The sequence below is a fragment of the Sphingobacterium sp. UME9 genome, from assembly GCF_014170215.1.
Lineage (GTDB): Bacteria > Bacteroidota > Bacteroidia > Sphingobacteriales > Sphingobacteriaceae > Sphingobacterium > Sphingobacterium paramultivorum.
Genome location: NZ_LZZP01000003.1, coordinates 922,744 through 1,038,086, shown reverse-complemented (window position 1 = coordinate 1,038,086; position 115,343 = coordinate 922,744). Strand labels below are relative to the sequence as shown.

Annotated in this window: 99 protein-coding genes and 2 tRNA genes (2 of these 101 only partly in view); 56 read left to right on the top strand and 45 right to left on the bottom strand. The window is 39.1% G+C overall.

All coding sequences use genetic code 11. The features are described 5' to 3' along the window. The 4 genes in view from hutH to hutG are tightly spaced (at most 7 nt apart) and all read left to right on the top strand, a layout consistent with a single transcriptional unit that may run on beyond the window. On the top strand, nucleotides 1–1,446 hold the 3' portion of the coding sequence (gene hutH, locus A9970_RS05915) for a histidine ammonia-lyase (RefSeq protein WP_259655335.1). The gene continues 114 nt to the left of window position 1, outside the view; the window shows 1,446 of its 1,560 coding nt (coding positions 115–1,560); its start codon lies beyond the left edge, outside the window; its stop codon occupies nucleotides 1,444–1,446. Nucleotides 1,447–1,453: 7 nt separating this feature from the next. After that, nucleotides 1,454–2,704, top strand: a complete 1,251-nt coding sequence (hutI, locus tag A9970_RS05910; RefSeq protein ID WP_182981644.1) for an imidazolonepropionase — start codon at nucleotides 1,454–1,456, stop codon at nucleotides 2,702–2,704. Between the two features lie 4 nt (nucleotides 2,705–2,708). Next, nucleotides 2,709–4,727 (top strand): urocanate hydratase, encoded by a 2,019-nt coding sequence (locus tag A9970_RS05905; RefSeq protein ID WP_182981643.1) that lies wholly within the window; start codon nucleotides 2,709–2,711, stop codon nucleotides 4,725–4,727. Then, nucleotides 4,724–5,725 carry a formimidoylglutamase gene (gene hutG / locus A9970_RS05900; protein ID WP_182981642.1) on the top strand — a complete coding sequence of 334 codons (1,002 nt, stop codon included), beginning with the start codon at nucleotides 4,724–4,726 and terminating at the stop codon, nucleotides 5,723–5,725. The genes A9970_RS05905 and hutG overlap by 4 nt, the downstream gene beginning before the upstream one ends. 75 nt (nucleotides 5,726–5,800) lie before the next feature. On the opposite strand, the gene A9970_RS05895 is transcribed toward hutG, so the two are convergent. Beyond that, nucleotides 5,801–6,082, bottom strand: coding sequence for a GNAT family N-acetyltransferase (locus A9970_RS05895; RefSeq protein WP_153847362.1), 282 nt, complete (start codon nucleotides 6,080–6,082; stop codon nucleotides 5,801–5,803). A gap of 179 nt (nucleotides 6,083–6,261) precedes the next feature. Here A9970_RS05895 and A9970_RS05890 point away from each other — a divergent pair, with 179 nt between their 5' ends. Then, entirely contained in the window at nucleotides 6,262–7,722 is a 1,461-nt protein-coding gene (locus tag A9970_RS05890) for an exonuclease domain-containing protein (RefSeq protein WP_182981641.1), read from the top strand. A 558-nt stretch (nucleotides 7,723–8,280) separates the two neighbouring features. Here A9970_RS05890 and A9970_RS05885 read toward each other — a convergent pair. From A9970_RS05885 to A9970_RS05860, 6 genes are all read right to left on the bottom strand, one after another. Further along, on the bottom strand, nucleotides 8,281–9,402 hold the full coding sequence (locus A9970_RS05885) for an acyltransferase family protein (protein ID WP_182981640.1): 1,122 nt from the start codon (nucleotides 9,400–9,402) through the stop codon (nucleotides 8,281–8,283). A 68-nt stretch (nucleotides 9,403–9,470) separates the two neighbouring features. Beyond that, nucleotides 9,471–11,021 (bottom strand): RagB/SusD family nutrient uptake outer membrane protein, encoded by a 1,551-nt coding sequence (locus tag A9970_RS05880; protein WP_182981639.1) that lies wholly within the window; start codon nucleotides 11,019–11,021, stop codon nucleotides 9,471–9,473. 18 nt (nucleotides 11,022–11,039) lie between these two features. Beyond that, nucleotides 11,040–14,312, bottom strand: a complete 3,273-nt coding sequence (locus A9970_RS05875; protein ID WP_182981638.1) for a TonB-dependent receptor — start codon at nucleotides 14,310–14,312, stop codon at nucleotides 11,040–11,042. Between the two features lie 35 nt (nucleotides 14,313–14,347). After that, a complete protein-coding gene (locus A9970_RS05870) occupies nucleotides 14,348–15,487 on the bottom strand; it encodes a FecR family protein (RefSeq protein WP_182981637.1) in 1,140 nt (379 codons plus the stop codon). Between the two features lie 67 nt (nucleotides 15,488–15,554). Further along, nucleotides 15,555–16,112, bottom strand: coding sequence for an RNA polymerase sigma-70 factor (locus A9970_RS05865; RefSeq protein ID WP_159726644.1), 558 nt, complete (start codon nucleotides 16,110–16,112; stop codon nucleotides 15,555–15,557). Nucleotides 16,113–16,324: 212 nt separating this feature from the next. Next, nucleotides 16,325–17,029, bottom strand: a complete 705-nt coding sequence (locus A9970_RS05860) for a TIGR00730 family Rossman fold protein (protein WP_167512255.1) — start codon at nucleotides 17,027–17,029, stop codon at nucleotides 16,325–16,327. Nucleotides 17,030–17,144: 115 nt separating this feature from the next. Here A9970_RS05860 and recR point away from each other — a divergent pair, with 115 nt between their 5' ends. Continuing rightward, nucleotides 17,145–17,759 carry a recombination mediator RecR gene (gene recR / locus A9970_RS05855; protein ID WP_088161620.1) on the top strand — a complete coding sequence of 205 codons (615 nt, stop codon included), beginning with the start codon at nucleotides 17,145–17,147 and terminating at the stop codon, nucleotides 17,757–17,759. On the opposite strand, the gene A9970_RS05850 is transcribed toward recR, so the two are convergent. Genes A9970_RS05850 through A9970_RS05840 form a run of 3 tightly spaced genes read right to left on the bottom strand, consistent with a single transcriptional unit; the run spans nucleotide 17,756 to nucleotide 19,919 of the window. After that, nucleotides 17,756–18,931: an oxygenase MpaB family protein gene (locus tag A9970_RS05850; protein ID WP_182981636.1), complete on the bottom strand. Its 1,176-nt coding sequence runs from the start codon at nucleotides 18,929–18,931 to the stop codon at nucleotides 17,756–17,758. The genes recR and A9970_RS05850 overlap by 4 nt on opposite strands. Nucleotides 18,932–18,936: 5 nt before the next feature. After that, nucleotides 18,937–19,290, bottom strand: coding sequence for a hypothetical protein (locus A9970_RS05845; RefSeq protein WP_182981635.1), 354 nt, complete (start codon nucleotides 19,288–19,290; stop codon nucleotides 18,937–18,939). A 14-nt stretch (nucleotides 19,291–19,304) separates the two neighbouring features. Then, nucleotides 19,305–19,919: a hypothetical protein gene (locus tag A9970_RS05840; RefSeq protein WP_182981634.1), complete on the bottom strand. Its 615-nt coding sequence runs from the start codon at nucleotides 19,917–19,919 to the stop codon at nucleotides 19,305–19,307. A gap of 390 nt (nucleotides 19,920–20,309) precedes the next feature. Here A9970_RS05840 and A9970_RS05835 point away from each other — a divergent pair, with 390 nt between their 5' ends. Together A9970_RS05835 and A9970_RS05830 are read left to right on the top strand one after the other, a co-directional pair. Beyond that, nucleotides 20,310–21,161 carry a helix-turn-helix transcriptional regulator gene (locus A9970_RS05835; RefSeq protein WP_182981633.1) on the top strand — a complete coding sequence of 284 codons (852 nt, stop codon included), beginning with the start codon at nucleotides 20,310–20,312 and terminating at the stop codon, nucleotides 21,159–21,161. A 76-nt stretch (nucleotides 21,162–21,237) separates the two neighbouring features. After that, nucleotides 21,238–22,491: an amidohydrolase gene (locus A9970_RS05830; RefSeq protein WP_182981632.1), complete on the top strand. Its 1,254-nt coding sequence runs from the start codon at nucleotides 21,238–21,240 to the stop codon at nucleotides 22,489–22,491. An 82-nt stretch (nucleotides 22,492–22,573) separates the two neighbouring features. Here the strand turns inward: A9970_RS05830 and A9970_RS05825 are convergent, their stop codons facing one another. Continuing rightward, nucleotides 22,574–23,161, bottom strand: a complete 588-nt coding sequence (locus A9970_RS05825) for a hypothetical protein (protein ID WP_182981631.1) — start codon at nucleotides 23,159–23,161, stop codon at nucleotides 22,574–22,576. A 547-nt stretch (nucleotides 23,162–23,708) separates the two neighbouring features. On the opposite strand from A9970_RS05825, the gene A9970_RS05820 reads away from it, so the two are divergent. The 3 genes from A9970_RS05820 (at nucleotide 23,709) to A9970_RS05810 (ending at nucleotide 26,792) form a co-directional block, all read left to right on the top strand. Continuing rightward, nucleotides 23,709–23,770, top strand: a tRNA-OTHER gene (locus A9970_RS05820). A 402-nt stretch (nucleotides 23,771–24,172) separates the two neighbouring features. Beyond that, nucleotides 24,173–25,267: a slipin family protein gene (locus A9970_RS05815; protein ID WP_182981630.1), complete on the top strand. Its 1,095-nt coding sequence runs from the start codon at nucleotides 24,173–24,175 to the stop codon at nucleotides 25,265–25,267. 103 nt (nucleotides 25,268–25,370) lie between these two features. Next, nucleotides 25,371–26,792 carry an RtcB family protein gene (locus A9970_RS05810; RefSeq protein ID WP_159726655.1) on the top strand — a complete coding sequence of 474 codons (1,422 nt, stop codon included), beginning with the start codon at nucleotides 25,371–25,373 and terminating at the stop codon, nucleotides 26,790–26,792. 81 nt (nucleotides 26,793–26,873) lie between these two features. On the opposite strand, the gene A9970_RS05805 is transcribed toward A9970_RS05810, so the two are convergent. The 4 genes from A9970_RS05805 to A9970_RS05790 form a co-directional block, all read right to left on the bottom strand. Then, entirely contained in the window at nucleotides 26,874–28,169 is a 1,296-nt protein-coding gene (locus A9970_RS05805) for a chloride channel protein (RefSeq protein WP_153847348.1), read from the bottom strand. 94 nt (nucleotides 28,170–28,263) lie between these two features. Beyond that, the gene (locus tag A9970_RS05800; RefSeq protein WP_153847347.1) at nucleotides 28,264–28,722 is read right to left on the bottom strand and encodes a GyrI-like domain-containing protein; all 459 of its coding nucleotides are present in this window, start codon (nucleotides 28,720–28,722) and stop codon (nucleotides 28,264–28,266) included. A 61-nt stretch (nucleotides 28,723–28,783) separates the two neighbouring features. Then, nucleotides 28,784–29,641: a DUF6265 family protein gene (locus A9970_RS05795; RefSeq protein WP_182981629.1), complete on the bottom strand. Its 858-nt coding sequence runs from the start codon at nucleotides 29,639–29,641 to the stop codon at nucleotides 28,784–28,786. A gap of 35 nt (nucleotides 29,642–29,676) precedes the next feature. Then, on the bottom strand, nucleotides 29,677–30,234 hold the full coding sequence (locus tag A9970_RS05790) for a DUF4256 domain-containing protein (RefSeq protein WP_182981628.1): 558 nt from the start codon (nucleotides 30,232–30,234) through the stop codon (nucleotides 29,677–29,679). A 133-nt stretch (nucleotides 30,235–30,367) separates the two neighbouring features. Between A9970_RS05790 and A9970_RS05785 the strand changes: the two genes are divergently transcribed. Continuing rightward, complete coding sequence (locus A9970_RS05785; protein WP_153847344.1) at nucleotides 30,368–31,237, top strand: DUF808 domain-containing protein; 870 nt, start codon at nucleotides 30,368–30,370, stop codon at nucleotides 31,235–31,237. A gap of 83 nt (nucleotides 31,238–31,320) precedes the next feature. Here A9970_RS05785 and A9970_RS05780 read toward each other — a convergent pair whose 3' ends face one another. From A9970_RS05780 to acnA, 3 genes are all read right to left on the bottom strand, one after another. Continuing rightward, on the bottom strand, nucleotides 31,321–32,706 hold the full coding sequence (locus A9970_RS05780; RefSeq protein WP_182981627.1) for a WG repeat-containing protein: 1,386 nt from the start codon (nucleotides 32,704–32,706) through the stop codon (nucleotides 31,321–31,323). Between the two features lie 138 nt (nucleotides 32,707–32,844). After that, nucleotides 32,845–33,429, bottom strand: coding sequence for a pentapeptide repeat-containing protein (locus A9970_RS05775; RefSeq protein ID WP_182981626.1), 585 nt, complete (start codon nucleotides 33,427–33,429; stop codon nucleotides 32,845–32,847). 278 nt (nucleotides 33,430–33,707) lie between these two features. Next, nucleotides 33,708–36,476: an aconitate hydratase AcnA gene (acnA, locus tag A9970_RS05770; protein WP_259655334.1), complete on the bottom strand. Its 2,769-nt coding sequence runs from the start codon at nucleotides 36,474–36,476 to the stop codon at nucleotides 33,708–33,710. A gap of 225 nt (nucleotides 36,477–36,701) precedes the next feature. On the opposite strand from acnA, the gene A9970_RS05765 reads away from it, so the two are divergent. The 4 genes from A9970_RS05765 (at nucleotide 36,702) to A9970_RS05750 (ending at nucleotide 40,667) form a co-directional block, all read left to right on the top strand. Next, a complete protein-coding gene (locus A9970_RS05765; protein WP_182981624.1) occupies nucleotides 36,702–37,232 on the top strand; it encodes a TlpA disulfide reductase family protein in 531 nt (176 codons plus the stop codon). A gap of 113 nt (nucleotides 37,233–37,345) precedes the next feature. Continuing rightward, a complete protein-coding gene (gene metA, locus A9970_RS05760; RefSeq protein WP_153847339.1) occupies nucleotides 37,346–38,287 on the top strand; it encodes a homoserine O-succinyltransferase in 942 nt (313 codons plus the stop codon). Between the two features lie 61 nt (nucleotides 38,288–38,348). Further along, entirely contained in the window at nucleotides 38,349–38,552 is a 204-nt protein-coding gene (locus tag A9970_RS05755) for a hypothetical protein (protein WP_088161603.1), read from the top strand. Nucleotides 38,553–38,663: 111 nt separating this feature from the next. Further along, nucleotides 38,664–40,667, top strand: coding sequence for a M13 family metallopeptidase (locus A9970_RS05750; RefSeq protein WP_182981623.1), 2,004 nt, complete (start codon nucleotides 38,664–38,666; stop codon nucleotides 40,665–40,667). Between the two features lie 73 nt (nucleotides 40,668–40,740). Here A9970_RS05750 and A9970_RS05745 read toward each other — a convergent pair whose 3' ends face one another. The 6 genes from A9970_RS05745 to A9970_RS05720 all read right to left on the bottom strand — a co-directional run bounded on the left by A9970_RS05745 (nucleotide 40,741) and on the right by A9970_RS05720 (nucleotide 46,169). Next, on the bottom strand, nucleotides 40,741–41,955 hold the full coding sequence (locus A9970_RS05745) for an MFS transporter (protein ID WP_182981622.1): 1,215 nt from the start codon (nucleotides 41,953–41,955) through the stop codon (nucleotides 40,741–40,743). 122 nt (nucleotides 41,956–42,077) lie between these two features. Then, nucleotides 42,078–43,037: a bifunctional UDP-sugar hydrolase/5'-nucleotidase gene (locus A9970_RS05740; RefSeq protein ID WP_182981621.1), complete on the bottom strand. Its 960-nt coding sequence runs from the start codon at nucleotides 43,035–43,037 to the stop codon at nucleotides 42,078–42,080. Beyond that, nucleotides 43,015–43,776 (bottom strand): 5'-nucleotidase C-terminal domain-containing protein, encoded by a 762-nt coding sequence (locus A9970_RS05735; RefSeq protein ID WP_232475530.1) that lies wholly within the window; start codon nucleotides 43,774–43,776, stop codon nucleotides 43,015–43,017. The genes A9970_RS05740 and A9970_RS05735 overlap by 23 nt, the downstream gene beginning before the upstream one ends. A gap of 145 nt (nucleotides 43,777–43,921) precedes the next feature. After that, nucleotides 43,922–44,989 (bottom strand): EamA family transporter, encoded by a 1,068-nt coding sequence (locus A9970_RS05730; RefSeq protein ID WP_182981620.1) that lies wholly within the window; start codon nucleotides 44,987–44,989, stop codon nucleotides 43,922–43,924. 18 nt (nucleotides 44,990–45,007) lie between these two features. Beyond that, a complete protein-coding gene (locus A9970_RS05725; RefSeq protein WP_046673335.1) occupies nucleotides 45,008–45,481 on the bottom strand; it encodes an Lrp/AsnC family transcriptional regulator in 474 nt (157 codons plus the stop codon). A 184-nt stretch (nucleotides 45,482–45,665) separates the two neighbouring features. Then, nucleotides 45,666–46,169 carry an FUSC family protein gene (locus A9970_RS05720; protein WP_075992664.1) on the bottom strand — a complete coding sequence of 168 codons (504 nt, stop codon included), beginning with the start codon at nucleotides 46,167–46,169 and terminating at the stop codon, nucleotides 45,666–45,668. Nucleotides 46,170–46,383: 214 nt separating this feature from the next. Here A9970_RS05720 and A9970_RS05715 point away from each other — a divergent pair, with 214 nt between their 5' ends. From A9970_RS05715 to A9970_RS05680, 8 genes are all read left to right on the top strand, one after another. Further along, entirely contained in the window at nucleotides 46,384–49,305 is a 2,922-nt protein-coding gene (locus tag A9970_RS05715) for an FAD-linked oxidase C-terminal domain-containing protein (RefSeq protein WP_310889266.1), read from the top strand. A 93-nt stretch (nucleotides 49,306–49,398) separates the two neighbouring features. Next, nucleotides 49,399–50,049 (top strand): hypothetical protein, encoded by a 651-nt coding sequence (locus tag A9970_RS05710; protein ID WP_153847333.1) that lies wholly within the window; start codon nucleotides 49,399–49,401, stop codon nucleotides 50,047–50,049. Nucleotides 50,050–50,188: 139 nt separating this feature from the next. Beyond that, complete coding sequence (locus A9970_RS05705; RefSeq protein ID WP_182981619.1) at nucleotides 50,189–51,403, top strand: DUF763 domain-containing protein; 1,215 nt, start codon at nucleotides 50,189–50,191, stop codon at nucleotides 51,401–51,403. Nucleotides 51,404–51,487: 84 nt separating this feature from the next. Next, the gene (locus tag A9970_RS05700) at nucleotides 51,488–51,889 is read left to right on the top strand and encodes a hypothetical protein (protein WP_182981618.1); all 402 of its coding nucleotides are present in this window, start codon (nucleotides 51,488–51,490) and stop codon (nucleotides 51,887–51,889) included. A gap of 178 nt (nucleotides 51,890–52,067) precedes the next feature. Then, complete coding sequence (locus tag A9970_RS05695; RefSeq protein ID WP_145326753.1) at nucleotides 52,068–53,150, top strand: efflux RND transporter periplasmic adaptor subunit; 1,083 nt, start codon at nucleotides 52,068–52,070, stop codon at nucleotides 53,148–53,150. Nucleotides 53,151–53,170: 20 nt separating this feature from the next. After that, nucleotides 53,171–56,335, top strand: coding sequence for an efflux RND transporter permease subunit (locus tag A9970_RS05690; RefSeq protein WP_153847330.1), 3,165 nt, complete (start codon nucleotides 53,171–53,173; stop codon nucleotides 56,333–56,335). After that, on the top strand, nucleotides 56,328–57,767 hold the full coding sequence (locus A9970_RS05685) for a TolC family protein (protein ID WP_182981617.1): 1,440 nt from the start codon (nucleotides 56,328–56,330) through the stop codon (nucleotides 57,765–57,767). The genes A9970_RS05690 and A9970_RS05685 overlap by 8 nt, the downstream gene beginning before the upstream one ends. A 125-nt stretch (nucleotides 57,768–57,892) precedes the next feature. Beyond that, nucleotides 57,893–58,579 (top strand): Bax inhibitor-1 family protein, encoded by a 687-nt coding sequence (locus tag A9970_RS05680; RefSeq protein ID WP_182332028.1) that lies wholly within the window; start codon nucleotides 57,893–57,895, stop codon nucleotides 58,577–58,579. A 79-nt stretch (nucleotides 58,580–58,658) separates the two neighbouring features. Here A9970_RS05680 and A9970_RS05675 read toward each other — a convergent pair whose 3' ends face one another. From A9970_RS05675 to A9970_RS05655, 5 genes are all read right to left on the bottom strand, one after another. After that, the gene (locus tag A9970_RS05675) at nucleotides 58,659–59,171 is read right to left on the bottom strand and encodes an SRPBCC family protein (protein WP_153847327.1); all 513 of its coding nucleotides are present in this window, start codon (nucleotides 59,169–59,171) and stop codon (nucleotides 58,659–58,661) included. A gap of 138 nt (nucleotides 59,172–59,309) precedes the next feature. After that, complete coding sequence (locus A9970_RS05670) at nucleotides 59,310–59,750, bottom strand: carboxymuconolactone decarboxylase family protein (RefSeq protein ID WP_153847326.1); 441 nt, start codon at nucleotides 59,748–59,750, stop codon at nucleotides 59,310–59,312. Nucleotides 59,751–59,873: 123 nt separating this feature from the next. Continuing rightward, a complete protein-coding gene (locus tag A9970_RS05665) occupies nucleotides 59,874–60,239 on the bottom strand; it encodes a VOC family protein (RefSeq protein WP_153847325.1) in 366 nt (121 codons plus the stop codon). A 27-nt stretch (nucleotides 60,240–60,266) separates the two neighbouring features. Next, nucleotides 60,267–61,298 (bottom strand): glutaminase A, encoded by a 1,032-nt coding sequence (gene glsA, locus A9970_RS05660; RefSeq protein WP_182981616.1) that lies wholly within the window; start codon nucleotides 61,296–61,298, stop codon nucleotides 60,267–60,269. 103 nt (nucleotides 61,299–61,401) lie between these two features. Further along, nucleotides 61,402–62,793 (bottom strand): hypothetical protein, encoded by a 1,392-nt coding sequence (locus A9970_RS05655; RefSeq protein WP_220801523.1) that lies wholly within the window; start codon nucleotides 62,791–62,793, stop codon nucleotides 61,402–61,404. Nucleotides 62,794–63,116: 323 nt separating this feature from the next. Between A9970_RS05655 and A9970_RS05650 the strand changes: the two genes are divergently transcribed. The 6 genes from A9970_RS05650 to A9970_RS05625 all read left to right on the top strand — a co-directional run bounded on the left by A9970_RS05650 (nucleotide 63,117) and on the right by A9970_RS05625 (nucleotide 70,242). Continuing rightward, nucleotides 63,117–64,283, top strand: coding sequence for a porin (locus A9970_RS05650; protein ID WP_153847323.1), 1,167 nt, complete (start codon nucleotides 63,117–63,119; stop codon nucleotides 64,281–64,283). Nucleotides 64,284–64,303: 20 nt separating this feature from the next. Further along, a complete protein-coding gene (locus A9970_RS05645) occupies nucleotides 64,304–65,734 on the top strand; it encodes an anion permease (protein WP_075992653.1) in 1,431 nt (476 codons plus the stop codon). A 15-nt stretch (nucleotides 65,735–65,749) separates the two neighbouring features. Next, the gene (locus A9970_RS05640) at nucleotides 65,750–66,406 is read left to right on the top strand and encodes a succinate dehydrogenase cytochrome b subunit (RefSeq protein ID WP_075992652.1); all 657 of its coding nucleotides are present in this window, start codon (nucleotides 65,750–65,752) and stop codon (nucleotides 66,404–66,406) included. 12 nt (nucleotides 66,407–66,418) lie between these two features. Beyond that, a complete protein-coding gene (locus A9970_RS05635) occupies nucleotides 66,419–68,335 on the top strand; it encodes a fumarate reductase/succinate dehydrogenase flavoprotein subunit (RefSeq protein ID WP_075992651.1) in 1,917 nt (638 codons plus the stop codon). A gap of 11 nt (nucleotides 68,336–68,346) precedes the next feature. Further along, complete coding sequence (locus A9970_RS05630) at nucleotides 68,347–69,096, top strand: succinate dehydrogenase/fumarate reductase iron-sulfur subunit (RefSeq protein ID WP_075992650.1); 750 nt, start codon at nucleotides 68,347–68,349, stop codon at nucleotides 69,094–69,096. A gap of 249 nt (nucleotides 69,097–69,345) precedes the next feature. Continuing rightward, a complete protein-coding gene (locus A9970_RS05625; protein ID WP_182981615.1) occupies nucleotides 69,346–70,242 on the top strand; it encodes a polysaccharide deacetylase family protein in 897 nt (298 codons plus the stop codon). A 43-nt stretch (nucleotides 70,243–70,285) separates the two neighbouring features. Here the strand turns inward: A9970_RS05625 and A9970_RS05620 are convergent, their stop codons facing one another. After that, on the bottom strand, nucleotides 70,286–70,828 hold the full coding sequence (locus A9970_RS05620) for a GNAT family N-acetyltransferase (RefSeq protein ID WP_182981614.1): 543 nt from the start codon (nucleotides 70,826–70,828) through the stop codon (nucleotides 70,286–70,288). 492 nt (nucleotides 70,829–71,320) lie between these two features. Here A9970_RS05620 and A9970_RS05615 point away from each other — a divergent pair, with 492 nt between their 5' ends. After that, nucleotides 71,321–74,536, top strand: a complete 3,216-nt coding sequence (locus A9970_RS05615) for a TonB-dependent receptor (RefSeq protein ID WP_182981613.1) — start codon at nucleotides 71,321–71,323, stop codon at nucleotides 74,534–74,536. A 34-nt stretch (nucleotides 74,537–74,570) separates the two neighbouring features. Continuing rightward, entirely contained in the window at nucleotides 74,571–76,442 is a 1,872-nt protein-coding gene (locus A9970_RS05610) for a RagB/SusD family nutrient uptake outer membrane protein (RefSeq protein WP_182981612.1), read from the top strand. 45 nt (nucleotides 76,443–76,487) lie between these two features. Here A9970_RS05610 and A9970_RS05605 read toward each other — a convergent pair whose 3' ends face one another. Further along, on the bottom strand, nucleotides 76,488–77,699 hold the full coding sequence (locus A9970_RS05605) for an MFS transporter (RefSeq protein ID WP_182981611.1): 1,212 nt from the start codon (nucleotides 77,697–77,699) through the stop codon (nucleotides 76,488–76,490). Between the two features lie 88 nt (nucleotides 77,700–77,787). Next, nucleotides 77,788–78,447 (bottom strand): FadR/GntR family transcriptional regulator, encoded by a 660-nt coding sequence (locus tag A9970_RS05600; protein ID WP_153847316.1) that lies wholly within the window; start codon nucleotides 78,445–78,447, stop codon nucleotides 77,788–77,790. Between the two features lie 202 nt (nucleotides 78,448–78,649). Between A9970_RS05600 and A9970_RS05595 the strand changes: the two genes are divergently transcribed. From A9970_RS05595 to A9970_RS05585, 3 genes are all read left to right on the top strand, one after another. Continuing rightward, nucleotides 78,650–79,009 carry a hypothetical protein gene (locus A9970_RS05595; RefSeq protein ID WP_182981610.1) on the top strand — a complete coding sequence of 120 codons (360 nt, stop codon included), beginning with the start codon at nucleotides 78,650–78,652 and terminating at the stop codon, nucleotides 79,007–79,009. A 375-nt stretch (nucleotides 79,010–79,384) separates the two neighbouring features. Beyond that, nucleotides 79,385–81,181 carry a serine hydrolase gene (locus A9970_RS05590; protein ID WP_182981609.1) on the top strand — a complete coding sequence of 599 codons (1,797 nt, stop codon included), beginning with the start codon at nucleotides 79,385–79,387 and terminating at the stop codon, nucleotides 81,179–81,181. 39 nt (nucleotides 81,182–81,220) lie between these two features. Beyond that, nucleotides 81,221–81,487 (top strand): hypothetical protein, encoded by a 267-nt coding sequence (locus A9970_RS05585; protein ID WP_088161582.1) that lies wholly within the window; start codon nucleotides 81,221–81,223, stop codon nucleotides 81,485–81,487. Nucleotides 81,488–81,568: 81 nt separating this feature from the next. On the opposite strand, the gene A9970_RS05580 is transcribed toward A9970_RS05585, so the two are convergent. Beyond that, nucleotides 81,569–83,089: a Na+/H+ antiporter gene (locus A9970_RS05580; RefSeq protein WP_409079944.1), complete on the bottom strand. Its 1,521-nt coding sequence runs from the start codon at nucleotides 83,087–83,089 to the stop codon at nucleotides 81,569–81,571. A 425-nt stretch (nucleotides 83,090–83,514) separates the two neighbouring features. Here A9970_RS05580 and A9970_RS05575 point away from each other — a divergent pair, with 425 nt between their 5' ends. Further along, nucleotides 83,515–83,850, top strand: a complete 336-nt coding sequence (locus A9970_RS05575; protein ID WP_220801522.1) for a pentapeptide repeat-containing protein — start codon at nucleotides 83,515–83,517, stop codon at nucleotides 83,848–83,850. Nucleotides 83,851–84,018: 168 nt separating this feature from the next. Here A9970_RS05575 and A9970_RS05570 read toward each other — a convergent pair whose 3' ends face one another. Beyond that, nucleotides 84,019–84,483: an Lrp/AsnC family transcriptional regulator gene (locus A9970_RS05570; RefSeq protein ID WP_075992641.1), complete on the bottom strand. Its 465-nt coding sequence runs from the start codon at nucleotides 84,481–84,483 to the stop codon at nucleotides 84,019–84,021. A 192-nt stretch (nucleotides 84,484–84,675) separates the two neighbouring features. Between A9970_RS05570 and eat the strand changes: the two genes are divergently transcribed. The 13 genes from eat to A9970_RS05505 all read left to right on the top strand — a co-directional run bounded on the left by eat (nucleotide 84,676) and on the right by A9970_RS05505 (nucleotide 99,163). Further along, nucleotides 84,676–85,998: an ethanolamine permease gene (gene eat / locus A9970_RS05565; protein ID WP_182981607.1), complete on the top strand. Its 1,323-nt coding sequence runs from the start codon at nucleotides 84,676–84,678 to the stop codon at nucleotides 85,996–85,998. After that, the gene (locus tag A9970_RS05560; protein ID WP_182981606.1) at nucleotides 85,995–87,356 is read left to right on the top strand and encodes a glutamine synthetase family protein; all 1,362 of its coding nucleotides are present in this window, start codon (nucleotides 85,995–85,997) and stop codon (nucleotides 87,354–87,356) included. The genes eat and A9970_RS05560 overlap by 4 nt, the downstream gene beginning before the upstream one ends. A gap of 7 nt (nucleotides 87,357–87,363) precedes the next feature. After that, nucleotides 87,364–88,521, top strand: coding sequence for an iron-containing alcohol dehydrogenase (locus tag A9970_RS05555; RefSeq protein ID WP_182981605.1), 1,158 nt, complete (start codon nucleotides 87,364–87,366; stop codon nucleotides 88,519–88,521). Further along, nucleotides 88,496–89,272 (top strand): gamma-glutamyl-gamma-aminobutyrate hydrolase family protein, encoded by a 777-nt coding sequence (locus A9970_RS05550; protein WP_220801521.1) that lies wholly within the window; start codon nucleotides 88,496–88,498, stop codon nucleotides 89,270–89,272. The genes A9970_RS05555 and A9970_RS05550 overlap by 26 nt, the downstream gene beginning before the upstream one ends. Beyond that, nucleotides 89,250–90,629 (top strand): aldehyde dehydrogenase family protein, encoded by a 1,380-nt coding sequence (locus A9970_RS05545; RefSeq protein WP_182981604.1) that lies wholly within the window; start codon nucleotides 89,250–89,252, stop codon nucleotides 90,627–90,629. The genes A9970_RS05550 and A9970_RS05545 overlap by 23 nt, the downstream gene beginning before the upstream one ends. A gap of 315 nt (nucleotides 90,630–90,944) precedes the next feature. After that, the gene (locus A9970_RS05540) at nucleotides 90,945–91,433 is read left to right on the top strand and encodes an NUDIX domain-containing protein (protein ID WP_182981603.1); all 489 of its coding nucleotides are present in this window, start codon (nucleotides 90,945–90,947) and stop codon (nucleotides 91,431–91,433) included. Between the two features lie 26 nt (nucleotides 91,434–91,459). After that, on the top strand, nucleotides 91,460–92,161 hold the full coding sequence (locus tag A9970_RS05535) for an HAD family hydrolase (protein WP_182981602.1): 702 nt from the start codon (nucleotides 91,460–91,462) through the stop codon (nucleotides 92,159–92,161). A gap of 237 nt (nucleotides 92,162–92,398) precedes the next feature. Then, nucleotides 92,399–94,126: an amidohydrolase gene (locus tag A9970_RS05530; RefSeq protein WP_182981601.1), complete on the top strand. Its 1,728-nt coding sequence runs from the start codon at nucleotides 92,399–92,401 to the stop codon at nucleotides 94,124–94,126. Nucleotides 94,127–94,537: 411 nt separating this feature from the next. Further along, nucleotides 94,538–95,254, top strand: a complete 717-nt coding sequence (locus tag A9970_RS05525) for a hypothetical protein (RefSeq protein WP_153847303.1) — start codon at nucleotides 94,538–94,540, stop codon at nucleotides 95,252–95,254. Between the two features lie 89 nt (nucleotides 95,255–95,343). Then, nucleotides 95,344–96,072: a hypothetical protein gene (locus tag A9970_RS05520; RefSeq protein WP_220801520.1), complete on the top strand. Its 729-nt coding sequence runs from the start codon at nucleotides 95,344–95,346 to the stop codon at nucleotides 96,070–96,072. Between the two features lie 167 nt (nucleotides 96,073–96,239). Continuing rightward, on the top strand, nucleotides 96,240–97,442 hold the full coding sequence (locus tag A9970_RS05515; protein WP_182981600.1) for a S41 family peptidase: 1,203 nt from the start codon (nucleotides 96,240–96,242) through the stop codon (nucleotides 97,440–97,442). A gap of 80 nt (nucleotides 97,443–97,522) precedes the next feature. Next, complete coding sequence (locus A9970_RS05510) at nucleotides 97,523–98,518, top strand: hypothetical protein (protein ID WP_182981599.1); 996 nt, start codon at nucleotides 97,523–97,525, stop codon at nucleotides 98,516–98,518. A 180-nt stretch (nucleotides 98,519–98,698) separates the two neighbouring features. Then, the gene (locus A9970_RS05505) at nucleotides 98,699–99,163 is read left to right on the top strand and encodes a GNAT family N-acetyltransferase (protein WP_182981598.1); all 465 of its coding nucleotides are present in this window, start codon (nucleotides 98,699–98,701) and stop codon (nucleotides 99,161–99,163) included. Nucleotides 99,164–99,274: 111 nt separating this feature from the next. Here A9970_RS05505 and A9970_RS05500 read toward each other — a convergent pair whose 3' ends face one another. Further along, a complete protein-coding gene (locus tag A9970_RS05500; RefSeq protein ID WP_182981597.1) occupies nucleotides 99,275–100,000 on the bottom strand; it encodes a DUF6090 family protein in 726 nt (241 codons plus the stop codon). Nucleotides 100,001–100,240: 240 nt separating this feature from the next. On the opposite strand from A9970_RS05500, the gene A9970_RS05495 reads away from it, so the two are divergent. Further along, a complete protein-coding gene (locus A9970_RS05495; RefSeq protein ID WP_182981596.1) occupies nucleotides 100,241–101,401 on the top strand; it encodes a TlpA disulfide reductase family protein in 1,161 nt (386 codons plus the stop codon). A 114-nt stretch (nucleotides 101,402–101,515) separates the two neighbouring features. Here A9970_RS05495 and A9970_RS05490 read toward each other — a convergent pair whose 3' ends face one another. Further along, nucleotides 101,516–102,001, bottom strand: a complete 486-nt coding sequence (locus tag A9970_RS05490; protein ID WP_182981595.1) for a GNAT family N-acetyltransferase — start codon at nucleotides 101,999–102,001, stop codon at nucleotides 101,516–101,518. 169 nt (nucleotides 102,002–102,170) lie between these two features. On the opposite strand from A9970_RS05490, the gene A9970_RS05485 reads away from it, so the two are divergent. Beyond that, nucleotides 102,171–103,379: a TlpA disulfide reductase family protein gene (locus tag A9970_RS05485; protein ID WP_182981594.1), complete on the top strand. Its 1,209-nt coding sequence runs from the start codon at nucleotides 102,171–102,173 to the stop codon at nucleotides 103,377–103,379. Nucleotides 103,380–103,615: 236 nt separating this feature from the next. Here the strand turns inward: A9970_RS05485 and A9970_RS05480 are convergent, their stop codons facing one another. From A9970_RS05480 to A9970_RS05470, 3 genes are all read right to left on the bottom strand, one after another. Further along, on the bottom strand, nucleotides 103,616–104,161 hold the full coding sequence (locus tag A9970_RS05480) for a hypothetical protein (RefSeq protein WP_182981593.1): 546 nt from the start codon (nucleotides 104,159–104,161) through the stop codon (nucleotides 103,616–103,618). Nucleotides 104,162–104,163: 2 nt separating this feature from the next. After that, nucleotides 104,164–104,367 (bottom strand): hypothetical protein, encoded by a 204-nt coding sequence (locus A9970_RS05475; RefSeq protein WP_182981592.1) that lies wholly within the window; start codon nucleotides 104,365–104,367, stop codon nucleotides 104,164–104,166. Nucleotides 104,368–105,069: 702 nt separating this feature from the next. Next, a tRNA-Ser gene (locus tag A9970_RS05470) sits at nucleotides 105,070–105,157 on the bottom strand. Between the two features lie 144 nt (nucleotides 105,158–105,301). Here A9970_RS05470 and A9970_RS05465 point away from each other — a divergent pair. Further along, nucleotides 105,302–105,772, top strand: coding sequence for a GreA/GreB family elongation factor (locus A9970_RS05465; RefSeq protein ID WP_182981591.1), 471 nt, complete (start codon nucleotides 105,302–105,304; stop codon nucleotides 105,770–105,772). Between the two features lie 74 nt (nucleotides 105,773–105,846). Continuing rightward, complete coding sequence (locus tag A9970_RS05460) at nucleotides 105,847–106,359, top strand: BON domain-containing protein (protein ID WP_182981590.1); 513 nt, start codon at nucleotides 105,847–105,849, stop codon at nucleotides 106,357–106,359. A 74-nt stretch (nucleotides 106,360–106,433) separates the two neighbouring features. On the opposite strand, the gene A9970_RS05455 is transcribed toward A9970_RS05460, so the two are convergent. The 6 genes from A9970_RS05455 to A9970_RS05430 form a co-directional block, all read right to left on the bottom strand. Then, entirely contained in the window at nucleotides 106,434–107,159 is a 726-nt protein-coding gene (locus tag A9970_RS05455; RefSeq protein ID WP_153848832.1) for a ThiF family adenylyltransferase, read from the bottom strand. Nucleotides 107,160–107,236: 77 nt separating this feature from the next. Continuing rightward, nucleotides 107,237–107,902 carry a TatD family hydrolase gene (locus A9970_RS05450; RefSeq protein WP_182981589.1) on the bottom strand — a complete coding sequence of 222 codons (666 nt, stop codon included), beginning with the start codon at nucleotides 107,900–107,902 and terminating at the stop codon, nucleotides 107,237–107,239. A 61-nt stretch (nucleotides 107,903–107,963) separates the two neighbouring features. Further along, nucleotides 107,964–109,250 carry an anthranilate synthase component I family protein gene (locus A9970_RS05445; protein WP_182981588.1) on the bottom strand — a complete coding sequence of 429 codons (1,287 nt, stop codon included), beginning with the start codon at nucleotides 109,248–109,250 and terminating at the stop codon, nucleotides 107,964–107,966. 3 nt (nucleotides 109,251–109,253) lie between these two features. Next, entirely contained in the window at nucleotides 109,254–110,531 is a 1,278-nt protein-coding gene (locus tag A9970_RS05440) for an adenylosuccinate synthase (RefSeq protein ID WP_070564133.1), read from the bottom strand. Nucleotides 110,532–110,659: 128 nt separating this feature from the next. Next, entirely contained in the window at nucleotides 110,660–111,151 is a 492-nt protein-coding gene (locus A9970_RS05435; protein ID WP_046673375.1) for a Fur family transcriptional regulator, read from the bottom strand. A 110-nt stretch (nucleotides 111,152–111,261) separates the two neighbouring features. Continuing rightward, nucleotides 111,262–113,481: a bifunctional (p)ppGpp synthetase/guanosine-3',5'-bis(diphosphate) 3'-pyrophosphohydrolase gene (locus tag A9970_RS05430; protein ID WP_070564136.1), complete on the bottom strand. Its 2,220-nt coding sequence runs from the start codon at nucleotides 113,479–113,481 to the stop codon at nucleotides 111,262–111,264. Between the two features lie 151 nt (nucleotides 113,482–113,632). On the opposite strand from A9970_RS05430, the gene A9970_RS05425 reads away from it, so the two are divergent. The 3 genes from A9970_RS05425 to bshB1 all read left to right on the top strand — a co-directional run. Further along, nucleotides 113,633–114,265 carry a DUF4294 domain-containing protein gene (locus A9970_RS05425; protein WP_182981587.1) on the top strand — a complete coding sequence of 211 codons (633 nt, stop codon included), beginning with the start codon at nucleotides 113,633–113,635 and terminating at the stop codon, nucleotides 114,263–114,265. Nucleotides 114,266–114,284: 19 nt separating this feature from the next. Beyond that, complete coding sequence (locus A9970_RS05420; protein ID WP_153848813.1) at nucleotides 114,285–114,776, top strand: glutathione peroxidase; 492 nt, start codon at nucleotides 114,285–114,287, stop codon at nucleotides 114,774–114,776. A gap of 173 nt (nucleotides 114,777–114,949) precedes the next feature. Continuing rightward, nucleotides 114,950–115,343, top strand: partial view of a bacillithiol biosynthesis deacetylase BshB1 gene (gene bshB1 / locus A9970_RS05415; protein WP_153848814.1) — the 5' portion only. Its footprint extends 338 nt past the window's final position; 394 of the gene's 732 nt are visible here — the first part of the coding sequence; its start codon is at nucleotides 114,950–114,952; its stop codon lies off the right edge, out of view.

Here is a 115,343-nt window from a genome sequence, read left to right as displayed (position 1 = left end):
AGCGCAAGTTATGTCAGGAAAATAGTTGAGCGCGGTGAGGTTGTCTATGGGATCAATACAGGTTTTGGTCCATTGTGCACCACACTAATTGATGCAAGTCAAACGCAGCTATTACAGGAAAATATTCTAAAAAGCCATGCTGTCGGTATGGGAGAACCTATAGCCAATGATTTGGCCAAATTGATGCTTATTCTTAAAGTTCACGCGCTTTCTAAAGGATTTTCAGGAGTTCAGTATGCGACGATTGAGCGGATTATTTGGCATATTGAAAATCATGTCATTCCTGTAGTCCCTAAACAAGGTTCTGTCGGCGCATCGGGTGATTTGGCTCCATTGTCACATTTATTTTTACCATTGATTGGCTTAGGAAAAGTCAACGTAGAAGGGGAGATTGTGGAGACAGCTGCCGTCTTGGAAAAACACGGTATGGCACCGGTTCAGTTGGGCGCAAAAGAAGGTCTGGCTTTAATCAATGGAACTCAATTTATGGCTGCACATGGTGTGATGGCTGTTGTCGAGTTAAATCGTGTACTTCAGAACGCTGATATTATTGCTACTTTAATGATTGAAGGCTTAAATGGTTCAATAAAACCATTTTTTACAGAATTACATCAATTACGCCCGCACCCAGGAAACCGCTATGTCGCTGCAAGCATTTTTAACATGCTTCATGGCTCGGCTATTTTGGAAAGCCACAAAGACTGTTCTCGTGTACAAGATCCCTATTCGCTGCGCTGTATCCCCCAGGTCCATGGAGCATCACGCAATGCTTGGTTTCATTTGAAGGATACCATAGAAATCGAAATAAACGCAGTGACCGACAATCCTGTGATCATTAACGATGAACTAACCATTAGTGGCGGTAGCTTTCACGGACAGTCAATCGCTTTGCCTTTGGATTATGCCACACTGGCCGCATCGGAAATTGGCAATATTTCGGATCGAAGGGTCTATTTGTCTTTAGAAGGTCAAACCAACGGCGTCCCAAAATTGTTAATGAAGTCAACCGGTCTCAATTCAGGATTTATGATCTTACAATATAGCACTGCCGCGATTGCAAGTGAGAATAAAGGACTTTGTTTTCCTGCAAGTGCAGATAGTATTCCTACCTCTTTAGGCCAGGAAGATCATGTCAGTATGGGATCTATTGCCGGCCGAAAATTACTGCAGGTCATTGACAATGTCGATAAAATACTAAGTATTGAACTGTTATGTGCGGCACAGGCCAAAGATTACCATCAGCCATTAAAATCGACTGCAGCATTGGAAGCTATCCATGCAAGAATTCGCCAGTCCATTCCGCATATTGAATCCGATCAACCTATGGAAGAGCTGCTGACGGAGGCACTAAGCCTCGTAAAATCAGGCGAACTGATCACATTGCATCGTCAATATGCTACAGGTGAGATTGAAGCGGATTTGAAACAAAGGTTTGAAATGTTTTAAACGAAGAATGATGGAAAAAGAGCTGAAATTAGTTGGACCTTTTAGGCAGGTATTAACGATGTCAAATATGCCCGTAAATGGGGCACTCGAGGATAAACAATTGGCTATTATTAAAGAAGGAGGTATTTTAATAGCAGGTAACAATATATTGGAAGTGGGGGATTTTGAGCAATTACAACTGCAATGGGGAAAGGAGGCGGCACTTGTACCTGTAGAAGGAGATCAGGTCGTTCTGCCAGGCTTTATTGATTGCCATACACATATTGCTTTTGCCGGTAATCGAGCGAATGATTTCGCCCTTCGAAATGCAGGCTCAAGCTATCTGGAGATTGCAGCGGCAGGAGGTGGGATCTGGAGCACCGTTTCCCATACGCGAGATTGTAACGCAGAAGAATTGATTGATCTCACTATCCAGCGTGCAAATTTTCTGTTAAGGCAAGGAATCACAACAATTGAAGTTAAAAGTGGTTACGGCCTTAATGTTAAAGAAGAACTTAAGATCTTACGGGTCATTCAGGAATCGGATCGTCGTACGGCATCAGACCTTATTCCAACTTGTTTGGCGGCACATATGCTCCCACGGGACTTCGACGGATCCGCAAAAGATTATCTTCATCTGATCACAACAGATCTTTTTCCCCTATTGAAATCAGAAGGGCTGTCGAATCGGATTGACGCATTTATCGAAAAAACGGCTTTTCAGGGGGAAGACATTGTGGCCTATTTACGAAAAGCAAAAGAAATGGGTTTTGATCTGACTATTCATGCCGATCAGTTTACCACTTCGGGAAGTCAGATTGCTGTAGAACTCGGTGCTCAATCTGCGGATCATCTTGAAGCATCAACTGCGGCTGAAATAGAACTTATTGCACACTCAGCTACTGTTGCTGTAGCGCTGCCTGCCGCCTCTATCGGCCTTGGATGTGGTTTTACACCTGCTAGAAAGTTGTTGGATGCAGGTGCATGTTTGGCAATAGGAAGTGACTGGAATCCGGGTTCCGCGCCCATGGGACAGTTACTGACGAGTGCGAGTATTTTGGCAACAGCAGAAAAGTTGACGAATGCTGAGCTGCTTGCGGCACTAACCTACCGTGCTGCAAAAGCCTTAAACCTGTCGGATCGCGGCGTGTTGACCAAGGGCATGAAAGCAGATTTTAGTTTATTTAAAACAGATAATTATCAAGATATTACTTACTACCAAGGAAGCTTGCAGCCTACAGCAGTATGGAAAAATGGTCAGGAAGTATTCTCAATATAACAACATGGAAGATACATTTAAGAGCGAGGTTGCGGAAGGTATTCCAACCATATTACCTCCAAAAGTAGAACGAGATCATACAATAAGTCATGCCCCCAGACGAAAGGATATTCTCACCAAGTCGGAAGAGAAGCTGGCTCTACGGAATGCATTACGTTATTTTCCCAAACAATGGCATACGGTTTTAGCACCTGAATTTTTAGAGGAACTTCGTCGTTATGGCCGAATCTACATGTACCGCTTTAGACCCCAATATGCAATGCACGCTCGACCGATAGATGATTATCCAGCAGTCAGTAAGCAGGCGGCAGCTATTATGTTGATGATTCAGAACAACCTTGATCCAGCCGTAGCACAACATCCCCATGAACTGATTACCTATGGTGGTAATGGAGCTGTTTTCCAAAATTGGGCTCAATATCGCCTCACCATGCAGTATCTTTCGCAGATGACAGATGAACAAACATTACATCTTTACAGTGGTCATCCAATGGGGCTTTTCCCTTCCTCACAACATGCACCTCGTGTTGTTGTAACCAATGGCATGATGATTCCAAACTATTCGAAACCGGATGACTGGGAACGTTTTAACGCTTTAGGTGTTACGCAATATGGACAGATGACAGCAGGTTCCTATATGTATATTGGTCCGCAGGGTATTGTGCATGGCACCACAATTACTGTCATGAACGCTTTCCGAAAACATTTAACGGTAGATGATACCATTCAAGGCAAGGTATTTTTGACTTCTGGTTTGGGCGGTATGAGTGGCGCACAGCCCAAAGCAGGTAATATTGCCGGCTGTATCACCGTATGCGCTGAAATAAATCCCGTTGCGGCAAGAAAACGGCATGAACAGGGTTGGGTAGACCGATTGGTAGAAAACATCGATGAACTCGTTGAACAGGTCCAGTTGGCGATGGATCAAAAGGAAACAATTTCCTTCGCCTATATCGGTAATATTGTCGAAGTGTGGGAAGCCTTTGATCGCGAAAATATCCACATCACGGTAGGATCTGATCAGACATCATTACACAATCCTTGGTCTGGAGGCTATTATCCGATGGGGCTGACCTTTGCAGCATCCAATGCGTTGTTAGCGACCGATCCTGACCGGTTTAAGCGATGTGTACAAGAAAGCTTGGTACGACATGTCGATGCCATCAATAAGCATGTAGCCAAAGGAACCTATTTCTTTGATTACGGTAACGCGTTTCTGTTGGAGAGCAGCCGTGCAGGTGCAGCGGTATGGAATGATAAAAAGGATCAGTTCCGCTACCCATCTTATGTACAGGATATTCTTGGCCCAATGTGTTTTGACTATGGTTTTGGACCCTTTCGCTGGGTTTGTACGTCTGGAAAGGCTTCGGATCTTCAAAAATCAGACGAAATAGCCATGACAGTTTTAGAAGAGCTCCGAAAAGAAGCTCCCGTGGAGATTCAGCAGCAGATGCAAGATAATATTCAATGGATTAAAGAAGCTGGTAAAAATAGACTTGTAGTAGGCTCCCAGGCGCGTATTCTTTATGCAGATTCAAATGGACGTATTGCCATAGCAAAGGCTTTTAATGAAGCCGTAAAAAGTGGCTTATTTGAAGCACCTATTGTTTTGGGAAGAGACCATCATGATGTGAGTGGTACCGATTCACCTTATCGGGAGACGAGTAATATCTACGACGGCAGTCAATTTACAGCAGATATGGCTATTCATAACGTCATTGGCGACAGTTTCCGGGGGGCTACTTGGGTATCTATTCACAATGGCGGTGGAGTCGGTTGGGGTGAAGTCATCAACGGTGGCTTCGGTCTACTGCTAGATGGCTCTGCAGAAGCAGCTTTTAAATTGGAAAAGATGCTGTATTTTGATGTAAATAATGGGATTGCTAGGCGCGCTTGGGCTAGAAATAAGGAAGCTAATCAGGCGTTAGATCGTGCAATGGAGAGAAATACCACATTGCAAGTTACCCGCGCTCAACTTGTAGATGACGATATTATCGAACAATTATTTGATCTGAGCGAATGAACTTATTGTTGAATAATCCGGAAATATATAACAAAGGAGACCAAGCGGTCTGGAAGGGGCGTATCGATGGCCAGGATCGTGAATGGATGCGTTGGCATCAATTAATGGATTGTGTTGATCTTCTCGAGCAGCCCGATTTAAGGCAGTCCATTGCTTTTCTCGGATTCTGTAGCGATGAGGGTGTTGCACGCAATCAAGGTCGTGTAGGGGCCAAAGATGGACCGACAGCACTCCGGAATGTATTGACAAACCTTCCTGTACATTTTTCTGATAAACTAAAACTTAAAGACTGCGGCGATATACTTATAAAAGACAGTGATTTAGAATTATCTCAGCAGGGGCTAGGGGCTGCCTTAAATTGTATTCTCGAGCAAGAAGGATTTCCAGTCGTCTTAGGTGGTGGCCATGAAGTAACTTATGGCCATTATTTGGGTGTTAAAAAATTTCTAAAGAGTCGTAATCAAAGTCTTGGCATTATTAATTTGGATGCCCATTTAGACATCCGTCCATTGCAGGATGGCAAAGGGAATTCTGGAACGGGGTTCTATCAAATCGAGCAAGATCAGTCTAAAGCAGATTTGCCATTTCATTACTTAGCAATTGGTATTCAAGAAATTAGTAATACCAAAGGATTGCTCGCCTATGCCAAAGAGAAGGATGTGCAGATTATTGAAAGAGAGAGTTTGGTCATTGAAAAACTTGATCTGATCCGGGAGCAAATTGTTAGTTTTTCCAAATTAGTGGATTATGTGTATTTGACGGTTGATCTTGATGCTTTCGCTGCAGCCTATGCACCGGGAGTAAGTGCATTGGCATTTAACGGTATAGTCCCTGATCATTTGTTTTTTACGATCTACGATATGCTACTGGATCTGCCTAATCTAAAATCTGTCGATTTTGCCGAATTCAATCCACATTTCGATATTGATTCCAGAACGGCCAAACTAACGGCTGATCTCATTTTTAAGTTGATAAACAAATTAGCAATTGCCCATTAGCTAAACAGGGGCAAAAAAAGATGGTTAGATTGCTACTACAGCAATCTAACCATCTTTTTTCACATTGGCGAGGTCTTAAAAAAGCACATCGGCTAATGCTGGGTCTTTATCAAAAACTGATTTTGCAAAAGGACATAAAGGCATAATTTTTAAATTTTCTTTACGTGCATAGGTCACTGCTGCCATCAATAATTGTTTGCCTAGCCCTTTTCCTGCGTATTCGGAACTTACTTCCGTATGGTCTATAATGAATTTTGTAGGGCCAGCCCAGGTATAAGTCATTTGTGCAACTGACTTTTCCTGATCGATAACCTCAAAGCTGCCGTGTTTATCGTTATTTTTTTGTGTTACTTCCATGAGCATGAATTTAATTAAGAAAAGCCAAAATAAACAAAATCCAGCAATATATAATATGAACAGCCATTTAGAAAAACAGCTATTTTTATCAGTTAGATTGCATAATTGGCTTCCGTGTTTTGTAAAATTGCGGTGATTCTTTTGAATAGCTAATATTTTTAGTATGTTTGCTTTGCGTTATGAGTGTAAATCAAAGCAAAAGACAAGAATTTGCCATTGTGGACATAGAGACTACGGGTGGCAATGCAAAATCGAGCAGGATCACAGAGGTTGCCATTGTTATTCATGATGGTAATCAGGTTTTGGAACGTTGGGAGACCTTGGTTAATCCAGGGAAAGAAATTCCGAATTCGATTTTTGCGCTTACGGGCATAGACAATGACATGGTGAAGGATGCTCCGTTATTTGATCAAGTAGCCGAGCAGATTTATGAAATGCTCAAAGACCGTATTTTTGTCGCACATAATGTAAATTTTGACTATTCATTCATTCGATTTCAGCTTCAGGAATCGGGCTTCGAGTGGTCGGCGATTAAATTGTGTACAGTACGCTATGCGCGAAAAATAAAGCCGGGATTATTGTCCTATAGTTTGGGGCGCCTATGTGATTATTTAGATATCCCGATTGAAAATAGGCACCGTGCGGGTGGCGACGCCGATGCAACAGCCATTCTCTTTGCTTATTTGAAAGTGCTAGATACCGAACAGGTATTTCAGGATATGATTAAACATAAAGCGCTAGATCAACGTTTTCCACCGCATTTAAATCCCTTGGAGTATGAACAATTGCCCGACGAGGCTGGAGTCTATTATTTTCATGACAAAGCTGGAAAAGTAATTTATGTTGGCAAAGCCGTCAATATAAAAAAAAGAGTATTGTCTCATTTTACAGGGAATAATATTCAAGCGCAAAGGCAACATTTCTTAAAAGAAATTCATCATATAAGTTATGAGTGCTGCGGGACAGAGCTGATGTCATTGTTGTTGGAATGTGCGGAAATCAAAAAGTTCTGGCCAAAATATAATAGAGCACTTAAACGGTATGAGCCTAAATTCGGTTTGTTCTCTTATGAGGATCAAAATGGCTATCTCCATCTGGCTATTGGGAAGACAACAAGGGGACAGGAATGTATTCAGCTGTTTCAGCGTGAATATGACGCTATTCAGTTGTTGCAAAGCTTTATTCAGCATGACGCTATTAATCCGCAATTTTGTCAGTTTGGGCACGCCAGTTTGTCTACGAAAGCTTTAAAGAAGACCGAATTACCCGATCGAGACCTACACAATACACGGGTGGAACGTTGTATCGAGGATTGGCTCAAACAGCAGCCATCCTTTGTATTGATCGATAAAGGACGTAATTCCGAGGAAAAAAGCTGTATTGTCATCGAAAATGGTGTTTTTTATGGAATGGGATATATTGATCAATACAGCCAGTATAACGGGTTTGAAGATATAAAAGGACAAGTAAAAAGATATCAGAGCAATCACTACATGATGGAATTGGTCAAAATGGCAGCAGAAAGACATCCCGCTAAAATACATTTCTTAACAAAATCAAAGATTTTACCTGATGTTGCGGCAGAACCTGATTTCTCTTATGAAAAATCGGCTCCGAATAGTCTCTTTAATTTCTTTTAACAGTATATTTTCAGTTCTTATTTTGGAAATGTCTTCCGTTTGGTCATTTCAATCTCAGTAATCTGTTAAAGAAATGTGAAATAGCAATTTTCGCGCGATTTTGGTCCAATAGTTGAAATATTCTTTGTGTAGAATATTAAAAAGACTTTTCATAATTTAGGTTAATAATTGGTTAGTTAAAACCTGGGGCTCCCAACCTCAGGTTTTCTTTTTTTAATATTTCCGGACAAGAATTTTACGCTAAGTATTACTTTTATTTCGATTATTCAAGATAAAATAACATTTTTTTCAATTTAAATATGTGTTTCAATTTACTGTTTTTCAATCGATTAGTTTTTGTCCCCCCTTTGTCCCCCTAAGTTTTTTCTCTGTATAGTTAGTTTGAGCTATTTTAGTGTCAGCATACTGTAATAGCGGAATTAGTAAAACAAAGATGGGGCGTTTTCTAAAAGTAGCTGCGGTATATCTTATCCATATCTTTATATATAAAAAGGGCCTTGGCCCTTTTTTTTATTCCTATTATTTAGATTGCTTATTTTAATCCAAAGGTACCTTGACCTAGATTTTGATATAGATCTTTTTCTTCCTTAGGTAATATGCGATCAACCAATTCAAAGCGACAAATAGCAGCGCAAATAGGGCGGAGGATAATCTTTGGTTTTGCCAGCTATCAAACAGGAAATGGTAGCTCAAGTTCCAAAGATTTTGATGTGTATCCCCGATGAGAATAAAAGAACAAATCGTGGGGATTAAGCCGCTAAGACAATAGATAAATAGTGTATTCTTACCGAAATCGTCAAGGACAGTGTAAATTATCCCTTTGATGTTTTGAAATTCGATAAGATAGATTAATATACCAAGAAAAGAGAGTGCAATTCCAGTGCTGAATACGGCGTAGCTGCTGGTCCAGATCTTCTTATTAATAGGAAAAACAAATGACCATAGATAGCCTATCAGGATAAAGGACAGACCTACGACAACTAGGTTCATCAGCTCCCTTTTTCCTGTTAGTTTTTGAATAATGTACTTTCCGGTAATATACCCGAATATCGTTTGACTGATGGCCGGTAATACGCTCCAGATATCCTCTGGATCAAACGCTGTTCCCTCGCCGTGATAGAGATGGGATGCACCAAAGATTCGGATATCGAGTGCCGTTCCGAACCAACCGTCCAAACTATAAGGATCCGATGGATTACTATAGTAGCAAATCAACCAATAGAACAAGAGAAATGCCGCACCGATGATAATTGCGCCTTTATCTTTAAAATAATATACTAACATGGCGCAACTGAAATAACAGATAGCGATACGTTGCAATACGCCGAAATACCTGTACTTGGCAAATGGAATCCATTCCAGCTGGTGAAGGCTATTCCATTCAACAAAAGGAAAAACATTTAAAAAGATGCCCAGCATAAAAAGGATGCCCGTTCTTTTCGCAACTTTTTGCCAATAGGCTGATGGAGCCTGTTGATCTATATTTTTTAAAGAAAATGCCATGGAGTTTCCGACAGCAAATAAGAAAAATGGAAATATAAGATCTGTAAACGTACATCCATGCCAGATGGAGTGTTCAAGTTGAGGAAATACATGATGATAGTTGCCGGGATTATTGACGAGAATCATAGCCGCGAGTGTAAACCCACGGAAAATATCCAGTGATTTAAAACGAGTCATAATAAAGTATATTAGTAAAAAAGGCTGTTCAAGGAATTAATCCTTTGAACAGCCTATGCTTGGTCTAATTAATAGCCTGGATTTTGAGTCAGGCTTGGGTTTGCCTGCAGTTCCAATAATGGTATTGGAAGGAGCAGGCTATTTTGGTTAAAATTATACTTAATCAACGTAGGGTTGCTCTGTTTGCCGTTATCGCATGTAAATTTTATTTCATTTAATTTATTCATTACATCTACCGTGACACCATAACGATTTAAATCATCCCAACGTTGACCTTCGAAAGCAAGTTCTAATCGCCGCTCGTTGAGAATGATGGCCTTTAGTGCACTGGAGCTGACACCGGATAAATCGGACAGCCCTGCGCGATGACGTATGACGTTAATGGTGTTTATCGCACCAGAAGTATTTCCCAAGGCGTTTTGAGCCTCTGCTTTAAGCAGAATGATGTCCGCAAGTCGCAAAAGGTAGAAATGATCGCCACTTTGGAAGCTGTTGGCATGTTTTTGCTTTACATTAAATGGGATTTCTGTATCGGCATCTCCACAAGGGTTCCAAAACTCATCTGCCCAAGGGACAGAGAAAAACCAGATGTTGGCATTCTTTCGTTCAGTGTCGCCAGCGCTGTCATAAGCTTCGACTAGATCTTTCGAAGGTGTGCCATAACGGCGCCATTCGTTTTCGTTGATTTGGCCATTTTCATCAAGATCCGGGAAAAAGAATGCGCCACCCCAACAGCTTAGATTGGGACTGCCGGCGATGTAGGGAATCTCTATGATGGATTCACTGTTATAGTTATGTTTACCGTCAAAAAGATCCGCATAGTTTTGGAGGAGCTGGTAGCCACCTTTTCCAGTGATCACTGCATTGGCGTATTGCAATACCTTATTGTAATCGCGATCAGGGCGTTGTGCCCATATCTTGGTCAGCAAGGCATTTGCAGCACCTTTTGTAGCTCTAACCTTGTCAATAGAAGCTTGCCCAAATCCATCGGGAAGATTGTTTGCTGCCACTTGTAGATCCGAATCTATAAAATCATAAACCTCCTCTACAGTTGATCGCTTGATGCGTAAAACTTCGGCATCTGTACTGTTGGAGTGTTTTTCCAAGGGCACACCACCGTAAAGTTTGACCAATTGATAATAATGGAAGGCTCTTAAAAATGAAGCTTCTCCAAGAATTTGTTTGCGTCTTTCATCCGAAAAAGTAGGATCTGTGACTTTATCAACATTGTCGATAACGATATTGCATTTTGAGATTGCTCCATACAGTTCTTCCCAATCCCTGCGTACCATTTCATTGGTATTTGTGATGGTATTATAGTCAATTTGTGCAAAATCTATTTCGCCACCACCAGCAGCGTGTGCATTGTCCGAACGGATATCGGTCTGTAAAATCATTTCCCATTGATAATAATTGGCATTGCTTCCTGGGCGGGTGCCATTTCCTATAAAAGAATTATAGGCCCCGTTTAATGCTTTCTCAATATTGTCTCCGGTGAGATAGGCATTTTCACTCGTTACCGTGGAGGTAGGCTGAAGATCTAAAAACTTTTTGCAGGAATTTAGAGCAAGAGAAGCCAATAAGGCGATGGCTAATGACGTATATCTATTTGATTTCATTGTTTGTAAGCTAAAAGGTTAAAAAGTTAGGTTTAAACCAACAATAAAGGTGCGTGCCTGAGGCGAAGTACCAAAATCGATACCCGGCGCCATATTGGAGCTCACGTTTTCCTGGTTAGTTCCCCCATACATGCTTACCTCAGGATCTAGACCTGAGTATTTTGTGAATGTTAACAGATTCTCGCCTGTTACATAAAAACGGACCTTATTGAGCTTCCATCTTTCAAGCACTTGTTTAGGTAGCGTATAGGCCAAAGTCATCGATTTTACCCTGAGGTAGGAACCTTTCTCTACAAAACGGGAAGAAATCTGTGAATTGTAGTTGTCATCTGTATTGTTTAGATCCGGACGCGGCATAGTACTATTTTTGTTATTGACTGTCCATCTGTTTAACACGGCAGCACTTTGGTTTCTCGGTTCCCACATACCCTCTGTATAAATACGTGTCGCATTAAGGATATCATTTCCCTGTACACCCTGTAAGAAAAAAGAAAAGCTGAAGTTCTTATAACTAAAATCATTTGTCATGCCATAAGAGAATTTTGGTGTAGCATTACCAATGATAGCCATATCACTCGTTTGAAGACCTGCTTCAGGGTCGGCCATCTGATAGATCATATCTCCGGTGTCTGGATTGACGCCTTTCGCAACGTAGCCCCAGAAAGATCCCAATGCAACCCCTTCTTTTGCAATCGTACTATTGCCGCGGCCATCAATATTTCCGTCATAGTAGGTTCCGCCATCAATATTCAGTACTTTATTGCGATTGAGCCCAAAGGTGACTGTTGTATTCCATTTGAAATCGTGAACGAAATTTCGGCTACTTAATTCGAATTCGAAACCTCTATTCTGTAGGTCGCCGAGGTTTTTCAGCGCAGTTCTGTAACCAGAACTATAGGGAACTCTTGAGTTGAGAAGTAGGCCTACAGTTTTTTTTGCATAATAATCTGCACCAAATATCAATCTCGAATTAAAGAAACTGGCATCCACACCAATGTCGGTCTGGTTTGTTGTTTCCCATTTTAGATTTGGATTGTCCAAGGTAGCAGGTGTATACCCCGGTACAACCTGATCGCCGATATTGTACGATCCCGTGACGTCAACTAAACCAAGATAGGAAAAGGCCGGGATTTGGCTATTTCCAACCTTACCCCAACTAGCGCGGATTTTCAAATCGTTTACCGTGTTTTTCAGGGAACTGAAGAAATCTTCATTGGATAAACGCCAGCCGGCAGAGAAAGAAGGGAAGTAACCCCAACGGTTATTAGGCCCAAATACAGATGACGCGTCAGCTCTCAGATTGGCTGTAAATAAGTACTTGTCGTTATAATCATAACCGATTTTTGCAATGCCGGAAACAGTGGATACAGCAGCATCTATCGCTGTTGGCATTGCCGTAATCATCGAACCTCCATTAACGGTGTGAATTGCTGGATTAGCAAAATTCTGGGTAGCGATATTTGAGATTGTTGTTTGTGTTTTAGTAGTAATATAACCTAGTAAACCTGTGAAGTGGTGCTTGTCACTAAAAGTTCTGTCATAGTTTAATGTATTTTCGGACATCCAATACTGATTATCCTGCTGCTGGAGCGTCGCCATTCCTTTATATTTTCTACCCTCTGTCGTGCGGAACGGATCCACAAAAGTGCGGTACTGGTTGTTAAATTTCTCATACCCAAACAGCGATTTGAATTTTAGTCCCGGTAGGATATTAGCCTCCACAAAAGCATTTCCTGTAAATCTGTTGTTGATATAGCTGTGCTCGTTACCTGTTGCCAATGCAACGGGGTTGTCGAGATCCGTATAGAATGGATCTACTGTGAAAGCCCCCTTATCACCGTATATGCCGATGACCGGAGAGCCCAGATAAGCATTCATGATGACTCCATTTCGGGAGTTCTCGTTAATGTCCACATCGTACCAACGGTTGTAAGATAAGCTTGTTCCAACTTTAAAGATTTTATTGATCTGATGATCCAAATTAACCTTGAAATTGACCTTGTTTACTGTATTTGTGATGACCGTACCATTATCTTTTTGATAAGATCCAGAGATGTAAAACCCTGTCTTTTCATCTCCACCGCGTACTGAAGCCTGGTATTTTTGACTGTGGCCGGTGCGGAATAGCTGATCTGGCCAGTTCGTATCAGCGGTATATTTCGACCAATCCAAGGCTTCTCCCATCTCAGTCATTAATGCTCTATACTGTACCGCATTTAGAACGCTAGGCTTTTTTCTGATGGCTGAAAATCCCTGATAGGTTTCGAAATTTACCTGTGTCTTACCGTTTGTTCCTCTTTTGGTCGTAATCAACACAACGCCATTGGCTCCTGAAGATCCATAGACAGCGGCAGAAGCAGCGTCTTTTAATACCGAAATGCTTTGAATATCTGATGGATTGAGTTCTGATATATTCTCGGTAGGAACTCCGTCTACAATGTATAATGGATTGCTACCTGCAGTAATTGTTGAAGTTCCGCGAACACGAATGGAGAAGCCAGATTGAGGTTGTCCGGAGGATTTTACAATTTCTACCCCCGCCATTTTACCTTCCATAGCACTTGCCAATTGGGTCACAGGGCGATCTTCAATATCCTTTGTACTCATGGTTGCAATGGCTCCCGTGATGTCCTTCTTTTTCTGTGTTCCAAAACCGACCACAACGATTTGTTCCAGTTGGTTGTTGGCAGTTTTCATCTGCACGTTGAGGAAGCTATTGGAGCCTACCGTACTACTGATAGTCTCATAACCTATCGAACTAAAGCTGAGTTGATGTGTAGAGGTCGCTTCAATCGAGAATTCACCTTTACTGTCTGTTTCTGTTTGTTTACCTGTTGTTGTATTGCGGATTGTGATCCCTGTTAATGCTTTACCATCGCTATCGGAAACGCGTCCTTTGACAAGCTGTTGTACATTAATCGTGTTTCTTGAGGGTATGTCATCTGTTTTCCTTTTTAGGACAATGGTGTTGTTGACAATTTTATAAGAATACGATAGCTCTTTCAGATTGTCATCCAGAATTTCAACAATAGAACCATCTTTATGGTTTATTCGGATTTTTTGGTTATCATTAATCTGTGAGTTATCGTACAGAAACACATAAGAACTCTGACGTTCGATCTCTTTAGCAAACTTCGCCAAAGTGTATTCCTTGTCTTGTAACTTTATTTTAGTTTGGTTTACATTCGCCATCGCCAAATTATTTGCATGGGAAACGCATTGGATCGCAAGTAAGGCAGCAAATAGTTTTGCCTTTTTACCAGCCCCTTGGATGGTTTTAAGTTTATACATAATTAGTTGGGTAAGTTTGTTTTATATTAAATAATTTAGAGTTCAACTTCAATTTTATTGTTTTGCAATCGACATTTTATATCCAGGAAGTTGAGGGTCTCAACCAGTTGCTGGGCCGTTGAATTACGTTTTATTTTTCCTGTCAGTTCACGCTTTTCATTTGTTCCTTTATAGACAATATCTACATTATACCAGCGTTTTATGGCAGCGAGTGCATCTTTTATTGGTGTCGATTCAAAATAGAAAAAGCCATTTTTCCAGGCCATTGCCTCTTCGATATTGGCTTCAGCTACGATAAGATTTCCACCTGTGGTAAATGCTGCTTGACCAGGTTTCAGCATTTTTGACTTGCCGAATTGCGAGACTTGTACAGAACCCGCTATAAGTGTGGTTTTATTGTTTTCATTTGGATATGAGCTTACGTTAAAATGGGTTCCAAATACACGAATGGTTTGTTCATTGGATCGCACATAGAATGGTCGCTTACTATCGTGGCTGACTTCAAAATAGGCTTCACCCGATAATTTTACTTCACGGCTATTCGACGCAAAAGATTCAGGAAATGTCAAAACGGAGCCAGCGTTTAGCCACACCTTACTGCCATCGGCCAAAATTATCGTATACTCTGTTCCAATCGGCGTTTCAATGGTATTGGTACGGCTAGCAGCAGTATTCTTACTGGCTGTAAATTGATATTGCACGGTTCCGGAAGCAGTTGTAACAACTTTCACCTGTTCATCCTGATGGAGAACGCTCTTTTGGTGGGCAGAAAGGTCAATTTTAGTTCCATCGGCTAAAGTTAATACGGCTGCTTTAATGCCCGGATGAACTTGCTGTAGTGTCTTCACGGCTACCTGCGGGCTATCTCCGCTTGTTCTTTTAACAAGGTAAAGGGGCAATATAAATAACAGTGCCAAAGCAGCAGCTATTCCACCCAATTTCATCCATTGTGGAATTCGCTTGATTTTTGACGCTTGGATTTCCTGCTTTATATTTAAGAATAACAGCTCTTTGAGTTGTTGTTCATCTGTTGCGAGCTCCTCGGGGATAGGGAGAGGTTCGCCATTACTTGTTTCATACCATTGTTGCAGTTCGGCTTCTTCTTCAGGGGTACATGTGCCTTGAAGCCATTTATAAGCCAATTGCTTTATCCGGAATTGATTATGATCAACCATATTTAGGGGTTATTTATATATAGAGTCCCTAAATTGGGCTGATACCCTGACAAGAAGAGAAAAAAAATTACAAAGTAATCAGAAAGCGCTGAATACCAGCGCGTATTTTTTTTAAAGCACGGCTTAATTGGGTTTCGACAGTTTTCACAGAGATGTTCATACTTTCAGCGATCTGTTTATAGGAGAGTCCTTCTTCGCGGGATAATTTGAAAACAAGCTGGCATTTTTCAGGCAGTTCCGAAACAAGCTGATCTAGCCGAACACGAAGCTCTTCAAACTGAAGCCAATTTTCCGTCGAGTTATCAAAATCTACCCATTCCGTATCATGCTTAAAAGCTTCCTGCTTGTATTGTTGTGCCAGATATTTAAATACTTTGTATTTAACGGCCACGGCGAGATAGGAGGCGAGATTGCTTTCAATTTGGAGTTGATGGCGTCTCAGCCAAAGCGAAGTAAAGATATTTTGTACGATTTCCTGCGCATCTTCCAGTGAATTTGTTTTGCGGGCCGCCTGGTAATAAAGCTTTTTCCAATAGCGATCATACAAAGCTTCGAAAGCTAAGCTATCGTCTTGTTGAATCAACACGATCAACTCTTCATCTGAATGGCCTCCAAAATCTTTCATGCAAGACAATAATTTGTTTTTCTATGGTTATACGACGTGAAATGCTAATTGCGCTATAAATGTAGGGACTAAATTATGAATAATGCAACTTTAATATATAAAAGCTGGCTTTAAGTAGCTAAACGCGTATTTTACAAAGGATAGCAGCTTCGAATAGACAAAAAAAAGGAGTATCTGAATCAACAGATACTCCTTTTTTGAAGTGGTGCTTCTTAGAAGTTTGGTTTCAACAAGTATTTATCGTAGAATCGGAAAATATGATCAGCTGCTTCCTCGGCTGTATCCACAATTCGAAACAGTTTTAAATCCTCTTCACTGATATATTTGTTTGAAATCATTGTATTTTGAACCCAGTCCATTAATCCTTTCCAATATTCAGAGCCGACCAATACGATTGGAAAACGTGCAATTTTACCGGTTTGAATCAGTGTGATTGCTTCAAAAAGTTCGTCCATGGTTCCGAAACCTCCAGGCATAACAATATACCCTTGAGAATACTTCATAAACATGACCTTTCTGACGAAGAAGTACTTAAATTCAAGCAATTTGTCGCGGTCAATATATTTGTTGTGAAATTGCTCGAATGGTAATTCAATGTTTAGACCAACAGACTTACCTCCAGATTCGTAGGCACCCTTATTGGCTGCCTCCATAATACCTGGTCCACCACCGGAGATGATACCATAACCGCGTTCCGTCAATAAGCTAGCAATATCTACCGCCATTTGATAATATTTGTGTTCGCGTGGGGTACGTGCTGATCCAAATATTGAAACACAGGGGCCAATTTTTGCCAATTTCTCAAATCCATCCACAAACTCTGACATCACTTTAAAAATCTGCCATGAGTCTTTTACCTTAATTTCCTGCCATGTTTTGTTTTCAAATGCGCGGATAATTTTATCTTCTTTTGTAATGTCCATATATAACGTTATACATTTAATTTCTAAAACCTAATTTTTCAAAAAGGAATACAATATAGCTATTTTTTTAATACTAGCTACTTTTTCTGATTATTCTTACATTTGCATTATGAATTTTTCTTCTAAACTTCTCGAGAACGCGGTTGCTGAATTTGGGAAATTACCTGGCGTGGGACAAAAGACGGCATTAAGACTGGTTTTGCATCTGTTGAAGCAATCCGACGCAGATGTAGCGCGTTTTACGGCCTCTATTGATCGCTTGAAAGAAGATATTCAATATTGCCAAGAATGTTTCAATATTTCTGACCACAGTATATGTGAGATATGCGCCTCATTCAAACGCGATAAAAGTTTGATCTGTGTTGTAGAAGACACGCGAGACGTGATGGCCATCGAAAATACAAATTCCTATCAAGGTGTATATCATGTATTGGGAGGATTAATTTCGCCTATGGATGGTATTGGCCCTGCTGATCTAAAAATCGAAGGATTAATTAATCGAATCCAAAGAGGTGAAGTAGAAGAAGTTATTTTGGCCCTTTCAGCAACAATGGAAGGGGATACCACCATTTTTTATTTATACCGTAAATTGCGTGAATTTGATGTGAAAATTACAACTATTGCCCGCGGTATAGCCTTTGGTGGCGAGTTGGAATATGTCGATGAGCTGACCCTGGGACGCTCCATTGCAACACGGGTGCCTTACGAGCGCAACGTTGGTTAATTGTATTTCAGATAGATTTGTTTCACGCCTTCGTGTACTTTTCTTCCTTTGTCAATTTGTTGTTGTCGCCATAAGCTGTCGGTAACCATACGATTTGCTTTTTTATTTTTTAAGATATTCACATAAGCAATTTTACCGAGTACCGTCTTCTTTAAACCCAATAGTGAACACGAATAGTCTCCCAATAGATAATGATTGTAGTAGAGATGAATTTCGCGCATGAGCTTTCGTCCCCATTTGTTTGTGGGGTAGGCTGCTTTAATGGGTTCTTCCATGAGCGCTTTTGCTAAAGCTAAACTATCCTGATCTCCTGATTGTTGTGTCATGGTCCAATAATACAAAGCTTCAATAGCTTGCTCCTCTGTGTCGGGGAGAAGTTGCATTGGAATACCCAGCAATGTTCCGATAAATTTCCAGACATGGAATAAACCTTCACCCTCGTTTTTCAATACATTGAATTTCATGCGTTTTAGTCCTGTTAGGTAAACAAGAGAAAATCCGAGATTGGTTGCAAGCATATCCCACGTATTTAATGGAATACCCCATTTTTCTGTTTGCCACTGACCGTGCTTTAGGATGTTTAATCGCGCATACGAATGGATACATCGGGTGAGTAGAATGGCCTCTATGCCGATATTACCCTTTTTCAGTGCATCATCGCCTGTGATATCAACCCAAAAGGTTACCGTTTCGGTGAGCCGTTTGACAGCGCCTTTTTTTAGTGCCCCCGTAAAGATTAAGGGTTTATTGATCGCGCTGGATTCATAGCCCCCCATGAGGACATAATCCCGTAACACAATAAGTCCTGATAAACCAGAACGTTGACTGAGGCCAATGCCTTGTTCTATTTTATTCCAATCTAACCAAGAAGGGCTGAGATCTAATGTATTTAAAAAATTCAGCAACACATGTTCGTATGCTGCATCAATAGGCTTGCCTGCAAGTGCATCTTTAAGCAGTTGTTGACCTTGATGGAAACCAATTTTTAGGTGTAGCTGCTCGACAAGTTGGTCGCAGCTATTGTCAAATTGATAGAGTAAAGGAGTAAATTGATCGGCAGCAGCCATGGAAAGTTTCGTTGGCAATTTGCGAAGCAATTCGACACCAAGACCCTTCGACCAATAAAAAGAAAATGAACTTGTATTAACTTGATAACGTTCGGGTACTCGCATATCTTTTATTGAATTGTCCAAACAGTATAACTTCCAGTTAGTGTGATACTATCATGTGATTTATTAAACTTAAAGTCTATATAATCCATTTGACACGATGAGAGATCACTGCAGCAAAATTGACGATCAATTTTAAAATGAAGTCTAAATGAACCTTCGGTACTATTTGTATAAAAAGTCAATCCACTTATGCTAAAGTCACTTAAATGCGGTGCGCCATCTTTATCTTCCAATTGCTCGATAACGTAATCATTGATTTCTTGCTGATGTTTGTCGATGAATGGTATAAGATCTTGATTGCTGAATGGTATGATTAAATCGTCTTTTTTTAGTTGGATTCTGATGTTAATTTCTGTCATCTTATTATGCTGTACTAATAAAGATCTCTCCAGTTTGGAATATATAAACTGAAAATTGCTTCTGTTTCTTTTCGCGTCTTATGAGCAAATTTACAGAAAGCCTTTAGAATAATTAGATTGATGTGTTCTTTTTCGAAATCAATGAGTCGATTTGAGAAATGAAATCCACCTTCAACGATTCTAAAATCGTTTTTGGATAATTTATGGATGGTTACTGTAGCTACATCATATATATCCAACTGTTCTTCCCAATAAGCAATCTGCTTGATTATTTCATGGTAGAGTAATTCCTGACTCCATTTGCGCAGTAATTTCAATGTATTTGTGCTCTTCTTTTGATATACACATATACTCGTAGCTGTCAGTTCAACGGTTGCTAGCGTTGTGGAAGGATAGATCTTGACCAAATAAGGTTTTCCAAATAGGGAGTAGGGGGCTTCTAGATAGGAATAGGATATACCTTCCGATTTACTTTCTGGAGGGTTTAACTTGATGTACTCTTTAAGGAAAGCAACATCGCAATGTGCTGGAGCATGTACACGATAGGGGGATGAACTACCCGAAATTTGGATATAATCTTTATTCCAGGGAACTATTTCATAAAATATACGACCGATTTCGATTTGCATTTCTCAATTTTAAATTAGATATGGGGCGTCGGCATTCAATATCGCTTGATACCCTAGCAACTGCGTTAAAGTAACATTTTTTTATATTAAACAATAGTTATAATCGTAACAATTTTCTTTTATACAGGGAGTCCAAACAATAAGAGTTTCGTTTGAACAAATTATGGACTACGAGTAATCAACTTCGGACTGTAAGTAGTATGTCTGTACGATGTAGACATAGTAAATACACTTAGAAAAGGTGGACTCAACGTGGACTTACTGTGGACTCACTGTGCTTACAGGACGAAGTTGGTCATAAGTTAGTCGTAATTTTTAGCATTGTTACCAGCTCTCACTAGCTTTTGTTTTTTGTTTTAATATTTAGATACTATCTTTGGAATACTGTTTATGTATCAACCCAACGACCATTTTCCAATATTAGACCTGCAGAAATTTCAGGAAGGGATTATCGCTGACCGCGATTTACTTTTTCATGAACTCATTGGCCCTAGAGAAATTAGTGAACCGCACAAACACGATTTTTTTATCCTTTTATTATTCCAGGAGTCTGTAGGTACACATACAATAGATTTTGACCGTTTTGTACTAGGCTCAAATCAGCTACATCTGGTTTTTCCGGGACAGGTACATCAGTGGCAGATGGCTGATCCTACCTATGCACTGCAGCTCATGATCAGCAGACATTGGTTCGAAAGTTTATTACCTGCGTTGCGATTTCCTATTTCTTATTATCTTAAGCATTTGGTCATTGATCTTTCAACGACCAATTTTCAGTCGTTATTGACAGAATTCAAGGCAATTGCAAATGATTTACAGGATAGTGAGATCCTATGGGAATTGATTTACGCGCGGGTCAAAGTAATTACGCTTCTGATCAGCAAGATCGTTCAGGATAATTATGATGATTATGAACAATATCAGGCTAATCCAATTATGGCAAAATTTGTGCAGCTTATCGATGAATGGTATAAAAGTGAAAAATCAGTCGCTTTTTATGCCGAGAAGCTAAATATTTCGGCAAATTATCTGAATGTGTTAAGTAATCGGGTTTTACAGAAATCAGCTTCATTTTTGATTCAGGAACGTGTGTTACTGGAAGCAAAGCGGTTGCTTAAAATTTCGGATAAAACGATCAAGGCTATTGTCTTTGACTTAGGGTTTTACGATAATGCAAGCTTCAGCAAGTTTTTTAAAAGCCATACGAATATGACGCCAAGTCAGTTTAAAGCGCAGCCATAATATCTACACAAGCTGTAATAATTCGTACAACGATCATTGTCTCAAATCACTTAGCTTTGGTAAAAATGATATAGGTATGAATGAGATCAATCAGAATCAAGAGACATATTTGTTGAAGAATGTATTGCTAGAAACAGGCTTTCTTTATGAGCATGAGGAAATTGTTGCTACAAAAACAGCATTGTTTGACATTCAAATTGAAGCTAATAAAATAAAAAGTATTGAGCCTGCACAATCGGTAGCGAATGGAAAAGCTTTTGATGTGAAAGGTAAATTGGCATTGCCGCCATTCCGTGACATGCACATTCATTTGGATAAAACCTTATATGGTCTGCCCTGGAAGGCGGTATTTCCAAAAAATAGGACTGTAAAAGATATGATTGCCAAGGAACAGTTGATTATCCCCGAGTTGTTGAAAACCTCTGTTGAACGAGCCGAAAAATTAATCGCGCTTTTACAGGGCTACGGAACAAATTTTGCACGCACGCATTTTAATGTAGATCCAACATCGGGAACAAAGTCATTGGAGCATTTGTTACAGGCGCTGGAACATTTAAAATATTCATTTGCTGCAGAACTGGTTGCATTCCCTCAGCACGGTCTATTCTACACAGCATCAGCGAAGCTGATGGAGGAAGTCGCTAAATGGGAGCAGGTAGATTTTATTGGTGGTTTGGATCCCTTTAGTATTGACGGCAGTATTGAGAAACCGATGGACTTGACAGTTCAACTTGCATTGGATAATAACAAAGGAATCGATATCCACTTGCATGAGGGTGGGGAATCAGGTGTTAAGACCATACATTATTTGATTGATAAAGCATTGGAAAATCCGGCATTGCAGGGACGTACATTTATCAGTCATGCTTTCGCCTTAGGTTACATGCCGAAAAAGGACTTAGCACATACGGCCGAACGAATGGCAGAAGCGAAAGTTGGTATATGCAGTTCGGTTCCTTTTCGCAATATGTTGATGCCATTTCGGGAACTGAAAAAAGCGGGAGTGGAAGTTTTTGTAGGAAATGACAATGTTCAGGACCATTGGGGTACTTTCGGTAGCGGTAATATGCTTCAAAAAGCCAATCTAGCTGCGGAATTATATGGTTATGAAACTGAATTCGAGTTATCCCGTTGCCTTCGTTATGCGACCAATGGCAAAATTCCGCTTGATGATCAAGGGAATTCCGTATGGCCGAAAGTTGGAGATGATGCTAGCCTCCTTTTTGTCGATGCGAGTTGTTCTGCTGAAGCAGTTTCTCGCATCTCAACCGTCTATGGGCTTATCCATCAGGGAAATGTGGTCAAATGGAACAATAGTTCCCAAGCTTAATTGAAAGTAGCAAATAATCATAAATTGAGAATGCCAATTTATCGTCTAGAAAATTGGCATTTTCAATGCTGGGGGATAACGTTTAGTGTAGGAAAGTCGTCTTGCAGTAATCTATTTTATAAGAACCTTGCTCATTGACCAATTGAACTTCATTTTTGGTTCGGATGTCATTACCGTAATCAATAAATACGATAAATTTGCTTTCAGTTACTTTGTCGACTTTGACATCCTTGATATCCAATGCGTCGTCATTACCTCTTCCAAATAACCAGGTTTCCGCTGTATATAAGGGGTAGATTTTTCCCCATTTGGCCTTGTAAGCTGCCGCAGCTTTGGGTAGTTCTTCATCTGTGAGGTTGGAGGGCCCGTAAATTTCATTCGCATCTTTTAAAAAGGCTTGGAATCGCTTGGTACATAATGCGTCCTCTTTATCCAGATAGTAACAATATTTTCCAGATGCGGAACCTGTACATTGAAAAATTCCTTTCAACCAAGCTTCTGCTTGCTGATGCTCACCCACTGCCGTGTCTTGCTCCGCTGTCCTTGTGCTGTCTTTGAATGGTATTTGCTTTGCAGGATGATTTGCAGTAGCGCTTTTATGGTCTTGCGCTGAATTTGTACAGCTTGCTAACATGCAAAACAGCCCTATTGTTGCATATAAACTTTTCATTTTTTGATATCGTCTTAATATTGGAATAAAATTAGGATATAAATTGGATAACATGATCACGGATTACCACTATATTCAACAGAATATTCATCAAAAAATCTAATTTTCCATTCTTTTTGAAATAATGCAGCGGGCCGTAAGTCTACCATGTCGATTTAAGACGCAATGAATTTGCGTAGTTCAGGACTTCTAATCTTTTTTTACACCAATTATTTATTTTTATTATCTGTATATCAGTGCTATATAATTTTATATGAGTTTTTCTTATTTCTTTTTATTGTTACGCAAATTCCCTGCGTATTAAGCCAATGATATTTGTAATGTCAACAATGACAAACGTTCTTTGGTGGAAATTATAGCGAAAAGCTTTAAGATATATACTTTATTATGAAGTATAAAAGAGCCTTTCTTCTTCAGATGGCATCCTGGTCACCTGTTTCTGTATAGCAGGTTAGTATTGTTCTCTATGAGTTTCAATATACTGATAAAACGAGAAGTTGAAAGGAAAGTGCTCGTGTTAGAGGTTCGAATCCTCTCCTGTAAAAAAGGTAGCTCAAGGGTAGAGCAAAGCAGTTAGTTGTGGGTCGTAGGTTCGATTCCTACTCCTGAGCAATCAGGATAGTTCAGTCTGGTTAGAATAACAACACAATCGTGTGGGTTCGAATCCCACTTCCATTTTCGGATGGAATAGCATAAGGGTATTGCATCGAACTGTCCATTCGGACATTCAAAGTTAAGACTTTCTTCAAAAAGGTCATTTGGTAGAAGCTTGCTATCTTTTATCCTGCTTATACGCTGTTTTCATGCGGTTGAGCAATTGATTGATGGCCTGAGATTCCTAAGTGAGGTATCTGCGTTTATAATAAAACGTCATGACAATAAGATGGGGTATTTGTTCATCGACTTTTGATTTTAAAAAAGGGTACCAGGACTTTCGAATCCCGCTTGAGGTCAAGGGATAAAAAATAGCAGGTTTATAATAGAAATGAGGAAAATTTAAAAGAATATACAATGAAAAGAGTACAGCTAACTACAGACGAAATCGGATTGGTTGTTAAGAACAATGCGGTGATCCGTGTTTTGAAATCCGGTAACTACTGGTTGGGATTTGGTGAAAAACTGGAGAAGTACACGATTACTCATCCATTTCCTTCCGGTCGCAATGTCGATGTACTGTTGCAGTTGACAGGTTTTCGCGAATTGGTCGATATCGTTGAAGTGGGCGATACGGAGATCTGTCTTGTTTTTTTGAATGGTAATTTTGAAAAGACGTTAGCGTCTGGCAGGCATGTTTTTTGGAAGGAATTGCGCGAACGCAGATTTCAATTGGAAGACATTACGGAGATTGAGATCCCTGCATCTGTTAATCGTCAATTGCTGGAGAAGCAGAGCTTAGGCTATTATGTACGTCAATATAAGATTGAACCAAATGAGAAAGCGCTGCTTTTTGTAGACGGTGTGTTTGTGGATATTTTGAAGTCGGGAACGTATTGTTGGTGGAAGAATGCAAAAACCATAGCGATTTTAAAAGCTGATATGAGGGTCTTGACATTGGAAGTGGTAGGACAGGAGATCTTGTCCAAAGATAAGGCACAGATCAGAATCAATTTCACGCTGCAATATCAGATTGTGGATATTGTCAAAGCGCTATTGGATAATAAAGAATATGAAAAGCAATTGTATTCGTTGATGCAGTTGACCTTACGGTCCTATATTGGCCAGATGACTTTAGACGAGTTGATGGAGCGAAAGACTGAAATACAGGGTTATGTCTTAGAAAACACATTGCCACAAGTCGCGGGCTTGGGTATAACACTGTTGACCTGTGGCGTTAAAGATGTTATTTTACCAGGAGATGTGCGGGACATCATGAACCAGGTGTTGATTGCGGAGAAGAGGGCGCAGGCAAATAGCATTATGCGTCGTGAAGAGACTGCTTCAACACGGAGTTTGTTGAATACTGCGAAGCTGATGGAAGAAAACAGTATGTTGTTTAAATTGAAGGAAATGGAATATGTCGAAAAGATTGCTGAAAAGATCAATACGATTTCGGTTTCCGGAAATGGACAGATTGTTGATCAGCTCAAGCAATTGTTTGTGAAATAAAAGAGTAAAATGTTGAAAGAGGTGCAGGTAGCAACGTAAAGAGATGTTGTTACCTGCTTTGGAGAAGTTGTATGGCTGCTCCATCAAAAAAGAAAGTAAAAAAATGGAAAATAAAAGAATAAATGGCAATGATTTAATTGCATTAGGATATAAAGAGAATCATACTTTGGGTGTTGCATTGAAAATCAACAGTAAAAGACACGGTTTTACGCGGGTAGAAATGCTCGAAAAGTTCAAGTCTGTCCTGGAAGATCCGACCGGGTATTCAGAAGATGCTGTTTTCGGAATTTTGGCCCATGCCATACTTGGACAAGAGGCTGTTGATAAGTCGTTAATTGCATTGAACGAGACTCCGGCGGAATATACGATCTATGGCGCATCTGAAATCGAAACCGGGGCAAAGGTACAGATGAATATCGCTATGAAATTGCCTGTTTCAGTTGCCGGAGCGCTGATGCCGGATGCGCATCAAGGGTATGGATTACCAATCGGAGGTGTACTAGCGACCAATAATGCCGTGATTCCTTACGGTGTTGGTGTCGATATTGGCTGTCGTATGGCTTTGTCAATCTTCGATCTACCAGCGTCAATTCTCGAACATAATTTGACGGCTTTGAAGGAAGTTATTATGCGCAATAGTAAGTTTGGAGCTGGTAATGGATATTTGAGACATGAACGTGTAGATCATGAGGTGCTAGATAACAAATTGTTTAGGGAGAACAGTTTGCTTTCTTCATTGAAAGATAAAGCCTGGACACAATTGGGATCTTCAGGCGGTGGAAATCACTTCGTGGAGTTTGGTATCGTCGAATTTGAAGAAAGAGATGAGGTTTTGAACATTGATAGCGGAGCCTATTTAGGCTTACTGACACATTCAGGTTCAAGAGGAATGGGCGCTACTATTGCGGCACATTATACTAAGTTGGCTAAATCCTTATGTAAGTTGCCTTACCAAGCGGAAAATCTGGCCTATTTGGACCTGGACAGCCATGAAGGGCAAGAGTATTGGTTGGCGATGAATCTCGCCGGTGATTACGCGTCAGCCTGCCATGAAGTGATTCATGAAAAAATTAAGTCGGCTTTAGGGGCAGAATTACTTGCAAAAGTTGAAAACCACCACAATTTTGCATGGAAGGAAACCTGGAATGGTCGGGAGGTAATTGTCCATCGAAAAGGGGCTACGCCAGCTGCAAAAGGGGTAATGGGGATTATTCCAGGCTCCATGGCTACACCAGGTTTTTTGGTGCGCGGAAAAGGCGAGTTGAGTGCTATTCAATCGGCATCTCATGGGGCAGGGCGATTGATGAGCCGTACACAAGCGATTAAAACCCTATCTTCTCATGAGCTTAAAGAGATTCTTACAGATAAAGGAATTACGTTAATTGGTGCAGGGATGGATGAAGCGCCAATGGCCTATAAAGATATCCATACTGTAATGGCATCGCAAAAGGACCTCATTGATGTTGTGGCCAAGTTCCTTCCAAAGATTGTCCGTATGGCTGATGATGGGAGTAGGGAAGATTAAATCATGAAAAAAGCTCCTTAAATGTATTTAAGGAGCTTTTTTATTATAATTTGATCATGTTTTGTTGATCAATAAGTGAGATTAAAATGGTTTGGCTGTTGCTACTTCCTTATAGGTGTATACGTTATAGGGATATAGTTTTTTAGCTAGCGCTTTCGCAATAAAACTGCTAATAAGTAGCGGTGCCAGAAGCAAATAGCCACCCGGAACAAGACTTGCGATAATAAAGATTGCTGTAAAAGGGGCATGTATTGCTGCCGAAAGCATTGCCGCTGCACCAAAAAGAGCAAAATTTATAACCACCAATTGTGTGCCTAGGTAATGATTGCAAAGTTGGGCAAACAAAACGCCTAATAATGCCCCTGTTACAATGCTGGGTGCAAATACACCGCCATCACCACCTGCACCTAAGGTCAAAGAGGCTACAAAAGGTTTTAAGAGAACAAGCAGGATCAGCGGAAGAAAGTAAGCTAAATTTATGGAATCATGGAGGCTACTTTTTAGAATCTCCCCAAGGCCATGATAGCTATCGCCATAAAGTGCCGGCAAGAAAAAGATAAACGTCCCAACGGTAATTGCGCCCAAGTTGACACGGATAAAATTACTTTTTATGCCTGCAAAATAGGACTTTGCATAAATAACAATTTTAGTAAAATATAACGCTAAAATCCCTCCAATCAGTCCTAAAATAGCGACAAAAGGGATCGCCTGCCATCGCCATGCTTTTACCTCAAATGTAAATAAAGGACTTGCGTCAAGGTAATAAACAAATACGGACGCCACAGCCATTGAAGTTAGTCCACTAATGAGCAAGGTCTTATTATATCTCCGTGCAATTACCTCAAAAGCAAAAAGAAAACCACCCAATGCGCTTCCAAACAACAGTGTGACTCCAGCAATTACGCCTGCGCAGATCAACTCGGTTTTGTAGGCCCAAGCCGGATGTAATCTCTTATACGCTTGGTTGCCTACTGTAGCTGTGGCAACAACTGTGGAGACTTCAACACCGGTTGAACCACCGAAAATTACAGTTAGAAAACCATTGATATAATGTGATGGAATCTTAAAAAAAGGCAAATGGTCTTTTCGTGTTTCCAATGTTGTATAGATTTCTTTGATTCCTTTGTTTTTTCTGTTTTGAAAAGCGTATTTCCGTAAGAAATAAATAGCTGTAATACCTATGCTGGGTAGAATAATAAACAGTTTAGGATTCCAGGAAGATACTCTTTCAAACAATTCTTCCTGTACATAACCTGTGCTGTGCTTGAGGCTGTATGCCAATAAGCAACAAATGATACTAACGAGAGCTGAACTTCCAATTAATTTTAAATAGCTATATCGAACAACTTTTTTTCTGTATGTCGTATTGCCTTGCATAATATTTTTCTTTAAATCGGCACAAAGGTAAGGGTTATTTAGTTTAAAATAAATGATAAATACCTTAAGACATACTTTTTGTTACGGTATACCGCTAATGGATACCTATATATATATCCACCTTTGCATCTTGTGGATTTTGGGCTTTTTCGCCATATATTTCGAAGTCTGCGGCATACGTTCTTGGTAAATCCGAACTCCATATCTTTTGCCAAGTTTCATAAACGATCCCATCTTCTAAACTTCCTTCTGCAGTAAAGTGTTGGTAATGATTTTCAGCGATATGAATACCGTCCAAGTCTTCGGGCACTTCTTCAAGATTGCTCACTTTACAGCCCAAGAAAGTGGTATAAGGTAAGGTGTGATCCTTTTCATATTCGGTATAGATACAGTAGAGTTCGCTGGATATCTTGTTGGGAATACGGCTTAATACATCTTCTTTAAAAAAGCGGCTCCAAAGTTCCGGAATGTCCTTAGCTGCCTGACCATCTTGGTTGCTCGTACGGATGGCAAGGCCAATTATACTGAATGAAGGGATTGTTTTATTTTTCATGACTTTTAGTTTTTCCCAGAGTTAGATCGACAAATGACAGCTGTATGTCACGAACAAACAGCTAATGTTGTTTTTTCCAGATTTTATCTACTTGAGACAGGTATTCTGCCAAAGCAGCTGAACCATACCAAGGGTAAAATGAAGCTTCTAAGAGACCATTCTTTATCGCCGGATCGTTTTCTAAAATACGCTTTGCCGCATCAATAGAAGCCATGTTATTTAAGATAAAAAGGCCCCGGAAGTTATTGTCATTTTTTCCAAATGGACCAGCAACAATCAGTTGCCCATTTTTTACGAGAAGATTGATATTTTCCATGTGACCTTTGAAACATTCATTAATAAATTGCTTGTCTGTTGTTTTATTCTTGCCAGTTTTCAGGAGGACAAAGATGTAGGATTTCATTCCATAATCATCGGCCCCTAATTTTTTTGCGAGTTCCTGATCGTAATTTGGGTTCGCTAGGGTCGTTGTGGGTACGATTTTAGTCACATAAAAAGATGTGACTTTTCCCGATTTTCCTTCCACTGATATATGAAGTCGGTTTGTAGCGACGGGTGTATATCGAATGTAATTAGGGAAATCATGGGCTTCATTAACAAAAGAATAGGTACTATCCTGATAATTTAGCTCAAAATTGACTTCTTTCCCATTGTTTTGTCCGATGACCAGTGCTGTATATATGATTTTATCCTTTATTTTGGTCAATTTTAGGTATTCACTGACTATCTTTTGGCCATTTTTCAACGCATAGGAAAGGCCTTTTAATTCATGATCGTTTATACGATCCCATTGTTCGTATTCCTCTTTATTGTCAACCTTCCACGTTCCTTCTAAGAAAGAAGGAAAAGAGACTTGTGAAAAAAGTGGTTGAGCAGCTCCCAAGCAAAAGAGCAGGGTGGCGATTAAAATTGTTTTCATATAGGTTTTATATTTTGACGGTTAAGTGCTTTTATTTAAAGAAAAAGTATGGTACGAAAGCCCCGTGCCGCATAATAGGAGATCGCGCCATTATGATAGGTGAAAACTTGGTTGTAACGTCTGTCACCGAATAAGGCGCCACCAAGCTTACGAATAGCCTCCGGAGTTTGTATCCAGCTGGAAGTTTTTAAATCAAATTCACCTAACATTTGGAGTTGGCGATATTGTTGTTCAGAAAGCAGCTCGGTTCCCATTTTTTTAGCTTCTTCGACAGCACTTCCAATAGGTTTGTTTTCCTTTCTGTCATCTAAGGCTTTTTGGTCAAAACAGAGGCTTCTCCTTCCTTTGGGACTTTCTTCTGTACAATCCACAAAAGCATACTGCTTTTTGTTTGGATCAATAATAACAAGGTCGGGCTCGCCAGCGCTCTTTTCCATTTGGAACAAGCTCCATAATTTTTGGGGGCTTTCAAGCAATTTATGCACTACTTCGTCCCAGCTGATCTGTGGGTGTCGTTTGGGGAATTTCTGAAACCTTTCTTTTAGCGTTTCGAGTAGCATTGACTGTTCCTCTTGTGTAAGCAAATTTTTCATAATGGTTGTCCTTGTGGTATTAAAATTACGTATTTAATTCAAATGTAATGTAGCTTGATATTGCAAATGGATTAAATTCCTTATTTCAAAATTGAATTAAATTTATATTTTTACGTTCAATTTTTATATAAATATGGCTTCAGGAATATTTGCAATTCTAGATGATATTGCAGCATTGATGGATGATGTGGCAGTAGCGAGTAAAATCGCAACAAAAAAAACTGCTGGAATCTTAGGTGACGATTTAGCGGTTAATGCCGAGAAAGCGACTGGCTTTTTAGCTTCACGCGAGCTCCCAGTTTTATGGGCAATTACGAAGGGCTCTCTGCTCAATAAGTTGATAATTGTACCAATAGCATTATTACTAAATGTCTTTTTTCCAATTGCCATCAAATATATTCTAATTTTGGGAGGTTTCTATCTTGCTTTTGAAGGTGTTGAGAAGATTATTGAATACCTGTTCCATCGCAAACATCCTACGGAGGAAACAAAAGTGGAGACTGTCGTTGCTGAAAACTCAGTTGCTGCTGAAAAAGCGAAGGTAAAATCGGCTATTACGACAGACTTTATTCTTTCTGTGGAAATCGTCATTATTGCTTTGGGAACGGTTTTGGGAAAAAGCTTGTCCTTACAAATTATTACGGTTTCGGTTGTTGCTTTTCTGGCCACAGTTGGAGTCTATGGTATTGTAGCACTTATCGTTCGTATGGACGATGCCGGTTATAAATTGATTAAAACCTCACGTGAAAAAGGTCCTATTGCGAGCCTAGGTCGGTTTTTAGTCCGTGCGCTACCCTTTGTTATCAAATTATTGGCTGTTGTAGGTACATTTGCTTTAATTCTGGTTTCAGGCGGAATATTTGCGCATTATATTGATTTCTTACACCATGCGCTACCAGCTCTGCCAGGAATGATAAAAGAGCTGTTATTTGGCCTAGGGGGAGGTCTTATCGTGGTGGTTTTATTTACGATCGGTAAAGGGCTGTTTAAAAAGAAAAAATAAACTCCTATTGATCTTTGATGATCGGCAACCCTATAAAAAAAAAAGCAGCAGATATATCTGCTGCTTTTTTTTTTATAGGGTTCTTAAATTGTGTCTGTTGCCTCTGCCGCGGCATCCATTTCTACACGTTCACCTTTTGTATTAATCAAAATTACATCGTCCGAATCCGCTAATGAGACAGAAGCCACGCCATCACTGAAAGAGGTGGCCCCGCTGTATATAAATGGTATGGCCACTTTTCCCTGGCCATCTAAATAACCATACTTTCCATCTTTACTAGCAAGGAAAAGATTAGGTTCTTCTGTAACTGAAATCAAATCGTAGTCGGGAGCAATGATTTTATTGGTCTTTATTTCAGTAAGATTATACGTATCGTTTTCGATGCTGATGAAATGCGTTGAATTATTTTCAGAAATATAGCTATACGTCGCCGGGACAATTATTTTGCCCGCCTGATTCAATATACCATATTTATTTTTCTGTTGAAATACGGCATAACCACCGTTAATAAACGATATCATATCATAATTTGCGGAAATTAAAATTTTGCCGGATTTATCCATGACCCCATATTTTTCGTTTAGTCCAAAAACCAGTTGCCCAAGGTGATCATCGTAACCTAAATAATCGTATTGGAAGGGGATGATTGGTTTACCGGTCAAATTAATGGCACCATATTTTTCATTTTTATATTGAACTATACTAAGATCGCCAACAAATGGTGCGATGTATAGGTATTGTGCTGGTACAATTGTTTTTTCTTCGCCGTCTTGTACCCCTATGAGATTAGTTGCAGCATCTTCAAATAAATACAGATTTTCAGCAATCTGGTTGCTCTCTTCCGAATCTTCCTCGTCGTCATAAATGGATGCTACTTGCTCATAATCCTCAGGTACGATAAAGTCTTTGTCATCCAGTTGGCTATCGGCGATGTTCTGGGCAATCATATCCATTCCAAGAGGTGTTGTTAGCTGTAGCACAGCCCCGGGGATTTTTTTGAACAGATCAAATCCCTCCCAATAGGTGGCTGGCAATTTATCGCTATACCAGATCGATAAGGTGTTGTTTTCCTCGTTATCTTCTGAAATAGGAATTTCGATCTGAGCTAGTTTGCAGGGATAACCGGCAATCATTTTCGTTTGGTTTGGGACAAATTTGATCGCATGTGGGCTGAGCTCATTTTCTTTAACGACGTATTTTGCCAGTCCTGGGTACAATATAATTGATTGTTCTTCATTTTTTTTAATGAGAAAGATTGACTCTTCGCCGTCTCCGGAAGCCGATATAACTTTTATTTTATCATTGTTAACATACGCTTCGTAAACAGAAACTGGAACTGCTTGTGCTTCTTCGCTAGGATCGACAGCATACGTAATGGCATAGTTGATCTTGAATGCTTTATTGATCTGGGCAAACGACATTGTGCTGGCCGCTAAGATAGCTGCGAATGATAGGGATATTTTTTTCATCTTCTTAAACTTTGAATGACAAATATCCTGATTCAAAGTGAGGTGTTTTATCCCTGAAATCCGTTATTTAACGATAAATCAACATGTTTCAATTGAATACGTTGATTTTGGGAGTTAGTTGAACGGCCTTTCCCATATTTAATCAATAACCAGTTGATATTTAAGTAGTAGACCAGGCAGTTGTTCCGGACCAAATTTACTTTTTTTCATACGATTGACCTCTGGATCTAGCTGGATATTGATCGAAGACCGAAAGTCACAGCCCTCGAGATTGCATTGTACAAATCGGGCATTTAACAAATTCGTTTTTTTAAACAGCACCTGTTGAAGGTTGGCCCGTTCAAAATCCACATGTTGCAAAGAGCATTGTTCAAACTGGAACTTCTTTATATTTCTTTCAAAAAAAGAGGAGTAATCCAGAACCGAGTTGCTGAAATTGGCATGAAAGGAAAATGAACTACATTCATTAAAGTGTATGCCTAGCATTTTGCAGTCATTAAAAACAACATGATCTAATTGTGTGCCCTTTAGACTGACATTGGAAAGATTACACGATTTAAATTCACAATTTGTGAATAGGAGATCTACGAGTTCTGCGTTCTGGAAATCACATTGCTCAAAGGTGCATTTGTAGAATTCCTGAACTTGCTTTAGTTCAGCTGTAAATGTTTGTTTAGTGATTGTTTGTTCGACAAGTTCTTCCATTCTGTATCGTGTTGGCATTGATTTTAGCGAAAATAAGCAATTCTCCCGAATGATTTGACTTTAAAATAAAGTCAAAGGCGCTGTTTCCGCTTGCGAACAAAATACCTGATTTCAGGGATAAAAAGGGGGATTTTTTATAGCTATTTTTGGTGTAGCCATAAAACATAATTCTTGGGGTGCTGGGGGGAAGACTGACGTATTGTAGAACTCTGGTAGGTTTTAATATAGTTTGTTAAAGGGCACTGATCAGTGCCCTTTACTATTTTAGGTATTCCGATCCGCTAATTTGCACAATGTTAGTTGTTCTTTAAATACTGACGCAGCACATATTGTAGAATACCGTCATTCTTAAAATACTCTATTTCAATGGCTGAATCAAGTCTTGCTTTCACCTGAAATGTGGTTGTTTTTCCATTTTCATGAACAGCATTTACCGTGAGGAGTTTATGGGGTGTTAAATCGGTCTCAAGTCCCGTGATGTTATAGACTTCTGTTCCATCTAGTCCTAATTTCTCTGCGTTTTCGTCATTGATAAATACAAGAGGTGCTACGCCCATGCCGACAAGATTACTTCGGTGGATACGCTCGAAACTTTCAGCAATAACCGCCCGTACGCCAAGGAGGAATGTCCCTTTCGCTGCCCAGTCTCTCGAGGAACCCGAACCATACTCTTTTCCTGCTAGGACAATGAGCGCTGTGTTGTTTTTGCGATATTCCATTGCGGTTTCAAAAACAGTCTTCACCTCATTGGTGGGGAAATACCGGCTAAAACCACCCTCACGATCGGTAATTTTATTTTTAATACGCACATTGGCAAATGTTCCGCGCATCATGACTTCGTGGTTTCCACGTCTAGATCCATAAGAGTTGAAATCTTCTTTACTTACCTGATGTGATCTGAGGTATTGTCCAGCTGCAGTTTCTTCTTTGAATGACCCTGCGGGTGAGATATGATCCGTTGTCACCGAATCACCGAGATAAAGTAATACCCTTGCATTCTGAATATCCTGTATTGGATTAGGAACGGCTTGTAAATTCTCAAAAAATGGCGATTCTTTTATGTAGGTGGACGTGTTGTCCCACTGGTAATTTTGATCAAGATTCACTTCAAGTTCTTGCCAGTCTGTCGACCCGTCGAAGATGACATCATAAACTTCTTGGAAATCCGATTGTTTGACGCAGGCATTGACGGTTTCGATAATATCCTCGCGGCTTGGCCAAATATCTTTCAGATATACGGGCTGACCGTTAGGGTCGTAATCCAATGGTTCCTCCAAGAGATTAATATCCACTCTTCCGACCAGTGCATAGGCAACAACAAGCATCGGCGACATTAAGAAGTTCATTTTTACCTGTGGATGCACACGGGCCTCAAAATTTCGGTTACCGGATAATACCGAGGCAACAATCAGTTCACCTTTTTCTACCGCCTCTGCTATTTGTGGTGGAAGAGGACCGGAGTTTCCAATACAGGAGGTACAACCGTAACCCACGGTGTGAAAACGCAGGGCATCAAGATCAGCACTAAGTCCTGATCTTTCAAGGTATTGTGTAACGACTTTTGAGCCAGGGGCTAAAGAGGTCTTTACCCAGGATTTGGTGCGAAGTCCGCGCTCGATGGCGTTACGGGCCAATAATCCTGCACCGATCATGACAGTAGGGTTCGAGGTATTGGTACAGCTTGTTATAGCTGCAATCGCAATACTGCCATCACTGACAATATACTCCTTATGATTGTGTTTGATGCGAACGGCATGAATAGACTCTTGAATAACTTCATGCGGTGAATCATGTTCGACGGGTACCTTACCAAAGGTAAACTCTGTGCCAGAGCCGCCGTCAGCAAGCCAGGCAGATTCCGATCGTTGCAAAACAGGGACATATTGTCGATGGTGTTCGCTGTCTAAGAGTTGTGAAAATGTGGTTTTTAAATCCTTCACTAGAATTTTATCCTGAGGCCTTTTGGGGCCAGATACAGTTGGCTCCAGGCTCGATAAATTGAATTCAACAACCGACGAATATTGAATTTCTTCCTTGCCTGTGCGCCAGAGTAAGTTGCTTTTACAATAATCTTCAACAATTTTAATCTGCTCTGCACTTCGATTGGTGCTATGCATGTATTCAAGGGTTCGGTCATCAATCGGAAAATAGGTAACCGTACAGCCAAATTCGGGGGACATATTGGAGATTGTGGCACGATCTGTCACCGAAAGGCTGTCCAATCCATCGCCAAATACTTCAACAAATTTACCCACAACACCTTTATCGCGAAGTATTTTCGTTATCGAAAGGACCATGTCTGTCGCGGTGCATGTCGCTGGTATTTTGCCCATAAGTTTAAGGCCGATAACTTCAGGACAAGTGAAAAAAATAGGTTGTCCAAGCATGGCTGCTTCAGCCTCAATGCCACCAACTCCCCAACCTAGTACACCAATACCATTGACCATTGGTGTATGTGAATCCGTCCCTACTAAGGTATCCGGAAAAAGCCAATTGTCGCGTTCAATTACTCCTTTGGCAAGATATTCCAAATTGACCTGATGGCAGATACCCATACCCGGAGGAACAACGGTAAAATTTTTCAATCCTTTCTGTGCCCATTTAAGGAGTTCATAACGCTCGCGGTTGCGTTCATATTCCAACTCGACATTCTTGTCATACGAGTAGTCTGTGCCAAAGTAATCGACCTGAACGGAATGATCAATAACTAGATCCACAGGGATAGCGGGATTTATTTTTTGTCCATCCTTGCCATGACGGATAAATTCGGCACGTAGGGAAGCCATATCGACTACAGCAGGTACTCCGGTAAAATCCTGCATTAAAATTCTGGCCGGTTTGAAGGGTATATCTTTGTCAACAGGCTGTGGAGTCCAATGAATCAGGGTATTGACATGCTCGTCCGTGATACTGAATCCATCATGGTTACGCAATACATTTTCCAGTAGTATCCGGATGCTAAATGGCAGGTGCGTGATATTACCTTCAGGAAGATCTTTAATAGAACTATACTGGTAAACTTTTCCGTTAATTTCAATTTCTCGTATTGATTTCTCTTTGCTCATATTCATTTACTTATTTTCATATTATATAATATACATATCCCTAAATTTGTTTGTAATATCTTTTACACATATCTTTTCGCTTTTGTATTCCAAAACGGAACTCAAGTCCATATCGGCGTTAAAAAAGGTCTTAAAAAATACGATAAAAAAAAGATTGCTTTTTCAGATTTAGAGGCAATCAAATTAGGATGCAAACGTTATGTTAATGCTTAGAAACAGTGTTGTATGAGAAAAAGAGTAAATTATACTGTCCTTTTCTTGGTTAGTTTGTTGTTTTGCAGCCCATTTCCGGGTAAAGCAAATACGCTTTCTGTTGCCGAAGGGGAGGACAATGGCTGGACCGAAGGATATGATCTTAGTTTTAGGGACAGTAAAAACAATGTGTTGACCCTAAATCAACTCAAGGGGAAAGTTGTGGTTATTAATTTATGGGCGACATGGTGTCCACCTTGTCTTGCTGAGATGCCTTCATTGGATCAACTCTATAAGGACTTTAAGGGCAACGACACTATTATTATTATGTCTGTCGATATTGATGGAAATCTTAGCGCTTCGAGAAAATTTATGGCGAAAAGGAAATATAGTCTACCTGTCTATCAGTTAAATTCGGCGTTGCCGAATGGATTGAGTACCACAAGCATACCCACAACAATTATTTTGGACAAGGCTGGTAAGCTGGTCATTAAGCATGTAGGTGGAATGAATTTTGGCTCGCAGAAATTCAGAAAATCCCTATTGGATTTAAGTAAGGAATAGATTTTGGTGTTGGAGATTATAACAATATAATGGAAGATAATTTATGTTTCATTTAGCATTTATGGCATTTTCTTGCTAATTTTGCATGCTAATTGTATAAGGAGAAATTATCTATGCCGGTCAAACTTCCTAATAACCTTCCTGCCATTGAGCTGTTGAAAAAGGAGAATATATTTGTCATGAGTGATTTAAGAGCAAATGAGCAGGACATTAGACCGCTTCGCGTTTTAGTGCTGAACTTAATGCCCCTTAAAATTACGACAGAGACAGATTTTATTCGTTTGCTGTCAAATAATCCTTTGCAGGTAGAAATGGAATTTTTGCGACTTGAAACGCATGTTTCAAAGAACACTCCCGAAGAGCATTTGGAAATGTTTTATAAGAGCCTCACTGAGGTTAAGGAGAATTTCTACGACGGGATGATTATTACTGGAGCTCCAGTTGAAATGGTTGCTTTCGAAGAAGTGACCTACTGGGCAGAAATTCAGACCATCTTCGATTGGGCACGAACGCATGTAACATCAAGTTTGTATATCTGTTGGGCGTCTCAAGCTGCATTGTATCATTTCTATGGTGTAGAGAAGAAGCCATTAGCGGAAAAGCTTTTTGGTGTATTTAAGCATACTACGTTAAACAAAAGACATCCGCTATTCCGTGGATTTGATGATGAGTTCTTTATACCGCACAGTCGCCATACGACTATTGAGAGGGATGATCTCCTGGCAAAACAGGGTATAGAAATTCTTTCCGAATCGCCGGAAGCAGGTATTGCAATTGTTTCTTCACGAGGTGGACGAGAGTTTTATTTGACGGGACATTCAGAATATGCTCCTTTTACACTGGATGAAGAGTATAAAAGAGACTTAGAAAAAGGGCAGGAGATTGCTATGCCAGCAAATTATTATGTCGATGACAATCCCGAAAACCGTCCTCTAGTACGCTGGACAAGCCATGCAAACCTCCTTTTCAATAATTGGTTGAATTACTTCGTGTATCAAGAAACTCCTTTTGATCTAAAAGATGTGGTTTACTTAGGCGAAATCAAACAAGGATAATTTAATTCATTTCAAACAAAAACGGCTAAAAAAGCATTCTATTCATGTTAAGTGATTAAATATGAAAAAGACTGCTTTACTAGTTGGTTCTGTTCTTTCATTTTTTTTATTGAAAGCACAGGTTACGCTAGAAGAAAATCAAAAACTCAAAGAAGCGAATGGTACTTTATGGTATGCTAATCCGTGGATCTGGATCGCAGGTATTGCCTTGTTCTTACTGATTTTTATCCTTGTACTACGTAAATCAACCCGCAATAAAGCATAGACCTAGCTATGCTTCTTAATTTTGGTTGTCATTAGAACCATATTTGTTGCATCAACAATAGAAGAACTTTTCTTAAGTTTGTGTATAGCGATAAACAAACTAAATTTTTATATGAAGAAAAATCTACTTTTAGCTGCCTTGTTAGCCTGCGGCTCGTTAGCAGGTCATGCGCAAAACAATGCAATCAATGTGAGTTACATGGATAAGAGTGTTCGTCCTCAAGATGACTTTTATAATTTTGTGAACGGGCAATGGATGAAAACAGTTAAAATACCTTCCGATAAAGCACGGTGGGGTTCTTTCGACGAATTGCGTGAAAATACCGATATTGCTACTTTGAAGGTTTTGCAAGAATCATTATCTGGACAGTTCCAAAAGGGTACAGACAATCAGAAAATAGGTGATTTGTATAAATCATTTGTGGATATGAAAACACGTAATAAACTTGGTTTAGCGCCTGTTAAACCTTATCTCACTAAAATTGCTGCAATTAAGAATTTCGATGATTTATATAAATATCTTGTTGAGGTAGCACCCATTGGTGGAAATCCTTTTTTTAGTGGCTATGTATATGCGCATCTTAAGAATTCCGATGTCAATACGGTATACCTCGGCGGCGGAAGTCTAGGGTTGGGACGTTCTTATTATCAAGTAAAAGATAAGAAGAACGAAGAAACGTTAACTGACTATTCAAATTATATTTCTGCACTTTATGCTAAATCGGGCCAGGTTACGAAGGATTTAAAAGGTCCAAAAATTGTTGCCTTTGAAAAACAGATGGCGGCAAACCTTAAAACTGTTGAGCAATCACGTGATGCTAATGGTCGATATAATCCGATCGCTGTAGCTGATCTAAAAAAGATGGTGAAAAACATCGATATTGCAAAGTACCTAAAGGATGTCGGTTTTAAGGCTGATACTGTTATTGTGCCGGAAATAAAGTATTATGAAAATTTGGATCGAGTTTTCAGTCCTGAAAACCTACCTGCAATCAAGGAGATATTGACATTTCATATCTTAAATAATGCAGCGTCATATACCACACAAGAGTTGAATGATCTGTATTTTGATTTTTGGGGCCGTAAATTAAAAGGACAAAAGGAGCAGCGTGCATTAGATAAGCGCGGTGTGGAATTTGTCAATTCGATCGCAGGGGAGTTATTAGGGAAATTATATGTGAAAGAAAACTTCCCTCCGAAGGCCAAAGCTGAAGCTGAAGAGCTTGTAAGCTATCTTGTTAAAGCTTTCGGGCAGCATATCAAGGGATTAACTTGGATGTCGGATGAAACGAAAGTAAAGGCATTGGACAAACTGGCTAAGTTTAAAGTTAAAATTGGCTATCCGGATAAATGGAAAGATTATAGCAAACTTGATGTTGGTACATCGTTATATGAAAATGTATTGGCTTCGAGTAAATGGGCATTTTACCAAAATTTGGCGAAGCAAGATAAGCCAGTTGACAAATCTGAATGGGGGATGACTCCGCAGACTGTGAACGCTTATTATAGCCCATTGTTTAACGAGATCGTCTTTCCGGCAGCGATTCTTCAGCCGCCATTCTATGATTATAAGGCTGATGCTGCAGTTAATTTTGGTGGTATCGGTGCGGTAATTGGTCATGAACTTTCGCATGGATTTGACGACCAGGGCGCTAAATATGATGGAAATGGAAACCTGAACAACTGGTGGAGCGATAGTGATAAGGCGAAATTTGAAGCAGCGGCTGATGCTTTGGTACGTCAATTTGAATCTTATGAGCCTGTACCGGGCGTTTTTGTGAACGGTCGCTTTACATTAGGGGAGAATATTGGGGATTTAGGAGGCTCATCAGTTGCTTTTGATGCATTGCAACTTTATCTGAAAGATAAGGGAAATCCTGGATTAATAGATGGTTTTACGCAGGACCAGCGCTTTTTCCTTTCCTGGGCAACGATATGGAGAACGAAGACTACAGACGAGTTTGTGGTCAATCAAGTGAAAACTGATCCACATTCTCCGGCACAGTACCGCGCTTTTGCGCCGATCATTAACCTGGATGCTTTCCATAAAGCTTGGGATACAAAGAACGGCGACAAAATGTTTGTTCCGGTCGATAAACGTATCAAAATTTGGTAGGTTATCAATCATTTTACAAAAAGCGGGTGTATTTAAAATTAAATACACCCGCTTTTTGTTTATTTAGTTTATACTATTTCATCCATTTCAGAACCAAATAGAACCCGATTGCCGTTGCAGATAGGGTCAATGCAGTTGCCCACCATAGTGTTGTAAAACCAAAGGAGTCGACTATGCTTGTCCCTAAAAGTGGTGAAAATATATTTGCAGCTGAAAAAGCAAGGGAATTGAAGCCCATGTATGCTCCTTGTGTTTTGGGTGTCGAGCGGTTAACAGAAACCGTTGCCATAAAAGGTAATGTCAGCATTTCGCCAAGACCAAAAATAAAGAATGTGAAATATAACCAACCCAGCCCGCCTGTAAAATTTAGCATGGCATAAGAGCTGGCACATAAAAATGTTCCAAAGACGAGCGTGCTAATTAACGAAAATCTTTTTTCAGCGATATGGACGATAAACATCTCCAGCAATACGATAACGAAACCACTCCAACCGAGTAGAAATCCGATTTGGTGATCGTTCAAATGATGAACCTCACGGTAGAAAAGTGGTAAAGTCGTAATCAGCTGAAAGAAACAAAATGAGAAAATACAACAAAAGATATTGAATAAGACAAAAGGCAGGTCTGTATAAGGATTTCGTCCTTTTTGAGGCAATTTGTTTTCGGAAGTAATCTCTTTTTTTGATTTGATATCGCTTCTTTTTTCTCGTTTATGAAAAAAGACAAAGAAAATCACTGCAGCGCAAAGGACGGCAAAAGAATTTCCATAAAAGATCCAATTGAATGAGATGGTGGCCAAAAATCCAGCAACTGCTGGGCCGATTGAAAATCCCAAATTTATGGCTAGGCGATTCAATGAAAAAGCACGCGTGATATTTTCTGGTTTAGCGTAACTCGCCACTGAGACCGAGTTTGCAGGTCTAAAGGCATCAAAGATTAAGCTTAAGGTAAAAATCATGATGGATAATGACTGCACCTCTTTGAAATTTGGAATCAGTAAGAATAAAGGAGCGGCTAATACGAGACTTCCAAACTGAACCTTGAAACTACCAATCCGGTCAGTCAGCCAGCCACCTATATAGGAACCACAAACGGAGCCGAATCCATAACTCATCAATACCACACCAACTTGTTTAATGTCAAAATGTAGAACCTGGGTCATGTAGAGTCCAAGAAAGGGAATCACCATACTTCCCATTCTATTAATAAGCATGACTATGGCAAGTAGCCATGCGGCTTGAGACAGTCCCTTGAAGGAGTCGAGGTATATCGATAAAATTCTTTTCATTAAATGATGAATCAGCTTGTATAGATCGTATAAGTTTTTTAATTCATACGTCTTCTTGTAATATTGGTAAAAAAAATGCCAAATTGATTAGTCAACTTGGCATTTATTAAAATTAGATCATATTATGCCAACATGGACTCTGGAATTGTAGGATTGACCTGATAGGTACTTGCGACCATTTGTTTCTTCTCAGACCCCGGCTCCATAATAAAGTCAATACGTCCTAGATTAATCCCGGCAAAACCGACTTGATTCACAACGGTCTTTGTTCCTTTTAAATTTGTAACCAGTGTTGGTTCATTTAAGAAGGTGTGGGTATGGCCGCCGATAATTAGGTCGATGTCCGAGGTTTTAGCGGCAAGGATCAGATCCGATACTTTATCGTTTTCATATTGATAACCTAAATGCGATAAACAGATGACCAAATCACATTTGTGTTTTTCCTTCAATATGCGGACCACCTTGTTGGATACTTCAATAGGATCCAAATATTTCATTCCCTTGAAGTTATTGGGGTCAACCAATCCTTCAATATCTACCCCTAGTCCAAACACACCTATTTTTATTCCACCTTTATGGAATATGGTATAATCCTGGGTTTTCCCCTCCAATACAGTCCCTTTGAAGTCGTAATTGGCTGTTAAGAATGGAAATTTAGCGTGATCCAGGTACTTTACAAGGCCGTTAAGACCATTGTCAAATTCATGATTTCCGAATGTTCCCGCATCATAACCCAGCTTTGTCATGAGATCAAGTTCAAGTTTTCCTCCAAAAAGATTAAAATAGGGGGTACCTTGAAACATATCGCCTGCATCTAGTAATAGAAGGTGTTCTTCTTCTTTGCGGATTTTATTGATAAGTGTACTTCTGCGCGCAACACCAGCCAATCCCTGATATTTACCGCCGTCCATCGGAAACGGTTCAATACGGCTATGAACATCGTTGGTATGTAAAATTGTAAGCTTTACCTTTTTGCTCTTCGCGTCGACTTGAAAAGGAAGTGATCCCAAAGCAACTGCAGCAGAAAATCCACCAACTTGCTTGATAAATGATCTTCGGTTAATTGATTTTAATTCTTCCATCTAATTCTGCATTTACTTTTTTGCCTTCTTTCGTTAATTCACTCACATATTCAATCAAACCTTCACGCATACGTTGCGGATAATCTGCCCGCGATACAGGTTGTGTCAACAGGGTAAGGTTGTCACCACCATTAGCAAGATAATCATAGGTCACTAGTTTATATAACTTATCGTCTTCAATAGCTTGACCTTTGATCTTGATGTCCTGAACTTTGTTGCCTGTAATTGTCAAAGTCATTCCAGCAATAGGTTGACCATGTGTTGTTGCAATATAGTCAGCAAGCTGACGAATTTGACTACCTTTAAGTTCAAGGATGGTCAATGTATTCTCAAAGGGCATAACCTCGAAAATATGTCCTACGGTAATATCTCCTGCTTTAAGGTCGTTTCGAATCCCACCCTTTGTTGCGAACGCTAAATCCGCAGGGTTATGGGCATTATGTTCACTCATCCACAACAAGGCTTCACAAAAAAAGTTGCCCATTAATGTTTCCGCTGTTTTCTCTTTTGTCAATGCCTTGTCCGCATGTCCAATCACACGGTTCATTTCCGCTTCCATTTTGTGCTTGAAGGGCTCGTAGATTGATACGACTGCAGGATCAGCTTGCATATCGCTATTGATATGATATTGTTGGAAATCTTTTTGCGTTGGATGGAGCTGTTTTGTACAACCTGTAACCATCAAAAGCGAAGCGACACCAAGGCTACCAATAAAGGCAATTTGCTTCGATATATTCATTCTTTTTAATTTAACCAAATACTTTGCAAAGTTAGCCAATTATATATGAACAAATCTTATCCAATGTTAGCTAATTTTTAAAAACAACAAAAGCTTAACATTGTTACACATTAAGCTTTGTCCATATAATTAGAAAAATAACAACCTAGTGAACTAATTCCGTGTCAGGAATAGTATTGGCATCCATTTGGCGATCTGCTGTTTTCAAGTTCTCCAGCTTATTACCTTGTTGGAGGATCTTTTTCCTTTTGCTGCGCGACGACAGTTTGGTGCGATACGCTTTCCAGTTCATCAACAAGACTGAAAATAGAATAACGGCTAAACCGACAATTTGCAAGGAGGTTACCACGTGCGAAGTGAAAAAATGACTTAAAATAAGTGCAATAATTGGGTTCACATACGCATAGGTACTTACTTCCATTGCTGGACGCACCTGCAATAACCAAATATAAGAGCTAAAAGCAAGAATTGAGCCAAATGTAATTAAATACCCCAAATTGAACCAGTCTACAGGTGCCACACTACGCAGTGTAAATGATGTATATTCACCGGTAAAAAGTGCCGTGATATTAAAGAGGACACCTGCGGTAACCATTTGCCAAGCGGTCTTTACCATAACATGTAGATCCTCTTTTTCTTCTTTTTCAGATTTTTTAAAATACTTGGAAATCAATGAACCTACAGTCCAAGCGACAGAACCCAATACTAAAATCGATAAGGCAATCACCTTAAGGGTGCCATCTGTATTGTCATTGGTTGCCATGATCTGTTCAGCAAACAGCATCACAACACCACAGAAACCTAATGCTACACCAGCAACTGTGCTAATGCTGCTAAAGTTTTCTTTCCATTTTGGTTTGTCCAATAATATAAACCAGATTGCAGCAGCAGCAGCAATAATAGCGGCAACACCACCAGATACATATTGCTCCGCCCAGATAACCCCTGCCATATCGACAAAGAGCAATAAAAAACCTACGATTGCGGCCTCCTGAATAGAGCGCTTGTTAAATAATTTATATCCTTTTATGGCGCAATATGTCATTAGGATTGCACTGGCTGCAACAAATCGAAACGAACCCAAAATAAATGGGGGGAAACTATGTAATGCTTTTTCTATAAAGAAAAAGGTAGAGCCCCATACCACATAAATAATGAAATAAGCAACAACAACCATTACTGGACTAGCTGCCTTTTTTTGTCCTTGCAACATAATTAAACCTCCTTTCTATTACTCAGGTATCACAACCTGCTGATCTTCCTTGACTGTCTGAAGTACAATTGTTGTTCTCGTTGAAATAATACCTTCAACTTTACTTAATGTATTCCGCATAAGATCCACTAGACCTGTAGAATCTGCAGTTCTTACTTTAATAAGGTAACCATCATCACCTGCAATGTCATGTACTTCTTGAACTTCGGGGATTTCGGCAAGTGCCAACCCTACACCCTGTTCGCCAATAATATCATTGGCTTTGATAAAAATAAACGATAAAAGTTTTTGATCGACCGCGGCAGGATTGATCTTGGCACTATATTTTAAAATCACATCTTTTTGCTCAAGCTTCTTTACGCGCTCGAGGATTGCTGATGGTGCCATGCCTAATTCTCTTGCGATATCAGCATTGTTGATCCGTCCATTATCCTGCATTAAGCGCAAGATTTTATAGTCGACTTGGTCTAAATTATATTCTACTTTTGTCATTTCGACTGCAAAGGTAGGTAAAAAAGTATAATATTCAAAATTATTTATATAATTCTGAATATTATTCTGATAACACCGAAATGTATGTGAATTTTATTCGAATTCATTGTAAAGAAATCTTAACCATTTGGGCTATGGTGCTGAATGTAAGTATATTGCTTTTTAGGGAGCTTAGGGGTATAATTCAACAATTATACCTTTTTCTTAATTTCAGAATAATATTTCTTGTAGACAGGATGACGCCCAATCCAATCAGACAACCTAAACAGACGCAGCCAAAGCGATCCAAGGCGGCGAAGTAGGAGCGGCTTTGCTGTTCATGAAGGTAGACGATAATTAGTGCGACCATAGATGTTCGCGCCACAGCCATGATGTTGAGTAGCTTACATGTAATCAACGACGCGACAATGCCGATAATCATGGCATACAGTTGCGAAATAGGTACAAAATATAAACTAAGACCGATTGCCGAACCTATAAAATTGGATTTAGCGCGATCGATAGCTATTTTTTTTGATTCATTCTCTTGTGGCGAAATGACCAGTATAATCGATATGAGTGTCCAAGAAACAGAATACTGGGGAAAGGATACAAAGAGTGGGTAGCCTATAAGGAAGCCAATCAATACCCGAATGGTGTATATAATAAAATCAGAATGAAGCGTATAGCGAAGGAATAGATTACGCATATAAGGAAGATATCAATCGTTAACTAAATGATGTAGCACCACAAAAATACACGCATTGTTTGAAGGAACGAAATAAAATTGACTTTTGTGGTAAATTACCCTGTTTTGCGTTTTTATGCGTTTTTTGTTTTTGATTTGTGCGTTTCTTGCATTCATCTCTTTTTCCGATGCATAAATTTGACTAAATTTGTTTCATACATTAAATGCAGATTAAGTGAAAGATCAAAATCAATTAGCCTTATTAGCGTCTCAACTCAAGGGGGAGCTCTTTTATACCGATGAAACCAAGGATCAAACAATGTTGCTTGCCTATTCGACCGATGCGTCTGTTTATCAGGAAAAGCCGTTGGCTGTAGCAATACCAGCTGATATTGATGACATTAAAAAATTAATTGATTTTGCGCAGCAGCATAGGATAACTATAATACCCCGTACTGCTGGTACCTCTCTGGCGGGACAGGTTGTAGGCCATGGTATTATTATGGATATTTCTCGTCATTTTACCGGTATTATTGAACTTAATGTCGAAGAGCAGTGGGTTCGGGTGCAACCTGGCGTGATCCGTGACGACTTAAATAGTTATCTTAAACCATTCGGACTGATGTTTGGGCCAGAAACTTCGACGGCAAGCCGTGCCATGGTAGGCGGAATGATTGGCAATAACTCTTCGGGTTTACATTCTATTGTTTGGGGAGATACACGGCACAATTTGATTTCGGCCAACGTACTTTTGGACGACTGTTCTGAAGCGACATTTGAAACGATTGATGAGGCAACTTATTTTAAAAAGTTATTATTAACTGGTCGTGAGGGTGATATCTATCGTAATATGAATGAATTATTGACAGATCCACAGCATTTAAGTGCCATAGAAGCGGGCTACCCCAAACGATCCATCACAAGAAGAAATACCGGTTATGCATTAGATATTCTTGCCGATCGTTCGGCCCCTTTCAATATGTGTAATTTATTAGCGGGATCCGAAGGAACTTTGGCTATCGTTACAGAAGCGAAACTCAAACTGATGTCCTTACCACCTCAGGAACTAGGTTTACTCTGTGTTCACTTTGCAGATATGGTGGAGTGTATGCATGGCAACGTGATTGCCCTGGAGCATAAGCCAGAAGCATCTGAACTGGTAGACAAATACATCATGGATTTCACGGTTGGGCATCCAACCTATAAGTATAATCGTTTTTTTATAGAGGGGGATCCCCAGGCTTTATTGATTGTTGAGTTTAGGGGGCAGACAGCAGCTGAAACAGAATCGAAAGCGATGGCCTTGAAAGCGGATCTAATTGCCCGTGGCTTAGGATATGCCTATCCTTATATTACCGGTATTGAACAGACGAATTTAGTTTGGGATGTGCGCAAAGCAGGACTTGGTTTAATCCGTAATTTGCCTGGGGACAGTCAGCCTGTAAATTTGATTGAAGATTGTGCTGTTTCACCTGAGGACCTACCTGCTTACGTGAGTGATATTCAAAAGCTTTTGATAGAAGAGGGAGTACATGCATCTTATTATGCGCATGCAGGAGCGGGAGAGCTGCATATCGAACCCTTTGTAAATCTGAAAACTGCAGCGGGGAAACGTACTTTTCGTTCAATCCTCGAAAAAACGAGTGATCTTGTATTAAAATATAACGGTTCGCTAAGTGGAGAGCACGGTGATGGTCGCCTACGCGGAGAGTTTATTGGCAAAGTGCTTGGTGAAAAAGTTTACAAATTACTTGAAGATGTAAAATCCATCTTTGATCCACAGGGTGTTTTTAATGCAAATAAGATTGTCAACACACCGCCAATGGATTCTCATCTGCGTTATGACAACGATAGCAACCGAACAGAAATAAAGACCTACTTCGATTTTTCTAAAGATGAGTCTATCCTTCGGTTGGCGGAGAAATGTTCAGGTTCGGGAGATTGCCGCAAGACTGAAATTACCGGTGGAACAATGTGTCCGTCGTTTATGGCTACGCGCGATGAAAAAGATACAACACGGGCGCGGGCAAATATGCTGCGTCAGTTTTTAACAAATTCCACAAAGAAAAATCGTTTTGATCATGAAGAGATCAAGGAAGTCATGGACCTCTGTTTAAGCTGCAAAGGCTGTAAAACGGAGTGTCCTTCCAGTGTGGATGTAGCCAAAATGAAAGCCGAATTTTTGCAGCACTATTATGATGAGCATGGTGCGGGATTTAGAACAAAATTAATCGCTAATTTCACCCAGTCTCAGAAACTCGGATCGTGGATTGCACCTCTTTATAATTTTGTGGTCAAAAATGATTTCTTGTCAGGAATGGTCAAAAAAACAGTAGGATTTGCGCCAAAGCGTTCCTTGCCAACAGTCAATGGAACGACCTTAACCCAATGGGTAAAAAAACAAGCGGCGGTAAGTGATGCCAAGCGTCGTGTTTACCTTTTTTCGGATGAGTTTACCGAATATAATGATGCAGAGATCGGTATTACAGCATACAAATTATTGACGGCATTGGGGTATGAAGTAGTCATTCCAAAACATGTACAAAGTGGGCGGACTTATCTTTCCAAAGGGTTTGTGAAAGAAGCAAAGAAGATTGCGAATCAAAATATCCATTTCTTAAAGGGATTAATTACGGATGATACGCCACTTTTAGGTGTTGAACCATCAGGGATAATTACATTTAGAGACGAGTATTTAAGTTTAGTAGACGATGATTTACGAGTTGACGCACAAAAAGTAGCCAAAAATGCGTTGATGATTGACGAATTTCTGTTGACTGAAATGAAGGCAGGACGTATTCATCCGGAACAGTTTACTGGAACAACAAAAAAGATAAAGCTGCATGGTCACTGTTACCAAAAGGCTTTTCACCTCGTGACTGTGACAGAACAGGTTCTATCATTTCCAACGAACTTTAGCGTAGAAACTATTCCTTCGGGCTGTTGTGGTATGGCAGGGTCATTTGGTTATGAGGCTGAACATTATGATGTTTCGATGAAAGTGGCCGAGCTGGTTTTGTTACCAACCATACGTAAAACATCATCCGATACTTTAATTGCTGCGGCGGGTACTTCCTGTAGGCATCAGATTAAAGATGGTGTAGGAAGAAAATCTTATCATCCTGTGGAAATTTTATACGATGCTTTATTGAAATAAAATAAAAACATTGATAATAGTTGTTTGTTATCAGTAATAATGGTAATATTATAAGAGCAATATTCATTAATAACTGATAACAAACAATTCAATATGTACAAGATTCAATCTATAGCATTTCTTGCAACCGCTACGGTGCTGATGGCTAGTTGCGGAAATTCCAATCAAAAGAAAACTGATGGAAGTGATACAACAACGGTTAACAAAATTGAAGGTGTAAAAATCGAACAATTTACGAATGGTACACCGGGTGCAGAAAAGAAGAACTTTTTTCTACGTATCACAGATGAGATCTTAACCGATTCAAGTCGGATCTATATCACAAAATCTCTTTACAAACAAGATACTGTAGGAGCGAAGTTTGAGGTTGTAGATTTTATACCCGCAGGTATAATAGATGGCAAGCCGAGTGATGACGTCGGTTTTACCAAAGGTAAAATTAGAATCTCGTCATCGGGTCAACAGTCTGACAATTTAATTAAAGCGTTAGGTGACTTATTTCAGACTCCTACAACGGATTCTTTTACAAAAGATGTAATTCTTCCGAATGTGTTTTCATCCAATAAGGTGAATGCTGACTTATCCAAAAAAACAGCATATAGCTTTAAACTATTTTTGGACAATAAAAAAGCTGCTCCAGCGGAGCTCTTCTTTAATGTAGACACGTATAAGCATTCTATTGAGTTTTCTGAAAAAGATCCTTCGTTTCGAGCTGGATTGTTATCAGCGTTAACGGGCAAATAAACGGGTTTTGACATAGGGTAAGCTATATATGCTTATGTCTTATGAATAGATTGATCATAAAATAAAAAGGCTAGATGGATTCTAGCCTTTTTATTTTCGCAAAAAAAAGATAGATTTGTGCTAATATATTTAGTTTACAATGAAACGGTCCGGCACTGCAGATCTCCCATTACACTATGGAAAAGTACCAGCGTGGCTTTACGAACGTATGGCTTCCCTAGGTCGTTCAATAGTTGAAGTTATCCTAATGGATTATGGTAAAGATGAAGTTTTAAGAAGACTGGCGGATCCATTCTGGTTTCAGAGTTTTGGTGCCGTGCTCGGGATGGATTGGCATTCTTCAGGGATCACAACGGCTGTTATGGGGGCATTAAAACGCGCTATTAATCCAGATGCGAAGTCGCTGGGGCTTTATATCTGTGGGGGGAAAGGCAAATTGTCTATGCAAACTCCACAGGAACTACTTCAGTTGTCAGATCGAATTGGGTTGGATGGCAACGGCTTGATTCGCAGCAGTAAGCTTGTCGCTAAAGTGGATAACACAGCCATTCAAGATGGTTACCAACTGTATTTACATAATTTTATCGTAACAGATCGTGGTAATTGGTCTGTTGTCCAGCAAGGTATGCATGAAAAGGATGGGACTGCTCGTCGCTACCATTGGCATTCTGAAAAGGTCAAATCGTTCGTTGAAGAACCTCATGCTGGTATCAGTGGGCCTTCGCAAGGTATAATCCTTAACTTGACAGCTGCAGAAGCGGCAGCCAATAGAGCAGGTATTATGACTATAGTGGGAGAGGATTCAACTAAAGTAATGCAAGATTTCGCTAAACTTATTATGCCATCTCATCACGATGTACGTGCTGCAGATGTTGACTTGAAGAGGTTGGGAGCGATGTTGTACGTCGCCCGAGAAAGTCAACCAAGCCATTTTGAAGACCTACTGCTTTTAAAAGGAGTTGGTCCCCGCACGTTACAGTCATTGGCCTTGGTTAGTGAGGTGATCCATGGAGCTCCTTCACGGTTCAACGACCCCGCACGATTTTCGTTTGCTCATGGCGGAAAAGATGGACATCCTTTTCCGGTTCCATTAACCATTTACGATGAGAGCATTCAGATTTTACAAAAAGGTGTTGAAAAATCTAAACTGGGTTATGGTGAAAAGTTAAAATCAATAAACAAGTTGCACCAGATCGTGCTGGATAGCGAAAAAGATTTTCAGCCTCAGTTTGATATTCAACAGATTATAGCGGAGGAACGAAGGGATTCTTGGAAGTATGGGGGCAGAACAGTCTTTGGAGATGCAGAACCTTTGAGAACAAAAGGAAGGGGTTTGCAATTATCACTTTTCTAGCGGAAATCTACGGATTGTAATTGTTTTGTTAAAATGTGTTAAAGATCGTTAAAATTATTTGTACGCTAGTATATTTGCTCCGCAATGAAAGCGGTTATTACCATACTCCTTTTCCTATGCTTCTTATTTATCAGAAGCAGTAATAGCCATGCTGTGCTCATTGAATCCGATCGACCAGCTGTTAGTTTTATGTTTCAGCATAATCATGCTGACGTGCAGAAGTATATTGATGCATCGGTTGATCACATCGATCCGCTATTTTATGGTAATATACATAGTGATAATCCCGTTATAGAGGAGTTTGATGCCGAGAATTTTCAATTGACCAAGGATTTGCAGGTAACGTCTCAATTTGTTGCGCTGCTGCTTTTTGCAATTGTCCTTTTTGTTTTTGTTTTTCGATTTGCAAAGAGGATTCCTTTTTGCAATTTCATAGCCTATCTTTTCCCTCAAAGATATGTTCTTCAACAAAACTGGAGAATCTAAAACATACCCTTCGAAATTTCATATGCTTTGGTGGATATCTTAAGGGATGCTCCATTGCGTTGTAATCGATTTGTACAATCCATTAACAAGTCGGAACGACCATAAGCCAAAGTAGAGGTTATTTCACCAACCAGCACAACAAACAATCAAACTTATTTTTTTAATTAGACGCTTACAAATGAAAAGAGTATTTATGCTCGCTAGTTTGGCTATTAGCTTATGCCAAATCGGGTGTACTTCCAAAAAGGAAGAAAAGGAAGAAAAAGAGAAATTTACAGCGACCTCTCCGGTACAAATGGATACAACTATCCGTAAGGATTTTGTCTCCCAGATTAGATCTTTCCGAAATATTGAGCTTCGGGCTCAAGAGAAGGGCTATCTTGAGCAGATTTTCGTGGATGAAGGACAATTTGTCCATAAAGGGCAATTACTTTTTCGGATTATGCCGAAGATGTATGAGGCCGAATACCGCAAATCTTCTGCAGAAGTTAATGTAGCGGAAATTGAAGTTCAAAATACAAAAACATTAGCTGATAAAAATGTTGTATCGCCCAACGAACTCGCTATGGCTAAAGCGAAGCTTGAGCAAGCCAAAGCTGAGGCAGCGATTGCAAAATTACATCTCTCCTTTACAGAAATCAGGGCACCTTTTGATGGAACGATTGATCGGATTCCATTGAAATTGGGAAGTTTGGTGGATGAAGGCGAATTATTGACAAGTCTATCCGATAATAGTGAGATGTTGGTTTATTTCAATGTTTCCGAACCAGAATATTTAAGTTATCAAACTAACGTGAGTAAACGCGGGGATACCCATGTGGGCCTCTTACTTGCCAATAATGAGCTATTTGCTCAAAATGGTCTTGTAGAGACCATAGAAAGTGAATTTAACAGTGAAACAGGAAATATTGCTTTTAGAGCGAAATTTCCCAACCCAAACCGTCTATTAAAACATGGCGAGAGTGGCAAAGTGGTGATGAACTTTCCGTTGAAACAGGTTTTAATTATTCCACAGAAAGCGACATACGAAATGCAGGACCGTAAATATGTGTATGTAGTCGATAAGGATGGCAAATTAAAAGCTCGTCATATCACAATTGGTAACTCCCTACCAGATCTGTATGTGGTAACGAGCGGACTTCAAAAAGATGATAAATTTTTGTTGGATGGTATTCAGAAAGCGAAAGAGGATGATAAAATCAGCTACAGCTTTGTGCAACCTAAAGACGCCATTTCAAATTTGAAGTTAAAAACAGAATAGACCCTTACACTTAAATTACTATGTTTAGTCGTTTTATAAATAGACCAGTACTTTCGATCGTTATATCACTGATCATTGTGTTTTTGGGTGTGCTTTCTATGGTACAGCTTCCTGTAACACAATTTCCATCTATATCGCCACCGAAGGTGAATATCACTGCCGAGTATCCTGGAGCAAATGGTGAGTTGATGATTAAATCAGTTATCATACCGCTAGAGCGGGCGATAAATGGGGTTCCGGGCATGAAATACATGGCTTCTGATGCCGGTAACGACGGGGAAGCAAGTATCCAGGTGGTATTCAACCTAGGAACAGATCCGAATCAGGCTTCGTTAAATGTGCAGAACCGTGTGGCTTCTGTGGTCAATAAGCTTCCTCCAATTGTGGTACGTGAGGGGGTGAAGATTACACGTGAAGAATCCAATATGCTCATGTACATCAATCTCTATAGCAAAGACAAAGAGCTTGATGGAAACTTTATGTATAACTATGCGGACATGAATATTGTCTCCGAATTACGTCGTGTAGACGGTGTTGGGGTGGCTAATATTCTTGGAACGCGCGAATTAGCGATGCGTATTTGGTTGAAACCAGATCGTATGACAGCTTACAAGATTTCTGCAGAAGAGGTGATGAAAGCCTTATCAGAGCAGAGTTTGGAAGCTTCACCAGGTAAAGCCGGCGAGTCGTCTGGTATGACCTCCCAATCTTTCGAATATGTATTGAAATACCCGGGACGTTTTACGACAACTGAAGGTTATGGCAATATCGTATTACGTGCGGGTGAAAATGGTGAAATGTTACGCTTAAAAGATGTTGCGGACATCAAATTCGGTTCAGCGATGTATGATATCTATTCTACACTGAATGGAAAACCATCCGCAGCGATTGTCTTAAAACAATCCTATGGAAGTAATGCTTCTCAGGTAATCCAAGACGTTAAAAGCAAAATGAAGGAATTGAAGGCATCTTTTCCTAAAGGGCTGGATTACGAAATTAGCTATGACGTTTCAAAATTTTTGGATGCATCCATGGAAAAAGTAGTCCATACTTTATTGGAAGCATTTGTGCTTGTTGCTATTGTCGTTTTTCTATTCTTAGGAGATTGGCGCTCGACGTTGATTCCAACTATTGCAGTGCCGGTTTCATTGGTGGGATCGTTTTTGTTCATGCAGTTTTTTGGAATTACCATCAACTTGATCACCCTATTTGCATTGGTGCTTGCCATTGGTGTGGTTGTGGATGATGCGATTGTGGTTATCGAAGCTGTCCATGCCAAAATGGAAGAGCTTCATATTTCGGCTTATAAGGCGACCAAAAAAGCGATGCATGAAATCAGCGGTGCCATTGTTGCGATCACCTTCCTTATGGCGGCGGTTTTTATCCCCGTTGCCTTTATGTCTGGTCCAGTAGGGATATTCTATCGGCAGTTTTCCATTACCATGGCAACATCAATCATCTTATCGGGTGTTGTGGCATTGACACTGACTCCAGCATTATGTGCGATCATGCTGAAGAATAATCATGGCAAGCCAAGAAAGAAATCCATTATCGATAAGTTTCTTGATTCTTTCAATAGATTGTTTGATAAGATGTCCAACAAATATGTTTACCTGTTGAAAGGGATAGTGGATAAACGGGTGTTTACATTTTTAGTATTGATAGGTTTTTGTATTGGAGCCTATTTTTTGAATAATGCTGTTCCTGCAGGTTTTATCCCCAATGAAGACCAGGGGATGATTTATGCTATTATTCAAACGCCGCCAGGGTCGACATTGGAAAGAACCAATCTAGCGGCCCAAACATTGCAAAAAGAAGCTGAAAACATTGATGGTGTACAATCGGTATCGTCGTTAGCTGGTTATGAAATCCTGACTGAAGGAACTGGAGCAAATACAGGTACTTGTTTGATCAACTTGAAAAGCTGGGAAGAACGTAAAGAATCCTCGCAAGAGATTATTGAGCAACTAGAGGCTGCTGCCAAAAATATCCCAGGGGCGTCTATCGAATTTTTCCAACCACCAGCCGTACCGGGCTATGGTGCCGCGGGTGGATTTGAGCTTCGTCTTCTGGACAAAGCCGGTTCTGGTGACTACAAGAAAATGGAAACGGTAAGTAGGGATTTTGTGCGTGAGTTGAATAAGAGACCTGAATTATCATCCGTATTTACCTTCTACAGTGCGAGTTTCCCACAGTATATGTTGCATATAGACAATGATCTGGCGCAACAGAAGGGGGTTACTATTGATAATGCACTGAATACGCTTTCGACTTTGGTTGGTAGTAATTACGAAACGAACTTCATTAAGTATGACCGCCAATATAAAGTTATGGTTCAGGCTTTGCCGCAATACAGGGCTTTGCCGGAAGATATCTTAAAGCTATACGTGAAGAATGAAAAAGATGAGATGGTTCCATTTTCAGCATTTATGCATATGGAAAAGGTTTACGGTCTTTCTGAGATCACCCGACACAATATGTATATGGCGTCCGAAATCTCAGGCTCTGCCGCACCGGGTTACAGTAGTGGTGAAGCAATTCAGGTGATTAATGAAGTCGCTGCTAAAACTTTGCCTCGGGGCTATGGTATTGATTGGGCTGGTATCTCCAAGGATCAGGTAGGGCGCGGAAATCAGGCGATTTATATCTTCTTAATTTGTCTTGGTTTCGTTTATTTGATACTTTCCGCTCAATATGAAAGCTTTATTATGCCTTTTGCGGTGTTGCTTTCTTTACCAATCGGGATCTTCGGTGCCTTTCTACTATTGAAGTTATTGGGATTGGAAAACAACATTTATGCACAGGTCGCTTTGGTCATGCTCATAGGTTTACTTGGTAAAAATGCCGTGTTGATTGTTGAGTTTGCCGCTCAGCGGCATTCGCAAGGATTGAGTATCATCGAAGCTGCCTTGGACGGTGCAAAAGTGAGGTTTAGACCTATCTTGATGACATCTTTCGCCTTTATCGCCGGGTTGATTCCTTTAGTTATGGCATCTGGTCCTGGGGCGATAGGTAACCGTACGATCGGTACAGCAGCAGCGGGAGGTATGTTGTTTGGAACAGTGTTCGGTATTTTAGTGATACCAGGCTTGTACTATATCTTTGGAACTATTGCCTCTAGACGTAAGCTTATTAAACACGAGGATGAAAATCCATTAACTGAAGAACTTGATAATAATGACTAATCGCAGAAAAATACAATGGGTCATTGCATTTTCGCTTTCAGCAGCAGTGACGGGATGTAAGGTTCCGAAAGCGACACAAATACAGGAGAATAAATTTGTTCCGCAGCAATTTACAGACGTAGATAAATCTGACACAACGAATTCAGCATCGGTTAAGTGGCGTGAATTTTTTACTGATCCAAATCTAGTTGTATTAATAGATACAGCTTTGAAAAACAATCAGGAACTGAATGTTACTTTGCAGGAGTTGGCAATTGCAAAAAACGATATTCTTTTACGAAAAGGGGCGTTGAAACCTACCGTTGGTTTACGTGCCGGAGGAGGTGTTGAAAAAGTTGGACGATATACCAGTCAGGGGGCGGGTGATGCCAGTACAGAAATTGCTCCTGGAAAGGAAATGCCGGATCCACTGGGAGATTTGACAATTGGTGCGTATGCAAGTTGGGAAATCGACGTTTGGAAAAAACTTAAGGACTCCGAGCAAGCCGCACTCAACCGCTATCTTGCTACTGTAGAGGGGAAAAATTTTGTCTTGAGTAGCCTTATTGCCGAGGTTGCCCGTTCGTATTATGAATTATTGGCATTGGACAATCAGTTGACCATTATCAAACAGAATATCGAACTACAGGACAATGCGCTTGCGGTAATCCGATTGCAGAAACAGGCTGCTCGTGTAACAGAACTGGCGGTTCAAAAGTTTGAGGCTGAAGTGTTGAAAACCAAAGGCATGGAATTTGAGACGAGGCAGCAGATCAAAGAAACTGAAAACCGTATTAATTTTCTGTTGGGGCGTTTTCCACAAGAGATCAAACGCGAAAAAAGCAATTTTGTTGATTTGATCCCGGCGAAGGTTCAAACAGGTATACCGAGCCAATTACTGAGCAATAGACCTGATATTCGTGAGGCAGAGTATGAGCTCGCTGCCGCGAAGTTGGACGTACAGATCGCGCGGAAAGAGTTTTATCCTTCTTTGGAGATTTCGGCGGCTTTGGGTTTACAGGCATTCAAGCCTTCCTATCTATTTAAGATGCCTGAATCAGTTTTATATAATCTAATAGGGGAGCTTGCAGCACCATTGATAAATAAAAATGGGCTTAAAGCGGAATTTAATACGGCCAACGCGAAACAAATACAGGCGGTATATAATTACGAGAAGACAATTCTGAATGCTTACTTAGAAGTCTCTACACAACTTTCTAATATTGAAAACCTAGGGCGCAGCTACGATTTCAAAACAAAAGAAGTTGAGGTTCTGAATAATTCCGTGTCTGTGTCCAATGATCTCTTTAAATCAGCGAGGGCAGACTATATGGAGGTTTTAATGACACAACGCGATGTGCTGGATTCGAAACTTGAATTGATAGAAACGAAGAAGCAGCAGCTCAATGCTGTTGTCAATATCTATAAAGATTTGGGAGGAGGCTGGAAATAAGTTGTTTGTTTGAATGGACCCCGCTAGGCGGGGTTCTTTTTTTATAAGCCTATGCAAACTTCTTTCTTGTGGAAATAGAATTAATGCTTATTTTTAATCGTTATTTAATCAATCGTATTTGTTTTATGGAATCACAAGAGTACGTTCTTATCAATGATGACGCTGAAAGGGGAGTGTTTTATAAAAAAACTTATCTTCATGTTGCGCTTTCGATTTTAGCATTTATCGTTTTGGAAACTTTGCTGATCAAATTGATCCCTTATGATTTTATCGTTTGGATGGTTAGCGGAAAATTTATTTGGTTGTTTTTATTGGGATGTTTTTGGTTAGGGTCCACACTTTCATCAAGATGGACACTTTCGCAAAGCCGTCAAACCCAGTATCTAGGACTAGCTTTCTATATTGTACTGGAAGCAATCATCTTCCTGCCGATGATTTTTATGGCGGTGTTTATGACCGAAGGAATTAGTGTCATTTATCAAGCAAGTATAATGACTTTGGCATTGTTTACTGGGCTTACTGTCGTTGCATTTGTATCCAATAAAGATTTTTCATTTCTCAGGAATATCTTGGTAATTGGGGGCTTCTTATCCTTGGGGGCAATTGTCGCTGGAGCTATTTTTGGTTTTGAACTTGGATTATGGTTCTCGGTTGCAATGATTGCACTTGCTTCCGGAAGCATACTCTATCAAACTCAAAATCTGAAGTATAGTTACGGCAACGAACAATACGTTGGGGCGGCCCTACAGCTGTTTTCATCAATAATGTTGCTATTTTGGTACATTCTACGAATTTTAATGCGCAGAAGATAAATTTTGTTCATTTTAAAAATAAGAAACGGTGGTTAAAGTAAAGTTTATTTTAATCACCGTTTTTTACTTTGTATAGTCTCTATTTTAGTCTATTTTTTAGATTCTTCAACCCTTGATCGAAATCTTTGTTCATATTCATAAATAAATTCATAAAGTTCCATGGATAGGGCGATTTTCCTGAAATACCCCAAGTCACTGAGGTTTGATTAGGCGAGATCTCTTTTAAGATGAAATAACCTTTGGCTGGTTCGCCCATGCCGAAATCGAGGGACGTTTCGATCGTTTCGCCATCGACGATTTTTGTAATAGTCTGTGAACCTTTACCAACTTTCTTACCATCCCAGCTGGATTTATAGCCAACTTGACCATCTACACCCTGTTCAGTTTTTTTCATTTGGGGATCTGAGAGTTGCCATACACCAAAGTTATCTTGGTTCTTAAGCATTTTTACATAGTTGAACACTTCCTGCTTTGGCTTATCGATCGTGATCTCACTTTGGGCCGAGAAGTCTTTACTGACGAAGATCGCTGTAATTAAGGGGATAGCGATGATGATCGCTAAAACAATTAGGATTTTTTTTATAATTTTCATAATCATGTATTTATATAGGTTTTCCTAATAAAGATAAATGATAATTGGGATTTTAACAGGAAAATAAAAGGAAATTATTTGTAAATGAAAAAGCCTTTTCCAATATTGGAAAAGGCTTTTTTGCGAAAGCGCCTAAAACTACTTTAATAGTTCCAAATGCGTGCTGATGCCAATTCTATTCCACGCATTTATGGTAATAATTGCCATAATAATCTGTGCAATCTCCTTTTCTTCAAATATTTCTTTTGCTTTTTGAAAAGTGCTTTCTGTCAATCCCTTTTGATGTATCAATGTGATCTCTTCTGTCATCTCCAACAATATCTGTTCTTCCGTAGTGAATAGATCCGTTTCTCGCCAGGCATTTAATAAAAATATCCGTTGCGGAGTTTCACCATACTTCAACGCATCCTTTGTGTGCATATCTAAGCAAAAAGCACAGCCATTGATCTGTGAAGCACGTATTTTTATGAGTTCCTTTTGAATAGGATTTAAAAAAATATCGTTGAGATATGTTTCCAATCCCATCATCGCCTTATAGGCGGTTGCATCTACTTTTGCAATATTAAATCGTGTGGTCATTGTTTTAAATTTTGATAAGACAAAGTTGCATCAAACATTCAACACAAAAGTTAAACTGGTTTAAGAACGGATATTTTACTTATGAATACATCCAACATGCGGTTGACAAACAAATAGATCTGACTAGGCTGATACAATCAGGTAATAGTTGTCGGGGTCACGTAGGATAAATTGATCCTTCAGAGAATTCTCATTGTAATGTATATCTTTCTCAATGACTGCATTTAGCAAAGTAGCGTTTTCGAAAATTTGCTGTAAATTGTCTACTCTAAAGAATAATATGAATCCATTCCCTGCATTTATTTGATCGAGCATAGTAGGGTGATCATGTTCACCCCATTTGTGTAAACAGAGAATAACAGTTCCGTTATCCGTGAGAATTTCAAATGTTTCTCCTCCATGTTGACCGGTACAGCCTAAAAGCTTTTGATAGAATTGTGAGCTTTTGGGAACGTTATCCACTGCGATGATTGGTTCTGTCCGTATCATGTTATAGTTGATTTTAATTTACTAAGGTTAATAAAAGAGACTTAGTGATTTCTCTTTCACCAAATCTAATATCATGCGATATGCAGCCACAGAGTTACCGTGTTGATCCAAGGCTGGACTATAGGCCCCTATACCCATTTTATTCGGTACACTTACTGCGATTCCGCCACCAACGCCCGATTTACTTGGAAGTCCCACAGTTCTGGCATATTCGCCACTAAATTCGTACATCCCTGCAATGAGCATTTGCGATTGAACTAACTGGGATAGACTTGGATTATTGTATTGCTTATTTCCATCATAGCGCACACAATGATTGGCAAAAAAGAAACCTATTTTAGCCAGATCCTCTGCGGTTATCTCAATTGAGCACTGTTTAAAATAATTATTTAGTTTATCTTCACCTTCACCATCAATGAGTCCATTGTTGCGCATCAGGTAGAACATACCTCTGTTTCGATTTCCAGTCTCCCGCTCCGAATTATATACGGATTTACTATAATCAATATTTTCATTATTTGTTATAAAACGAATCATATTGAGTATTTTAAGAAAAGGTTCCTCACCTGTTCCTTTAATGAGCGATGTTGTTAAAATGGCGCCGGCGTTCATCATCGGATTGAGCGGTTTGCCCGATGTTTCCAAATTCGCAAAATGATTGAAAGGTTTGTCTGTACCAAAGTACCCCATTTTATCAAAAATATTTTGTTCTCCGTTTTCCAATACAGCAACCATTAATGAAACAATTTTTGAAATACTCTGAATGGTAAATCTTTGTTGTACATCTCCGATACTAACGATTGTTCCATCACTATTTACAACCGAAAGAGCAATGGATGATGCGTTGGCTTTACCCAATTCCGGAATATAATCGGCCACTTTACCTTCTTTGAATGACTGTCTATTTTTATCCAATATTCTATCCAATAATGCCTTATCAATAATCGCGGTTTTAGGACCCTGCTGGTTTTGAATGCTATTTTGAGCAAAGGCTACAGGAATTGATCCGCAACATATCAAGCCAATAATACAGGCTGCCAACCTAAGATTTTTTCTCATTTTTTAATTATTTGTTCGTTCCAAAGATAGGAAACAGTGTATGAAAAAGAAAAGAGGTGCTAAATAGATAACGTTTTAGCACCTCTTCTTAGTAGGTCATCCTTTAGGCTGCATTTGGAGCTGGATCAACATTCCAACCGGAAAGTATTCCGCCATAGAAAAAGAAGGTGACGTAAAAATTCTTTTTGCTTACCTTATCAGTAACGAGATACTTTTGAGTGACATCATATGCATCTATTTTTTTATATTTAGATAATGCTATCGGGCTGGCAGCAGGGTTTTCTGAGCGGACTAAATCTTGTATCTTTTGGTTGATTAATTTCATAATACCTTCTTTTTTGAAAGGATTATTTTCGATTTTCACGTGCGCCAAACGTGTTAAAGTTCCATTATTTTGAGCTTTTCTCGCTTTCGCAGCAGCTGTATAGGCTCTGAATTTTTCCCTGATCTGAGGATCTTTTAAGCTATGGATGGTAAAAATAGAAATTCCCTGCGCACCATTATTTAGTGCCTCATCCATATCGGCAAATATTTCCTCATTATTTTTAGCCATCAATCCACAATATAGGGTAGTATTTGCACCTTTGTCGCGCACATTTTCTAAGGTACAATCGCTAATAAAGCTTGGATCCTCTGTATAAAAATTGCTGTACACCATCGGAAAAACAACATCTAAATTCCACTTACCCCAATCTTGACGTACCATACGCGAAGCCATTTTGGGGGTCGGAAATGGGGATGCTGCCATTGTTTTGCCATGAGAATGAACAATTTCTGCAATCATATTGGCGATATCTGTTATCTGATCGCAACGAAATTGGCGCCATTTGAGATCTTTCGATGGATCTTTTTGTGCACGAGGGTCATAGCCATATTGTTTTTTAAATTTTTCTATAGCAATGGGATGGTATCCGTAATCCCAAGCGGGATACTCGCGATCTTGGACAATATTGTATTTAGGCCAAAGGGTTGTGGGGAGGACAACATCCACATAACGATTGTAGTCAATAGAGATACCCGCCAATCCCTCAACTTCACAATAGGATTCAATTTTCTTTTTGATGTATTCTTTTACTCCAGGAACGACAGGGGATAAAAATTTATAATAACCAACGTATGCAGTGGTATCTGCGAGACTTTTTCCGTTGCGATTGACACTGAACCAATCTGGATGCTCTTTAAGTATTTTATCTCTATCATGTTCCAGATTCATCGTCCAAAGCCACGCGATAACTTGGATGCCATATTTTTTTGCAATGGGAATTGCTACACGATACTCATCTGGACTAGCAGCATTTAACATTACGCCATCGATTCCTAGGTAGTTCATCTCACGGCAAATAGAATCAAAGTTTGTTTTGGCGTTGTAATCTAGCCAAGTCCAAAACATGGCAGGTTTTTCCTTGTCTGAGGCGTGAGCGCTTGATACTGAAAAGCTTTGGATCAAAAGGAGCGCAAGGCCAATAAAGCATGTTCTGATTAGTTTTTCTTTCATAATATATTTATCGATTCTAAAATGTATTACATATTTAAATGACGAAGTTTTTTCATGAAGTGCAAAATTCATGAAAAGATCAATCTATAGGTTTTAAATTTAGATTGTATTGAAATTCGCCTGTGAAATTACATAAAAAGGTGGAATTTATACCTGATCTTTTTTTAATCAGTTTGATTTTCTTACAGTTATTAAATTTTATTAGAATAACAAAACATTTTTTAAAGCTATGTGTTGTACCTACAACATTAGATTTAGAACGACAAGATTATTAACAATGAGAAGTAAGCTGGGCTACTGGCTAAGAAAAAAATTGTTTAAGTATGAAGAAACGCTATATTCCAATTTCTATTGCATGTTTATTGAGCCATACCTTGGTCAAAGGGCAAGAACCAGGTACTGTACAAGAGAATAAAGTTGATTCTGTGCAACAAAAAAAAGACGACACGACGTATCCCAAGCTTCAGGTGAAAGGTTTGTTTCAGGCCCGTTACCTTGTTAGTGCTACAAAAGATGTTGATGTCAATGGGCTACATCACAGTGATGGTTCAGGTACGGATAACAATTTTATGGTGAAATATATGCGGGTACAGATGCGCGCTCAAATTAGCAAGCGTACTGAAGTTGCCGTATTAGCTAACCTCGCAGATTTCAAAAGCGATCCCAAGACAAAAGTGCTCGAAAATGCCTACTTGAAATATACATTTAGCCCCAAATTGGCAATCACAGTGGGCCAATTTCGTCCTTGGTTTGGCATCGAGGAAACTTACCCTATTGACATCATCAAATCTTTGGACTGGTCGAACCAGTATCTTGAATTCGGTAAATTAGGTTGGGCAAGTTTTCAAATCGGCGTTGCTGCGACAGGCGAGACTACACTAGGTGACATGCCCTTTAGTTATTCCTTATCTGTGGTGAATGGGAACGGGAAGAATCAAGTTGTTGATAACGACAATGGTAAGCAATATGCCACCCGTCTGGTCTTTGGGCTTTCAAAGAAGTATGGTGTTAATTTAGGGCTTAATGGTGGCGTAGGTGATGTGATGAAAAAACAAGTACATGCATTAGGTGTAGATCTAACTGGTAATGTTAGTTTTGGTAAACGATGGAATCTTGATATGCAACTGGAAGCAAAACAGGCGATCAATCATAACCTGTATTATTCTTTGGAAGAAAGTGCGCGAACATCCAAGTTGAGCGACTATTTGGTCCGCGGTATCTATTTTCTACCCAACTTAAGATATGAAGTAAATTATTTCAATCTAAGTGCTTTTGAGCTATCATGTCGGTATGAGTATATTGACCCAAATTACAAACTCAATGCAAATGCGCGTCAAACATATACGCCGATGTTTGGCTTGGAATTTTTAAAAAATTATGGTGCAAGGATACAATTGGGACTTCAATTGGATCGATATAAAAAGCAGACAGAGAATACCAGCGAATTCAACAAAAATTTATTTATTGTTCAAGTACAAAGTCGATTCTAATCTATTAAACTACGTTTATCATGAAAGAAATAAGTATTAAAAATGTTGCCATTACTTTCTTAGTAGCACTCATTTTATGGTTTATCCCAATACCGAAAGGCGTCAGTCCGGAAGCCTGGCATTTATTTGCAATTTTCGCCGCAACCATTCTTGGGATTATTTTAAAAGCGGCTCCTATGGGTACCATGTGTATGATGGCCATTGCGTTTACGGCCCTGACACAAGTATTGGCCCCTGGAGATGCGGGTAAGTCGATTACTAAAGCTTTGACAGGTTTCGGAGATAAAGTAATTTGGTTGATTGGTATCTCATTTTTTATTGCCCGGGGGTTTATTAAAACTGGACTGGGAAATCGAATTGCCTTTCTTTTTATTCGAGTTTTTGGAAAGAGTTCATTAGGGTTAGCTTATGGATTGGGGTTGGCAGATGTTTGTTTAGCTCCGGCGATCCCCAGTAATACAGCCCGAGGGGGAGGGATTATTTATCCCATCATGAAATCGATGGCAATTAGTTTTGATTCTGTTCCAGATAAGCCAGAGACACATCGAAAATTGGGATCCTATCTAACTTTAAATAGTTATTATATGAATCTAATTGCGTCTTCGATGTTTTTGACAGGAACGGCCAGTAATCCAATGTGTCAAAAATTTGCTGCCAACCTAGGAATTGATATTACCTGGATGTCCTGGGCTATTGCTGGATTTATACCTGGTATTGTCGCATTTTTTGTAGTACCGCTTGTTCTTTATAAGTTATATCCACCTGAATTGAAAAAAACAGGTGATGCACCTAAGATGGCGGCGCAGAAATTAAAAGAGATGGGACCAATTTCCAGGAATGAATGGTTAATGCTTTTGGCGTTCTTTATCTTGTTGGCATTATGGATTTTTGGTGGTTCTTTTTCAATTGATGCGACAACTACAGCCTTCATCGGTTTGACGCTACTTTTACTGACCTCTGTATTGACCTGGGAGGATGTTAAAGCCGAAAAAGGAGCATGGGATACAATTGTTTGGTTTGCTGTTTTGGTTATGATGGCCAGTTCTTTAAATGAGCTTGGCTTTATCGGTTGGTTTAGCGACCTGATCAAAGTACAGATTGGTGATTTAAGTTGGCAAATAGCCTTTCCGGTAATCATTCTTGTTTATTTCTTTAGTCACTACATTTTTGCGAGTGCTACCGCCCATGTTGCGGCTATGTATGCGGCCTTGTTGGGGGTTGGTGTTTCTTTGGGTATTCCGCCAATGCTGCTTGCAATGATGCTTGGTTTCTTGGGTTCTATCTATGGTGTTTTGACACATTATGGCCACGGTCCTGCACCGGTATTTTTTGGAAGCGGATATGTCGATTTAAAATCATGGTGGCTGCGTGGACTGGAAATTGGTATCGTATTATTGGTGATTTATATGGGTGTGGGTGGATTGTGGATGAAGGTTATAGGCTATTATTAAAATTAAGATCTTATTATGTTATCTACATTATCAAAGAAGATGCTTATGTGTCTGACGGGTTTATTTTTAGCGTTCTTTTTACTGATTCACTTTCTAGGGAACTTACAGCTATTCTTACCGCAGGAACAAGCACATCTACAATTTAACGCCTACTCACATTTTTTGGCAGGCAATATCTTGATCAAAATTATTTCCTACGTACTTTATGCCAGCATTATTTTGCATGCTTTGGACGGATTGATCATCACCGTAAAGAATAAAAAGACCGGTGCCCACTATGTTTCAGATCATCGAGGAAGAGCAAGTAAGTGGTATTCGCGCAATATGGGGATTTTAGGGACCCTGATCCTCATTTTTTTAGTTATCCATTTCCAGAATTTTTGGTACGTGTACAAATTTGGCGCGCCTCCACTCGATGAACGTGGCAACAAGGATTTATATGTGCTTGTAATCGAGGTTTTTCAGCAATGGTGGTATGTTCTTATTTACGTTTTATCGATGGTTGCCCTGTGTTATCATCTTATTCACGGGATTCATAGTGCGATTCGAACTTTAGGCTTATTCCATCCCAAGTTTGTTAAATGGTTTAAGATTATTGGTATCAGCTATTCGGTCATCATAAGCATTGGTTTTGCTTTGATGCCCATTTATATATTTTTTACAGTTAAATAAGGGGGAGAAGTCATGACATTAAATTCAAAAATACCGGATGGACCATTGGATCAAAAATGGACTCGTTATAAAAAGACTGCCAAGCTTGTTAATCCTGCAAATCGTAAAAAACTAGATGTTATCGTTATCGGAACCGGACTGGCGGGTAGCTCCATTGCAGCTTCTCTTGGGGAGATGGGGTATCAGGTAAAATCCTTCTGCTTTCAGGATAGCCCGAGGAGAGCGCATTCTGTGGCTGCTCAAGGTGGTGTAAATGCCGCAAAAAATTATAAAAATGACGGGGACAGTGTTTATCGTATGTTTGTTGATACCCTAAAGGGTGGTGATTTTCGTGCCCGTGAGGCCAATGTATATCGTATGGCCGAATGTTCGCTCAATTTAATCGACCAGGCAGTTGCACAGGGTGTTCCTTTCGGTCGTGAATATGGAGGCTATCTGAACAATCGATCTTTCGGAGGTGTACAGGTAAGTCGTACATTCTATGCGAGAGGTCAAACTGGACAGCAGCTTCTTTTGGGAGCTTATCAGGCACTTATGCGCCAGGTTGGCAAAGGTGCCGTACAGCTTTTCTCCAGACATGAAATGCTCGACATCGTTGTAATAGATGGAAAGGCCCGTGGCGTTATTGTTCGAAATCTTGATACAGGGGAGCTTGAACGACACGCTGCACATACCGTTATACTAGCAACTGGAGGGTATGGTAAAATTTATTATTTATCGACATTAGCAATGGGCTGTAATGGCTCTGCCATTTGGCGTGCACACAAGAAGGGGGCATTAATGGCCTCCCCGAGCTGGATTCAGATTCATCCGACTTCGTTGCCGCAGTCTGGCGATTATCAGTCTAAATTAACACTGATGTCAGAGTCGTTACGCAATGACGGAAGGATTTGGGTTCCGTTGAAAGAAGATGAGAAGCGGGAACCAAACGCTATTCCTGAGGAAGAGAGAGATTACTATTTAGAACGTCGTTATCCGGCATTTGGTAATCTTGCTCCAAGGGACATTTCATCTCGAGCGGCCAAAGAACGGATTGATGCTGGCTTTGGGATTGGTCCACTTAAAAATGCTGTTTACCTTGATTTTGCGAAAGCTATTAGAGAACAGGGGAAACAGAAAATACAAGAGAAATATGGTAATCTGTTCGATATGTATGAAAAGATTACGGGATATGATGCTTATAAAGAACCAATGATGATTTCACCTTCCGCGCATTTTTCAATGGGGGGATTATGGATAGATTATGAGCTGATGACAAGCCTACCGGGCTTATTTGCCTTAGGTGAGGCTAATTTTGCAGACCACGGTGCAAATAGATTGGGCGCCAATTCCTTACTCCAAGCCTCTGTGGATGGTTATTTTATTGCGCCCTATACGATTGCAAATTATTTGGCAAACGATATTCACACGGGAAAAATTTCTACGGACCATATTGAGTTTGAACGTGCAGAGGTAGGTGTCAGAGCGCAAATTGATCGATTTTTAAAGATTAAAGGCAGTAAAACCGTGGATTATTTTCACAAAACACTGGGTAAAATACTCTATGACTATTGTGGGCTCGCACGCAATGAAAAAGGGCTCCGTCATGCTATTGTAGAGATTAATAGACTGAAGCAAGAGTTTTATAAAGATGTTATTGTTAGTGGTGAAGCCAATACTTTAAATACGGAATTGGAAAAAGCTGGACGTGTAGCCGATTACTTTGAAATTGGAGAATTGATGTGTTATGATGCGTTGACGCGGAACGAATCCTGTGGTGCACATTTCCGGGAGGAATATCAGACTGCAGATGGCGAGGCATTACGGAATGACGCTGAATACCAGTTTATTTCCGCTTGGGCCTGGAAAGGAGAGGGACAAGAACCTGAGCTAATTCGGGAACCATTGATTTTTGAAGAGATACAACCAACTGTAAGGAGCTATAAATAAATAGAACGATTATGGATTTACACCTTAAAATATGGCGGCAAAAAGATCGCAACGCTACAGGAAAATTAGTTACTTACACCTTAACAGATCTCAATCCACATATGTCGTTTTTGGAGATGTTGGATACCCTGAATGAACAGCTTATTACGCATGGAGACGACCCTGTAGAGTTTGACCATGATTGTCGTGAAGGGATCTGTGGGCAATGCGGTATGATGATCAATGGCATCGCACATGGACCTCTTAAGCATACAACCACCTGTCAGCTACATTTACGTTCATTCAAAGATAATGATACGATTCTTATCGAACCTTTTCGATCAGCAGCATTTCAGGTTAAAAAGGATTTGAAAGTGGACCGTTCGGCATTTGACCGAATTATTTCTTCTGGGGGATTTGTATCCATCAATACTGGTCAAGCCCCAGATGCTACAGTGATCCCTATTTCTCATGAATTAGCTGAGTCAGCATTTGACTCAGCAGCCTGTATTGGCTGTGGTGCTTGTGTTGCAACGTGTAAAAATGGTAGTGCTGCACTATTTACCTCTGCAAAGATTACCCATATGGCCTTGCTTCCACAGGGAAAAGAAGAGCGCAGTGAACGCGTTTTAAATATGGTGAAGCAAATGGATTTGGAGTCCTTTGGTCACTGTACGAATACAGAAGCCTGCGAGGTGGAGTGCCCACAAGGTATATCAGTTTTGAATATAGCGCGCATGAATTTTGAATATAACAAAGCACTATTTTTTAAAAAGAAATAGAGACCAACTGTCGAAAAAAGTGGCACGATTGTTTCTTATATCGGATTTATAATCAAAACTGAAGCCATAAAAAGAGGTGTACGGGATTGTTGAAGGTTACTAACCTTATCCCTGAAAGTAGGGATTTGTAAGATTTTATGGTTAATAAATAGGTTTTTGTAGTAATTTTGAAAAAAGAAATTCATTAAAGTTATAGCGATTGATATGAAGTGTAGTAGGTTGTTTGTGGTACTTTTCATTTGTAGTACAATGTTTAGTGTAACCGCATGTAAGGATTTTTCAAACAAAGTCTTGGGGAAAGGCGAGCTGAAGGACACACTTACAGAGAAATTGGTTGTCAAGGAAAAAATACCACATTTGTTGAATAGGTGGGATTCGCTTCAGAAAAATCAGATTCAATTTACAGTAGATAGTTTGCATCCTGTTCCGATCAAACAACAAAAACGTGAACTTAAGGATTCGCTGCGGAAAGCATTTAACACGTATCCAAAACATATCTACCTGACTTTCGATGACGGACCATTGATTGGTAGTGCCTTTATTGATTCTATTGCGAAAGAAAAAAACATTAAAGTGAGTGTATTCTTGATTGGTAAGCACGCTAATATGAGCAAAGGGAGGAAACGTGATCTTGCCCGTTATGAATCCAATCCGCTTATAGCCTGCTATAATCATAGCTATACGCACGCAAACAATCAGTATTCTCGATTTTATAATAATCCCCAAAATGCTTTTGCTGATTTTGAAAAGAATGAAAAAGATCTCAATCTAAAACATAAGATCGTTCGACTTCCGGGCAGGAATATTTGGATATATGATAATGTTCGTAAGATCGACCTTAAAAATGGATCTAGCACCGCCGATCTATTACATAAAAACGGATATACAATTTATGGTTGGGATGTCGAGTGGCGGCTTAATAGCATCACTGGTGCACCCATACAGAGCCAGGAGTCCACTTTGTCACACATTCGGAATTATATGAACAATAAAAGTTCGATGGTGCCTAATAATGTTGTTTTCTTGATGCATGATGATATGTTTCAAACGCAAAAGGGACAACAGGAGTTGTCTACTTTAATAGATGCATTGAAAAAAGATGGTTATCAGTTTGAATTTATGCAAGATTATCCGATTAAGTATTAAATAGGATTGTTAATTGGCATCAAATCATAATGAAGAGTTTGGTTTATGAAATAACACCAAACTCTTCTGGATAATGAACCGTACCCTGTATACCTTTCAAGGAATTGTCTGTTAGCTCTTTTATCATACAATTCTCATCAGGAACATCAAATGGGAATTTTATACCATAGACGGATGCGGATACATATCCAAATTTAGGATAATAGTCTGCATGTCCGAGCACAACTACTGATCCAAAACCCAATTCTTTTGCTATCTGATGGGCGCCAAGAATTAATTTACCGCCAATTCCCTTTCCTTGAAACTGAGGTAGCACAGCGACGGGAGCCAAGGCAAGAGAATCGAATGCTTTTTGATTCTCTTTATCAATAATCTGAATCTTTGTCAGGAGGATGTAGCCTGCTATTTCTCCTTCAACTTCTGCCACCATAGACAGTTGTGGTATAAATTCTGCTGTCTTTCTTAGTTTTTCTACTAAAATGTGCTCTTGATGATCGCTATACTGTTCGTTTTCAAAAGCGAGTCGGATCAGTTCGAATACAATATTCGGGTCACTTGATTTTTCTTGCCTAATTTTAATGTTCATAGTTTTGTTTGTAGATATAAGTATTTCGTTGCTATTAATAAAGCCGTATTTGGCTCCACTGTTTGTACATACATAATTGTTTTTAAAAAATCAATTATAGATCTAATTATAAAGGATAAAGATGCATATTATTATTATAAAAATTGATAATATACTTTCGATATACTAGAGTTTACTTTTCTTGCAAAAATTTCGTTTAAAGACGAGCTGTTAGCGATTTTTGTACCATGTATCATCCTCATAAGGCTGGATTATATCTGTTCGAAAAATAAGGCTAACCAGTTTGCTTTCTCAAAACACTTACTTTCAACTGATTAATGTTAAAATGTTAAATAGTGTAAAATTAACACTTGCTTTGTATATTTATTTTCGTATTTTCATGTTAGATAAACAATTATAAACCACTTCTGATAAGACGCCTAAACCGACATGTCTTTAAGAGGTAAAAAAATAACTAATTAAACACAAAATTTAAACAATTAAACAGTTTTTATGATTAACTGCCATTATTTCTCAAATCAATGGAAGAGAGCGTTTTGGACTGGATCCTTGTGCTCTTTAGTGGCCCTGAGTCCTCAAATCGTTGATGCTGCAACCCTCGCAAGCCATGGAATTCTCTTTCAACAGGAGCTAAGTGTTTCCGGAACGGTACATGATGAAACAGGAATGCCAATTCCTGGAGTAACAGTATCTGTAAATGGAACGAGTCTAGTAACAAAAACCGACAATCAAGGTAAGTACAAACTGGATAAGGTCCCTATGAATGCGATCATTAATTTTCGTATGGTGGGTAAGCAGTCTATGGATGAATCTGTAAAAGGACGGCATGCGATAGATGTCACGCTTTTGAATTCGGAATCCAATCTCGAAGAAGTCGTTGTTGTTGGTTACGGGAAGCAACGTAAAGAGACTGTTACAGGTGCTGTAGCCACTGTTAAGGGAAGCGATCTTGCACAATCACCAGCATTGAACGTTTCCAATGCATTAACAGGACGGGTACCGGGAGTTACAGCGACTAATGGAAGTGCTGAGCCTGGATACGATGGTTCCAATATCAAAATACGGGGTACGAATACATTAGGAAATAGCAGTCCTTTAGTCGTTATTGATGGGGTTCCTGCACGGGAAGGCGGAATCGACCGGATCAATCCCCGCGATATAGAAAATATCTCGGTTTTAAAGGATGCTTCTGCTGCCATTTATGGTGCCCGGGCAGCAAATGGGGTTATTCTTGTGACGACAAGAAGAGGGAAGACAGGAAAGCCTCAGTTTTCTTATACTTTTAATCAAGGGTATTCTCAGCCGACTGTAATACCTAAATTGACCAATGCAGCTCAATTTGCTGAGATCCGTAATGAACTTGAGATCTATAATCTTCCTGTTGAAGAATGGTCTGCGGCTTACACCGCTATCAATGATAAAGGTAGTTACAATAAGCAAGGTGGCGGAGTATTAGATGCGCCATTTAAACCGGAAGATATCCAAAAGTTCAAGGATGGATCAGATCCTTGGGGACATCCGAATACGGACTGGTATAAGGCAACTTTAAAAGACTGGTCTCCTCAACAACGGCATAACTTGCAAATTAATGGGGGTACCGAGGATGTAAAGTATCTCATGTCTTTGGGGTATCAAAATCAAGATGCCTACTATAAAAATTCGGCTACAGGATATAAACAATATGATTTAAGGATTAATCTAGATGCTAATATCAGCCAATATGTTAAAACCCAATTTGGCGTTTTGGGTAGGCAGGAGAATAGGAGCTTCCCGACAAAAAGTGCGGGTACAATCTTTAGGATGCTGATGCGTGGAAATCCGACACAACCAGCAATTTGGCCTAATGGGAAACCTGGTCCAGATATTGAAAATGGTGAAAACCCAGTAGTTATTACTACTAATGCAACTGGTTATGATAGAGATAAACGTTACTACTTCCAAACAAATGGGCAAGTTGATATTACCAATCCTTGGATAGATGGGCTTAAATTGACATTGAATGCGTCAGTTGACAAGTATGTGAAAAATCAAAAAACATGGGTTATGCCATGGACCTTGTATTCTTGGCAGGGGGCTTATGAAGCGGATGGTACAACGCCTTTGTTGGAGGCAGGCAAACGAGGGCCCGCTGATCCGAATTTAAATCAAAGTAATGAAGATCAGCTGAATATTCTACTAGGTGGAATTTTGAGTTTTGAACGGAAATTTGGCGATCATCAATTGAATGTTATTGCTGGTGTTAATAGAGAAACCATCAACAATGATAAATTCAGTGCGTATCGGCGCTATTTTCTTTCAAATATGATAGATTATCTATTTGCTGGTGGCGACGCCGAAAAAAATAATGATGGGACTGCATGGGACAGAGCGCGTTTAAACTATTTTGGACGCTTCGGTTATAATTACAAAAGTAAATACATTGCGGAGTTCCTTTGGCGCCGGGATGGTTCTTACATGTTTCCTGCAGATTCTCGTTATGGTTTCTTTCCTGGAGCGATGGCAGGATGGGTCGTGTCAGAAGAAAATTTCTGGAAGGAGAACATTCCTGTTGTTAATTATTTTAAAATACGTGCCTCCTATGGTCAGATGGGTAATGATAATATTTATTATAAAGATCAGTTACAAGAGTATCAATATTTCTCGACCTATTCATTTGGAAACTATGTAATTAATGATCAATTGATGAAAACTCTATTTGAAACTCGTGTTCCTAATGAGTTGATTACTTGGGAAGTTGCCAACAATTATAATCTTGGTTTTGACTTTCAATTTTTCCAAGGAAAGTTAAATTTTGAGTTTGATATCTTTAAAAATAGACGTAATTCCATTCTATGGCAGCGAAATGCCTCCGTTCCTCAAAGTACAGGTATGACACTACCGGCTGAGAATATTGGTAAAGTGGATAATAAAGGTTGGGAGTTTAATCTTGGTTATAAAGGGAAAGTTGGGGAGCTTGGATATACTCTTGGTGTTAATGGAGGCTATGCAAAAAATAAGATTATCTTCTGGGATGAGGCTCCAGGTGCCCCAGCATGGCAACAAAGTACAGGTAAACCAATCAAGACGGATATTTATTATGTCTATGATGGCGTATTCCGTGACATGGAGGATATTGCCAACAATAAATTGGACTATAGCGCAATTACAAAAACCCTGCGTCCCGGCGACATGAAGTATCAAGATTTCAATGGTGACGGAAAAATTACGCCAGATGATAAAGTTAGACGAGACAAAAACAGTGACCCTACGTTCCAGGGCGGGTTCAATTTTAGCTTAACCTATAAAGACTTTGATCTATCGGTATTATTTCAGGGAGCTACAGGTGGAGAGATTCGTGTCGGAACAGATGAATCGGGATCAATTGGTAATTTCCTTGAAGAATTTTATGAAAAACGTTGGAGCATCAGCAATCCAAGTAGTGTCTATCCTAGGTTGACGGACAGAAGTAATCAATATTACTCGTACAATAACACCTATTGGATGCGAAGTACAGACTATTTGCGGTTGAAAAATGTCGAGGTCGGTTATAATCTTCCTTCTAGTATTTGTAGTAAAATTGGTATAGGCTCCTTACGAGTATACGCCAATGGCATGAATTTAATCACTTGGAGCAAGATCAAAATGTATGATCCAGAAGCTGTTAATGCTTTGGGACAGTATTATCCACAAGCGAGATTAATCAATGCAGGGGTACTATTATCGTTTTAGATCATCTTAGGTAAAAATTTAATGAAGTAAAAAAATGAAAAAAATTGTAAACATATCTGTTTTATTACTCGTGCTGTCATCTGCACTGCAATCTTGTAATGACGACTTTGTCAATACAAAGCCGCTTAATGAGATCCCTGATGAGACAACATGGTCAGACGCGGCATTATCCGAAGCTTTTGTTACCGAAATCTACAATGGTTTTGGTGTTGGTGGATTTTATGAGCAAGAAATGGCGTCCATGACAGACGAGGCTTTATTTACACATCCAAATCGTGGAATAAATACCGTCACTGAATCACGGTCTAATCCAGCAGATCAGGGTTATATCATGGATACCTATGAATATGGCCGCATGTATTCACGTATTAGAGCAGCAAACATTGCGATAAAGAATTTGGTTGAGCCAAAATTTGATAAAGGGAAAGCAAATAAATTACTCGGAGAAGCCTATTTTTTTAGAGCGTATTATCATCAACAATTGTTGCGTTTTTACGGCGGGGTTCCTTTCGTAAAAAATGTAAGCCGTCTGACGGATAACGATTTTATGGTTTCAAGAAATACTTATGAAGAATGTGTCAATGCGATCGTGAGTGACCTTGATAGTGCTTCACTTTTATTGAAAACTGCGACTTTTATCAAAGGTCGTGTAAGTGAGACAGCTGCATTAGCTTTAAAGTCTAGAGTACTATTATATGCTGCTAGTGACCTTCATGATGCAAGTAAAGCAAAAGCAAAGTCTACTTTGTTAGCTGGATATACAAATCCTGAATATTTAATGTACACCAGCGGTAGCCAAACCGAACGTTGGACGAAGGCAAAAAATGCTGCTAAAGAGGTGCTAAATCATAGTGAATTTGCGTACAAACTTGATTTAAGTGCTGCAGAATCATCAGATAATGGTACGGCAAATTACATGGCTTTATCCTTAGGTGGTGGAAGTAAATCTGCTGATGCGTCAGCTATAAAAGATCTGATTTTAGGAAGATTTTTTATCGATGAAAAAGATGAGCGGGGTGGTTGGGTAGGACGTGACAATGGGCCAAATGGTTATCACAACTGGGCAGGAAATACACCGATTCAACTTCTTATTGATGATTACGAAACGCAATCTGGTCAACCATTTGATTGGTCCAATGCCACGATGGCTGCTAATCCTTATCAGAATCGAGACCCACGATTAAAAGCAACTGTACTCTATGATGGTGCTGATTGGAAACCAAGGACAGCTGATGTTAAAACAAGAGATCCTTATAATCAGATCCAGACTGGTCAATATGAGATTATAAATGGACAGGGACAAAAGACGATTCAGTTTGGCTTAGATACAAGAAAGAGTCCGATTGAAGACTGGAATGGATCTCGAACAGGCTATTATATCCGTAAATTTACTGATCCAGATCCAGCGATGGAAGACCAAAATACAAGACAACGTATTCCTTGGCCATTGTTTCGCTATACGGAAGCCGTATTGAACTATGTAGAAGCTTGCATCGAGTTGGGCGAAGATGCGGAGGCTAAGTCTTGGTTAAATAAAATTCGTTTCAGAGCAGGTATGCCTGCTATTACCGAGACTGGGTCCGCATTAAAAAGCCGTTATAGAAATGAGCGTCGGATTGAGCTAGCTTACGAAGAACATCGCTTTTTTGATGCTAGACGTTGGATGATTGCCTCTGAGACATTAGGCCGAAAGGCAAATATTATCAATATTACGGGAACGCTAAAAGACGGTAAAAAAGTAACCATTTATAAATATGACCCGAGCAATTACACGTATAAATACGTGGTATCCAATATAGATCCAGGAATTGAAAATAGAAGTTGGGACGACAAGATGTATTTTACCTCTATAAACAGAGATGAGATAAACCGAAATACTAAACTAATTCAAAATCCAGGTTATTAATACTGAAAAGCCCTTCTTTAATAATAAGAAGGGCTTTTTAAAGGATTAATTTTTCCTTTGAGTAATATTAGGCAATAAGCCTGTAACTATTCCAATTAGTGGAAGATAAGCACAGATGTTGAATACATATTCAATTGAAGTACGATCTGCGAGCCAGCCCAACACAGCTGATCCAATGCCCCCCATGCCAAAAGCAAAACCAAAAAATAAGCCTGCAATCATCCCAACCTTTCCGGGGATAAGCTCCGTTGCATAAACCAAGATAGCTGAAAATGCCGAGGAGATGATCAAACCGATTATAATAGCAAGGATCATGGTTAGTCCAAGACCTACATGAGGTAATAACAAAGTGAAAGGTGCTGCTCCAAGAATAGACACCCAAATAATTAGTTTACGACCATATCGGTCTCCCAAGGGACCACCCAATATGGTTCCGGCGGCAACAGAAGCAAGAAATATAAATAAGTAAATCTGAGATTCCTGGACCGAAACATGGAATTTATTGATCAAATAGAAGGTGAAGTAGCTGGTCATTGAAGCCATGTAAAAATATTTGGAGAAAATGAGTACCAATAAAATCACAAGTGCAAATATCACTTTTGATTTTGGCAGGTCAGCTTTTAAAGCACTAACAGAAGTTGTTTGTGTCTTAGGCTTGAGGTGTATTTGATACCAATTACCGACATAAGTAAGAATCATAACGGCTACGATGGCCAATACGCCAAACACGCCGATGTATTGTTGACCCAAAGGGATCACAATAAGCGCTACAAGAAGGGGGCCTATTGCACCACCAGCATTACCGCCGACTTGAAAGATAGACTGTGCGAGCCCCTTTTTGCCTCCGGAAGCTAAATGAGCAACTCGAGATGCTTCTGGATGAAATATAGACGACCCCATCCCAATAAAGCTTACAGAAAGGAGAATGTAGATAAAGTTTGACGCAAATGAAATGCATATCAAACCGGCTAAAGAGAAAAACATCCCCACGGCAAGTGACCGAGGTGTAGGGTTTTTATCTGTATACAAACCAACGAAGGGCTGCAAAATAGAGGCGGTAAGCTGAAAAACCAATGTTATAATACCAATTTGCGTAAAACTAAGGGCATAATTTGATTTTAACATGGGATACACTGCTGGGATGACAGATTGAATCAAGTCATTAAGCAAGTGTGAAAGACTAATCGCAAATAAAATCGGATAGACGGTTTCGGAACTTTTCCAAGATCCACTCGGGTTTAGTGATTGTGTTTTCATAAAGGAAATATTCATCAGGTCATCTGATGTTTTAATTGATAAAAATAGAATATATTGATATTGATAATTTGCATATGCTACAGGAAAATTACAGTTGTTGGATAATTCGGTTGGCAATATCAACAGCTTTTTTCACTTCTTTATCTTTGATTGCCAACATCAGTTCCTCGTGTTGCTGTTGTGAAGCTAAGAAGGGGACTGTATCCTTATAGATAGTCATGAAGAACTTATTGACATGCTCAGATAAGGTTGTATATAACGCGGTCAAAATACTATTTCCACATGATTCAGCAATTGCACTGTGAAAGGATATATCAGCATTCACGCATGCTGTCAAATTTCCCATTTCGGCGTATTTAGCTCTATTTTTAAGTGCTTGCGCCATATCTTTGAGGCCTTTCGAAGTACGATTTAAGGCTGCTTTTTCAATAATTCGCAACTCTAATACGTGTCTAACTTCAAAAATATCGTTAAAATTGGCTTTCTCAATTTTTGAATCAAGGGCATGATGACCCGTACTACTTTTGACAAAAGTACCAAGACCTTGTTGCACATTTAGATAGCCTGATTGACTTAAATATTTGACAGCTTCACGAATGCTGGATCTGCCCACAGCAAATTGTTTCATCAATTCTGGTTCGGTAGGAAGTTTAGATTCTACAGGAAATTCGCCCAATTTGATTTTTTCTTCTATTGCTGCGGCAACTTCCTCCGCCAAGGATCTTCGTACGATAGCTTCAGTCTTCATATAGTCATATCATCTGATGATTACAAAGGTAGTAGAATTTTTTGAATTCTTATTTATTTTCAAAAATTTGATCAAACTAACCGAATATTGTTACGATCACATCAGATATTTATTACGGAGTTTACTGTATTAAATTTATTGGCAGTTTTAGGGTAATTAACAGAGGACGGTCCTCCAATGTATTTATCTAAAACTTAGAAACATGAAAAAATTAATGATGAGCGTCGTAGCCTTGGCTTTATTGTCATCTGCTACTTTTGCAAAAACAGGTCCAAAAGTGGTCGACAACAGTGTTGTTGAAAAATCAACGATTTACAAATCACAAACTGAAAAAACTCATTTAAATATCGTGAGCGAAGCCAAAGAGATCAAGGTCGGAAAGTCTCGCACGCTATGTAGATTGACGATGAGTATCTATAATACAAGCGGTCAGTTGATCGAAACTCAGGTCCTCACATACAACAGCTATGGTGCCAATGATATGTATTATAGCAGCTGTGGAGCATGGTTTAGCGCTACTATTCAGAATTATCAAAACTATTATGGTAATCCCAATCATTAGGGATCAATTAATCAAACGATGTGGCGGGAGCTAGTATGCCCCGCTCATATTTTTCTGTAATACAACCAAAAGGAAACTTTTATTTACGATCCTACTACGTCAGTGAAGATGGCTGCTGCATGCGAACATGCGATAAGGCAGACAGGTGATGATATTAGAAAATCGAGGTACCACTTAGCTAATTAAATTGATCGTATTCGGACATTAAATGTCCGAATACGATCAATTTATATTAAAGTATTGCTATATTAAATTGTCTTATAGCTACTTATGTTTTTGGCAATAAAATTGGCATTAGATTTCAATGAAGAATTACAAAGCTAAAGATTGATAGGAGAGACGCTTTGTATTAACATTTAAATGATCATAAATAAAATGAAAGCTTTACCAATTACTGGAATTTTTGTGATACTAGTGTCAACCGCATTTGCTCAAACGGCCCATCAAAAAATAAATGAGATTTCTCATGTCGAATCCAGTCTAATACCCCCTGTTCGTTTTGAGGGTGAGCCGACATGGAATATTATATCGCGTATGGAATTCTATCAGGTTCCAGGGGTAAGCATCGCTGTGATAAAAAACTCTGAAGTATTATGGAGCAAAACTTATGGTTTTGCGGATCTCGATTCGAAAACGCCTGTCAGGTCAAATACCTTATTTCAGGTGGCCTCCATGAGCAAGCCTGTAAGTGCATATGCTGCATTGAAGGAAGTGGAGCTTGGCAAGTTGGAATCCAATGCCGATGTGAATTTGTACCTGAAATCTTGGAAAATACCAGAAAATAATTGGACCAAAGTGAAAAAGGTTACACTCAAAAATATCATTAGCCATACTGCGGGACTTACTGTAAGTGGATTCCCGGGGTATCGGATAACAGACCCAATTCCTACAGCGGTTGAAGTACTGAGTGGTCTAAAGCCCGCTAATACACCTATGGTTTATGTTGATAAACTTCCTGGCTCAAATTTTCGATATTCAGGCGGTGGGTATACGGTACTTCAACAGATGCTCGTTGACATTGAAGGAAAAGATTATGGCAGTATTATGGAAGAAAAGGTACTCTCACCTTTGGGTATGAAAAATAGCACTTTTGCCCAGCCTCTTCCTGAATCGAAAAGACAATTTGCGGCGACGGCTTATACGATGGATGGCAAAAAAGTCGAAGGAAGATATCATGTCTACCCAGAACAGGCAGCTGCAGGCCTGTGGTCAACTGCAGAAGATTACGCTAGATTCGTAATCGATATTCAACGGACCTTAAATGGCAAAAGTAGTCTTGTTATCTCTAAGAAGATGGCAGAAGAATTCACAAGTTCCTATATTGAACCCATTATAGGATTAGGTGTATTCCTAGAAGATTATAACGGCTCATCTTATTTTTGCCATGGTGGATGGAACGAAGGCTTTAGCTCCTATTTTATTGGAAATAAAACAAGCGGTGATGGAGTAGTTATTCTTACGAACACAAACAAACCTGAATTTATCAACGAGCTTGTCCGAGCGGTCGCATTAACTTATCAATGGCCCAATTATCTAGCCCCAATAAATAAAATTTTGCCACTAAGTCCTCAAGAACTGCATGACAATAGTGGGCGTTATAGATCTGGAAAATATGGTGTTATAAGGGTCTATAATCAAAATGGCAAGCTAATGTCAGCGCAAAATCTAGACAAGCCTGTAGAATTGGTTAAAGTTTCTGCAAATACATTTGCTATGCGAGATCGAAACGTAAACGTCATATTTTCAAATGATACCGAAAGCGGTCAATATGAGCTTGTACAGGTTTTGCGCGATAAAAAGATTTATTCCAGAAATCCGAAAGTCAATGCAAATGACTGGACTCCGTTAGAGCTTATTTTAGAAGGAAATTTTGAGGATGGATTAAAAGCTTATCAAAAAGCAAAAGAACAGGATAGTGCAGATGATTTGCTTTCAGAAGGTTTCCTGAATGGCGCAGGTTATGAACTGCTCAATCAGCATAAAATAAATCAAGCTATTGATATATTTAAGGTGAATACGATGCTACATCCTAAAAGTGAAAATGTTTATGATAGTTTAGCGGAAGCCTACCTGAAATCAGGACAAATAGATAGCGCTAAGGAGAATTATCGAAAAGTTTTAGAAATTAATCCTAAAAATGAAAAAGTCAGTAAGATTTTAGAAACGTTATGACACAAATATAATGAGCTTTTTTTTTGCTAATTTGCGACCATGTCAAATCAAGCTAATAATTATCGATTGTTTTCCAAGGAAATTCTCTCACTTTGGAAAAGCCAGGATGTATCATATATTAAAGTAGAAGAATTATCCATTGTTGAAGGAATCACTTTTTTTGAACTTATACCAGATTCCGAACTGTTGGATGAAGGCGGGGTAGAAACACTCTATGCCATAGATTCTGAAGATGTAGAGGATATGTTGGTGTTTAGCAAAAATATTCGTTTTGTTGTCCACGACATTTATTTGGATGAAGATTAAGTAAATTAGCTATTTATGATCGACAATTCAAACGGTATTGTCGATCATAAATATACAGCAGTAGGCTGATCTAGGGGTAAACTAACTTCTCATATTCAATCTTTCTTCCTGAAGATCTAATAAACGAAGGTGTTTTCGGATGATCTCTTCGTCCAATAAAAGTTCCTCGCGGTTTTTATTGATTAGCCAAATGCGTTGGGTTTCGAGGATATCGATATAGATTTTACGGTATTCGGTGTAATTAATGATGATCTCGGAGCTCCGCAATTGATTTTCGTACTTCTGTAGTTGATCCTTCAAGGTAGGAAAACTTTCAACTTTGTCCGCGTAATCATTACGAATCTTGTCAACGGCGACTTGAGCCAGTCTGTTCTGAATTTCATAATCGATCTCCTTTTCACTTCTTACAAAATCTCTATCTACTAATTTGATTTTTCTTAATATAAAGGGGAGCGTCAAGCCTTGAACAAGTAAGGTTAACAGAATCACGACAAATGTGATGAAAAGAATGAGGTTTCGTTGAGGGAAAGGAGATCCATCGGCTAAAGTTAATGGGATGGATAGTGCTGCTGCCAAAGAAACGACGCCACGCATTCCCGTCCAGCCGATAATCATTGGCGTTTGCCAACCGGGCGATTGAGCATCTGCAACCGTTATAAAATTTCTCATGATCAAGGTGGTTATTACCGCAGCATACCCTGCAAAAACTCGTACAAGAATAAGGACTATTGTAACGGCTACGCCATAGCCAATAGCAGTAGAGATATTAGTATCACCCAATCCAGAAACAATTTCCGGTAAATCTAAGCCGATAAGCATAAAGACGATGCCATTCAACAGAAAGCAGAAGCTTTCCCATACGGTTACTGTCCGGATCCGGGATGCACTGCTCAAAAAATCGTGACTACGATAAGAGAGAAATAAGCCGCCACTGACAACCGCAAGAACCCCAGAAGCGTGGAGCTGTTCCGCTACCAAATACATCGAGAAAGGTGCAATAAAAGTTAGCAATATATCTGTATTGGAATCGGTTGGTAAAAGTTTGTGCATTTTCAGAAAAACATAGGCAATTGTAAGTCCGATTCCCACTCCACCAACACACATCCAAATAAAGCTTCCGGCGGCTTGGTACCATACATATTGGCCAGTAGCAGCAGCAATCATTGCAAAGCGAAAAATTATTAATGAGGAAGCATCATTCAACAAACTTTCACCTTCCAGTATGGACGCCAGCCTTTTGGGTACCTTCACGAATTTTAAAATTGCACCGGCACTAACCGCATCAGGCGGGGAAACTATTCCACCCAATAGAAAACCGAGCGCTAAGGAGAATCCTGGAATAAAATAGTTGGCAAAAACGGCAACTGATAATGCTGTAAAAAAGACGACAACAAAGGCAAAGCTGAAGATAATCCGACGCCATCGCCAGAGTTCTTTCCAGGAAGTTGACCAAGCTGCCTCGTAGAGGAGTGGCGGTAAAAAAATAATGAATATCAATTCGGGTTCTATCTTTATAGGAGGAACTCCCGGGATAAAACTTATTACAAGTCCCGCTAATACAAGTAAAACAGGGTATGCAACCTGAATTTTCTTCGCCAGCATTATCAACATAGTGATTAGTAGGACTAAAAAAAGGTAAAACTCAAAATTCTCCAACATATGTAAATTTTAGGTACATAAATATAGATCAAATTTCTAGAAATATTTAAACTAGCTTGGCGGTATTCATGGTTGCCTACGAATTGCTACAAGAAAGTCATCTATCAACTGGACAATTGAAGAGAACATGTTTTAACTTAGATTCCTATGGTAAATGTTCCTAAATTAGGCGAAATTTATCTTTGACTTTACCCCAAGATTTAAAATATTGGATGGCGTCACTATAAACAAAGCTTCGTCTTTTAAGAGTTTTTACTTAAAATCTTCTTTAAATAGCTGCATAGGGCTATATTTTAAGAGTCACAACGTGAAGTTGTTAGAATACAACGATAAGTAGCCTAATTACAACTGGAGGTATTGGTATAAAGTTGGCTGATGTAAAATTTACAGCGTCGGATCTCGGAAAAACCATTTTTGTATACTGTGAATTTAATGGTGTTAGCTTTAAGTCTTGTGATATGAGAGGTATAAACTTCGATGGGCAAGTTTTTGTCGATGTAAAATTCGATAATGCAGACCTTGCAAACAGTTCATTTAGCGGGGTGATTCTTAGAAATGTTTCCTTTCGGCCAACCTTTGCGCTTACAAATAAATACTATAAGAGTATTAAAACTATTGATTTTGACGGAGCATCAATGGACAAATTAACCTACGCTGCTCTTAAGGGAGTGGGCGTATCGCTTGAGAATATTGTTCTCCTATAAACAACACTGCACATACAGACGGCATGGTTCTGCAGGTATGAACCATTGCCTAAGTATAATTGCTATACCAATGAAATCCATAATTTCGGGAGGCTAAATTAGGACAGTCATTGGTGCAGAATCGGAAAGCTGAATCATTTGAAAGGCAAAATACGCTAGACTAAATTATCAAAGAAAGATTGGGAGACGAGTTGTATTCACGATTTCTTTCATCACAAAATAACTTTCCATATGTCTGATACCCTTGATTGTTGCCAGTTTATTAAAATTGAATTCATGATAGTGATCAACATCCCTAACCATCACCTTTATTTGATAGTCAAATGCACCCGTTACATGAAAACACTCGACTACTTCTGGAAATTTTTGTATCTCTTCCATAAATAACAAGGCACTTTCATTGGAATGTTTTTCCATACTGATGGATACGAGCACCATTAGATTAAGATCAAGTTTTCTTCTGTCCAGCAGAAAGACTTTCTGCTTAAGAACAGAGGTTGCGATTAACTTCTTAATACGTTCGTATACTGGAGTCATGGATAAATTAACACGGTCAGATATTTCCTTGTTACTTATATTAGCATCCTGTTGCAACAGGTCCAGAAGCATGAGGTCCTTTTCATCCAATTTCATGATCGTAGTAAATTAAATCTAAAAAAAGTATATCTAAGACTATAGTTAGATCGTATATACTAGTAAATGATATCTAACCATATTATTTTACTAAAATAGCTATAATTACAGATATATAACACTATCATTTAAACTATATGTAGTAAATTTAGATTAGTTAATTACTATCAATTTACCAACCTAAATAAAATTATGAGTGAGCCTCAATTAAAAAAAGTCCTTGGTCCTGTTATGTTATGGGGATTAGGTGTAGGCTATGTTATCTCGGGAATGTATTTTGGATGGAATCTCGGTTTGGCGGAAGGCGGCACATTGGGATTGGCCATTGCTACAGTATTCGTTATTATCATGTATCTTACATTTACCTTCAGCTATACAGAGCTGGCTTGTGCGATCCCTCGGGCTGGCGGAGCCTTTGAATATGCCAATCGAGGACTGGGCAAGCATTTGGGATTTGTCGCCGGTATTGCACAAAATATCGAGTTTGTTTTTGCACCGCCTGCCATTGCCGCTGCTATAGGTGCTTATCTACATTTACTACATCCTTCGGTTGACTATCTTATTTTTGCGATTGGGGCCTATGTGATTTTCACTTCAATGAATATATTGGGGGTTAAGCTCGCTGCATCATTTGAATTGGTTGTAACTGTTCTTGCGGTTATTGAATTACTGATATTTGCAGGCGTTACATTTCCAGCTTTCGAATTTTCCAACCTTGAGCACAACGCATTGCCCAATGGGTTCTCGGGTATTTTTGCTGCTATTCCGTTTGCTATCTGGTTTTTTCTCGCTATTGAAGGTGTGGCCAATGTCGCTGAGGAAACTATCAATCCACAGAAAAATGTATTAATCGGTTTTGGATCGGCCATAGTGACTTTAGTTGTGCTTTGTATCATTACATTTTTATCGGCGGTGGGTGTCGGGGGTTGGGAGGCTGTTGTGTATCCTGTCGGAAGCACTGAACCGTCAGATTCGCCGTTGCCACTTGCTATTGCACATGTCATTGATAATCGCCATATTCTTTATAAATTACTTATAGGTGTTGGTCTATTGGGTCTTATAGCCTCATTTCATGGTATCATTCTCGCTGGTGGCAGAGCTACCTTCGAGTTTGGGAGAGTGGGTTATGCACCGTCGATTCTTGGGAAAGTGCATCAACGATTTAAGACTCCGGCCAACGCACTCTTAATCAATATGGCTATTGGCATCATAGCATTACTGACCGGGAAGACCGCAGGCATTATTACCATCGCATGTTTTGGGGCAATCTGTCTTTACATTATATCCATGTGGTCATTTTTTGCCTTGCGAAAAAAGGAACCTGATCTGGAACGCCCATTCAAAGTTCCATTGTATCCGCTGTTTCCGGCGATTGCGTTGATTATTGCTATCGTGTGTCTCATTGCAATGATATATTATAACCCATTGACAGCTCTATTATTCTTTGGGCTTGTCATCTTATCATACCTCTATTTCCTAATCTTCCTTGACAAGGACAAAACCATCAAATTATGATAACTAAAAATGAAATAATTTCCAAACTAAAAGCTTGCACAAGTACTCACGTTAAAGTTGCCGTTGCAGATATAGACGGGGTCTTACGTGGAAAATTTATGCATCGCGATAAGTTTATCTCTGCACTGGACAATGAATTTGGATTTTGTTCGGTGGTGTTTGGATGGGATGTTAATGATCAGGTTTATGACAATGTGGAAATTACAGGCTGGCATACGGGATACGGCGATTTCCCGGCACGTATTGATGGAAATACATTTCGACAGATTCCCTGGCAGGAGGATATTCCCTTTTTTCTAGCTGATTTTGAATCTCCACTTTCTCAGGACCAAAATGTGTGTCCAAGAGCTCTCCTTAAAAACATAATTTCACAGTCGGAGACTGCTGGATTTAAACCAATTTTGTCACAGGAATTTGAATGGTTTAATTTCGTGAAAGCCAATGATGCCTCTTCCCAAACTAGTTTTAGAGATATGACACCAATCACATCAGGTATGTTTGGCTATTCTATCTTACGGATGTCCGACAATTATGGTTTTTTTCAGGATCTTTTAGCTATGCTCGAAAGATTCGGCGTACCTCTTGAGGGGCTGCATACGGAGACTGGGCCGGGTGTACTGGAAGCTGCTATCCAATGTAGTGATGCTCTTGAAGCTGCAGATAGGGCTACTCTCTTTAAATCTGCCGTCAAAGAAATTGGGAAAAAACATAATATTACCGCGAGTTTTATGGCGAAACAAACAAAGGACTTACCAGGCTGCAGCGGCCATGTGCATCAAAGTCTTTGGGATCTCAACAAACAGAGCAACCTCTTTTATGATAAAGAAGATGAACTCGGAATGAGCCAGTTGATGAAGCATTTTCTTGCTGGGCAATTGTATTGTTTACCTGATATTCTACCGTTATTGGCACCTACTGTTAATAGTTATAAAAGGCTGACTGAAGGAGCATGGGCACCTACAACCCTGACCTGGGGCATAGATAATCGTACCACAGCACTCCGGGTCATTGAAGGTGGCCCTAAAGCCACGCGCATTGAACACCGTGTTGTCGGTTCAGATGTGAACCCTTACTTGGCCATAGCAGCATGTTTGGCTAGCGGGTTGTATGGCATCAAACATAAATTGCCATTGGACAATCGTCATACTATTGGTAATGGTTATGAAGATCTGCAACACGGCGTATTACCAAGAAATCTCTACGATGCGACCACTCGAATGGCGCAATCACAAATAGCATCCGAGTTGTTTGGCCAAAAGTTTGTCGATCATTTTTGTAAATCAAGGTTATGGGAATGGCGACAATTTTCAGAGCAAGTAACAGATTGGGAAACAAAAAGATATTTTGAAATTATATAACTGAACGATGGATACAGCAAAAATTTATGGTTTTAATTTTCCTACACCGATCCGTTTTGGTGCTGGAGTGATCGACGAGCTCCCAGGCTATTTATTGGCCAATGGACTTAGTCGCCCTTTATTGGTAACGGATCCGACTATTGCCGAACTGCCATTTTTTAAGGAAGTTCAACAAAAGCTGACGAACAAAGGGATTGACGTTATTGTCTTTCATGAGTTGCACAAAAATCCTGTAAAATCTGATGTTCTCTTTGGAGGAGATGTCTTTAGAGGGCAAAATAGAGATTCAATTATTGGCGTTGGCGGTGGAGCAGCACTCGACGTAGCTCGGGCGATTGCCTTGCGCGCAAATCACCATCGTGATTTATTTGATTACGACGATCTGATCGGCGGCGATATCTATGTGACCAACGAGATACCACCATTGATTACTGTACCTACGACCGCCGGCACCGGGAGTGAGGTAGGCCGTAGTGCTATTATTTCAGAAGATGAAACCAAGAAAAAACGAATTCTGTTTAGTCCGAGATTGATGGCAAAAATTGTATTTGCCGATCCTTTACTTACAATGGACCTGCCACCGTTTATTACGGCGGCAACGGGAATGGACGCACTTACCCACAATATGGAAGCCTATCTGGCCAAAGGGTACCATCCGATGTGTGATGGTATTGCGCTTGAAGGAATGGCCATGGTGGCTACTTCGATTGAGTGCGCTACAAAAGAATCTGACTTGCCATCGCGCTCTAAAATGCTTTTGGCATCATTGATGGGAGCTGTTGCATTTCAGAAGGGATTAGGAGTCGTTCATAGTTTAGCGCATCCGCTTTCTTCGCTCCTCGATACTCATCATGGACTGGCCAACGCGGTGAATCTTCCTTATGGCATGCAGTTTAATTATGTCGGTTTTGAAGATCGTTTCGATAAGATGGCCATGACTTTGGGGCTTGGCAACAATGCTGGAGACAAGGTTGTTGACTATCTGTTTGACCTCAATGTACGTTTGGGACTACCTACACAGTTATCCGCAATTGGCGTACAAAAGGAACATTTGCAACCTTTATCAGAACTTGCGCTTGCAGATTTCTGTCACCCATCGAACCCCAAGCCCGTTAGTAAAGCCGATTTTCTTGCAATTTATGAAACCGCATACGAAGGAAAATGATATGTTAAAAATCGGTATTAGTGCCTGTTTTTTTTATCCTGACCCCGACAGGACGGTCTTTGGTCACAAATCACTGAGTTATATGGAAAATGATATGGCTCGATGGATTAGTAAAAAAGGTGTGCTTCCTATATTATTGCCGGATCTTGAAGAATCATTATTAGCGGACATCTTACAACAGATGGATGGCATAGTTCTTCAAGGTGGAAGCGATATAGCTCCTCAACACTATGGAGAAGAACCTATCGGCCCCTGGAAAGGGGACCCTTATCGGGATCAATATGAGCTAAAGATATTGGATTATGCCATCAGAAATCATAAGCCTGTCTTAGGCATCTGTCGGGGATTTCAGTTGATGAACGTGTATTTTGGAGGTACAATGTATCAGGATATCGTTAGTCAGCTTCCTCATTCGGCTGTACATCGTTCAGCAAGTTTATATGATACAATCAATCATCCGGTGCATATAGAACCAGGAACACTTTTCGACAGACTATATGGCCATGTTGCCAATCCTTTGGTCAACACGGTACATCATCAGGCTGTTAAAGATCTTGGCCGTGATCTTGAAGTATATGCGCGTTCGGAAGATGGATTTATCGAGGCATTTGGCTATACCAAAGAAGCGGCGGGGAAAGTTATGGGCGTACAATGGCATCCCGAATTTTCCCAAACACAGAAGGGAATACTTTTAGATGAAAATTTGATTTTTAATGTTTTTATCGAACATGCAAGACAACATAGAAATTAGAAATCCTGCAACTGGCGCTGTAGCGGCAACGTTGCCTTCCACCACAATAGTTGAGTTGGAAAATACACTATCCTTACTAAAGCAAGGACAGCATAAATGGGCAAAAGTTCCTTTAAAGGATCGTTTGGAGTGCATCATACAATTTGGGCAACTGATCTTGGCAAATAAACAGGAGCTTGCGGAGATCCTTACCAAAGAAACGGGCAAACCCATAACACAATCGCTTAATGAAATTAACGGAGCACAGAACCGTGTTGAGCATCTCCGAAAACACGCTGAAAGATGGCTTTCAGAAGAAGTTATTGTGAATGATGGAGCTACGCTAGAACATATTCGATATGAACCACTTGGCGTAATTGCCAATATTTCTGCATGGAATTTTCCTTATAATGTCGGCTTCAATGTTTTTCTCTATGCCTTGGTTGCGGGTAATGCTGTTCTCTATAAACCTTCTGAATTTGCGACGTTGACAGGCTTGCAGTTTGCAAAATATCTTTATCAGGCAGGCGTACCTGATAATGCATTTCATTGTGTTGTAGGAGATGGGCGGATTGGCGAGCATATCTTATCATTGCCATTGGACGGCTATTTCTTTACTGGATCCTATAAGACTGGAGTACATATTGCTACGACCGTAGCACATAAATTAGTTCCAGTCCAGCTTGAGTTAGGCGGGAAGGATCCGCTATATGTCACTGAAGATGTCAAAGATATAAAACAGGCGGCAGTGTCGGCAGCTGAGGGTGCTTTCTACAACAATGGGCAGAGCTGTTGTGCTGTTGAACGCATCTACGTTTCAGAACAGATATACGATCAGTTTGTCGAGGCATTTATTGAGGAGGTAGCGTCCTATCAGGTCGGCGATCCATGCGCTGAAGATACATTTATTGGCCCTTTAACCAGAGCTGCTCAACTGGACATTCTTGAAGATCAGGTGAAAGATGCCCTTGAAAAGGGAGCAATTCTACGATTGGGTGGATATGTATTGGAAGGTAAGGGATACTATTATGCCCCAACTGTATTCGAACATTGTAATCACAATATGGTACTTATGCGTGAAGAAACTTTTGGTCCGTTGATAGGTATACAAAAGGTATTTTCAGACGAGGAGGCAATAACGTTGATGCAAGATACAACGTATGGCCTTACTGCAGCAGTGTTTTCTTCCGATCAGGACAGAGCAATGAATATCCTTGGTAAAATGGATACAGGAACAGTATATTGGAACTGCTGCGATAGAGTAAGCCCTAATGTACCTTGGTCCGGACGGAGAAATTCTGGTTTAGGTTCAACCTTGTCGGCTCAAGGTATTCGGGCATTTGTTCAGCCTAAAGCCTATCATTTAAGGCCCGTATAATTCATATCTATTTTACGGATATAGCCCATTATGCCGATAGTTCATCGGATAATGGGCTTTCCATTTATACGATGTTATAAGCCTAGATCCATGAAAATATTGAAACCATATTATCCTCTTAAAGAGCTATTCAAAATGAAAGATGAGTGCGTAGAGATTATTAGCTCGCCTCGTGGTAAAGCTGTCACCAACGCGATTTATGCCGATGAGATAGATACGCAAGTCGTCACTTAGGAGATATAAACTGAATGAATTCGCTAAAAATGCTTGAAGACTCTCACAACATTTTCTATTTTTGTTACAAACAGAAAAGAGATGAGCAATGAAGTGACAGGTTTGAAGCGCGTAGCCACACTATGTATATTAAGAAATAAAGATAAGTTTCTATTGCTAAAACGCCTTAAAGAACCCAATAAAGATATGTATGTTCCCGTTGGTGGAAAATTAGACCCATTTGAAAACCCGGATGATGCAGTGGTTCGTGAGGTAATGGAAGAAACAGGAATCCATATCACTTCAAAACAATTTTGTGGCATGTTAACCGAAACATCACCGGTCAATTACAATTGGATCAGCTATGTATATGTATCCGATATCGAATATGTAGAGGCCCCCTATTGTAATGAGGGTGACCTCGAATGGATCTCTGCAGACGAACTGGAATCTATTCCGACCCCTTTAACTGATCTTTATATCTATGATTATGTGGCTAAGGGAAAGCTGTTTGCTTTTAATGCCATATATGATTCAGCCCTAAACTTGACGGGGCTATGGGAACAATATGATGGTACCAAGATCAAGTAAACTTCGTAAATTGAATAAAAACTATAATGATTATCAATAAAAATGCCATTAAAGTCATTGCATTCGATGCAGATGATACATTATGGATAAACGAGCCATATTTTCAAAAAGCAGAACATGATTTTTGCGCAGTATTGGAAAATTATCTTCCGCAGCATGCAGTATCAAAAGAGTTATTTGAAACAGAAATGAATAACCTGTCCCTCTATGGGTATGGTGTGAAAGGCTTTATTCTTTGTATGATAGAGACAGCCAGCCGTATTTCTGCTGGACAGCTATCGCTGAAGACAATAAACAAAATCATAGCGATTGGACAGGATTTACTAAGGATGCCGATTGAATTATTGGAAGGTGTCGAAGATACGCTGGTAAGGCTTAGTGCACATTACAAATTAATTGTAGCCACAAAAGGGGATCTTTTGGATCAAGAAAGAAAGCTAAAAAATTCGGGGCTCCAAAAGTATTTTCATCATGTGGAGATTATGAGCAACAAGAAAAATGAGGATTACATAAAATTATTGAACAAAATTGAATGCCCCGCCGAAAATTTTATCATGATCGGAAATTCAATCAACTCCGATGTTCTGCCAGTATTGGAATTGGGAGGGCAGGCAATACATGTCCCTTACCATGTGACGTGGACACATGAGCAAGCTAGCGATGAGGTTAAACCAAGCAATTTTCTTCAGGTAGAAAGTCTGAATCAACTGCTACCGATTCTGCTTTAATCGAAAATGCGCATCTAGATGCGCATTTTTAGTAACATTTTAATGCCACTATTTTTAATCTTTATCCTCCATACCGATCTGCAGTCGGTTCAGTGCATTCATCAAAATGATCATCGCGGTTGGTCGACGATCTGTTTATCACCGAACACAAAGCATTAACTGACTATTCCCCTGCAAAGAGCCGCGAAACAATTAACTGATTTCTTTTGTTATTCATTAGTACAGTTAACCTTTCACATGGCAATAATTACGAAATATCTATTTTTCTTTTTACCTCTTTTTATTTTAAGCTGTAAGAGCAATCAGCAAAAAGGGGATACCTTCTATTTTGGTGGAAATATTGTAACGATGGAAGATGATTTACCTCAAGTAGATGCTTTAGTATTAAAAGACGGGAAGATTCTTTTCGTTGGTAACCGGAAAGAAGCAGATCCCTATATAGGAGAAAATACTAAACAGATCGATTTAAAAGGAAAAACTTTATTGCCTGGCTTTATTGACGCCCATGGCCATATCACTTCAAGAGCAGGAATGGAACAGGCAATAGATTTATCTCCAAGTCCATACGGTACCGTTAATTCAATACCCGATCTTCAAAAGGCTCTATTAACAGTAATTAAGCAAACAAAACTGGGGGCGGCTGTTCCTGTATTAGGAAATGGCTATGATGACGCCATCATGCGTGAGCATCGTCATCCGACTCGTCAGGAATTGGATGCAGTCAGCACGACAAATCCCATTATTGTCATTCATGCTTCTGGTCATGCAAGCGTTGTCAATAGTGCGATGCTGAAGTTATTAGGTATTGCCGAAAATGTGAAAGACCCCGAGGGAGGGCATTATGGCCGAAGCCCTGATAATCGACTAAACGGTAAGCTTGAAGAAAATGCCTCTTTCGCCGCGTTGGTGAAGTTAACGGATATGATTCCCAAGCCCAAACAGGCAAAAGATGAACTATCCCAATCCCTAAAAGATTTTGTCAAAGCGCAGGACGAATGGCTTAGTTATGGTCAGACAACAATCTGTGATGGACGTTCGATGGGAGTGAGTGTTGGCCTGTTAAAGGAAGCCGCTTCGAAAAATCTTTTAAAGGCTGACGTGGTTTATTTCCCGGATTTTGAAGCAAACAAAGCCGAATGGAAGTCCTTTAAACCGAATTACATGAAATACGAAAAGCACTTGAAATTTGGTGGATTTAAATTCTCGGACGATGGCTCACCTCAAGGGAAGACAGCCTGGTTGACAGAACCATACCTCGTTCCCCCAGAGGGCCAATCGGCCGACTACAAAGGCTTTCCAATTTTTTCAGACGAGACCCTCTACAATGATTTAAAAACAGTGTTTTCAAATGATATTACAGCGCAATTACATGTTAACGGCGATGCGGCTATTGATCAAGCGCTTCGTGTGATCGGCAAATTGAAAACCGAAGGAATTTATAAGCCTGAGCTTAGGGCAACCTTGATACATGTGCAGAACAGCCGACCTGATCACATCGCCAAGATAAAAGAGATCGGTGTTATTCCTTCATATTTTTCGTCCCATGTTTATTTATGGGGGGATTGGCACTATCAAAGTGTTTTTGGCCCCAAACGTGCGGCGTTTATTAGTCCAGCTCAATCAGCAAAAAAAGCAGGAATATTGTTTACCATTCATCATGATAGTCCTGTAACACCTCCCGATCTAATGACTGGGGTGTATGCTGCGGTCAACCGGACGACACGTTCGGGAATGTTATTGGGTCCAGATGAACGAATTGATGTAAGGGACGCACTCAAAGCAATTACGATCAATGCTGCCTATCAGTATCAGGAAGAAAAAGATAAAGGCTCTCTTAAAAAAGGAAAACTAGCTGATTTGGTTATTTTGGATCAGAATCCGTTAACAATTGACCCCAAAAAATTACGGGATATCAAAGTCGTTGAAACCATCAAAGAAGGGAAGACAGTCTTTAAGCGAAATTGATCAATCTGCAAATCCAATAAATAAAGACATCATTGTAAACCACATTTTAATTCGCAATTGTTTGGGAAAAACCCGCTATTATTGTATGTTTTTGCCATTCTATTGGGAGGATAACGCTAAATAGAAGTCCTCGTTTTCAAGCGAATCAAATGTTGAAATAAAACAGGAGAGTTGCATAACGATACAGCAGCATCAAATCTTCTTCTTTTAAAAAAATATAGCGAATAATAAATCGCCGCATGCAAATATAAAATGGTCTTTAACTCTTGTGGCTTGTGGCCTATCTTTATAAGATAATCAGTTCAAAATTTCATTTTTAAATGAATTGATCTATTTTATCATGCGATGCAAGGAAGTTCATCTCAGATAGGATCCTTCTCTTACTAAAATCAAGAAATAAATATGAAATTGATGTTGATATTTCTTTTTTCGATAAGCCTTGTTTACGGTCAATCTATACCAAATTTAACAGTAGGTTATGGAGACAGGTATGATAGCTTACCTAAATTAGTATTCAATACGGCTACATTAGAAGACTATCGTAAAGCATTTAGCTCCAATCACATTGTCAATAAAACTCCTGCTGTTGAAAGGAAAAATCTTGTGATCCCAACAGGCAAAGGCAAGCTAGAGTTCAAGAAATATAGTTTTTCAGCAGATCAGGGCGATGGATTTAGGGGCTGGGAGTATAAAGGCTATCTTCCCCAACTGAAAATGCATATTCTCGTAAGCAATCATGTTTCCGAATCATTAGGTTTTAGCGATCTGGTTTTAATCGATAGCACCAATGGTAGTCAACATACAATTGCTTCAATTGGCGATGGTGCAGTTGAAATACCAATTCCTTCTCCAAACGGATATTTTCTTGCTTACTATTACAATCAGGTATATACTTCGAATAGTTGCTTTATTGGGGTCCTTGCTGTCCGCAAAGGAAAAGCTCCTTTCCGGATCAAACTTTCCGAATACAACAGTTTTGAAACGGATAATTGGGCAGTGGAAGATATCAGATGGGTCAATAATACGACAATTATCATAAAAGCTTATACGCTTAAGAAAATTGACAATGAAAACAGCAAGCAGTTTGCCTACTACATTGCCCGATTAAGCCAAGAAAACACCAAGTAAGGTATAGTGACTTGCTGATCACTTGAGTAATAACGGATCAATTTATTTAATAAGGTAAAGCAGTATCTACTTTACCTCTTAAAAACTTTATGAAAATACGACATAATATCATCATTTTAACTGCTGCAATTTGCTCTTGTAACAACGCTAGCATCCCCCAACAAAAACGGGATGTGAAGCAATCAGAACATCCTATTGACGGAGAAGTAGCAATCTCCCAGCAGCAGATAGATACTGCACCTACCTCACATACTGCGAATAACGTGAAGGCTACAACAGCAATAAGGTTCAATGAATTTGTCGTTTCGATTCAAGGCATGGCCATTTTTGATCCAGAAAAGATGGATCAGCAACAAAGGGACACTATAGAAATCTATGCAGAAGTCGGAGAAAGTATCGAGGGAAGTTATATTTCTATTTTAAATGATCAGATTAGTGATTTGAAGGTGGAACAACGCTATGAAACCAGCGTAACTATTATGAACGAAGGGCCTCATTGTGATCTTACTGATTGGAAACATTTTAACTCAGACTGGAAGTCTTTAAAACAAAATAGGAGTGGACTATTTTTTAGTGAAGAATATACCGATCAGGACTATCGATCCTTTCCCAGCGTGTCTATGGACGAGTTGAGACAAAAAGTAAAAGAGCACTGTGGTGAAGAATGGTTTAAACTTTTGGCTAAAGTAAAATCGCCAACTGAATACCCATCATCAGTCAGTATAAGCCGCTATTTCTTACGGATCACATGTCGTCGTAAAGACAACGGTAAAGAAGTTACCAAATTTATCATTATCAAAACTCCTATGGGATGTTAGTAGTTTAGTTGCTGAATCACAAAACTAGTGTTTTCCAAGTTATAAATCTATTCGAAGGAATTATGAGAAAGTAATGTACCTTCAAAAGAGTCCATATTATTTTAACGATGGTTTTATTATTTTTGTTACGGACTGAACCAATAAAATACCAATTCAAGAACACAACGATGAAATTAAGCCTACTGACTAAAGCTATTTTTACTATAGTACTCTTATTTTTGACAGAGAATAACATTTTCGCTCAAACCAAATACCAAAAGGATTTTCACGAGTTTTGGTCTGATATCAATAAACATTATGCCTATTTAGAAAGGCAAAATATCGACTGGAATAAAGTCAAAGAGATTTATTCAGCACAAGCAGAAAAAGTTACAAACGACAACGAGTTTATTCAGTTACTTGAAAACACGTTGAATGAGCTGTACAATGGACATTCGTCACTAAGCATAAATCTTAATACATCAAACAGGTTAATTCCATCGTGGTCCGACATACGTATCGAAAAAGATCAGAACAAATATTTAATAAAAGACCTAAGAAAAGGTTTTGGTGCAGAATTAGCTGGGTTAAAAATTGGTATGCAAGTAACTCTTTTCAACGGAGTATCAATAGATGAACAGTTAAAAAGTTTCTTACCTCGATTTACAGATTATCACAGTCCAAAGATGTATCAGTATGCTTTAGATATGCTTTTTGCAGGAACTCACGATAAAAAGCGGGCGATTACCGTAGTTGAAAACGGAGAACGCAAAACATTTGAACCAGTGAGCTATGGCAATAGGAATGAATTGTTATATTATAAAGTTATAAATGAAAACACGGGGTATGTCAAAATCAATAATTCATTGGGAAATAACAACTTGATTGGTGAATTTGATAAAGCGCTTGACAGTTTGATTTTCCATAAAAACCTTATTCTGGATTTGACTGAAACCCCTAGCGGCGGAAATTCAACGGTTGCGAGAGCTATTATGGGGCGGTTTATCAATAAACTTCTACCTTATCAGATTCACGAATTTGATGAGAAGGATTATGACACAAAACGACATTGGGTAGAGTATGTAAGTCCACGTAAGGAAACCTTCAAGGGTAATGTGTATATCCTCGTGGGACACTGGACAGGAAGTATGGGAGAAGGGATAGCTATAGGGTTTGATGCACTAAACAGAGCGACAGTTATTGGCACACCTATGGCGGGACTATTAGGCGCAATTTCAAATTTTCGTCTCACAGAAACAAAAATTGGATTCCAATTCCCGACTGAGAGATTGTATCATATCAACGGAATACCGAGAGAGGATTTTATTCCCAAGATTTTATGTGAAAATATCGAAGAAACATTAGAAAAAGCTAAGGAGGTAGCTTTGTAGATTAAGTAGGAGATTACGACTCAGTTTGCCTTAAAACTCGTAGAGTAATGTTATGATCAATGTGAACAAATAAAAAGTTTATGCTTAATAAAGTTAACGATACTTTTATCCTTCTTTTGTTTATGCTTCTTTCCAACTACTGCAAAGCACAAACGGAAAATAAGAGCTTAAATATACCTGTATCAGTTAAAGGGTCTACCTTTTTTAATACGGATAAAAAGAATTGTATAATGCTTCCATTTGGATATTCAAATATTTCAAAACAGCTAAATGTTGACTCCATAGTGTCTGCTATACAAGATCATCGTGGCTTAGGCAATCTCTATGCACTAAAATTTGAACAAATAATCAAAAATGATCTCGTGATGCTACCCGAAGCATATGACGTTTCTTTTCCATTTGAGCAAGGTATCGGCAAAGAATATAGTCATATTAAAATTGCCTCTAATTTTCTCAGTTATAGAGGTTATTCGCTGCATTTTCTGGCTGTATATAATGCCGCCCGCTATAGCGAGCCATTCGTAGAAAAAATGTATCTAATTTCAGTAAAGAATGGGAAGCCAGTTGATATAAAAAGAATATATCTTCATCATGAGGGAGAAATGGGATTCGCGGACTATACATTATTTTATATAGATAAAAACTTTATAATCTCATTGCGGGATTATGAATTTAATGAAAATCCCTTTAGACAGAAACCTGTTTATCAATTTCAGCTTTTACGCAACGGAACATTTGTCAGATACTATGATCAGAATGGTTTATATAAAACTGATGAAGAACAGGGCTCAATAAAAAATCACCATAAAGAAGGAAAATGGATAGAATTTAAAGCAAATCGGTATGTAGATTTACAAGAATATCCATCATTTACAGATTCATATACGTACTTGGAAGCGAGGTATAAGGGAGGTATTCCTGATGGCAAATGGAACTGTTATAAATTATTGCAAGAATATAATGAAGAAACAGGTGAACCAATAATCAGCACAAGAAAAATGGGACCATTGATTTATACTGAACTATACAAAAATGGATTATTGGAAAAACGAGAGTTTCATGTTCTTGATAAGTAGGTAGTCTGTTATAAGGGATAAAATATGTAACTTGTATTTGAAAAGGCAAAAAGGTTCTTAAGTTCCTTTCTACAAGAACTTAAAATATGAAAATAATACTATAGTTGCTATTCGTTTTGTATTTGGCCAACAGTGGATATAGCCCAAAAAAGGCAAAATAATAGACGTAGATTCTTAATTATGGAAATAATCATCAGACAAGCAAAAGAAAGCGAAATCAATGTATTAATCGAGTTTGAACAAGGAATTGTTGAAGCTGAACGACCTTTTGACAATACATTAAAACTAGGCGAAATTCACTATTATGATCTCCTAGAGCTGATCAAGTCCAGGGATGCTGAAGTCCTTGTTGCAATTGTTGACGATCAAGTTGTCGGATCAGGATATGCGAGATTATTGGATGCAAAACCTTATCAAAAATATGAGAAGTATGCTTACCTTGGATTTATGTTTGTTAAACCCGAATATCGAGGGCAGGGTATCAACAAAATGATTTTACATCGATTGATCAACTGGGCAAAAGAAAGAAATATTTCAGAAATAAGACTTCAGGTTTATGAAGAAAATACGAGTGCAAAAAAAGCCTATGCAAAGGCAGGATTTAGACCAAATCTTCTGGAAATGCGTATGGAAATTGATGACTGATAATAATGAAAATTCATTGGGATAATTTCTATAACAAATTAAAAAAAAGACAGCTTTTAAAAATTTAAAAGCTGTCTTTTTTTTGGCGTTATGCACTCATTCGAAACCGATTTATTCGTTATTATGCTCAATTTCGGCAATGATTTCTTTGGCAGATTTGATGACCTGATTATTCAGCTGAATAATCATATTTGCTTGAGATGCTGCATTGATAAGGATTCCTTTTACTTTTGGCGATGCATTAACTGCTTTATACATCATATCGGGATTTATATTTGCATTAGGAATGGATACTAGTTCATCGGCGAGCTTAAAAACCAATGCGTTGTAGTAGGTTTGCCAATCGTCTTTTGATGGCACTACGGTTTGATAATATTCCAAAATTCCTGTTTTTAATTTTCGGTCCTTGATGAGACCAATTTTCCCACTAGATCGGAATCCTTCATAATTACCTGTATTTCTGATCTTAAAGATCGGATTAAGGTTCATCTTAATACGGTCATTGGGGTTGACTTTCACCAAGCTGTCAATTTTTTGTTGGTTTAGTTCTCCGTAAAACTTACAACCTTCAGCTGTATTCGTCAAGTAGGAATTTTGCTTTTCTAAGTCGTTGACATCCTTTTGGAGGTCGACTTTTAGATCTTCCAAAAATTCTTTTACTTCTTGTTGTTCATGCCGATGCTCGCTCCAGCCGTGAAGCCATATAGAAAGTGATACTGCAAAAACGATAATGAAAATCTCAATGGATATTTCTTTCAACTTTTCGGCGAGGCTATGTTTTGGCTCTTTTGCGGTTTTATAAATTTTCTTCGTGTGCTTAATGATCTCGTCTTGCATTTTAGAACTTTAAGTTAATGTAAGGGGATTTTGTTAAATATTGGTGCTAATACACAAAGATGCAAAAGTTTGGCAAAACACACAAATTAATAACTTGTCCATTACTTTTTTGAGGCAGAAAACAGGTGTCAAGTTGTTTTATTGGGGGATATGCCATGGTTTAAAGAAAGTAGTAACAGGCTCAGAACAGAGAAATTGCGTATATTTATGATAGTAAATTACCAGAAAATAGACTATATTATGAAAATATGGACAGGATTGCTATTAATAGCGGTTTTTATACTTCCTTTCCTCCTTTGTGGGCAAAATCGCTATCAGATTAATGGGGTAATACCTCAATTGAAGGAGGATTCCAAAGTATTTTTGATCTACGAAATAGAAGGTAAGTCTGTTGTTGATTCCACTTTTTCAAGAGGTGGAAATTTTTCATTTTCGGGGACTGTAGACTATCCTGTTTCATCATCGCTATATCTCAATAAAAATCCTTATGTAAATAGACCCTCTCGCAATGAGCAAATGGATTTTTTTCGTTTTTATCTTGAGCCTGTCACTATGCAAATGCAAGCAAGCGACTCCTTGAAAAATATAACGATCAGTGGATCTCAAATTAATCTCGACCAAGATGCTTTTAAAAAGATGCGTAGCTCCGTAGATGATAAATTTACAGCACTTAATAAAGAATTTTATGCACTTTCAGCTAATCAACAAAGCGATCCTAAAGTGCGGGAATCTTTTATTGATCGGGAAAAAGGATTAATGGATGACCTATATCGTGTTCATTTAGTATTTGCTCGTCAGCATCCATCGTCCTACCTTAGTTTAATCAGTTTATCCTTTGTTGCTGGACAGGAGAAATTTATGGAAGAGGTTAAAAGGATATATGCCGATTTAGCTGAGAAGCTCAAAAGCTATCCTTTGGCCAAAGAGGTACCCATGCAGTTAGAATCGTCAATCAGGACGAAAGTTGGACAGGTTGCCCCCGATCTCGAACTTCAAACTCAAATGGGTAAGCGTCTAAAACTATCTGAATTCCGGGGAAAGTATCTATTGGTAGACTTTTGGGCTAGTTGGTGTGGGCCATGCCGCGAAGAAAATCCAAATCTAGTAGTGCTTTACAACAAATACAAAGATTCGGGATTCGAAATCTTAGGAATATCGCTGGATAAAGTAGCTCAACGCGAACAATGGGTCAAAGCAATTGCAGATGATAAGCTGAGCTGGCCACAAGTATCTGATTTAAAAGGTTGGGATAGCCAAGCAGCAAAACGTTATGGCATCAATTCCATACCGGCAAGCTTCTTGTTGGATCCCACAGGAAAAATTATACACCGCAACCTCAGAGGAAAAGATTTAGAAGAAAAATTACAGGCAATCTTTTCAGATAAACGTGATCGTAAATAGTCCGCGTATTAGTATATCCGATAAGCTATATTAATACTGGGATATTCTTGTTAGGGCCGCGAAACCTAAGTGTGAAACCGATTGAGGGGGAAAGACTGATCAAAAAATCGCTCATTAATCTAATCTATATATAAATTCCTCAATTTCGATTTGGCGTGCATGTGCAAAACCTCGATCAGTACCAACCTTAACAAAGTCACAATTTTCCAATACTTTTTGGGAACCGAGATTATCGAAAGCGACGCGCCCATAAATAGGACGGTTTGTTTCAATTGAAAGAAACGCTTTAAGTGCTTTTGTTGCAATTCCACGTCCCCAGAATTTCCGGTCAATCCAATAAGTGATCTCAGCATCACCTTCAATAACAAACTTCGCAATACTTCCTACAATTGTCCCATCAATCAGAATCGTTTGATTGTTTATGCTTGGCTCATTGAGAAATTTAGCATACTTCTCAAGGTAAGCTTTCTTATCTGAAGAACTACTTGAGGTAAAAGCTGCGAGATAATTTGCTTCTTCATCAAGCTGAAACTGATAATGTGTTTCTAAATCCGCGTATACTGTCGGTCTAAGAGTAAATTGAAAGTTGAGGTCATCCATGCTTTTTTATGTTCGGTTTATTCCCAAATATAGTAATAAATACACCATTGACTTATTTCAGGTTCCATCTATTTGATGAAAATCTTAAAGAGAATATTGGTTTCAATGATTTTTCCTAAAATAATAATTTATTGATTAATTTTAGGAAAAACCAATTAGACTATTCCAAATGGATGTCATTAAACTATATCTGATTTTATTGTCTTTTTTTATAGGAATTGTATCTGTTTTCAGCCAAGAGAAAAGCATACAGATTCCACTAACAGAATCGAAATATTTCAATGAAAACAAAGGGAATACCATTGATATTCTTTCTTCAACTGATGTTTGGTCGAAAGATGGAAAAACGGATTCAATTCTATGGCCTATAGATATTACGATCCCTGGTGAGAAGTCAAAATCCCATAACATAAGAAAAAAACTGTACGTTGTTACACGCAAAATTCATAATGATAGCGTTAGTGTGGAGATTTCTAGAAGACGTAATCCATTTATTGACAAAGATGTGAAATTCATATTCCATGCCGATTCTCTCAAAAAATGGAGGCCAAAAACTGTTCCTCCAAATATCTTAGAAAAAGTAAAATTTGCTTTTAACTTTATAGATGAAAATACTGGTAGTCACTATAGCCTACCTTGGGAAGCCTATTTTATTCCTTTTTCGGTAGGAATGACCTACAATGACACCCGTCTAAATGAGATGCCGTTAGCTGTTAAAATAGGATTTAACAGAATGGGGAAATTCGGCGAAGATATTATCCATGTATCAAAGAGGATGACGTTCAATAAACCTGAATTTAGAATTTATCGAGATGGGAAAAATCCACATGAAGATAAGTTTGATAATAATATTAGATACAAAGAGAAATATAATCTTCATGACACTGTTGCCATTAATGGCAAATTTATGCGTATCGATAGTCTTGATGAAAGTTTTTCGGTGATTTATTTAACTCCTGTCAGAAACTATGAATCAAATCAATACATATCATCAAGCCTTAAGAAGGAATTGAGTCAGTATTTTAATCCATCCTCAAAATACCTGGTACTAGATTTTTGGGGGACATGGTGTGTTCCATGCATATCAGCTATGCCTAAAACAAAATTAATCGTTGAAGAAGTAAAATCGACAGCTTCTTTTATTGGGGTTTGTTTCGATAAAAAGGATAAATTTGATCTGGCGAAAACAATATTAAATGACAAAGGAGTGAACTGGCCCCAGATTTATGTGGATATGAATCAAAAAACAAATTCTATCGTCTTCGAGTTGGAGGTGTCTATTTTTCCAACCTATATTGTCATTGACCGAGATGGTAAGATAATCTTTAGAGATTCATCACAGGGGCTCGCTCGCATAAAAGATATTCTACTAAATTAATGATTACAATAAGCGACAGTTATTAATATGGTTGTGAAAGTAACATACCTATCTCTTAAAAGGATCACTATCTGAAGCTACGACCGGTATCAGTATAAAAGTTGTCTTCTTGCCACTGACCTTTATCGTTCCGTTACTTTTCCTTTGATCTTCATCGAAGCCAAACCAAAGCCCATTTGAGCAAAAGCCGAACAGCGCTCGAACAAAGGTAGAATTTAAGCCGATGTGATGTTGCTTCATTGAGCCCATATGGGGAGATAGGTAGATACCTCGATTCCTGAAACAGTATCCTCATATTTAAACACAGTTTCAGGTACCATGTGGTTTTCGCTTATATCGACCCCCTTAACAGAAGAAAAGAGATTTAGATGCCTTTTCACAAGCGGCATGGTATGAATATATAAATGGGTTATTTTGTCAGTGCTAGAGTAGCAACCACTATTTTTCTTAGCTTTAGACCTCGCATGGCATATATACATATTATCGGTGTAAAAAAAGATCATTTCAATCTTATTTTCAGGGTACAACGCTTTAATATCGTGTAGCATTTGAAGATGCGTCTTATTAACCATATTGACCTCCACAGCAAAATCTTCGTCATTACTTAGCAGCATCAATAGCTGTTCCTCAAATCTCCTATATCCATCTTTTAAACCTAGTGCAGCATAGCTTTGAACAAAGAGATTAGGGTCAAGTATCTTGATCCCCTCGGGAATGAAATACTGTCCACAAGTACTTTTCCCAATATGAGGAGGGCCAGTTATCACATATATTGTTGCCATGATCAGATACTTTGAATTGTCCCATCGCTATGCTCTTCAACCATTTGCCCATCCTTGCTATAAACCAATGGCTGTTCACGAGAAAACAAATAGGAGCGAATGCTCTTTTGCAATTCTTGCCTCCATTGTATCTTTTCATCCGCAGACATAGTGAATGGATCTTTTTTCATCTTTCCAGTTTTGACAAGTTGTTCTTCTTGAATCATCCTTTTAATTTAAAAATTAATTAACATTAGCTTGTACGATCAATTAAATATAAACATATATTAATATAATATAAAAAAATATTAACACAAAATGCGTGAGAAATTTGATAGACCGACTTTAAATTGGCAACAAAATCCATTATAAAATTAACAGGCGCTGTATATTCTTTTTATCAAGAAAGTATACAAAAGAATTATACAGTTTATTGTTTAAGTTATATACTGATTCGAATATCTCAGGGGCTGAAGGTAAAATTTAGACAACTAATAAAGTTTAGAGAGTTACTTTTCACTCGGGCAACTATTTCCTTTCCTGAAGATAATGAATATAGTTTATTCCATCTCGAACATAGAACTTTTTGAACTTACCAATTTGGCCTGGGCTCTCGTATTAATAAACAACTCTCCAGTCACCGGATTTGGCTCCAATAATGCGTGGAATTTTGAAAGACGAAGTTCTCGTAAAACGTTTCCTTCTTTGGTTTGGTTTTGGCGCTGTTTTTGGTGCTGGTACATCACCTAAAACAGAAAAACCGTTCTTAACAGCGTTAAAAACGGTTTGTTTTGCGGAAAGGAAGGGATTCGAACTTATTTTGTTTTTAACCCTGTTAGCGCTGTTTTCCGACTGTTGTCTAATCGCTTTGCCACGATTCTGCCACAATCTTTGTTTATGCGCTCCAAACTGCGTTTTTTATGTCTCGGCGGAAAGGGAGGGATTCGAACCCTCGATACAGTCATCCCGTATACAGTCTTTCCAGGACTGCTCATTCGACCACTCTGACACCTTTCCGTGTTTCAGTGCACAAATGTAGCAATTTTTTAATTTATTGCAACCTTATTCGTGTTATTTGCCATCAGATTTGTTATATTCTATTGAGACTAAGCGTATTGTTTTTATTTTTTAATGAATAAAACTTATTTCTTATTTTTCGGAATGACAAATAATTATTTCGACATAAAAGGGGAGATCCTCGACATAGCACTAAAACGTACTCAGGAACGTATCACAATGATAGAATCTGCTTTAGAAACAGCCAGAGATTCAAGTAATGACGATACCAAAAGTAGTGCTGGGGACAAATATGAAACTTCACGTGAAATGATTCAACAGGATATCAATCGCTACCAAAAGCAACTCCTGGAAGCCAATAAAGATCTACAGCAACTGATCAGTATAGAATCATTACCAAATGATGTAATGGATGTCGCCAGACTAGGAACGCTTGTTCAAACCAATGTTGGACTATATTTGATCGCCACAAGTATTGGAGCCGTAAAAATAGGGGCTAATAATATCTTCGTCATTTCGCCTGCATCTCCAATTGGACAACTACTTATCGGAAAAAAAATAGGTGATAGTTTTGTTTTTAACAACGTTAATCAAAAAGTTATTGCAATCTACTAAGTGATGAAAATACCGAAAAATTAAACAATATGCCGATGCATCTGTTCTTATTTAGTACAGAAACGAAGAATGACATGAAATTGAATAATTTACTTTTAATCTTCTTACTTGGTGCTTTACTGTTTATTCACTCTTGTAGATCGCCCGAATCCGACGAAAAACTAAGATCAAAAATCGAGGCAGCATTGGAAACTACTGCAGGCATCGAAGTAGATGTCGAGGAAGGGAATGTAACGTTGGATGGACAGATAGGTTCGGATTCGCTCAAGCAGGATATAGAAAACAAAACAAAATTAGCGGGGGGAGAGGATATCAAATCCATTCACAACAATATCATTGTAAATCTTCCTGAACCAGAAGATGCCCGTGAAAAATATCATGAAATTATGGGCGGCGCGATAGATTCTACCTTAACGAGAGATGTCAATCTTGTCCTGGAAGATTTTCCAACCATTACGGCCCAGGTGAAGGAAGGAATTATAATTGCGACAGGTAATCTTGAAAAATCAAAAATCGATACACTAAAGAAAAGATTAGAGCATATCAAGCCCAAAGGCATTGATATGAAAGGTGTCACCAGCCGTTAAACAAAGAAAAGAAGCTATCCATCGATTGACGGGTAGCTTCTTTCATTTGTTCATATGTTTATTTAATGCCTAAGTTAAGCATTTTCTATTAAATCTCGTATAGCAACAGAAGCTATTGCCCCACCAAAGGCTGCTGGTAGATATGACATGGTACCGTAGGCAGACTTTTTAAAGTTACTCCCATCAGTATATAATAATGAATCCTTGTTTGGAAGTTCAGTTGAAAATGCCACTTTTACCCCATCTCGAATACCATGTTTGCGCAATTTCTTACGGATATGATGCGCTAATTTACAATTATAAGATTTACCGATATCGTCAATTTTTATTTTCGTAGGGTCCACTTTCCCACCAGCACCCATTGAACTCACAAATGGTATATTGGCTTCCAATGCCCTCCGAATGAAAAATAGTTTCGGTGTAATACTATCAATGGCTTCAACACAATAATCCGGAGCTAAATCTAATAAAGCAGGTATTTTTTCTGGAATGATAAAGTCTTGTATTACGGTTAAATCCAACTCAGGATTAATAGCTAACAATCTTTCCCGCATAATTTCAGCTTTTGCTTCACCATGATTGGTTGCCAAGGCAGGCAATTGTCTATTACGGTTGGACGGGTCCACTGTGTCTCCATCGATAATGGTCATTTTCCCAACACCTGCCCGGCATATAAATTCTGCAGCAAATGAACCAACACCACCTAATCCCAAAACCATCACATGCGAATTAGCTAATTTTTCAACCGCCGTTCTACCGATCAATGCTTCGGTACGTGACAGCCAGCTTAAATCTTTCATCTATTTAAATTTGTTTTTATATTATGATGAATTCCCAAAATCTATCATTCAACGTGAATAATCAAATTATGATGGGTTCATTTATTAAATACTTTCTTATAATTTTGGAATAAAGCCCGTTTTAACTCTTCCAGTTCGATCGATCTGAGCCGAGCTACGTAGCGATAAAGTGTAGCAATTTCTACAGTCGTATCTGTATCTGTTTCTAAAAACAAATGGCAGAGTGAAATATTTTGTAAAAGTTCGTCTTGACTTCCGTTTAAACAATGTTTTCCTATGGAAAGATAATACCCTTGATCGATTAACTGTTGAGCCAAAGTCCAGTTCTTACGATATCCATGAAAAACAACAGCTTCGTTAAAATTCATTTTTTTTAGACAATCAACAATCTCCTGAAAAGCTCGAACACAATGAATTATCAAGGGCTTCCTATACGTTTTAGCCAAGCGAACCTGTTGATCAAACACAGGCTGTTGGTCGGAGAGGGAAGTGGCGATATTTTTGTCTATACCACATTCACCTATGGCTAAAACTTGACTCTGGGCTAATGCGTCTACCAGGAGTTCCAAATCGTGTTCAGTATTCTCATTGATATACCATGGGTGTAAACCTACTGAACAATCCGCTTCAGAAATTGTCTCCGAATGGTTCAACGTGATATTCTTAATAGAAAGAGTAACACGTTCTTTGACCGGATAATTCCGATGCGTATGTAGATCGATATAGGGAATCTGTGTAGCCAACGAGACAAAGGTCGAAAAAATACTTGAAGCAAAAAATATTCTCTACAAAATTAGTATAGTTTTATTCTCCCAAGCTAGCATCTAAAGCTTCAAGAATACCAGAAGCCTTCAAAAGACATTCTTGATACTCCTGATCGGCAGCTGCCTGATTGGTAACTGCTCCACCAGTATGAAAGGAAAGGTACCTTTTTTGTTTATTGTAAAGCAATGAACGGATAACGACGTTAAAATCGAATTCATCATGCACAGTGTCAAAGTAACCGATAGATCCAGCATAGATACCTCGCTTTCGAGCTTCAAGCTGATCGCAAATTTGCATAGCTGCAATTTTGGGAGCACCTGTCATCGAACCTGCCGGAAAGGTATTTCTAAATACATCCACATTGGCGACTTCTGGGTCTTGCATGCAGGTAATAGTCGAAATCATTTGATGCACTTGTTCGAAGGATTGAATCTCAAAAAGGCGGGTGGCCTCAACCGTTCCGGGAAGAGCACTTCGTGTCAAATCATTACGAACCAAATCAACAATCATCACATTTTCGGCGATCTCTTTTTTTGACCTCAACATATCAGCTATAATCTGTTGGTCCTCTGTTGGATTTGCCCCCCTTTTGGCAGTTCCTTTAATCGGCTGAGAAATCAACTTTCCTTGTCTTTTCGCTAAAAATCGCTCCGGAGAAGCACTCATGATAAAATGATAACCTACCTTGAAAAATGAACTAAAGGGCGTAGGTGATATGGTATTCAACCGATGATAAACTTCCATAGGAGAGATATCAGCATCATCAGCAAAAAATTCCTGACAAAGGTTCACTTCATAGATGTCTCCACGCTGAATATGTGCCTGTACATTTTCAAAAGCTTTGACATATTCACCCTTTGTCCAACGCGACTGCACCTGCACAGAAATTGGGGTTATCGCAGGAATCTGAGTATCGGAAATAGCCTGATAGATTTTAACAGGATCCTCGGCCTCTATATGCACTTGACCCGCCATCCATCGAAGCGTAATTGCTGGCACAAAGAAATAAGCTTCTGGAAATTCGAGCTGATCCTTTCCTGTTGTCTGTAATTCTTCTATCTCATTCTTAAGGTCGTAGGATAGAAATCCGGGGATAAACTGAGATTGATGTAATCTCAAAAAAGCGTCGAGCTGGCCAAATACATTTTCATTTGCACGGAAAGAGAATAATGCCTTGACAGCCAAGATCTGTTCAAATTTGCCCCATTGATCGGACATCCCATTACTATTAAAGAAAGAAATTTCATCAAATTGCCCCGACCAGTGCAGGGCTTTTTGATGAAATTTATCTTTAGAATCGAGAAGATCAAAACTTTCGATCCGCATAGTTTATTTTGATAAAGCTAATGTTTGTTTACGATCAGGACCTACCGATAGGATCGTGATAGGTACTTCGAGAGCTTTCTCTAAATAAGAAATATAATTTTTTAATGCTTCAGGTATTTCTTGTTCAGACGTTATACCAGTCAAATCTTGTTTCCACCCATCAATTTCTTCTAAGATAGGTTCTGCTTGATGCGTGATGATTTCATAAGGCATATAATCAATCACTTCACCATTATACTTATAATGTGTACATGCGTAGATTTTGTCGAAGGTATCCAAAACGTCAGCCTTCATCATAATCAAGTCTGTCACGCCATTCAACATAATGGCATATTTCAAAGCTGGAATATCGATCCATCCCGTACGACGAGCACGGCCTGTAGTCGCTCCAAATTCATGACCTAATTGACGTAATTTTTCGCCAGTTTCATCGTGAAGTTCAGTAGGGAAGGGACCGCCACCTACGCGAGTCGCATATGCTTTAAAGATACCATATACCTTGCCGATTTTATTTGGTGCGATACCTAAGCCTGTACAAGCTCCTGCCGTTGTGGTATTAGATGAAGTAACAAATGGATAAGAACCAAAATCAACATCCAAAAGCGTACCTTGAGCACCCTCAGCTAACACACGTTTGCCTTCTTTCAAATATTGATTCACCAAATGCTCTGAATCCACATGTGGGATAGATTTAATGAATTCGATTGCATCTAAAAATGCTTTCTCTTTTTCACTGAAATCAGGTATTTCACCGTAATGCGAAAGAATACTTAGGTGTTTTTCTTTCAACTTTTGGTAACGCTCTTGAAAATCTGGAAGTGTTGTATCACCGACACGTAAACCATTTCTACCGGTTTTATCCATGTAAGTTGGACCGATACCTTTCAGCGTGGATCCGATTTTTCCTGCACCCATTTTTGATTCTGAGGCAGCATCCAATAATTGGTGCGTCGGCAGAATAAGGTGTGCTTTACGCGCTAAAACCAAATTGCCTTTACCCACCGGATCAAAACCAGCTGTCTTCAGGTTGTCTAACTCTCTTTTTAAGATAATCGGATCGATAACGACGCCATTACCAATAAGATTTAGTGTACCTTCATTGAAGATACCAGATGGAATTGTGTTGAGTACGAATTTCTTGTTATCGAATTCCAACGTGTGTCCGGCGTTAGGGCCGCCTTGGAAACGAGCGATTAAATCGTATTTTGGACAAAATACGTCTACGATTTTACCTTTACCCTCGTCACCCCATTGTAAGCCCAAAAGCACATCAACTTGCATAGCTTTTAAAGTATAGTAATTAAAATGTTATTAATAAAAATAGACTCTATTCAAAAATAAAATGTTCAGGAATTTTCCCCCTGAACATTCCTGAACAAATGTACTATTATATTTAAGAAAATATAAGATTAATTTGAAATAGCTTCGTGAGCGACGGTCTCTTCTTTTTTGTTCTTAAGTTGACAGTCTTGACATACACCATACAAATTGAGAGAGTGGTGCTTAATGTCAAATTTTAAAAGATCCCCCATGAGACTCTGAATTTGATTGATACGTGGATCACAGAATTCAACGACCTTATTACATTCAATACAGATCACGTGATCGTGTTGTTTGAACCCATAAGACTTCTCAAATTGCGCCATGTTCCTTCCAAACTGGTGTTTTGTAACCAAGTCACAAGAGACCAAAAGTTCTAGGGTATTATAAACTGTAGCACGACTGACACGATATTTCTTGTTCTTCATATGGATATACAAAGACTCTACATCAAAGTGATCAGTACGTGAATAAATCTCTTCCAAAATCGCATAGCGCTCTGGTGTTTTTCTTAGATTTTTATTTTCTAAGTAGGCTTCAAAGATTTTTTTTACAGTTGCAAAATTTTCAGCTTGATTCATAGTAAAAATATTCTTGTACAAATTTACCAATTAAGATTGATATTTCCTCTATTAAAAATAGTGCTTAATAGTAGTCGCCTTAGCGTAATTTTCAATCCAACTCTTGGCTATTAATTTTCCGATTCATATCGATTGACACCTGTTATCCCTCTGACTTGCTTTAAATTTCTCATCAAACTTTCAAGCTGAGCAGTATCATTCACATAGACCATAATATTACCATCAAAAATACCTTCGTTACTTGAAATTGACAAGGACCGAATATTAACAGCAAATTCTTGCGAAATAACAGTTGTAAGCTTATTTACTAATCCAACATCATCTATGCCAACTATATGTAAACCTGTCAAAAATGCAGAATCTTTTGTAGAAGCCCAGCGTGCTTTTAAAATTCTATAGCCATAATTTGCCATCAGCTTGGAGGCATTTGGACAGCTCGTACGGTGAATTTTTATACCATCATTAACTGTCAAAAAGCCAAAGACATCGTCACCAGGGATAGGGTTACAACAGGGCGCTAACGTGTAATCGACTTTCTGCATGTCGTCACCAATTAAGATCGTGTCGAATTCCTTCTTATTTATCTTTTCAACTAGTCCACCTATATGGGTATTAAATTGATTTCCTGATGAAGAACTTACATTAATTTCAACTGCTTTTTCATGCGCGACATATTCTCTCAGTTGCCGAATATCAACAATGCCCTTAGCAACATTGTAGAAAAGATCCTGCGAACTGGGATATTTTAAAAAGTTGGCAATTTTATTAATATTATCCGTATTATAGGTAACTTTTAGCGATTTCAACTTACGTTCCAAAATCTCTTTCCCATCCTCCGCAACTCTTCTCTTTTCCTCTTTTAAAGAAGATCTGATTTTGGATTTGGCTTTTGCAGTCACAACAAAATTCAACCAATCCTCCTTAGGCGATTGTTTGCTCGATGTAATAATCTCTACCTGATCCCCATTTTGCAAAATATGACTCAAAGGAACAAGTTTGTGATTTACTTTGGCGCCAATACAACTTGCCCCAATATCAGAGTGGATCTCAAAGGCAAAATCTAAAGCAGTGGCATTGTTGGGTAGTTGAATCAATGTTCCTTTGGGGGTGAATATAAAAATCTCATCGGAGAAAAGATTCATCTTAAAATCATCCACAAAATCCATCGCATTCTGATCCGGACTACTTAAGACATCGCGTACCTTTTTGATCCATTGATCCAAGCCAGAATCTGAATTTGATTCTTTATACTTCCAATGCGCTGCAAACCCTTTTTCGGCAATTTCATTCATCCGTTTGGTTCGAATCTGAACTTCTACCCACTGCCCTTTAGGCCCCATTACAGTAGTATGTAAAGACTCATAACCATTCCCTTTCGGAGAGGAAATCCAATCCCGAAGACGGTCGGGGTTAGGGCGATACAAATCTGTGACAATAGAATAGACTTTCCAACATTCGGTCTTTTCTTTTTCATCCACAGCATCTATTACAATACGTATGGCAAACAAATCATAAACCTCCTCAAAAGGAATCGATTTTTTTCGCATCTTATTCCAAATAGAATGGATTGATTTAGGTCGCCCAAATACGGACGCCTTAATACCCTGTTCCTCCAATATCTCTTTGATGGGACCAATAAAATCGCCTATAAATTTCTCGCGCTCGGCTTTCTTCTCATTCAGTTTTCGAGCTATAAATTTATAGGTATCCGGATCGGTAAATTTCATCGAGAGATCTTCCAATTCGGATTTTATCGCATACAGCCCAAGACGATGTGCTAATGGTGCATAAAGGTAACTTGTCTCCGAAGCAATCTTCAGCTGCTTATCCCTGGCCATAAATTCCATAGTACGCATATTGTGCAGCCTATCTGCCAATTTAATGAGAATTACACGAACATCGTCAGCCAGTGTGAGCAACATTTTTCTGAAATTCTCCGCTTGCATGGAACTGTTTGGATCAAAAATCCCTGAAATTTTGGTAAGCCCATCGATAATTCGGCGAACTTTCTTACCAAACATTTCTTCAATTTCATCCAATGTAACATTGGTATCTTCAACTACATCATGGAGCAACGCGCATACTATAGATGTTGTTCCTAAGCCAATCTCTTCAGCAGCAATCTGGGCAACAGCTATTGGGTGATAAATATAAGGCTCTCCTGATTTGCGTCGCATCTCTTTATGACTATCCAATGCTAAATCAAATGCCTTTCGGATCTCCTGCTTGTCTCCGCGCTGTAAAGTTGGCTTACAAGCGCGCAACAATGCACGGTAACGTTTCCTTATCTCTTTGTTTTCTGCTTCAATATCAATCACATAATCTTTCATAAACGTTGCAGGTAAATGATGTTTTTTGAGTAAATTTGTGTAATTTAGTTAATGTATTCTTGAATACTATTTTCAAGCTAACTTATTTTGTAATAAATCTACCAAAATATTATAGCATTGACAAATTAAAAAGCGTTATATAATTGCCCAAATGAAGACAATATTATTTTGTTTGCTTTTCCTCACAGGGACTTTGTCCGTATGGGCACAGTCTCAATCACTCACTCTTCCTTTGTATGGAGAGGGGGAGCAGGAGACCGTAAACAGTTATATGACAACAACCTTGACAAGCGGAGAGGTGCTACCCTGGTTTCCGATTCCAGAGGTGACTGTTGTAGCCAAAAGAACCTGGTCAAGTGAAGAAGCACGAAGAGAATATCTCCGCTTTAGAAGAAATGTACTGAAGGTTCTTCCTTATGCTATATATGCGCAAAAAAGATATGATCAGCTAGACAGAGATCTCGCGCTAACTTCGGACAAAAAGGAACATAAAGCATTGGTTGAAAAATGTGAAAGTGACGTAAAACAGATGTTTGACCGAGAAATCAAAAATATGACTATTTCACAAGGCAAAATACTCATTAAATTGATCGATCGTTATACGGGACATACCGGTTATGAAATGGTAAAGGAAATGAAGGGTGGGATTTCCGCTTTTTTCTATCAGGGAGTCGCGAAAATATTCGGTCACAACCTAAAGTCAACTTATGACCCAAAAGAAGACTTTGCCATTGAAAATATCATTAGGGAATTCGAGAAGTCGAGACCTCAACCTGTTATGTGACCAATCAAACCAAAATCAGATGAAAACAGTATACGACTTTGACGCACTTCAGTTTAACGGTAAAAAAAAATCCCTCGCTGATTTTGAAGGTAAAGTTTTACTCATTGTCAATACTGCCAGCCAATGTCTCTTTACCAGACAATTTAAATCGCTCGAAAAACTTTACCAAAAATATAAAGACCAAGGTTTCGAAATTCTGGCATTTCCAGCAAATAATTTTCGTAACCAGGAACCGTTAACCGGTAGTACGCTAGAGACATTCTGCCGGATCAATCAACAGGTGAGTTTTCCTATTTTTAAGCGTAGCCATGTTATCGGCGAATATACAACACCTTTATACAGTTTTCTTTCGAGCAAAGATCAAAATGGACATATTAACAGTAAACCTTCCTGGAATTTCCACAAATATCTGGTAAACAAAAAAGGAGAGGTCATTGATTTCTATTATCCGACTACTTCGCCATTATCAAGTAAAATTTGTCGCAATATTGAGCGTCTTTTACAAGAGTAACTCATAAACTGCTTACATTTGCCGCAGTTCCCCACAGCACAGGCCGAGTCGTATATGGACTTGGGATCAATAACCACACGGGACTAGTAAAGGTTTTCCGCCAAAACTATCCATCGGTCAATTGGAATGATTTGTCATAAAAAGGGAAGCCAATTAAAAGAGAGAAATATTATATGTTAAAATTAGATCTACTTATCATTGCTGTACATCCAGATGACGCTGAGCTAGGCGCCGGAGGTGTGATGGCAAAATATGTTGCAGAAGGAAAAAAGGTAGGAATTGTTGATTTAACCCAAGGTGAGCTCGGCACGCGCGGCACAGCAGAGACTAGAGCACAAGAAGCAAAAGATGCTGCCGAAATATTAGGGCTGGCCGTTAGAGAAAATCTTGGCCTAAGAGATGGTTTCTTTGAAAATGCTGAAAAAGAAAAAATGGCTGTAATAAGGGCTGTCCGCAAATACCAACCGGATATTATCATTACAAATGCCATTACTGATCGCCACCCAGACCATGGAAGAGCGGGACAGATGGTCAACGAAGCCTGCTTTCTTGCTGGCTTGAGAAAAG

What these genes read in the sequence shown, in the direction of transcription:
- hutI (WP_182981644.1), top strand. Translation starts at nt 1,454, where the DNA reads ATGATGGAAAAAGAGCTGAAATTAGTTGGACCTTTTAGGCAGGTATTA.
- A9970_RS05905 (WP_182981643.1), top strand. Translation starts at nt 2,709, where the DNA reads ATGGAAGATACATTTAAGAGCGAGGTTGCGGAAGGTATTCCAACCATA.
- hutG (WP_182981642.1), top strand. Translation starts at nt 4,724, where the DNA reads ATGAACTTATTGTTGAATAATCCGGAAATATATAACAAAGGAGACCAA.
- A9970_RS05895 (WP_153847362.1), bottom strand. Translation starts at nt 6,082, where the DNA reads ATGGAAGTAACACAAAAAAATAACGATAAACACGGCAGCTTTGAGGTT.
- A9970_RS05890 (WP_182981641.1), top strand. Translation starts at nt 6,262, where the DNA reads ATGAGTGTAAATCAAAGCAAAAGACAAGAATTTGCCATTGTGGACATA.
- A9970_RS05885 (WP_182981640.1), bottom strand. Translation starts at nt 9,402, where the DNA reads ATGACTCGTTTTAAATCACTGGATATTTTCCGTGGGTTTACACTCGCG.
- A9970_RS05880 (WP_182981639.1), bottom strand. Translation starts at nt 11,021, where the DNA reads ATGAAATCAAATAGATATACGTCATTAGCCATCGCCTTATTGGCTTCT.
- A9970_RS05875 (WP_182981638.1), bottom strand. Translation starts at nt 14,312, where the DNA reads ATGTATAAACTTAAAACCATCCAAGGGGCTGGTAAAAAGGCAAAACTA.
- A9970_RS05870 (WP_182981637.1), bottom strand. Translation starts at nt 15,487, where the DNA reads ATGGTTGATCATAATCAATTCCGGATAAAGCAATTGGCTTATAAATGG.
- A9970_RS05865 (WP_159726644.1), bottom strand. Translation starts at nt 16,112, where the DNA reads ATGAAAGATTTTGGAGGCCATTCAGATGAAGAGTTGATCGTGTTGATT.
- recR (WP_088161620.1), top strand. Translation starts at nt 17,145, where the DNA reads ATGAATTTTTCTTCTAAACTTCTCGAGAACGCGGTTGCTGAATTTGGG.
- A9970_RS05850 (WP_182981636.1), bottom strand. Translation starts at nt 18,931, where the DNA reads ATGCGAGTACCCGAACGTTATCAAGTTAATACAAGTTCATTTTCTTTT.
- A9970_RS05845 (WP_182981635.1), bottom strand. Translation starts at nt 19,290, where the DNA reads ATGACAGAAATTAACATCAGAATCCAACTAAAAAAAGACGATTTAATC.
- A9970_RS05840 (WP_182981634.1), bottom strand. Translation starts at nt 19,919, where the DNA reads ATGCAAATCGAAATCGGTCGTATATTTTATGAAATAGTTCCCTGGAAT.
- A9970_RS05835 (WP_182981633.1), top strand. Translation starts at nt 20,310, where the DNA reads ATGTATCAACCCAACGACCATTTTCCAATATTAGACCTGCAGAAATTT.
- A9970_RS05830 (WP_182981632.1), top strand. Translation starts at nt 21,238, where the DNA reads ATGAATGAGATCAATCAGAATCAAGAGACATATTTGTTGAAGAATGTA.
- A9970_RS05825 (WP_182981631.1), bottom strand. Translation starts at nt 23,161, where the DNA reads ATGAAAAGTTTATATGCAACAATAGGGCTGTTTTGCATGTTAGCAAGC.
- A9970_RS05815 (WP_182981630.1), top strand. Translation starts at nt 24,173, where the DNA reads ATGAAAAGAGTACAGCTAACTACAGACGAAATCGGATTGGTTGTTAAG.
- A9970_RS05810 (WP_159726655.1), top strand. Translation starts at nt 25,371, where the DNA reads ATGGAAAATAAAAGAATAAATGGCAATGATTTAATTGCATTAGGATAT.
- A9970_RS05805 (WP_153847348.1), bottom strand. Translation starts at nt 28,169, where the DNA reads ATGCAAGGCAATACGACATACAGAAAAAAAGTTGTTCGATATAGCTAT.
- A9970_RS05800 (WP_153847347.1), bottom strand. Translation starts at nt 28,722, where the DNA reads ATGAAAAATAAAACAATCCCTTCATTCAGTATAATTGGCCTTGCCATC.
- A9970_RS05795 (WP_182981629.1), bottom strand. Translation starts at nt 29,641, where the DNA reads ATGAAAACAATTTTAATCGCCACCCTGCTCTTTTGCTTGGGAGCTGCT.
- A9970_RS05790 (WP_182981628.1), bottom strand. Translation starts at nt 30,234, where the DNA reads ATGAAAAATTTGCTTACACAAGAGGAACAGTCAATGCTACTCGAAACG.
- A9970_RS05785 (WP_153847344.1), top strand. Translation starts at nt 30,368, where the DNA reads ATGGCTTCAGGAATATTTGCAATTCTAGATGATATTGCAGCATTGATG.
- A9970_RS05780 (WP_182981627.1), bottom strand. Translation starts at nt 32,706, where the DNA reads ATGAAAAAAATATCCCTATCATTCGCAGCTATCTTAGCGGCCAGCACA.
- A9970_RS05775 (WP_182981626.1), bottom strand. Translation starts at nt 33,429, where the DNA reads ATGCCAACACGATACAGAATGGAAGAACTTGTCGAACAAACAATCACT.
- acnA (WP_259655334.1), bottom strand. Translation starts at nt 36,476, where the DNA reads ATGAGCAAAGAGAAATCAATACGAGAAATTGAAATTAACGGAAAAGTT.
- A9970_RS05765 (WP_182981624.1), top strand. Translation starts at nt 36,702, where the DNA reads ATGAGAAAAAGAGTAAATTATACTGTCCTTTTCTTGGTTAGTTTGTTG.
- metA (WP_153847339.1), top strand. Translation starts at nt 37,346, where the DNA reads ATGCCGGTCAAACTTCCTAATAACCTTCCTGCCATTGAGCTGTTGAAA.
- A9970_RS05755 (WP_088161603.1), top strand. Translation starts at nt 38,349, where the DNA reads ATGAAAAAGACTGCTTTACTAGTTGGTTCTGTTCTTTCATTTTTTTTA.
- A9970_RS05750 (WP_182981623.1), top strand. Translation starts at nt 38,664, where the DNA reads ATGAAGAAAAATCTACTTTTAGCTGCCTTGTTAGCCTGCGGCTCGTTA.
- A9970_RS05745 (WP_182981622.1), bottom strand. Translation starts at nt 41,955, where the DNA reads ATGAAAAGAATTTTATCGATATACCTCGACTCCTTCAAGGGACTGTCT.
- A9970_RS05740 (WP_182981621.1), bottom strand. Translation starts at nt 43,037, where the DNA reads ATGGAAGAATTAAAATCAATTAACCGAAGATCATTTATCAAGCAAGTT.
- A9970_RS05735 (WP_232475530.1), bottom strand. Translation starts at nt 43,776, where the DNA reads ATGAATATATCGAAGCAAATTGCCTTTATTGGTAGCCTTGGTGTCGCT.
- A9970_RS05730 (WP_182981620.1), bottom strand. Translation starts at nt 44,989, where the DNA reads ATGTTGCAAGGACAAAAAAAGGCAGCTAGTCCAGTAATGGTTGTTGTT.
- A9970_RS05725 (WP_046673335.1), bottom strand. Translation starts at nt 45,481, where the DNA reads ATGACAAAAGTAGAATATAATTTAGACCAAGTCGACTATAAAATCTTG.
- A9970_RS05720 (WP_075992664.1), bottom strand. Translation starts at nt 46,169, where the DNA reads ATGCGTAATCTATTCCTTCGCTATACGCTTCATTCTGATTTTATTATA.
- A9970_RS05710 (WP_153847333.1), top strand. Translation starts at nt 49,399, where the DNA reads ATGTACAAGATTCAATCTATAGCATTTCTTGCAACCGCTACGGTGCTG.
- A9970_RS05705 (WP_182981619.1), top strand. Translation starts at nt 50,189, where the DNA reads ATGAAACGGTCCGGCACTGCAGATCTCCCATTACACTATGGAAAAGTA.
- A9970_RS05700 (WP_182981618.1), top strand. Translation starts at nt 51,488, where the DNA reads ATGAAAGCGGTTATTACCATACTCCTTTTCCTATGCTTCTTATTTATC.
- A9970_RS05695 (WP_145326753.1), top strand. Translation starts at nt 52,068, where the DNA reads ATGAAAAGAGTATTTATGCTCGCTAGTTTGGCTATTAGCTTATGCCAA.
- A9970_RS05690 (WP_153847330.1), top strand. Translation starts at nt 53,171, where the DNA reads ATGTTTAGTCGTTTTATAAATAGACCAGTACTTTCGATCGTTATATCA.
- A9970_RS05685 (WP_182981617.1), top strand. Translation starts at nt 56,328, where the DNA reads ATGACTAATCGCAGAAAAATACAATGGGTCATTGCATTTTCGCTTTCA.
- A9970_RS05680 (WP_182332028.1), top strand. Translation starts at nt 57,893, where the DNA reads ATGGAATCACAAGAGTACGTTCTTATCAATGATGACGCTGAAAGGGGA.
- A9970_RS05675 (WP_153847327.1), bottom strand. Translation starts at nt 59,171, where the DNA reads ATGAAAATTATAAAAAAAATCCTAATTGTTTTAGCGATCATCATCGCT.
- A9970_RS05670 (WP_153847326.1), bottom strand. Translation starts at nt 59,750, where the DNA reads ATGACCACACGATTTAATATTGCAAAAGTAGATGCAACCGCCTATAAG.
- A9970_RS05665 (WP_153847325.1), bottom strand. Translation starts at nt 60,239, where the DNA reads ATGATACGGACAGAACCAATCATCGCAGTGGATAACGTTCCCAAAAGC.
- glsA (WP_182981616.1), bottom strand. Translation starts at nt 61,298, where the DNA reads ATGAGAAAAAATCTTAGGTTGGCAGCCTGTATTATTGGCTTGATATGT.
- A9970_RS05655 (WP_220801523.1), bottom strand. Translation starts at nt 62,793, where the DNA reads ATGAAAGAAAAACTAATCAGAACATGCTTTATTGGCCTTGCGCTCCTT.
- A9970_RS05650 (WP_153847323.1), top strand. Translation starts at nt 63,117, where the DNA reads ATGAAGAAACGCTATATTCCAATTTCTATTGCATGTTTATTGAGCCAT.
- A9970_RS05645 (WP_075992653.1), top strand. Translation starts at nt 64,304, where the DNA reads ATGAAAGAAATAAGTATTAAAAATGTTGCCATTACTTTCTTAGTAGCA.
- A9970_RS05640 (WP_075992652.1), top strand. Translation starts at nt 65,750, where the DNA reads ATGTTATCTACATTATCAAAGAAGATGCTTATGTGTCTGACGGGTTTA.
- A9970_RS05635 (WP_075992651.1), top strand. Translation starts at nt 66,419, where the DNA reads ATGACATTAAATTCAAAAATACCGGATGGACCATTGGATCAAAAATGG.
- A9970_RS05630 (WP_075992650.1), top strand. Translation starts at nt 68,347, where the DNA reads ATGGATTTACACCTTAAAATATGGCGGCAAAAAGATCGCAACGCTACA.
- A9970_RS05625 (WP_182981615.1), top strand. Translation starts at nt 69,346, where the DNA reads ATGTTTAGTGTAACCGCATGTAAGGATTTTTCAAACAAAGTCTTGGGG.
- A9970_RS05620 (WP_182981614.1), bottom strand. Translation starts at nt 70,828, where the DNA reads ATGAACATTAAAATTAGGCAAGAAAAATCAAGTGACCCGAATATTGTA.
- A9970_RS05615 (WP_182981613.1), top strand. Translation starts at nt 71,321, where the DNA reads ATGATTAACTGCCATTATTTCTCAAATCAATGGAAGAGAGCGTTTTGG.
- A9970_RS05610 (WP_182981612.1), top strand. Translation starts at nt 74,571, where the DNA reads ATGAAAAAAATTGTAAACATATCTGTTTTATTACTCGTGCTGTCATCT.
- A9970_RS05605 (WP_182981611.1), bottom strand. Translation starts at nt 77,699, where the DNA reads ATGAAAACACAATCACTAAACCCGAGTGGATCTTGGAAAAGTTCCGAA.
- A9970_RS05600 (WP_153847316.1), bottom strand. Translation starts at nt 78,447, where the DNA reads ATGAAGACTGAAGCTATCGTACGAAGATCCTTGGCGGAGGAAGTTGCC.
- A9970_RS05595 (WP_182981610.1), top strand. Translation starts at nt 78,650, where the DNA reads ATGAAAAAATTAATGATGAGCGTCGTAGCCTTGGCTTTATTGTCATCT.
- A9970_RS05590 (WP_182981609.1), top strand. Translation starts at nt 79,385, where the DNA reads ATGAAAGCTTTACCAATTACTGGAATTTTTGTGATACTAGTGTCAACC.
- A9970_RS05585 (WP_088161582.1), top strand. Translation starts at nt 81,221, where the DNA reads ATGTCAAATCAAGCTAATAATTATCGATTGTTTTCCAAGGAAATTCTC.
- A9970_RS05580 (WP_409079944.1), bottom strand. Translation starts at nt 83,089, where the DNA reads ATGCTGGCGAAGAAAATTCAGGTTGCATACCCTGTTTTACTTGTATTA.
- A9970_RS05570 (WP_075992641.1), bottom strand. Translation starts at nt 84,483, where the DNA reads ATGAAATTGGATGAAAAGGACCTCATGCTTCTGGACCTGTTGCAACAG.
- eat (WP_182981607.1), top strand. Translation starts at nt 84,676, where the DNA reads ATGAGTGAGCCTCAATTAAAAAAAGTCCTTGGTCCTGTTATGTTATGG.
- A9970_RS05560 (WP_182981606.1), top strand. Translation starts at nt 85,995, where the DNA reads ATGATAACTAAAAATGAAATAATTTCCAAACTAAAAGCTTGCACAAGT.
- A9970_RS05555 (WP_182981605.1), top strand. Translation starts at nt 87,364, where the DNA reads ATGGATACAGCAAAAATTTATGGTTTTAATTTTCCTACACCGATCCGT.
- A9970_RS05550 (WP_220801521.1), top strand. Translation starts at nt 88,496, where the DNA reads ATGAAACCGCATACGAAGGAAAATGATATGTTAAAAATCGGTATTAGT.
- A9970_RS05545 (WP_182981604.1), top strand. Translation starts at nt 89,250, where the DNA reads ATGCAAGACAACATAGAAATTAGAAATCCTGCAACTGGCGCTGTAGCG.
- A9970_RS05540 (WP_182981603.1), top strand. Translation starts at nt 90,945, where the DNA reads ATGAGCAATGAAGTGACAGGTTTGAAGCGCGTAGCCACACTATGTATA.
- A9970_RS05535 (WP_182981602.1), top strand. Translation starts at nt 91,460, where the DNA reads ATGATTATCAATAAAAATGCCATTAAAGTCATTGCATTCGATGCAGAT.
- A9970_RS05530 (WP_182981601.1), top strand. Translation starts at nt 92,399, where the DNA reads ATGGCAATAATTACGAAATATCTATTTTTCTTTTTACCTCTTTTTATT.
- A9970_RS05525 (WP_153847303.1), top strand. Translation starts at nt 94,538, where the DNA reads ATGTTGATATTTCTTTTTTCGATAAGCCTTGTTTACGGTCAATCTATA.
- A9970_RS05520 (WP_220801520.1), top strand. Translation starts at nt 95,344, where the DNA reads ATGAAAATACGACATAATATCATCATTTTAACTGCTGCAATTTGCTCT.
- A9970_RS05515 (WP_182981600.1), top strand. Translation starts at nt 96,240, where the DNA reads ATGAAATTAAGCCTACTGACTAAAGCTATTTTTACTATAGTACTCTTA.
- A9970_RS05510 (WP_182981599.1), top strand. Translation starts at nt 97,523, where the DNA reads ATGCTTAATAAAGTTAACGATACTTTTATCCTTCTTTTGTTTATGCTT.
- A9970_RS05505 (WP_182981598.1), top strand. Translation starts at nt 98,699, where the DNA reads ATGGAAATAATCATCAGACAAGCAAAAGAAAGCGAAATCAATGTATTA.
- A9970_RS05500 (WP_182981597.1), bottom strand. Translation starts at nt 100,000, where the DNA reads ATGCAAGACGAGATCATTAAGCACACGAAGAAAATTTATAAAACCGCA.
- A9970_RS05495 (WP_182981596.1), top strand. Translation starts at nt 100,241, where the DNA reads ATGAAAATATGGACAGGATTGCTATTAATAGCGGTTTTTATACTTCCT.
- A9970_RS05490 (WP_182981595.1), bottom strand. Translation starts at nt 102,001, where the DNA reads ATGGATGACCTCAACTTTCAATTTACTCTTAGACCGACAGTATACGCG.
- A9970_RS05485 (WP_182981594.1), top strand. Translation starts at nt 102,171, where the DNA reads ATGGATGTCATTAAACTATATCTGATTTTATTGTCTTTTTTTATAGGA.
- A9970_RS05480 (WP_182981593.1), bottom strand. Translation starts at nt 104,161, where the DNA reads ATGGCAACAATATATGTGATAACTGGCCCTCCTCATATTGGGAAAAGT.
- A9970_RS05475 (WP_182981592.1), bottom strand. Translation starts at nt 104,367, where the DNA reads ATGATTCAAGAAGAACAACTTGTCAAAACTGGAAAGATGAAAAAAGAT.
- A9970_RS05465 (WP_182981591.1), top strand. Translation starts at nt 105,302, where the DNA reads ATGACAAATAATTATTTCGACATAAAAGGGGAGATCCTCGACATAGCA.
- A9970_RS05460 (WP_182981590.1), top strand. Translation starts at nt 105,847, where the DNA reads ATGAAATTGAATAATTTACTTTTAATCTTCTTACTTGGTGCTTTACTG.
- A9970_RS05455 (WP_153848832.1), bottom strand. Translation starts at nt 107,159, where the DNA reads ATGAAAGATTTAAGCTGGCTGTCACGTACCGAAGCATTGATCGGTAGA.
- A9970_RS05445 (WP_182981588.1), bottom strand. Translation starts at nt 109,250, where the DNA reads ATGCGGATCGAAAGTTTTGATCTTCTCGATTCTAAAGATAAATTTCAT.
- A9970_RS05440 (WP_070564133.1), bottom strand. Translation starts at nt 110,531, where the DNA reads ATGCAAGTTGATGTGCTTTTGGGCTTACAATGGGGTGACGAGGGTAAA.
- A9970_RS05435 (WP_046673375.1), bottom strand. Translation starts at nt 111,151, where the DNA reads ATGAATCAAGCTGAAAATTTTGCAACTGTAAAAAAAATCTTTGAAGCC.
- A9970_RS05430 (WP_070564136.1), bottom strand. Translation starts at nt 113,481, where the DNA reads ATGAAAGATTATGTGATTGATATTGAAGCAGAAAACAAAGAGATAAGG.
- A9970_RS05425 (WP_182981587.1), top strand. Translation starts at nt 113,633, where the DNA reads ATGAAGACAATATTATTTTGTTTGCTTTTCCTCACAGGGACTTTGTCC.
- A9970_RS05420 (WP_153848813.1), top strand. Translation starts at nt 114,285, where the DNA reads ATGAAAACAGTATACGACTTTGACGCACTTCAGTTTAACGGTAAAAAA.